The following is a 92175-nucleotide window of genomic DNA, read 5'->3' on the forward strand; positions in this document are numbered from 1 at the left end:
TTGAGAGAGAACGAGTCCTGACCCTAGGGCCACCAGTCGCACTCAGCCCTTGGCCAGCACTCCGAAAAACGAAAAGCGGGGCACCCGAAGGCGCCCCGAAGTCCAAACAGGGAGTGATGGAAGGCTCAGGCCGCCTTGTAGGCCACGCCGTCGTCCGACGAGGTTCCGATCACCGTCCAGACGGTCGCATGACCGGCCGAGTTGTTGCGGAACCAGTGCTTGCGGCCTGCCGGCGTCTTGACCAGGTCGCGCGGACCCAGTTCGACCTCGACGGTTTCGCCGTTTTCTTCCCAACCCACGGTTAGCGAGCCCTCGATCACCATCATCGCGTCCTCGACGGGACGGGTGAAGGCCTGCACGCCGGTGCGGCTGGGCACGCCCCACATTTCCTTGCGGCAGGTGTCGTTGGCGATGCCGCCCTCGCCCACATAGACCTTGCGGGTGAACCCGGCCTCTTCCCAGATCGTCGGCGCCTCTGCGTGACGGATGACGAATTTGCCCATCAATTGCTGCAGTTCATGCGTGCCATTCGGGTCGAACGGCATGGTCTTGCCCGGCTCGGCGCCAAAGCTGCGCGCCAGTTCGGGGGCGTGCTCCTTGGGGTGGTAGTGGTATTTCGGCGGCAGCGGCTTGCCCACGTCGACCGAGATCGACATCAGCACCGGCTCGGGGCCATCGACGCGAAAGCCGTGGCCGACTTCACGCGCGTTCAAGATCATGTCCTTGGGGCCAAGGTTGACCTCGACCACCTCGCCGTCACGCTCCCAGCCGACGATCAGCGCACCGTCGATGATCAGAAAGCTCTCTTCGATCTCGTGGCTGTGGCAGGCGGCGTACTTGCCGTGTTCCTTGTAGATCAGCGACAGGGTGAAATTGTCCGGCTTCATCGTGCTGGTGTCACCGACCTTGGGCGAGCCGCCAGAGCCGATATAGCGCATCTGCGCGCGGGCCAGGTCGGGGAAGCCGGCGTTGGACGGGAAGGCGTTCCAGTCGAACTGCTTGTCGGTGAAACGGCCGGTATGGGCGGACAGCTCGGCGGCCAGGGTCGAAACCGCATCGGTCTTGATGTTCATCGGGTGTTTCCTCTTGTCGTGTCGCGCTTCAAATTCGATGCGATATGGGTAGCAAAACCGCGTTTTACATCCTATACGCCGTTTCATGGACAAAACGCGCTTGCCTCGAACCAACCTTGATCCCGCCGAGGATCGCTATCTTGTTCCCGGCCTCATACGGGGCCTTCAGGTGCTGACTGCCTTCACTCCCGAACGCCGGGAAATGTCCCTGTCCGAGATCGCGCGCGAGATCGGGCAAAGCCGGTCCGCCGCCTTCCGGTCCGTCTACACGCTGGCGCAGATGGGATACCTGTTGCACGACGAGGCGCGAAAGACCTATGCGCTTGGCCCTGCGGTGATGCGGCTTGGCTTTGGCTATCTTGCCACGCGCGAACTGGTTGAGATCGCGCTGCCCGAGCTGGAACGTCTGCGCGACGAAACCGACTGGTCCACGCACCTGGGGGTGCGGGACGGGACGCTGGTTCTGTACATGTTGCGGGTGCCCAGCCGGCTGGGTCTTGGCAGCATCGTCCATGTCGGCAGCCGCCTGCCCGCCGCCAATACAACGATGGGGCGGGTTCTGCTGGCGGACCTGGACGAGGAAACGCTGATCGCGCTGTACCGCGACGCAAACGCACAGCGCACGACCCGGAACACCGCGCCAGGCATGACCGAACTGCTGGCCCAGTGGCGGGCCGACCGCAGCAGCGAAACGGTGACCCAGGTCGGCAGTTTCGAGGCGGGGATCACATCGGTCGCGGCCCCCCTGCGCGACATGTCGGGCAAGACCGTCGCCGCGATCAATGCCACCAGTGCGACAGAGGGTCGGCAGGCCGTACCCGCAGAGGTCAGACGCGCGCTGGAGGACACGGCGGCCCGGATTTCACGCCTGCTGGGCAACTAGGCAAAGAAAAACCGCCCGGAAAGTTGCCGGGCGGTTTCCAGTCTCAGGCTGCGCAAGGATCAGTCGCTGATCGAGCCTTCCTCGTCGCGGCGCGCGTGCATCTTGGCCTTGACCCGGGCGCCAATGATCAACGGCAGGACAAAGCCGATGATCGCGATGGCCCAGAGGCCGATGGACAGCGGGCTGTCGACCAGGGTCCACCAGTCGCCGTTGTCGATGGTCACCGCGCGACGCAGGTTGTTTTCCATCGCGTTGCCCAACAGCGTGCCCAGGATGATCGGCACCAGCGGCACGTCCAGCTTGCGCAGCACCCAGCCCATGACACCAAAGCCGATCATCACCAGCAGGTCGAAGGTCGAGCCCGAGATGCCATAGATCCCGACAAAGCTGACCATCGCCACGATGGGCATCAGGATGCGGCTGGGGATCATCAACACGCGGGTGAACAGGCCCACCATCGGGATGTTCATCGCCAAGAGCATGAAGTTGGCGATGAACAGCGCCGCGATCAGGCCCCAGACCACGTCCGGGTTCTGGGTGAACAGCAGCGGCCCCGGCGTGATGTTCAGTGCCAGGAGAACCGCCAGCAGAACCGCCGTCGTCCCCGATCCCGGCACGCCCAGCGCCAGCATCGGCACCAGCGCGCCCCCGGCGGCAGCGTTGTTACCCGCCTCGGGCGCGGCCACGCCGCGCGGGTCGCCAGTGCCAAAGGTGCCTTCCTTGTCGACCAGCCGCTTTTCCATCGAGTAGGAAATGAAAGACCCCAGCGAGGCCCCTGCCCCCGGCAGCACCCCGGCGAGGAAGCCCAGGAAGGAGGTGCGCAGCATGGTGGGAGTGGTCTGCTTGATCATCGACATCGGCGGATAGAGCTTGCCGACGGTGATCTTCTTGCCTTCGGCGTCAGAACCGCCGTGACGGTTTTCAAGGAAGATAAAGACCTCGGACAAGGCAAACAGACCGACGATGGCCACGAGGAAATCGAGCCCGTCATAGAGGTGCACCTCGCCAAAGGTGAAGCGCGGCACGCCGGTCTGGGTGTCGACACCAATGGTGGCCAGGCCCAGGCCCAGCGCGGCGGCAAAGGCCGATTTCGCCTGGTTGGTCGAGGACACGCCGCCCAGCGTCATGAAGGCCAGCGCGAAGAGGGCAAAGTATTCCGCCGGGCCGAACAGCAGCGCGATCTTGACCAGCTGCGGTGCCAGCAGGATCAGGCCCCAGGTGGCAAAGAAGGCGCCGACGAAAGACGCGATGCCCGAGAGCGACAGCGCCTCGCCCGCGAGGCCCTTCTTGGCCATCGGGTGCCCGTCGAGGCAGGTCATCATTGCCGGTTCATCGCCGGGGATATTGAGCAGGATCGACGAGATCCGCCCGCCGTACATCGCCCCGTAGTAGACCGAGGTCAGCAGGATCAGGGAAGGCGTCGCGCCCAATCCCATCGTGAAGGCCAGCGGGATCAGGATGGCCACGCCGTTCGACGGGCCAAGGCCCGGCAGCGCGCCCATGATCGTGCCCAGAAAGCAGCCCAGCAGCGCCAGCAGCAGGTTTTGCCAGGTCAGCGCGATGGCAAAGCCATCGGCGAGATTTCCAAACATCTCCATTTTTCAGAACCCCCACGGCCCGCGCGCCAGCGACAGACCCAGAACAAGGTGAAAGATGACGTAGATGCCGACAGAGGTGCAGACACCGACAAGCACTGCCTCAAGCGGTGCGGACCCCAGGCGCCATGCCAGGTAGGCGGCGGCAAAGGCGGTGGCCACGACAAAGCCCGCGACGGGCAGCATCTCGGCATAGAGGATCAGCACCACGACCGAGGCAAAGACCTCGACCAGGCGGCCAAGCGCGGGCCAGTGCGGCTCGGCATCCGGGCGCAGCACGATCACCAGGCTGGACAGGCCCAGGATGGCGGCAATGATCAGGGGGAAGGCCTTTGGGCCGACGGCATCCGAGAGAAAGCTTTCCTCGATCGCAAGCGCGGCAAAGACATAGCCGATGGCGAGGAGAATGCCGACGACCCCGAAAATACGATCGCTCATGGCGGTCTCCTTATCCGGGTGTCAGGTAGAAGGTCGGGCGCCGCACATCCGCGCGGCGCCCTGCATCAGGCAAGCGGCGGGCGCTTACTTGATGATGCCGATTTCCCTGGAAATCGCCTGGATCTGCGCAACCGAGTCGGCCACGAAGCTCTGGAACTCGGCGCCCTGCAGGTCCAGCGGGGCCAGGCCGTTTGCGGCCATCACGTCTTTCCACGCGTCCGAAGCATAAAGATCGGCGATCTTGGACACCCATGCGTCATAGGCCTCGTCACTCATGTCGCCGGGGGCGTAGAAGCCGCGCCAGTTGGCGCCGATGGCGTCGATGCCCTGCTCGCGCGCGGTCGGGAACTCGGCGAATTCGCCGGGCAGACGCTCGGGCGACAGGACCGCGATGACCTTGATGTCACCGCTGTCGACAAAGCCCTTGGCTTCGGAGATGTCCCCGGTGAAGGCCTGAACCGAACCGGCCAGCAGTTGGGTCACGGCCTCGCCGCCGCCGTCAAAGGCGATGTACTTGACCGAACGCACGTCGCTGATGCCATAGGCATTGGCTGCGATCAGGACCTTCAGGTGGTCCCAGCCACCCACGGCCGAGCCGCCCGCCACGGAAACCGAGGTCGGGTCCGCCTTGATCTGGTCCAGCAGCGCCGGCAGGCTGTCGACTTCGCTATCGGCGGAAACGGCGATCACGCCGTAGTCGGCGCCGATGGTGGCCAGCCAGCGCACCTGATCCATGGTGTTGCCCGGGTAGGCGCCTTGCGCGAGGCGGGTCGCGGTCGCTGTCGAGGCCGCCACGATCAGGTCATCCTCGTCGTTGCGCTTGTTCACCACTTCTGCAAAGGCCACGCCACCGCCGCCACCGGCGAGGTTGACGACCTGCATGGTCTTGTCGATCAGGCCAAGGTCCTGCATCGACTTGCCGACCTGGCGGCAGGTAAAGTCCCAGCCGCCGCCCGGGTTGGCCGGGGCGATGCATTCGGGGTTTTCCTGCGCCTGCGCCGCGACGGCGGAAAACGACAGGACAAAGGCGGCCAATGCGCCACGGGTTGCGGAAAATTTCATGTGGTCCTCCAACACTCTGGCCGGACGCACTCCTCTGCATCCGGTCCGGTCCCCGCGCCATGAACGACTCTGCGCCCTTTTCCGCGGGTTGTGGATGTGTAACCAATGATCCTGTCATGAACCTGTCAGCCATAGGACAGAATGACAGGAGAGGGAGGCCGCGGCGATGCGCGTGCTCATGATCGAAGACGCCGAGGATCTGGCCGAGGGCGTGATCAGGCAACTGGCCCGGTCCGGCATGGTCTGCGACCTGGCCCCCACGATCGAGGCCGCCCGCGACTATCGCGCAGTACAGGATTACGACGCGCTGATCGTGGACATCAACCTGCCTGACGGCTCCGGCCTCGGCTACCTGCGCGACATCCGGCAAGGCGGCAACCGCACTCCGGTCCTGATGCTGACCGCGCTGGCAGATGTGGACGACCGGGTGACGGCGCTGGACGCGGGCGCCGATGACTACCTCAGCAAACCCTTCGATCAGCGCGAGCTGGAGGCCCGACTGCGCGCGCTGGTCCGGCGCGAGGCGGACCGCAAGTCCCAGCAGATCACGCTGGGCCCACTGGTCTACGCGCCCAACGACCGCAGCGCCACGCTGGACGGAAAACGCCTGGACCTGACCCGGCGCGAGGCGGCCCTGCTGGACGCGCTGATCCGGCACCAGGGGCAGTACCTGTCCAAGGCCCGGCTGTACGATTCCCTCTACGGGTTCGACGATGCCGACGTCGGCGTGAACGCGATCGAGCTGTATATCGCGCGGCTGCGCAAGAAATTCGCCGACAGTCCCGTCAGTATCGCGACCCAGCGCGGCGTCGGCTACCGGATCGGGCTGGATGGCTGAGGCACGCATCCAGCGCAGCCTGGTTGCCCGCGTGCTGGGCGCGGTGCTGCTGATCCTGCTGCTGGGCGGATTGCTGGTGACGGTCTCGACCTGGTGGAACGGCAGACAGGCCGCGCGCCAGTCCTATGACCGCATCCTGCTGGGCGCCGCCAGCGACATCGCGGAATCGATCCGCATCCAGAACGGCGCACCTTTTGTCGATCTCCCCGTCTCGGCCTTCGAACTGCTGGCGCAGGCCCCCGAGGACCGCATCTATTATGCCGTGCGCGGCCCCGACGGCACCTTCATCACCGGGCTGGACGAGACCTCGGCCATTGCGGCCCCGGGTCGGGCCGGCATAGCACCGGGCTATTTCGATGCGCCCCTGCAGGGGGAACCGGCGCGGTTTGTCCAGGTCACGCGGCGCTTTGCCGAACGGGAATATTCGGGATCGGTCGAGGTCATCGTGGGCCAGACCCTGCGCGCACGGCAGGACATGACGGCGCGGCTGGTGCGGGATGCGCTCTGGCCGATGGGCGTGGCCGGCGTCGTGTTGCTGGTCATGTCCTGGTTCGTGATCCGCTCTGCCCTGCGCCCGCTCGAGGCGATCTCGGTCGATCTGGCGCTGCGCGACCCGAACGACCTGACGCCGATTCCCGTCGACCGCCTGCCCCGCGAATTACAGGTCATGCTGGGGGCGATGAATCGTTTCATGGGGCGGCTCGACCGGCAGGTCGACGCGATGCGCAACCTGATCTCGGACACCGCCCACCAGTTGCGTACCCCGGTCGCCGCGATCCGCGTCCAGGCCGAGGCGGCGCAGGCCGAGACCGGGAACGAGGGAGCAGACAGGGCGCTGGGCCGGCTGCTGGCACGCAGCCGGTCGTTGAGCAAGCTGCTGGATCAGCTCTTGTCCCGCGCAATGGTCATCCACCGCACCGACAGCGCCCCCCGCCGCCCCGTCGACCTGCGCGAGATCGCGCTGGAGATCATCGAGCGGGACGAGCACCAGGCCCTGGCCCCCGGCGCCGAGGTGCGGCTGGACATCAGCGATGCGCCGGTCATGGTCCTGGCCGATGCCTTTTCGCTGGGCGAGGCCGCCAAGAACCTGCTGGCCAACGCCCTGCGTCATGGCAAGGCCCCGGTGACCATTGGCGCAGACCAATCCGGCAAGAGCGCCGCGATCTGGGTGCGGGACAGCGGGCCTGGCCCCGGTCCGGAAATTGCACAACGGCTGGGCGACAGGTTCAACCGCGACCGCGCCTCTGGCGAGGCCAGCACGGGGTTGGGCCTGTCCATCGTGACCTCTGTCGCCGCAGCCTTTGGCGGTTCGGTCGAGATGGCCCGCGACGACAAGGGCTTTCGCGCGGCACTGGTGCTGCCCGCGGCCCCGGGGGAGGCAGAGGAATGATCGTCCTCAGGACACTTCTTCCCTGGCTTATGGCGCTTGCATTTCTCGTCACGGGGGCTGCGGCGCAAGAGATGGAGGACAGGGCAGAGTTCGGGTCGGGCGAGACCCGGCTGCTGCTGCGCTCGACCACCGATATCGCCATCCTGCGCCCGGTGATCCGGCTCTTTGCCGACCAGAACCCTGACCTGACCATCGTGTATGAACAATGGGGGTCGAACGATCTCTTCGCGCTCAGCCGTGCGGGTTGTCGTGAAGAAAGCGAGCCCGCCGATGCGGTCTTTTCCTCGGCGGTGCAACACATGGTCTGGCTGGTCAATGCCGCCTGCGCGCGGCAGGTCCAGTCACCGCTGGCCAGCGCCCTGCCCCCGGCCCGCCGCTGGCGCAACGAGCTTTGGGGCATCACCACGGAACCGGCGGTCATCGTCTACAACAAGGCGGCGATTTCGGGGGCCGAGGTGCCCCGCACGCGTTTTGCCCTGCTTGACGCCATGCGCACGCGGCCAGAGTTCTTTCGCGGGCGCATTGCCACCTATGACATCGGGGCCTCGGGGCTGGGGTTCCTCTTTGCCTATGCCGATAGCCTTGAAGCGACCAGTTTCGGTTCTCTGCTCGAAGGGTTCGCGCGGATCGAGGCGGTGGCGACCTGCTGTTCCGCCGAGATCATCCGGGGCGTCGCCGAGGGCCGGTATCTCATGGCCTACAACGTGCTGGGGTCTTACGTTCTGGGCGATCAGAGCGCCGAGATCGGGTTCATCCTGCCCGAGGATTACACCTTGCTCCTGTCGCGCGCCTACATGATCCCGCGGCAGGCCCGCCAGCCCGAGGCCGCCGAGCGACTGCTGGACTTCCTGCTGTCCACGCCCGTGCAGGCACAACTCGCCGATGCCGGGCTGGTCAGCCCCATCGACGACGCGGAAAATGGGCTGGCGCCCAGCGCACGGCGGTTCATTCCGCTGTCGCCAGCCCTGCTGGTGGCAATGGACCGTAACCGGCGCGCGGCGCTCTTTGCCATCTGGGACGATGCCTTTCGCCGCGCCACCGGCCCCTAGCAGACAGGCATCACGACCCGACAACGCCGCGCGCCGCAAGCGCGGCAATGTCCTCGGGGCCGTAGCCCAGCACATCCGCCAGTACCTGCGGCGTGTTCTCGCCCAGCAGGCTGGGCGCGCGGGCTGCGGCGGGACCTTCCCCGTCAAACCTTATCGGGCCACGGACCAGGCGCATCTCTCCCTGGCTGGGGTGACGGACGGTTTCCACCAGAGCCCGGTCCTGTACATGCGCCTGTTCCAGTGCGTCGCCGATGGACAGGATCGGCGCGCTGGGGACGTCATATTCGCCGAGGCGGGCCAGCCAGTAGTCCGTCGTCTCCTGGGTCATCCGCCGGTGTATGATCTCATGCAGGGCGTCGCGGTTGGCCAGTCGCGCGTCGTAGAGCGCGAACCGGGGATCCTCGATCAACCCGTCCTCTCCCAGGCAGCGTGCGAAATTGTGCCAGAACCGTTCCGTCAGGCAGGCCACGATCACATGGCCGTCCGAAGTCGGGAAGGACCCGTAGGGTACGATGCTGGGATGCTGCGTGCCGACAGGCTGCGGGCTTTGCCCGGTGACGAAATAGATCTGCGACAGGTATCCCTGCAAGGCGATCAGGCTGTCCAGCATGGCCACCTCGACGTGCCGCCCCTTGCCGGTCACATTGCGCTCGTGCAGCGCCGCCAACAGACCGAACAGCGAAAAGATGCTGCCCGCCATGTCGCCCAGAGGCACGCCCAGCTTGTTCGGGGCCTGTCCCGGCTCGCGGTTGACGCTCATGACGCCGGAGAGGGCCTGCGCCACGATGTCGAAGGCGGGCTTGTCACCCAGCGGGCTGTTCTCGCCGAAGCCCGAGATCGAACAATAGATCAGGCCCGCGTTGTCCTGGCGCAACTGTTCGTACCCCAGGCCCAGGCGGTCCATCACGCCGGGGCGGAAATTCTCCAGCACGATGTCGCTTTGCCGGGCGAGGTCGCGCGCGATCTGCACGCCTTCCTCTGACTTCAGGTTCAGCGCGACGCTTTTCTTGCTGCGGTTCAGGGCGATGTAATAATGGCTCAGCTCGCCGTGGAACGGAGGAAAGTTGCGAGTCTCGTCGCCCTTTCCGACCGGCTCGATCTTGATCACCTCTGCGCCGAGGTCGGCCAGCACCATGCTGGCATAGGGACCGGACAGGATGCGCGAAAAATCCAGGACCTTGATGCCGGCAAGCGGTCCGCTGGAAGGGGAAGGCTGGGTGTCGGTCATGTGGTGCGTCCTGTTTTCGAGGTGATTTTCATGATGGCCGAGGCGGTGGCCACGGGCCCGGTTTCGCTGTGGATCTCTGCATCGACGAAGATCAAGGACCGGGTGGCATGGCGGATCTCGGGCCTGATCTTCAGGAAGTCGCCGACCCGCGCCGCACCCAGGAACCGGCTGTCCATCTGGACCGTGACCGTGGGCTGACGATCGGCGGCCTTCCAGGCAAGGATGGCGATCGCCTGGTCCAGCAAACTGGTCAGCACGCCGCCATGCACCAATCCGATATGATTGCCGTGGCGGTCATCGGTCTGGAAGCCATATGTCCCCCTGTCCCCGGCATCCGTCGCGCGCAGCAAGGGCCCCATCAACGCCATGAACCCCTTGATCTCCAGCGGCCTCCATTCCCCGGTGTCCGTGTCAGTCACGCCTCAACTCCCCGCGTCGATCTGCAATTCCTGGATGTGGTCCCGGATGCCCTGCATGGCCCGGGTCAGTTTCGGCACCTGCTTGTCCTTGAGCCGCTCGGAGATGCCGATGGCGACGATGGACCGCGTCATGCGTCCGCTGCTGCCGAAGACGGGCACCGCCACGACGGTCACGCCCGAGATATAGGTGCCCTGGTCGACGGCATAGCCGCGCTCGCGCGCCTCGCGGATCTCCTGCACCCAATCCTCGAAGGCGGGGGGATGATCCCAGACCAGACGGTCGAATTCCTGCTTTAGGGTCTGCTCATCCTCTACGTTGAAGGCGGCGAACAGGCGCCCCGTGGCGCTGATGAGCGCGGGAAAGCGGCTGCCCAGGTCCACCTGCAGCCGGAACGGCATGCTGGATTGCGACAGGGCCACGACGATCATCTGGTTGGGTTCCGAGAGCTGCGTGGCGATGCTGGTCACGCCGAACTTCTGCGACAGCTCGGACAGCTGCGGCTGGATCAGGGTCGAGAAACTGTTGCGCTGAAGCGCCGAGCGGGCCAGCGGCAGGATGCCGATTCCGATCGTGTAGCGCTTGGTCTGCGAATCGAAATCCACCATCCCCTCGTCCTGCAGGACACGCAGGATGTGCAGGCAGGTGCTGGGCACCAGATCCAGCTCGCGCGCCATCGGGTTGACCCCCACCGGTTCCGGCGACCGGGCCAGAAACCTCAATATTGCAAGGGCCCTGGTGACTGCCGGCACCTGCCGTTTCGCCGTCGATCCCGCCTGTTCACTGGTCATGCCTACCTCTCCGAACCACCGATTTTCATTGCTCATATACAATAATAACAGCGTATTGACAATAGATGACTGCAATCCCTACCGTTGTCAACGAACCGGACGGACACCTCGTGTCGATCCGCACACGAGACCTTGGGAGGCAGACAGGAATGACCCGCCTGACGGAATTCACGTCGTACGAAGACGCCAAGAAACACTATTCGAAGGACCGCCTGTGGGAGCTATTCGACGGCACACGGGAGCGGTTCAACATCGCCCACGAGTGCATCGACCGCCATGTCGACGGGGACAACGTGGCGCTGCGGGTGGCCCATGCGGATGGCCGCGACGAGGTCATCAGCTTCGAGGAAATCTCGCGCCGCTCGTCGCAGATCGCGCATTTCCTGACGGCAAAGGGCATTGGCAAGGGCGACCGCGTCGCGGTGATGATCGACCCCTCGCTGGCCTTCTATTGCGCGCTCTTCGGCGTCATCAAGGCCGGTGCGGTTGCGGTGCCGATGTTCTCGCTTTTCGGGCCGGACGGCATCCGTCTGCGGGTCGGCGACTGCAAGCCCGAGGTCTTTTTCACCAATGCCGAGAAAGCCCCGGAAGCGGTTGAAGGCGGCGCCAAGAATGTCATCGTCGTCGACCAGGAGTTCCTGGACGGGCTGAATGATCTGCCCGCAACCTTTGACTGGGACACAACGGGCCGCGACCTGGCGGTTCTGCAATACACCTCGGGCACGACCCGTGCCCTGCCGGCGGCGGTGCAGCACAATCACCAGTCCATCGTCACGCTGATGGTGGCCGCGCTTTATGCCACGGGCATCCGTCCCGGCGACCGCTTTTTCTGTCCTTCCTCCCCGGCCTGGGGCCACGGATTGTGGCACGGGACGTTGGCGCCGCTGGCAATGGGTGTTTCTACGGGCACCTTCAGCGGCAAGTTCGATCCCGTCCGCCTGTTGAAGGCACTGCAGGACTTCAAGATCACCAACCTGACCGCTGCGGCCACGCATTACCGGATGATGCGCAACTCCGGCGAGGCCGAGAATTACACATACAGTTTCGACAAGCTGTCCTTCACCGGAGAGCCCATCGACTCGGAAACCGCGCATTACGTCCAACGGGTCTTCGGGACCAAGGTGCGGTCGATGTACGGCACGACCGAGATCGGTGTCATCATCGCCAACTATCCCGGCGCCGACGACCTGGAAGTGCGCGATGGCGCGATGGGCAAGGCCGTTCCCGGCGTCGAGGTCGAAGTGCAACGCGCCGACGGCAGCCCGGCGGACCCCGGAGAAACCGGCGAGCTGATGGTCAGGAAGCGCGGCGAATGGTTCCCGACAAAGGACCTCGGCCGCGTGGACGAGGATGGCTATTTCTACCACGGCGGCCGCGCGGACGACGTCATCATCTCGGCCGGCTGGACCATCGGCGCGGTCGAGGTCGAGGACGCGGTTCTCAGCCACCCGGCGGTGGCGGAATGCGGCGTAATCGGCGCGCCGGACGCGGTGCGCGGCCTCGTGGTCAAGGCCTACATCATTCTCAAGGCGGAAGAGACCGACGGCCTCGTCGAGGACATCCAGAACCACGTTCGCGCCCGCCTCGCCCGTCACGAATACCCCCGCCAGATCGAGTTCGTCAGCGAACTGCCGAAAACCCCGGCGGACAAGGTCAACCGCAAGATCCTGCGCGATCAGGAAGCCAAGAAATTCGAAGCCGCGGAATAACCCGCGCGCGACCCGACAGACGTTCTGAGGAGAAGACGTAGATGAACGACATGACACACAAGAAATTCCCGAAGATCACGCAGGAAGGGCTGGACGACCTGCGCCAGCGCATCGGCGTGAAGATCGAGAAGACGGTCGAACCCTGGTGCTATGAGGCGACCCGCGACAACATTCGCCACTACGCGCATGGCATCGGCGACGACAACCCGCTGTGGTGCGACCCGAACTACGCCAAGGGCACGAAATACGGCGACGTGATTGCCCTGCCCTCTTTCCTCTTCGCGACCAACCGGATCATCTCGGGCTATGTCGGCGGTCTGCCGGGTGTTCACGCGATGTGGTCGGGTGCCAACTGGAACTGGCACAAGACGATCACCCGCAACATGGAATTCCGCACCGAGGCGGTGCTCAAGGACCTGGTCGAGCATGACACCCGGTTCGCGGGCCGCGCCGTGCAGCAGATCTATCACGTCGATTTCTACGACGCCGCGACCGGCGACCTTGTGGCCGATGCTGACAGCTGGTGCTTCCGCACCGACCGCGACCAGGCGCGCGAGAACGGCACCAAGTACACCGAGGCCAAGGAAAAAGGCCGCCGTGTCTGGACCGAGGAAGAGCTGCAGGAATACTACAAGTACTACGAGCAGGAGACGGTCCGCGGCGCCGAAACCCGCTACTGGGACGACGTGGCCGAGGGTGAAGAGCTGCCCACCATGGTCAAGGGTCCGATGACGGCCACCGGCTTCATCGCCTACGCCCAAGGCTGGGGCGGTCTGTATATCCGCGCCAACAAGCTGGCATGGCAGCTACAGCAGAAGCACCCCAGCGCCGGACCCAAGAACAAATTCGGCATTCCGGACTGCCCCGAGCGTGTTCACTGGGAAGAGGAATTCGCCCTGGAGGTCGGCGCCCCCGGTGCCTATGACTACGGCCCCGAGCGCACCTCCTGGCTGACCCACCAGGTCACCAACTGGATGGGCGACGACGGTTTCCTGCGCCAGGCCAAGTGCCAGGTCCGCCGGCACAACCCCGAGGGTGACATCATCCTGATCCACGGCACCGTGATCCGGAAATTCGAGGAAAACGGCCGTTACCTGCTGGAAATTCAGCAGCGCGCGGAACAGCAGGACGGCGAACTGTCGGCCATGGGTTCGGCGATCGTCGAACTGCCCAAGCGCTAAGATCGGAATACCGCAACGGCAAGGGAGGCATGGCCGATGCTTGATAAAGTTCTGAGCAAGATAGAAGACGTCCTGCACCTGGCGGGCTGTCTGAGCCTTGTCGCCGTCGCGGGTCTGATCAACGCGGACATCCTCTTGCGCTTGTTCGCGAACCGCCCGGTCCAGATCCAGTTTGAACTGACCGAACTGTACCTGATGCCGGCGCTTGCAACCCTGTCGCTGTCGCGGGTTTTCCGCGATGGCGGCCATCTGGCACTGGAATTCACTCCCGAACGCCTTCCCGGTCCGATCGGCGTGGTGATTTCCAAACTTCGCTTGTTGTTGCCCGCGGCGTTCTTCGTCGCGGTGACGGCAATGTCCGGAAAATTCGCCCTCGAAGCCATCGTCCACGGGGACGTGGAATACGGGGTGGTCGATTGGCCGCTCGGGTGGGCCTATGCCTCCATCCCCCTGGGATGTGGCGTTCTGGCCCTGCGGCTGCTGCATGACGCGCTGTTGAAGCGCGATCTTGCAGTGACCTGAATTCAGTTCAAACGGGAGGAGAAACCGATGAAATTGATGACCACTTGCCTTGCGGCCGTGACCGCCGCTTTGACCTTTGCCACGGCTGGCCAGGCGGAAACCCTGCGGCTTGGCGATTTCCAGTCGACCAGCCACATCGTGTCCGTCGAGGGCACGACCAAGTGGATGGCCGCGGTCGAAGAGGCCACCGACGGCGCGATCACCTTCCAGCACTTTCCCTCGCAGCAGGCCGCCAAGTCCAAGGCACAGCTCGATGCGGTGAACAACGGCATCCTTGATGCTGCGCTGCTGGGCACGCCGTACCACGCCGATGTTCTGCCGCTGAACTCTGTCGTCGCTCTGCCGGGATTCTATACCACCGCCGAACAGGGCACCAAGGCCCTGCAGGCCATGCTCAAGGACGGACCGCTGCGCGAAGAAATCCTTGCCGCGGGTGTGACGCCGATCTTCGGTTTTGTGCTGCCGCCCTACCAGGTTCTGGCCAAGGCGCGCCTGGGTCAACCCGCCGACTGGGACGCGCAGGATATCCGCACCTCGGGGTCGACGCAGGCGATGACCGCCCGCGCGCTGGGTGGCGTCGGAATCTCGATCCCCGGACCGGAAGTCTATACCGCGGTGGAACGTGGCCGTCTTGATGCCGTTCTCTTCCCGCTGGCCTCGGTGCCCGGCTACAAGCTGAACGAGGTCGTCAGCCATATTTCGACCAACGGGTCGTTCGGCGGCTACAGCTTTGTCATGGTGATCCGCAGCGACCTGTTCGACGGGCTGCCCGAAGGGACACAGGCCGAGCTGCTACGTCTTGGCGATGAGAGCGCCCTGCACGTGGCGCAGGCACAGGATGCCTCGGTGTCCGAGTTGATCGAAGAGTGGAAGGCCGAAGGCATCGACACCTACGAGTTCACGGACGAGGAACTGACTGCCGTGAAAGATGCGCTGAGTGCGGTCAGCCTGGACTGGGTCGAGCGGATCAAGAGCGACAATGCTCAGGCCGTTCTCGATGCCTACGCGGCCCAGACCAGCCAGTAATCCGACATCTAAACGGACATGAAGACAGCCGCCTGCGGCGACTGTCTTTCACTCTAACGCGCACAGGCCACTTATGCTGACCTTTCTTGCCATACTTGTCGTTTTGGCTGTCTTGATGACGTTTCGCGTTCCCATCGCTTTTGCCATGGGGATTTCCGGGACCATTGGCCTTGCGGCCCAACTGGGACCGCGCCCGGCCCTTGCGGTGCTGGAGCGGACATTCTTCGATACCTCCGCCTCCTTCATCCTGGTCGCCATCCCGCTGTTCATTCTCATGGCCGAACTGCTGACGGCGGGGGATGTCACCCGGCGGGCCATCATCGCCTGTCAGGCCTGGATCGGCCACGTCAAGGGTGGGCTGGCCATGGCCACCGTGGCCGCATCGGTCATCCTCGCCGCCCTTGTCGGCAGCTCCACTGCCTCGACTGCGGCGATGTCCGCCTCAGCCTTTCCGCAGATGCGGGCGCACAGGTATTCGGATCGGCTCGCGGCCGCGGTGGTCAGCGTCGGCGGTACGCTCGCCGTGGTGGTGCCGCCCTCGATCGTGCTGGTGGTCTACGGCGTGTTGACCGAGACCTCGATCGGCAAGCTGTTCATTGCCGGGATCATTCCGGGGCTTCTGACCGCCACCGGCCTGGCCGTGGTCATCAAGATCATTGCCGAAACGACCGACCAGGCGCCCAAGGGCGATCCCTTCGTCCTGAAAACCGCGGTCAAGGAAAGCCGTCATGTGATCCCGATGGTTCTGCTCATGGTGGCGGTGATCGGCGCGATCTACGGCGGCATCGCCTCGCCCTCCGAGGCGGCGGCGCTGGGGGTCATGGGGTCGCTGCTGATCGTGCTGGCGCAACGCACGCTGAGCTTTGTCCAGTTTAACAATTCCATCAGCAGTTCGATCCGCGCGACGGTGATGATCGTGGCCATCGTCGCCTGTTCGGCGATCTTCTCCAACTACCTCGCCTTTACCCGCATTACCCACAGCATGCTGGAGTTCGTGGCCGTCACCGAGATGCCGCGCGAGGTAATCATGGGGTTCATCATCCTCGTGCTGCTGGTTATGGGCATGTTCATGGACCAGCTGGCGATCCTGTCGCTGGCGATGCCCCTGGCCTTTCCCACGGCCATGGCGCTTGGCTATGACCCGGTCTGGTTCGGGATCGTCGTGACCAAGACGGTCGAGATCGGACTGCTGACGCCGCCCTTGGGGCTGAATGCCTATGTCGCCGCCTCGCAGACCCGCGTTCCGCTGGGAACGATCTTTCGCGGCATCCTGCCTTTCCTGGCGATGGAGATCGTTGTCCTGATCCTATTGCTGTCGTTCCCACAGGTCACGCTGTTCCTGCCGGACCTGATGCTGCGGTGAACGGAAACGGCGCCGAGCCGCCCGTGGCTGGCCCGGCGCATCACCCCGATCCCTACAGGATAAAGTCGTCGGCGGTCAGGCCGCTGACGCCGACCACCCGGATACCGCCGTCGGCGCTGCCATCGCCATCGGTATCGAACTGAACCACGGTTCCGCCGCCTGCCGTCTCGATCAGCTGCAGTTCCGGCGCGCCGGTGCCGGTGAAACCATCCGTCCCGCGAAAGCTGAAGGCACCCGGCACAACGCCGGCCAGGTTGATCACGTCCAGCCCCTGTTCGAAATCCAGGATCTGGTCCCGAGCGGTGCCCAGCCCGGCCTCGGCGGCAGAGGCGAACAAGAAGACATCCGCATCCGCGCCCCCGGTCAGGAGATCGGTGCCCGGGCCGCCGATCAGCAGGTCTTCGCCCGCGCCCCCGTCCAGCACATCGGCCCCGCCGTCACCGCGCAGGACGTCGTCACCGTCGCCGCCGGACATCGTGTCGGCGCCCTGACGCCCGATCAGCACGTCACCGCCCGCGCCGCCCTCGATGACATTGCCCAGGTGGTTGCCCCGCAGCACGTCCCCAAAGGCAGACCCCAGCAGGTTCTCGACCGACAGGTAGGTATCGCCACGCGCGTCGCCCGTGTTCAGCGTCGGATCGACGAGGTCGGCGATCAGGCCTCCGCCCGCCGATGCGTAGACCGCCGTATCGGACCCCGCTCCGCCGATCAGCCGGTCCCCCCCCGCGTCGCCGGCAAGGGAGTCGTCGCCATCATAGCCGATCAGCGTATCGGCCCCGGCCAGGCCGGACAGCAGGTTCGACGCGCCATCGCCGCGCAGGCTGTCGCCGTAGGCGCTACCGATCAGGTCTTCCACGTCGAGATAGCTGTCCCCCGCGGCCTCGCCCGTGTTCAACCCGGCATTGCCAAGGTCGGCGATCACGGACCCGGCGGCATTGGCGTAGCTGGCCGCGTCTGTCCCGGTGCTGCCGATCAACCAGTCGGCGCCCTGCCCGCCCATCAGCGTGTCGTTGCCGCCCCGGCCCACCAGCGTGTCGTTCCCGGCCAGACCCGACAACAGGTTGGCGCCGGCGTCGCCGCGCAGGCTGTCGGAATGGGCAGAGCCTTCAAGGCTCTCGATCCCGATGTAGGTATCGCCACGCGCCTCACCCGTGTTCAGCACGGCATTGGCAAGATCGGCAATCAGCCCGGCCGCCGCCCCGTCGTAAGAGGCCATGTCCATCCCCGTATTGCCCACCAGCCAATCGGCCCCGGACCCGCCGTTCAATGTGTCGTCGCCCTCCATCCCGTTCAGGATGTCGTTGCCGTCACCTGCATTCAGGCCGTTGCCCAGCGCGTTCCCGAACAGCCGGTCATTGCCGCCCGCACTGGTCAGGTGTTCGATGCCCAGAAGAACATCCATTCCGCGCCCGGTGTCCTGCGGACCCGAGATGCGCAGGTCGACCGTAACCGCGTCATCTCCGGCAAAGCTCGCCGTGTCCTCGCCCATGCCGCCGACCAGGCTGTCGTCCCCCGCGCCGCCGGTCAGGTCATCGTCGCCCGCGCCGCCCTCGAGCGTGTCGTTGCCCGCGCCGCCGTTCATCACGTCGTTGCCGCCGCCCGCCTGCGCCACGATCACGGGGACGGGACCGACGCCGCTGATGGTTTCCGCCAACAGGGGATCGCCGCCCATCGCATCCTCCATCCGTCCGGTTGCGGGATCGGGCACCCAAAGCGTCACCAGCCCCGGCTCCGTCGCGGGATCCACCGGCGACAGTGCCTTTTGCGCCACTTCCGACGCGCCCAACGCCCGGTTCCAGACCCGGACTTCGCCGACTTCGCCTCGCAGCACCTGGTTGCTGTCGAAGGCGCCGTTCACCTGGTCCTGTTCCTGCCCGATGATCAGCGTGCCCCCGGCGGTCAGCCCGCCGATGGTCGATCCGACGATCACGTTGGAATAGACGCTTTCGCCATCATAGTAGAAGCTGAAGGAGGCATTGCCGCCGGAGTCCGGGGTGACGGACAGGGTGATGCGATGCGCCTGGCCGTCAAAGAGACCGGCCAGCGGAACATTTGTCACGTAGTGCCGGCCATTGATCCAAAGCTCCATCCCGCCTGTGGGTGTTCCGATAAGCAGCAGTTCATTGGTGCTGCCCGGCACGGCGTAGGACAGGAACGAGGTCTGCATGCTCCCCGGCGCTTCTGTCGCGCGGAACGTCATGTCCACGGTGAAGGAGCCGCCGGGCATGTCGTCATACCCCTGCAGCCGCAGCATCTGGTCGCGCGTTCCATCGGCGTTCATGGCAAAGGCCGGCGTGTCGATCCCGTCGACCAGGTGGTCATTGCCGTCGCCGCCCGACAGTGTGTCGTTGCCGCCAAGACCCACCAGCAGGTCGTCACCCGCATCGCCGCTCAGCTGGTTGCGGGCATCATCGCCGGTCAGACGGTCGTCCGAAAGCGACCCCGAGACATTCTCGATCCCGCCGAAGGTATAGCTGTAGGCGACCCCGGTCGACAGGTCTCGAAAGCCCCCGATCCCGTCGCGCAGATGGATCGCGGCCTGGCCAGGCGTCTGGACGGGCTGCCAGTCAGGCGTTCCGTCCGACAATTCGCCGGTCTGGTTGGGGCCAAAGCTGGCGGTGTCGATCCCGGCGCCGCCCTGCATGTCGCCGCCGCCCATGCCGACCACCAGCAGGTCGTTGCCACTGCCGCCGCGCAGGGAATCCAGCCCCTCGCCAGCAAAGAGCACGTCGTTGCCCAGCCCTCCGTCGATCAGGTCATTGCCCGCCTGGCCGTTGAGATTGTTGCCCAGGTGGTTGCCCGTCAAATTGTCGCCATGCTGGCTGCCGCGCAGGTTCTCGACGCCGCTGGTCTGGATAGTGGCATTGCCGCCCTGCGAAAGATCCAGCGTCACCGGCCCGTCGAAACCGCTGAAATCCGCCACGTCCGTACCCGGCCCGCCGGACAGGGTGATCTGCCCCGGACCGCTGAACAGGCGCAGGATGTCGTCCCCGCGACCACCGGACATCAGGTCGTTGCCGCCGACATCTATGCCGCCTTCGGCATTGCGCAGGTCGTCGTTGCCGTCACCGCCAAGGATACGGTCGTCGCTGCTGCTGCCGATCAGTGTATCGTCACCGTCCTCGCCGGCCAGCACGTCCAGGCCGCTGCCCGAATGGCCAAGGATCACGTCATTTCCCAGCCCGCCCCGCAGGTGGTTCGCCCGGTCGTTTCCGGCGATGAAATCGTTCTGGTCACTGCCGATGACGGCCTCGAACCCCTTGATCTCGATATAGGACTCTCCCAGCAACAGATCGAAACTGCCGCCTGGTGCGCCCAGCTGCCGCTGCAGGCTGTCGAAGGCGGCATAATCCGTCGCCCCCGGCAGCTGCGTGGTGCCGGGTTCATGTCCTTCGGCCACCCCCTTGTAGCCCAGCTTGAGCGGGTCGCCGATGTACTCGCCACTCAGGTCGACCGCCCAGCCAAGGTCGCTGCCCGAAAAGTCCAGCGTGTCGACCTCGGCGCTGCCGGCTGGCTCGGCGTCGTCGCTGCCATCGACCAGAAACCAGCCCTGGCGGGTGATCTCGACCGTGTCATCGCCGCTGCCGCCTTCCAGGTTGGTGCGCCCCTGCGCGGGCCGGAACCGGTCATCGCCCGCGCCGCCATCATAGAAATCGTGGACGGTAAAGCTGTTCTGAGGGTCCGCCGTGTCCCAGATCGGGCGAAAGTTGCGCGCACCGCCCTCGAAGAGGTCATCGCCCTCGCCCCCGAAATAGACATCCTGCCGGTCAGAGCCGATGAAGGTGTCGTTGCCTTCGGCGCCAAAGACCTGGAACGACCCCTCGATCCGGTCGGTGCCGATCAGGTTGCCCGTGCTGTCGTACTTGCGGATCAGGTTCTGCGCCCCGTCGACCCGCAGGTGGTGGGGCAGCATCGCGTCGATCTCTGCCGGGCTGAGTCCGACCGCGGCCAGTGTCGGGAACATCGGGAAATTGGCCGCGTAGTCGACGCCGCCGTACCAAATGCTGCTGAAGTTGCCGCGTTCGTTGATGTAGCTGTCATTGCCCGTGCCGGCCACGATCAGCTTGCGCCCTATGGTCGAGGGATCGGTCGGCTCATAATCCACCGCGGTGGCGATCACGGTGTCGTTGCCCGCACCGCCGATCATCAGGTCGGTGCCCTTGCCACTCAGCAGGGAATCGTTGCCACCCAGCCCGCGCAGCACGTCGTCGTCACCGCGCCCGTCCAACCGGTTGGCGCCATCGTCCCCCCACAGCCAATCCTCGTTGTCGCTGCCGGTCAGGTTCTCGACCGCAACGTAGAAATCCTCGGAGACGAAGGGCTGCCGGGGATCGCCCGGCGCCAGCAGCGACACGAAATGCGGCCGGTCGGATTCGCCCAGGTAAGAGCCGACATCACTGTCCGCGCCGCCGTCGAGCCTGTCGAACCCGGCCCCGCCTTCTAGGAAGTCGCTTCCATTGCCACCGTAGAGAGAGTCGTTGCCGTCCCGTGCGGCGATGTAATCCATCAGCTCGTACCCGGCGATGCTTTCGGCGCCGTCGGTCCCGAACATGAAATCGCGCGACGGCCCGGTCGGGACTCCGGGCAGGGAAATCCCGTCGCCATCGGTCTCGCCGTTCGCGGCATCGTAGAAATAGTCGAAATCGTCGATGTGAAGCGTGCGATCCTCGAAAATGAAATACTCGACGTTGCTGATGACGTCGGTGCCCAGATCCGGCGCATCGGAGGCGCCGTGCGTGTGGCTGACGAGAATGTCGCCGGTGACCGTGTCGCGCTTGATGCTGAATTCGCTCAGGTTGCCCTGAAGGATGACACCGTCGGTGCCGGTGCCACCGTCGATGATATCGTCGCCAGCGCCACCGATCAGCACGTCGTTGCCCGCCCCGCCGTGCAGGACGTCATCGCCCAGCCCGCCCGAGATCAGGTCATCGCCGCCCTGCGCAAAGATGTTCGTGCCCCCGGCGATGATCCCGTTGGGATCGCGCCCCTCGAAGCCATCATAGCCGATTGCAAGGTTGGCACTGTCGTCCAGCAGCAGGTTGACCGGATCGAAGGGCGTGATCAGCTTGCGCACCTCGACGGCCAGACGGTCGACGTCGTCGCGCATCCGCGCCATGACATCGGGTTCCAGCGCCACGTCCAGGTTGGGCGCATCCACCACGAGGTCACCGAATTCCACCTCGAAATTGCCCAGGTCCAGGTCGATCCCCTCAAAGAGGCTGAGTTCGGGGATCAGGTCGTTGATCGCATCCGACATCTGGTCGAAGAGGTCGGTGACGCCGAGGCTGTCCAGGATCGGGTCCAGGACCGGATTGATGACCGCGTCGATCACCGCCTCTGCGGCATCCAGCGCCCATTGCACCGGTTCCAGCGCGTCGTTGAGCACATCCATCGGTGTTTGCAGGAAATCGACCTTGCCGATCAGGTCGATGAAATCCCGGGCCACGCCGATCAGCGTGGCGGCCGTGGACGGGAAATCTCCCAGGATGCCGTCGATCCGCACCTTCAGCGCGTTGATGTCCTCTGCGATATCCGCGATGCCGCTGGTCGCCCCGTTGATGGTGCCGGCCGTGATCTCTGCCTGGTCGATCGCGTTCTGCAGCTCGGTCGGAATGGAATAGGCGTTCTCGATCCCGTCGGCGGCATCGGCGATCCCGTTCTCGATGGCCGAAAGCTCGGCCACGGTGATTTCCAGCGTGTCCCTTGCGCCTTCCAGCCCGTTGATCAGTGCCTCGACGGTGTCCTTGAAGTCCCCGAACTTGCTTTCCACGTCGATGCCGTTGGCAACGTCATTGGCGCGCTCCTCGACGCTTTCGATCACCCGCTTGAGGAAGGGGGTCACGCTCGACAGCGGTGGCCCGACCTTGGAGATCAGCGCAAGCGCATTCTTCAGCCCCTTGGCAATGCTCTCCAGCTTTTCCGCGTCCTCGTCGATGTCCTCGAGAACCTCGAAGACATCCTTGAGCAGAGTCAGCGCGTCGATTGCGCCGTTGACCGCATCCAGGGCCGTCTGCGCGGCCAGCCGCGTGTTCTGCACATTGTCGTCCAGTTGGGAAACTTGGCCAGGCATCGAATCTCTCCGTCAAATCAAGGGCCGGTCTTGCCGGTGTTGCGGTCAGGCTAAATCGATGCGTGCCCACGCAGGATGGGGTAGATCCCCCAATCCATCCGCACCGATGGAACACCGGCCCGGTGCACACCGCAAGACAATGACGCCGCCTAAAGCCCCGACGTCGGCGCGATCAGTCCTTCGCGCAACGCGTAAGCGATCAACTGGGCCACCGAATGCACGTCCAGTTTCTGCATCAGGTTGGTCCGGTGGCGGTCGACGGTCTTGGCGCTGATCCCCAGGATCTGGGCGATTTCCTTGTTCGATCGTCCGGCCACGACCAGGTTCAGCACCTGCCGCTCGCGTTCCGACAAGTCCGGAACCTCCGGCGCCTCTTCCAGCATCCTGCGGAACACCTCGGAGACGTGACGCCTGCCCCTCAGGATGCCGGGCAAGGCGCCAAAGAGTTCATCGTTGTCCTCGCCCTTGGCAAACAGCCCGTCGACGCCGCAAGAGACCAGTTCCCCGATCTTGCCCGGCGACGTGACCCCGCTCAGCACGACGACGCGTGTTTCAGGCGACCAGCGCCGCGCCTCGATCAGGACCTCCAGCCCACCCGCCAGCGGCATCTGCACGTCCAGCAGCAACAGCGACGGCCGGTGCTGCCGGATCGCGGCGATGGCGCTGAGCCCGTCGGCGGCCTCGGCCACCACCTTGATGCCTGCCGGCTCGACAAGGCCGGGGCTTTCCAGTGCGGCGCGCAGGCCGGACCGGACAATCGCGTGATCGTCCGCTACAACGGCTTGGAAACGGGGCTCTGACATTCGTATGCTCCGCTTGGGGCGCAGGGAGAGGACAACGTGCGGTCAGTCTTAGCACTTTTCCTGGCCTGTTCGATGCTTTTGATCCTGGCCCCGCCGCTGTGCGCAGAGGCGCCGCCGACGCTGGTCCTGGACCCAGAGACACCCGGCGTCGAGATCGGGGACAAGATGCGCTTTGCCCCCGCGACGGGCGACACGCTGGCCAGCCTTGCGGATCGCCATGCGGCGGGCCACCTGTCGTCCTCCTTTGCCGAGACCGTCGCAAAGCTGCGGCCCTACCAACCGCTCTGGGCCGTCGTCGAAGTCCAGAACGGCGCCCCAGCGGACGGGCGGCCGCCAGACGACTGGGTGCTGGCCTCGGACATATACGGATTGATCGCGCTGGACGTTGTGCTGGTGCGGCTGGGGGCCGAGACGGACCAATTGCTGGCGCATGACATCCGCAAGCCCTTTGCCCCCGGGGATTACACCGTCACCCGGGTTGTCAGCCGCCCCTTCGAGCTGCGCCCGCAAGAGCGCGCGCTGCTGCTGGTACGCATGGTCCACGGCACGGTAGAGGCGCTGGACCTCAGTCTGGAACGGGGCGCCTATGCAAGAGCCAAGGGATTTGCCAGCGGGCTGTCGCTGGCCGGGTTCTATGCCTTTCTCCTGTCCTGCCTCGCCATTTTCGCGGTGTTCAGCGCCATGATGCGGGCGGGGACGGGATTTGCCTACGCCGGACTTCTGCTGCTGGGTCTGGTCTTTGTCGCCTATCTCGACAGCTTCCTGTTTCGCTGGCTCTACCCCGCGCGCCCGGACCTGCATCTGCCTGTCGGACTGGTCCTGCTGCTGGGGATCACCGCGCTGGGGTTCCTGGCCGCCCTCCTGTCCCTGCGTCTGCCCGGTTCGGAGCCCGCCGTCCGGTGGGGGCTGGGGTCCGGAGCCCTGGCCGCGCTGGCCGCAATCCTCGCCGTTCCCTTCGCACCGCCCGAGATCATGGCGCCGCTGGCCTACGTGCTGTTGGCCGCGATGCTGGTCGCGCAGGTCTTTGCCGTCTTCCAATGGGAGGGCGCAGGCGACAGGATGCGCCCGATCCTGCGGCTGATCCCTCTGATCGCGCTGATCGGACTCGGCGGTGTCACTGCCCTAGCCCTGGCGCGCAGCCAGGCCGGGGGGCTGTCGATCCCATGGACGATCAAGGGCACCTACGCGACGCTGGCGCTGGGGATCATGGCCGGCCTCTCCGCCGGACTGATCGACATGCGCCGCGCCCACGCCGCGGCCCTGGCCCGCGAAATGGAGGCCGTCCGCAAAGAGGCCGGGGCCATGCGCGACCTGCTGGAGGCGGAACGGAATTATGCCCGCATGCGGGACCTTGCGGACAGCCGCCGGATGCAGATGGCCAGCATGTCGCATGACATTCGCCAACCGCTGAGCGCACTGCGCCTCTCGATCGAGCGCATGGCCCGGGAGGCCCCCCAGGACACGCGCGATCACCTGCGCGAGGCCTTTGACTATATCCAGACACTGACCGGCGGACAGCTGGACGTGGCCCGCGACGAGGTCCGGGCAGAGGCAGAAGATGAAACCGCCCCCTACCCCCTGTCACTGGTGCAGGAGGCGGTCGGCCAGATGTTTCGGGACGAGGCCCGGGCCAAGGGACTGGACCTGCGGATCGTGCCCAGCACGGAGGAGGTGCGGGTTCCCGCGCTGCACCTGATGCGCATCCTGTCGAACCTCGTGTCGAACGCGGTCAAGTATACACATGGAGGGGCCGTTCTTGTGGGTGTTCGGCGGCAGGGGGACAATCTGGCGCTGCAGGTTCTGGACAGCGGTCCGGGCATGACCGAGGATGTGTTGGCAAGAAACATGAAGGCCTGGCAGAGCGGCACCGACAGCAAGGGGCACGGGCTGGGGCTGGCCATCTGCCACCAGCTGGCGCAGCAGAACGGGCTTGTCCTGCGGGCACGGTCGCGAGTCGGCAAGGGCACGGCCTTTACGCTGGACATACTACCGGAGGCACGATCATGAGACACGGCCTGGCATCCGCCCTACTGACCATCTTTCTCCTGTCCGCGCTGCCGGTCTGCGCGCAGACAGTGGTCCCGGGCGCTGGTCCGGTCAGCCAGGGCGAGGTGGATGCCTTTGTCCGGGCCGATGCCGACAGGGACGGTTTTCTGAGCTTTGCCGAGTTCCGCGTCTTTGTTCGTCTCATGGCGGCCTCGGGCCAGTCGACGGCAATTACGATCCGCAATTTCGGCGCCTATCGCCTTGCCTTTCGCAGGGTGGATGCCAATCGCGACGGGCGGACCAGCCCGGGTGAGCTGCGGCGGGCGGACGACGGGTTTCGCGCCGAAGGCGGCTAGGCCCCAAGACGGGCGTGTGAATGGGGGATTAGCCCCATGCCTACGCGCGCAGGCGGGGTCTAGGCTGCAGGCACCCTTCAAGGGCATCGCCCAAAGCCGCAGAGGTTTCCCCAGATGCGTCCATGCCTGACTGCCGCGCTTATCGGCGCAGTCCTGTCACAGCTTGCACCGACGGCTTTGCCGGCAGAGCCGCTGCCCGTCGCACCGGCCCCTTTCGAAGAGCCGCAAGAGGTTCTGGTCAGCGGCCAATATGCGGCGGAATCGCCCGAAGGGCGCCGCCTGGTGGTGACCATTCAGATGGTCACGCCGGACCTCATCACGCTGCAAAGGCACAGTTATTCCTCGATCCCGGTAACCTTTCGCAGGGTGGACGAGGACGTGTTCCGCGACCGGCAGGGGAATAGCCTGTCGTTGCAAGGCCCCACGCGCCTTACCTGGACAGACCCCACCCAGGAGACCAGCGTAACCTTCCAACGAGAGGCGCGATAGGAGACTTGTAGGTCTAGCTTGCAGCACGCAGCGGCGGCTGCTGGTGGCACGGCCAGGCCCTCTCTCCGGTGTCGCGGGCCCGAATGCGCCAGGCCTCGACCAGGGCGCGCGCCTCGCGGACACCAAGCGCCCGACCGCAGGGCTGCGCCGCCGGGTGCTGTTCCAGCGCCGCTTCCTCGACCCCCAGCGCGCGCGACAGCTTGCGCCGATCCGCCTTGTCCAGCGTGCGCAGGCTGCGTTCCCCGATCAGCATGGATTCCGCCGGGATGCCCTCTGCGACCAGCAACATATGCTGTTCCGTTACCACGTGGATGTAGGTCACGGGACGGTCCGCCTGTCGAAGACGTACCTGCGGCAGGCCGGTGAACCCCTTGGCCGGGCCAAGCAACGGCTCCGGCCCGTGCGGATCAGTGCCGGGAATGCAGATACGGTGCTGGGGTGAGACCTTGATCCGGCGATGCGGCAGCCCCTCGCCGAAGGCGCCCGGTTCGATCACCACCGGCTGCTGCCCGGCGGCGGGCGACAGGTGACGGGAGCGCAGGGTCGTTGCGACCGTCCCGACCGCCCCCCTGTAGTCCAGCACCTTGGCCCCGGGCCCAAGATCCTGCACCGGAACCGGCCCGCGTGGTGTCAGGATATGTGTGTCGGGGCAAAAGCAGATCGTCCCGGTCACGTTCAGGTCGTAGCCGGTCTGGTCAACCGACAGGACCACGGCGATTGACGACAGCAGGTTCGGCGGACCCTCGGGGTAGACCAGCAGTTTTTCCCCGGTCTCGGTGTCCTTCATCACCAGGACATCGACCGATGTGCCGGTCGGGACAATCAACCCCAACAGATCGACACCAGGCTGTGCCGTGCCCGATCCCATCATTTCCACGGTGCGGCCATCCAGCGTCATCTGCTCGCCCACGTAAAGCTTGCCGTCATTGTCCTCCAGCGTGGCGGGGCTGGAGGTGGTGCCGACATCGCTGAGCAGCAGGGTCTGGTTTTCGGAAAAGAAGTTCGCGGACAGCAGGGCGAAGTTCAGCACCTGGTATTGAAGCGAGTAGGACATGCGTCGCGACCTTTCCTGACGTGCCCCCGGACGGGTCCGGGGCGGACGGAAGAGACGATGCGCGAAGACCGTTGTCATTCGGTTAAACCGCAACCGGACAAGGGAACCCGGGGCGCACGCCTGCGCACCCCGGGCCTGCCCGAAAGGTCTGTTCCGCTTTTTGCGGCTGAACGGTGGGGCGGAACAGGATTTCGTTCACGTCCACGTTCGCCGGTTGCGAGATGGCAAAGGCCACCAAGTCCGACATGGTCGATGCGAGCACCGCGATGTCTGGCACGAATGCGTCGAGCCCCGGGGGGATCACCATCACCCGGATGTTGTGCGGCTTGACCTCTTGCCACAGCCCTTGGGACAGCGACCGGACCGCGTGTTCCATCGCACAGCAAACCGCGCCTGTGGCAATGGTGATATGGCCATAGACAGAGGCCATGCAGGGCAGCGCGGCGGACACACCATAAAGCGTGCCCTTAAGGTTCACGTCGATCATCTGGTTCCGCTCAATGACCTTCTGCGCCTCGATCGTCGACAGCGGCATCAGGCCCGCGTTGTTGAACAGCCGTCGATCCGGCCAAAGCTGTCGACCGCCGCCTTGACCAGCGCCTGCATGTCCTCAAGCCGGGTCACGTCGGTCTCGACGGCGATGGCCTCGCCACCCGCGGCCTTGATGTCGGCGACGATTGCGTCGTGGCGGTCCTTGCGGCGCGCGCCCAGGACAAGCTTGGCGCCCTTGGCGGCCAGGACGCGGGCAGTGGCCTCACCCATGCCACTGGAGGCGCCGATGATGACCAGGCCTTTGCCGGTGATTTTGTCAGTCATTGCCTGTTTCCTTTGCATGACAGCACCCCTGCGGCGCGGCGCATGGCCGTCCGGTTCGGGCAATTTCGATGTTCAGGGATGGATCAGTCGTCGGCTTCGATCCGCACGGCGATCTTGCCCGGGTGTTTCAGGGCGTCGAACGCGCCGTCGAACTGTCCCAGCCGCACCAACCCGCGAGAGTCCGAAAGGGGTGCGGTGAAGATGGCCAGGTTCTTCCTAGGCGCGTATTGGGTGATGTCGCCCGCCTTGGGTTCATAGCTGGGCAGAGCATCGGACGCGTCGAGCCTGCGGCCCAGGTCGGCCACCTTCTCGATGCCGTGGTAGTCCGACAGCACGAGGTCCAGCGGCAGCATGGCCAGCAGGGCGGCGATGATGATCCGGTGCATTGTTCGTGCTCCCTTTCGATGCTCCGGATATAACGCCTTGCCTGCAGGAAAGAATGCACATGATTTTCCTGTCGCCCATGAGCCGCGCTCATGAATGAAATGGGCGGTTTCCCGCCCCCCCCTCATGAACCAGGCGAAATCATGTTTCGCGAGCGGCAGGCTGCGGATCCGCCGCCCGGTCAGCCGCGCCACGGCGTTGACGATGGCCTGGCCGTGACCTGGGGCGACCATGTGACGGATGCCGAATATGGCGAATAAGACACGCGCTCTGCTGCGCGGGCCTCATCGGGGCCACGCTGTTTCCGCTGGCCGCCAGTGTCTCGGACACCGTGCTGGAGGGGCTCGATTACCCCTGGGACATCGAAGCGCACGGCGGGATATTCTACATCACCGAAAAGGCGGGCATGCTGGGCCTGTTCGACGGGACACGCTTTGCCCGCCTGCCGGTCATCACCAGCGCGCCGATCCTGGACGATCGCGGCGGTGGCCTGATGGGGCTGGCATTGCGTCCGGACTTTGAGGAAACCGGACGGGCGTTTCTCTATCACCACACCGGCACGCCGGAGGCGCGGTCAAACCGGGTGATCGAGGTCGTGCGCGACGGCGACAGGTGGCGCGAGACGCGCGTGCTGCTGGACGATATCCCCGGCCATCCGCTGTACAACGGCGGGCGCGTGGCCTTCGGCCCGGAGGGATGCTCTATGTCACGACGGGCTGGACAGAGAACCGCCAGCGCCCGCAGGACATGGACAGCCTGGCGGGCAAGATCCTGCGCCTGACGCTGGATGGAGAAAACCCGGCAAACAATCCCTTTCCCGGCTCGCCGGTCTATTCGCTGGGACATCGCAATCCGCAGGGGCTCGCCTGGGGCGCAGACGGTCAACTTTATGCCGCCGAACACGGGCAATCCTGCCATGACGAGGTCAGCCGGATCGACGCCGGCCAGAACTACGGCTGGCCGGTGATCCAGGGCGACGAAGGCCGCGAGGGAATGCAAGGCCCGCTGGTCCATTCCGGGCGCAACACCTGGGCACCCTCGGGCCTGACCTGGGACGGGGAACGCCTGCTGCTGGCCGGTCTTCGGGCCGGAGGGATCGTTGCGGTCTCGCCAGAGGGCGGCACGGCGCGCGCCTACCCGGTCGATCAGCGTATCCGCGATGTCGTCGTGGTCGGCGACCAGGTCTTTGCCATCACCAGCAACCGCTCGCCGCGTCGCGACGGGGCCTCGGACGACCGGATGATCCGGCTGTCGAAATAGGCCTGCACACTCCATCGCCCCCATGAACGGGGTGCATATATCATGAGGGGGATCCCGTGAACTTCGACACACAAACACCGGACTCCCTCATGATCCGCGAGAAAATCAACGACCTGATCGCCTTTGCCGCCGTCGCGGAAGAGCGCAGTTGCACCCGCGCCGCCGCGCGGCTGAGCGTGTCGCAATCGGCGCTCAACGAAACCCGGAACGAGCCCACGGGCACCCTGCGCATCGTCGCGGCGGAATACGCCATCGAGTCGATCCTCTGGCCGAAACTGTCACCAGTGCTGAAGAAATACCCGTCGGTGAACGTCGAACTGGTGATGGAATACGAATACACCGACCTCGCCCAGGCGCATTGCGACGCGGGCGTACGCTATGGCGACCAGGTGGCCGAGGGGATGATCGCGATGCGCATCGGCCCCGATGAGCGCATGATCTGCGTCGGCGCCCCCCCGATTTCAAGGCCCCTGGCCTGCCGGACGAGCCCGGAGAGCTGACCGAACACGCCTGCATCAACCTGCTGCTGTCGAACCACGGCGCGCTTTACGCCTGGGAGTTCGAGGACGACGAAGGCAAGGACATCCAGGTCAAGGTGTCGGGCCAGACGACCTTCAACACGATCAACTCGGTCCTGCGCGCAGCCTGCGACGGGCATGGTCTGGCGCTGGTTCCGGAACGGCTGGCCCGCCCCACCTGGACGCGGGCGGCCTGCAAACCCGCCTGGACGCGTTCTGCCCCTCCTTCCCCGGCTTCCATCTCTATTATCCCAGCCGCCAGCGCTCTTCCTCGGCCTTCGAGGTCGTGCTGGAGGCGCTGCGCGAAAAGGCCTGAGGATTGATGAGGCGCAGTCATGAGTGCAGTGATTCAATGCGGCATTAAGATCGCAGGCAGTGGCACCACCTGTTCGGGGTAACGCTGAACAGGAAGGTTGTTCCATGAAGACGACCCTTGCCGCCTCTGCCCTTGCGCTGATGAGCACCGCCGCCACCGCCCAGGACTTGGCGACGACGCTGCCCGACGCCGTGCGCCTTGTCGCCCCGCGCTGAACGCCTACAGCAACGACGAGCTGTTCGGCACGGTCTGGGCGGGCGAGGAACTGGGCCAGCGGGACCGCGCGCTGGTGACGTTTGCGGCGCTCATGACCCGGCACGAAACCGAAGACCTGGGCGCGTTCGCGGCCCTTGCCCTGGACGCGGGCGTGACCCCGGCGGAACTGTCCGAGACAATCACGCACCTTGCCTTTTACACCGGCTGGGGCAATGCCACCGCAGCCGCGCGCGCATAGGCCCCGGTGTTCGAGGCCCGTGGCGTTGCCGCCGAAGACCTGCCCGTCGCCGATCCGGACCTGCTGCCCCTGAACGAAGAAGCCGCAGCCGCGCACCAGAGCTTTGTGCAGGGCACCTATGGCGAAACCAGCAAGGGCGTGGTCGACTACACGGAGCAACTGTTTTTCCTCGACCTCTGGCTGCGCCCGGACCTGGCACCGCGCGACCGCAGCATGGTGACCGTCGCCGCGCTGATCGCGGCAGGCCAGCCCGACCAGATGAGCTTTCACCTCAACCGCGCGATGGACAACGGGCTGACGCAGGAAGAGGCAGGGGGCGTCCTGGCGCACCTGGCCTTCTACGCGGGCTGGCCCCATGTCTTCTCGGCCATGCCGGTGGCCAAGGCGGTCTTCGAGAACCGCGCGGACTGACCTGCAAGGGGCGGGCCTGATGGCCCAACCAAGGAGCCAGAAGATGAAGATCGCGATTCTGGGATCCGGCCTGATGGGGGCAGTATTGGGCCCTGTCTGGGCACAGGCGGGGCACGCGGTGACGTTCCGCTATGCCCGCAGCGCGGACAAGCTGGCGCGCCTTGCCGACGAGACCGGCGGCGCCCATGCGCCGGTGTCCCAGGCGGTGCAACAGGCGGAGGCGATCCTGCTGTCCGTGCACTGGTCGCGCATCGACGATGTGCTGTCACAGGCTGGCGATCTGGCGGGCAAGCTGGTGCTGAATTGCTGCGTGCCGCTGGACGAGGCCAACGAGACCCTTGTTCTTGGGCCCTACACCTCTGGTGCCGAGGAACTGGCGCGGATGCGCCCGCAAGCCCGCTGGGTCAGCTGATTCAACTCGGCACCGTCCGAAAGCTTCGCGCCGATCCTTGCACGCAAGGGACAGGCCCCCGCCCCGCACCTGCTGACCTATGGTGACGACACTCAGGCGAAACGTCAGGCGGGCCAGTCGATCCGCGATGCCGGGTTCGAGCCGCTGGACGCCGGAGGGTTGCGCACCGGGCGCTATGCCGAGCCCTTCGCGATGGTCACAGCCGTCCTGGCCTATGACCAGCCGGACGGCCCGGCCCTGAGCTACCGTTTCACGAAACTGGACCGCTACTCCCTGTGCCGCCAAGGGTCCCCCGGCGGGAATCTGCGACCGCGCATCATCACCCGTTCATTTTGGTCTGCACCGGGCCTTTTTTTGGTTAACTGAGACGGGCAAAGCTGACTATGGTCCCGGCAGGGGTCCTTGGCCGCCGATGCTTTGGCCCGAATGCATCATAGCCTTTGAAAGTTGAAACATGTCACAGACCACCTCCGCCACCAAAGCACGCTCTCACCTGGCAGCAGGGGCCAAGCTGGTCGGGGACCTGACGATCCCGGGTCACTTCGAGCTGGTCGGCCATGCCGACGGGCGCATCCGGGCGGATGGAATCACCATCGAGGCCGGCGGCTCTGCCGTCGGAGAGCTGCGCGCCGACACGATCGTCGTGACCGGCAAGTTCGAGGGCCAGATCCTGGGCGGCGACGTCAAGCTGAGCGCGGGCGCGCAGGTGTCCGGAGAAATTTCCTACACCACCTTGACCATCGAGAGCGGCGCCAACGTGAACTGCAGCTTCTCGCGGGTCGGCAGCCAGGGCTGAGGCAAACGGCCTTCGCGGGCCGCCTGACAGCGGGAGCGCGCCACGATGGACAAGCTTTCCGTCATGCAAGCCTTTCGCCGCATCGTCGAGCGCGGCAGTTTTGCCCGTGCCGCCGAGGACCTTGGCGTCTCACCCGCGCTGCTCAGCCGGGAGATCAAGCTGCTGGAGGAAAGCCTGGGCAGCACGCTGCTGACACGGACCACTCGGTCGATGTCGCTGACCGATGCCGGGCGCCTGTACTACGATGAAACCAGCGGCATCCTGGATGCCGTGACCCATGTCGAAACCCGCATACGCGACGGCGCCGGAGCGGTACGGGGGCATCTCAGGGTGAATGCCTCGTCCTCTTTCGGGCAAGCGGTCATCGCGCCTTTCCTGCCCGATTTCCTGAACACCTATCCCGATCTCAAGCTGACCCTGTCGCTGGACGACCGCGTGGTCGATATGGTCGAGGGCGGCTTCGACGTTTCGATCCGCATTCGCTCGGCCATGCCGGATTCCGCCCTTGTCGCGCGCAAGCTGGGCACGATCCGGCAAAGGATCTTTGCCGCGCCCGCCTACCTGGAACGGGCCGGGACGCCAAAGGCCCCCGAAGAGATCCCAGGTCACCGGGTCGTAGGTTTCCTGCTGGCCAATCACCTGAACAGTTGGACCCTGCACGGCGCGGGCGGCACCCGGACCGTCGACCTGGACCCGCCGGTGCGTGTCGGCAACAGCCTGGTCCTGCGAGACCTGCTGATCGCGGGCCACGGCATCGGCACCCTGCCCGATTTCGTATCAGACGTGCCGGAAGCACGCGGGGAACTGGTACGTATTCTGCCCGACTGGGAACTGCCCGCGCCGGATATTTTCGCGGTCACCGCCTCTCGGCTTGGGATGGACGCGCGGGTAACGGCCTTTCTCGACCACCTGGGCGCGGCGCTGCGGGGCTGACATTCTTCAACCAGCGTAAAGAATGATTTGCGCGCGGGCCGGTTATTCCGGCGCCCGCTTTCCACGATCTTCGAGGGCATCACCATTCCAAGCCCAAGAGGATCCCCATGACCCGTGTTCTTGTTCTCTACTATTCCAGCTATGGCCATGTCCGCGCCCTGGCACAGGCCGAGGCAGACGGCGCCCGCAGCGTGCCCGGCACCCATGTCGACCTGCGCCGTGTGCCCGAAACCGTCCCCGAGGAGATCCGACGCAAGGCCGGGTTCGTCGAGGATGACACGCCCCTGGCCACGCCCGCCGACCTTGAGGCCTACGACGCCATCCTGTTCGGCACGCCGACCCTGTTCGGCATGATGGCCGGTCAGATGAAGAGCTTTCTGGACCAGGCGGGCGGCCTCTGGGCGCGCAATGCGCTGGTCGGCAAGGTCGCGGGTGTCTTTGCCTCCACCGGCTCGCAGCACGGCGGCCACGAGGCGACATTGCTGTCCTTCCAGATCCCGCTGCAGCACTTCGGAATGCTGATCGCCGGGATGCCCTATACCTTTACTGGTCAAACCACCGCCGATCACATCATCGGCGGCGCCCCCTACGGCGCCGGGACCATCGCCGGGGCCGACGGATCGCGCACGCCCACGGAAACCGACCTCTCCGGGGCGCGGTTCCAGGGGGCCCACGTGGCCCGGATCGCCGCGCGCCTGGCCGGTGCCGACCGGCAAGGCGAGGCCGCGTGATGCCCACCCTGACCATTGACTTCTTCCATGACGTCGTCTGCTGCTGGTGCTTCAACATCTCGTCGCGGATGCGCGCGATTGCCGAAGAGTTCGACCTGACGATCCGGCACCGCAGCTTTGTCCTGCAGGACAGCCGTGCCGAGATGGCCGCTCGCTGGGGCACGCCACAGGCGGCGCGGGAAACGATCCTGGGCCATTGGATGGCCTGTCGGCAGGTCAGCGACCAACCCGGACTGATCGACATCGAGGCAATGCGCGCCGCCTCTTTCGACTATCCCCACGGCCTGACCGCCGCGCTGGGATGCAAGGCGGCTGAACGGCTGGACGGACAGGAGGGGCACTGGCGGATGTTCGACCACCTGCAACGCGCCCATCTGTCAGAAGCCCGAGACATCTCTGATCCCGAAACGGTCCTGCAGGTCGCGCGTGACGCCGGATTCGAGGCGGCGGGTTTTGCCCGGCACCTCGACGACCCCGACACCGCAAGCGCCGTCGAGGCCGACCGCCAGGTCGCCCGCGCGCTGCAAGTCCGTTGCATCCCCGCGCTCATCATCCGCGACACGGGCGCCCGCCTGGTCAATGGCCCGACAGAGGACCTGGCCGCGCAGATCCGCGCCGCGCAGCAGATCCTGGCCTGAAGGGAGCCGCCCATGCGTTTCCACCTTTTCCGCCGCAATCCCCGGTCGCCGGAGTTGCGCGATCTTCCTCCCCACCTCTTGCGCGACATCGGGCTGCCGCCCTGCCCGTTTCGCCCGCCGCATCCCTTTGACCGCCCCTGGTGAGCCGCCTACAAGGAAGCCCAACATGTCACGTACCACCGATATTTTCCTGACCGCGCTTGCCCCGGCAATCTGGGGCAGCACCTATCTTGTCACGACCGAGGCCCTGCCGGACGGGTATCCCGTCACGCTTGCCGCGCTGCGCGCCCTGCCCGCCGGTCTGCTTCTGCTGGCAGTCACGCGTTGCCTGCCGCCACGCGCCTGGCTGGGCCGGACCTTTTTGCTGGGCAGTTTCAACTTTGCCCTGTTCTGGGTGCTGCTCTTCGTGGCCGCCTACCGTCTGCCCGGCGGAGTCGCCGCGACGCTGGGCGCTGTTCAGACCATGATCGTCATTTTGATGGCACGGGGCTGGCTGGGGACGCCCATCCGGGCCGGGGCGGTCGCCGCCTCGGCGGCGGGGGTCCTGGGCGTGGCCCTGCTGCTGATCGGCCCCGAGGCCCGGCTGGACCCGGTCGGCGTGGCAGCGGGTCTTGGCGGCGCGGCCTCGATGGCGGCGGGCACCGTGCTGAGCCGCAAGTGGCAGCCGCCTGTTTCCGCGCTCAGCTTTACCGCCTGGCAACTGACGGCGGGCGGGCTGATCCTGCTGCCGCTCGCGCTGATCGTCGAGCCACCGCTGCCCCCGCTGACCGCCACCAACCTTGCCGGGTTGACCTGGCTGGGCCTGATCGGGGCCGCCGCGACTTATGTGATCTGGTTCCGGGGCGTTGCGCGGATCGAACCCGGGGCCATCTCGATGCTGTCGCTGATGAGTCCACTGACCGCCGTGATCCTGGGCTGGGCCTGGCTGGGACAGGCCCTGACCCCAGTGCAGGCGGTCGGCGCCATGATCGTCCTGGGCTCTGTCTGGGCCGGGCAACGCGCCAATCGTCCAAGCGCCGCACCCGCTGTCGCGCCGATCCCGGCGGGGGTGAAACCACCAGCCTGAGGGCCGCCCGCGTCTCGACCCGAAAGTGCTAAATCCCCTGGGCCCCGGCATCGACCGGGGCCCTTTTGTTTTTGGCCAAGGCAGTCCCGGGCGCGGGTTGAACCCGCGTGGATACAAGCGTATACATGTGAACACATCATGATCATGGACAGGCACATGGAGCATACGGACAACAAGGCCAGGCAGGCCGCCGACCCCTACAGCCGGATCGTGGCCGAAATCCGCAAGGGCTCGATCCGTCCGGGCGACAGGCTGATCGAAACCGAGCTGGCGGCGAAATACGGGGTCTCTCGGACCCCGGTCCGGGAAGCCGTGCACAGGCTGGAGGCCGACGGCCTGGTGACACATGTCCCGCGCAGCGGACTGGTGGTGCGCCAGCTGGATTACGCGGAGATCACAGAGCTTTACGCCATGCGCGCGGTCCTTGAAGGTACGGCGGCGCGCTTTGCCGCGCGCTCCGTCTCGGAGGTCGAGATGGCAGAACTGGCCACCATCAACGAAGAGATGCGCGACGCCGAGCAGATCGGCGCCGCCTACGAGGCCAACGCCCAGTTTCACCGCGTTGTCCTGAATGCCGCCCGCAACCGGTTCCTGATCCGCGCGGTCGAGGCGGTGCAGAAGACCCTGCTGATCCTCGGTCGTTCAACCCTGGCCGAGGACACCCGGTTCGAAAAGGCCGTGGCCGAACACGAGGCGATCCTGCAGGCCTTGCGCGCGCGGGACGAGGACGGGGCCGAGCGGCTGATGCGGGATCACATCGAGGCGGCGCTGCAGGTCCGCCTGCGGCAATACCGACGGGAGGTGACGGAATGAGCGGGATCGAAAAAGCCGGCTGGGACGTGATCGTGGCAGGCGGCGGCAATGCCGCGCTTTGCGCCGCGATCGAGGCCGCCGAGGCCGGCGCGCGCGTGCTGGTCCTGGAAGGTGCACCAAAGGATTATCGCGGCGGCAACTCTCGCCACACCCGCAACTTTCGCTGCATGCATCGCGGTCCCTTGTCTGTCCTGACCGACAGCTACGGCGAAGACGAGTATTTCGACGACCTCATCCGCGTCACCAAGGGAGAGACGGACGAAGGGCTGGCCCGCCTCGCGATCCGGCAGTCCGAGGATTGCCTGCCCTGGATGGAACGCCACGGCGTGCGCTTTCAGCCCTCCCTGTCGGGCACCCTGTCGCTGAGCCGGACCAACGCCTTTTTCCTGGGCGGCGGCAAGGCGTTGGTGAATGCCTACTACAACACGCTGGAGGATCTGGGCGTGACCGTCCGATACGAGGCCCAGGTGACCCATGTGCATATCGCGGACGGGCAATTCGAGGCGCTGGACGTCACGCTGGACGGCGAGAGCCTGCGGATCCCGGGCCGGGCGCTGGTGCTGGCGTCGGGCGGGTTCCAGTCGGACATCGACTGGCTGGCGCGGGCATGGGGCCCTTCGGCGCGCAACTTCCTGATCCGGGGCACGCGCTACAATCGCGGTGTCGTGCTGGCCGATATGCTGGACCAGGGCGCCGAAAGCGTTGGCGATCCGACGCAATGTCACGCCGTGGCCATCGACGGGCGGGCGCCGAAATACGACGGCGGGATCGTCACCCGGCTGGACTGTGTGCCTTTTTCCATCGTCGTCAACCGCGACGGCGACAGGTTCTATGACGAGGGTGAGGACGTCTGGCCGAAACGTTACGCGATTTGGGGCCGGCTGGTGGCCGCGCAGCCCGACCAGGTGGCCTACTCGATCATCGACTCGCGCTCTGTCGAACTGTTCATGCCCTCGGTCTTTCCGCCGGAAAAGGCCGATACCATCGCCGGACTGGCCGACAAGCTGGGCCTGTCTGCCGACAAGCTGACCCAGACGGTCGAGGCCTTCAACGCCGCCTGCGGCGAGGGGGCATTTTCGCCCCAGGAACTGGACGGGCTGGCGACAGAAGGGGTGGAGCCGCCCAAGACGAACTGGGCCCGCCCCATCGCCGAGCCGCCCTTCTACGGCTATTCCCTGCGCCCCGGCGTGACCTTCACCTACCTGGGCCTGAAGGTGGACGAAACCGCCCGCGTCAGCGGGCCGGATGGGCGCTATGCCAACATCTGGGCCGCCGGAGAGATGATGGCCGGTTCGATCCTGGGACAGGGCTATCTTGCCGGGTTCGGCATGACCATCGGAACCGTCTTCGGACGTATCGCAGGACAGGAGGCCGCCGCCCATGTCGTTTGACGCCGCCACGCAATCCCCCTCGACCGACACGATCGCAGAGGCCCGCCGCCAGGTCGAGATCTGCAACGCCTGCCGCTATTGCGAAGGGTTCTGCGATGCCTTCCCGGCAATGTTCGCAGAACGGGTTTTTGGCGACGGGGACATCGTGCAGATCGCGAACCTCTGCCACAATTGCCGAGGTTGCTACTACTCGTGCCAATACACCGAACCGCATGAATTCGCGCTGAACCTGCCGCAGGCGCTGGCCGATGTGCGGGTCGACAGCTGGGATCGCTACGGCTGGCCCGGCGGGCTTGGGGCATTGTTCCAAAGGCGCGGGGTCGCGCTGTCGACCGCGCTGGTTGCGGGGATCGCGCTGCTGTTCCTGGCACAGGCCATGCTGACCCCGGCAAACGGCGAAGGGTTCTACGCGGTGCTGTCCCACACGGTCATGGTGGCGATCTTTCTGCCCGCCTTCCTCTTTCCGCTGGTCGTGTTGGCGATGGGCCTGCGCAGCTACTGGCGGGACGTTGGCGGGGCGCCCGTCCGCTGGGTGCATCTGCGCCGCGCCGCTCTGCGCGCCGGACAGTTGAAGAACCTCGACGGCGGCCAGGGACAGGGCTGCAACTTTGAAAAGGGCGACCGCTACAGCCAGGCCCGGCGCCATGCCCACCAGGCGACCTTCTGGGGCTTCCTGCTGTGTTTCGCCTCCACCTCTTCGGGCACGCTAATGCATTATCTGCTGGGGCTCGAGGCACCTTATGGCCTGCTCAGCCTGCCAAAGCTGCTGGGCGTCCCGGGTGGGCTGCTCCTGACGCTGGGCGCCTTCGGTCTGGCGGGGCTGAAGCTGAAGGCCGATCCGCAGCTTGGGGCGCAGAGGGCCTGGGGCGGCGAGATGGCCTTTGTGCTGCTGCTGGGACTGACCGGCCTGACCGGGCTGATCCTCTATGCGGTCAGCGGCACCGGCGCGGTGCCCGCCTTGCTGGCCCTGCACCTGGGCGCGGTGCTGACATTGTTCCTGACCACGCCCTATTCGAAGATGGCGCATGCGTTCTACCGGTTCGCGGCCCTTGTCCGCGACGCGCAGCAACGGCAGGCCTGAGGGGGCCTGCCCCTCAGATCGGCCAGAACAGCAACAGGGCCGGGATCGACACCGCAATCACCAGAACCTCCAGCGGCAGGCCCATGCGCCAGTAGTCGGAAAACCGATAGCCGCCGGGGCCAAGTATGATGGTGTTGTTCTTGTGCCCGATGGGCGTGAGAAAGGCGCAGGAGGCCGCAACCGCGACCGCCATCAGGAAGGTGTCCGGGTTGGCGTCCAGCGTTCTGGCAATCGACAGGCCGATGGGCGCGGCGATCAGTGTCGTCGCGACATTGTTCAGGAAATCGGACATGGTCATCGTGACCAGCATCAGAACCGCAAGGCTGACCCAGGGCGCGCTGTCCGCCGTCAGGACCAGGATCTGACCGGCCAGCAATTCCGCGCCTCCGGTCCTTTCGAAGGCTTCGGCCAGCGGGATGAGGCTGGCCAGCAGCACGATCACCTTCCATTCGATCGAATTGTAGACCTCGCGCCCGGTGACAAGGCCCAGCAGGAGGAAGGCGATGACCGCCGCTGCCAGCGACACGGCCAGCGGCAACAGGCCGGCCACGGCCAGCCCGACGGCCCCCACGAAAACCGCAATCGACAGGCCGGCCTTGCGGCGCTGGATCACCTCGGTGTGGCGGCCTTCGATGGGCAGGACGCCCAGCCATTCCATGCTGCTTTCGACGTTGCGGGGCGTGCCCAGCAACAGCAGCACGTCCCCCGCCCTGACCCGCAACAGACGGACACGATCCTGAAAACGCCGCCCCTCGCGCGAGACACCCAGCAGTGTGACCGCGTGCCGATGCAGCAGGCCGAGGCTGCGGGCCGTGTGGCCATTGATGCGCGCATCGTCGGGCACGATGGCCTCGCGCAGGGCCAGACCCGGCGCAAGCACCCCGCCCTCGTGCTGTTCGGAGCCTGCGAACTCCAGCGATGCCTTGCCCATGAAGGCCTCGATGGACTTGGGCTCGCCCTCGACCACCAGGAAATCGCCGGGCTGAAGGGTTTCGCGGCTGGCCAGCCCGGGGCGGCGCTTGCCGTGGCGGATCAGGCCCAGGATGTGAATGTCCGTATCCTCGGCGGTGGGGTACAGGGACAGGACCGTGATGTCCTTTTCACCGGCAGACTCGGCGACCTTGAGTTCGGCGACATAGCGCCCCTTGCGAAAGGCCTGCCCCTGTTCGGCGATCGAGGTGCGCGACGGCAGGAGCCGCCACCCGATGAGCGCGACAAAGACGATGCCCGCGATTGCCACCGTCAGCCCCACCGGCGCGAAATCGAACATCGAGAAGGACTGGCCTAGGACGTCCTGCCGATACTCGGAGATAACGATGTTCGGCGGTGTCCCGATCAGCGTGACCATGCCGCCCAGGATGGTCGCAAAGGACAGCGGCATCAGGCTTTGCCCCGCTGCGCGCTTGGCCTTTTCCGCGGCCTCGACGTCCAGCGGCATCAAGAGCGCCAGCGCCGCCACGTTGTTGATGACCGCTGACAGCACCGCGCCCGCGCTGCCGATGATGGCGATATGCAGCGGCAAGGGGCGTTCCGGGTCGATCACGCGGCTGGCGATCAGTTCCACCGCCCCCGACGAGGACAACCCCCGGCTGACGATCAAGACCAGCGCGATGATGGCCACCGCAGAATGGCCGAAGCCCGAGAACACATCGTCAGAGGGCACCAGCCCAAGGATGGCGCCCAGGGTCAGCGCGCCGAAGGCCACGAGGTCGTAGCGCACACGCCCCCAGACCAGAAGCACGAAGATCACCGCGAAAAGGCCTATGATGAGTGTCTGGTCTTCGGGCATCTGCGGGGCCTCCGGCTTTGTCGGGCACCGCGACGGGCAGGCCCGTCCCGGCACCTGCCACGGTCGTTCCGCGCCAGCCTACCCGCCTCACCATCCGGGCACAATTCCACCCGTGCCGGACCGCCGGCAGGCGCCTGCCGGCTACCCGCCTCTGCGGAGAAACCCCGCCGCCGCCTGCGCCAGCAGGGCCGAGGCGGCCACCCCGTCGATCAACGGGATCGTGGTCCGTTGCGCCAGTTCAGGGGTCAACGGCGCCATGCCAGCGCAGCCCAGGATGGCACAGGCGGCCCCGTCCTCCGCCCGCGCGGCCTCTATCTCGGCCGCGATGCGGGCCACGGTCTCGGGCGCGCCCTTCTCGATGGTCAGCACCGGCAGGCCGCTGGCCCGGACAGAGGCACAAAGACCGCGAAAGCCCGATGTGTCGATGTTCTCGTCGATCACGGGGATCGAGACCGGCAAGGAGGTGACGACTGAAAACCGCAACCCCAGCAACTGTGCCATGACATAGGAGGCCTGTCCGATCCCCAGCACCGGGCAGCCGGCCTGTGCCTGCGCCTCTGCCAGTCCCGTGTCGTCGAAACAGGCGATCACGATGGCATCCGCGCCTTGATCCCGCGCCGGCCCCAGCCGGGCCAGAAGGCCCGGAACGGCGGTTGCGCCGTCCTCGGGGCCTTCGATGGCGGCAGGCCCGTCGCTGTTGGTCATGCCAAAAATCTCTGCCCCGGGCAGGGCGAGCCGCGCCGCCTCGACGATGCCATCCGTCATGGCAGCGGTGGCATTGGGATTGATGTAGGCGATCTTCATACGCCCTTGCCCGCGTCCGATCCCAGCCGCGCGCGGCGCTTGCCCATGACCCAGACGGTCAGCAGGAACAGCCCGATGATGGCAAAGGAGAATACCGTGGTCAGCGTGCCCAGCGCATAGATCACCGGGGTCGTGACGTTGGTCGTCATGCCGAAGATCTCCAACGGCAGCGTGTTGTAGCTGCCCGCCGTCAGCAGCGTGCGCGCAAATTCGTCGTAGCTCAGCGTAAATCCGAAGAGCGCCACCCCGATCAGCGAGGGCGCGATGATCGGCAGCACGACAAAGCGGATCGTCTGCCATGCGCTTGCCCCCTGGTCGCGCGCCGCCTCTTCATAGCTCTGGTCGAAGCGGTTGAAGACGGCGAACATGATCAGCAGGCCAAAGGGCAGCGTCCATGTCAGTTGTGACCCGAAACCGCTGGTGGCCCAGTGCACCTTCAGCCCCAGCTGGTTGAAGATCAGCCCGACGCCCAGCGAAATCAGGATCGACGGGATCACGAGCGAAGTGATGGCCGCGTAGAACACCAGGGCGGAGCCGACAAAGCGCTTGCGGAAGGCCAGACCGGCCATGACCGAGACGACCACCGTCGTCACCATGACCATAAGCCCGAGGCCGAAACTGCGCCGGAAGGCACCCCAGATGTCACCCACCGCCTGTTCCTGGAACAGGTCGCGGAACCAGTGGGTCGAGACCCCGTTCATCGGGAAGGTCAGGCCGCCCCTCGGACCCTGGAAGCTGAGGACACCGATGGTCAGGATCGGCCCGTAGAGGAACAGCACGAACAGGCCGAAGAAGGCGGCGAGCACGTAAAAGCTGCGGGGACGTTTTTCCATTGGATCACAGCTCCTTGCGGATGTTGACGAAGCGCAGCAGGATCGCGATCACGATCAGGACCGTGCACAGAAGAACCACCGCTGTCGCCGCCGCCGAAGGGTATTGCAGCAGCGCGATGTCGTTCGAGATAAGCCGCCCGACGTTGGCGCGCTGCGAGCCGGACATGAAACGCACGGTGATGAAATCGCCCATCACCAGCGTGACGACAAAGATGGTTCCGATCATGATGCCCGGCTTGGTCAGCGGCAGGATCACGTGCACCAGCGTCTGAAAGCCGCTGGCCCCATTGTCGCGCGCCGCCTCCAGCAGGGATTTGTCGATGCGCATCATGGTGTTGAAGATCGGCACCACCATGAACAGCGTATAGAGGTGAACAAAGGCCAGAATGACCGAGAAGTCGGAATAGAGCAGCCATTCCAGCGGCTCGTCGATCACGCCCCAGGAAATCAGCGTCTGGTTGGCGATCCCGTTCCGCCCCAGGAAGGGGATCCAGGAAATCATGCGGATGATGTTCGAGGTCCAGAAGGGGATTGTGCAGACCAGGAACAGCGCGATCTGCATGGTCAGGCTGCGGACATGGAAGGCCAGGAAATAGGCCACGGTAAAGCCGATGGCCAAGGTCAGCGCCCAGGTGATCAGCGCGTATTTCAGCGTCGCGCCGAAGACCTTGTAGGTCACGGGCGATCCGAACAGGAATTCATAGTTGTCGAACTGGAACGCCGGGTAGATCGAGAATTCCGTCGCGCCCCAAAAGCTGACGACGGCGATCATCACGATGGGCGCGATCAGAAAGGCCAACAGCACGACGGACAGGGGCAAGGCCATCAGCCAGCCCAGGACATGCCGGTTCTTGAGAGGGGTCGCAGCCATCTGGCCTCCGCAGGGGTCTGCCCGGATCGGGAATTGGTCAGGATGACCCCCGGACCGCGTACGGCCCGGGGATCTGAAGGGGACCGGGGGGATAACGGACCCGGCCATTCACCGCGTTATGCCGCGATGAATTCGTTCCACTTGCGGACCATGTACTGGTTTTCGTCCATGACGGCGTTCCAGCAGGCCACGCTGCCCATGCGGTCGTAGAAGGAGCCGCCGTCGCGGACCTCTCCGGCCTCGGCCAGCTTGTCGCCGGTGGGCGAGGTGATGACGTCGGTGGCTTCCTTGCCCTCGAACCAGTAGCCCCACTCGTTTTCGGTCATGAAGTCCTTGGAGGTCTCGGGCACGGCCGAGTAGTAGCCCTGTCGCATCAGGTAGCCGCCGACCCAGCCGGAGAGATACCAGTTGATGTAGTCATAGGCGGCGTCCAGCTCCATGCCCGACAGCGAGGACGACAGGCCGATACCGCCGCCCCAGCTGCGATAGCCCTCTTTCAGGGGTTGGTAGACGCAGGGGATGCCGCGCGACTTGACCGCGGTGATCGCGGGCGACCACATCGACTGGATCACGACCTCTCCCGAGGCCATCAGGTTCACGCTTTCGTCGAAGGTCTTCCAGAAGGCGCGGAACTGGCCGTTCCGCTTGGCCTCGGTGAAGATCGCCATCGTCTTGTCGATCTCGTCTCGGGTCATGTTGCCCTTGTCGCCGTACTGGATCTCGCCCATCGCCTCGCAGACCATCGCCATGTCCATGATGCCGATCGAGGAAATGTCGAGGATCGAGGCCTTGCCCTTGAACTCGGGGTTCAGCAGCTCGGTCCAGCTTTCGATGGGGCGTCCGATCAGGTCGGGGCGGATGCCCAGCGTGTCGGCGTTGTAGATCGTGGGGATCAGGGTCATCCAGCCGGTTTCCTCGTCGGCAAAGCTGGTGCCGCCGGGGCCGTCGACAAAGCCCACTGTATGCGGTGCGGTGCCCTGCGCGATCTCGCTGTCGGGTGTCAGCTTGCCCGAACGGAAGATGCCCACGATCTTGTCGTAGTTGGCGATCTTCGAGGTATCCATCGCCTGCAGGTTGCCGGTCGGCCAGACCTTCTTGCAGATCCAGTATTCGATGTCGGCAATGTCAAAGCTGTCGGGCTGGGTGGCCGCGCGCTGGGTGACGCTGTCGGAATCGAGCGCCGTCATTTCCAGCGTGAAGCCCAGGTCCTCTTTCACCTTCTTGGCCACGTCGTTGAGGTTCGACACGCCGGTGCCGAACTGGCGCAGCACGATGTCCTTCGTGTCCTGTGCCCAGAGCATCGGCGCGGGCAGGGTTGTCGCCGCGACGGCCGCGCCGCCTGCCTTCAGCAGCGAACGGCGGGTATATCCAACCTTGGGTTTAGCCATAGTCTTGTCCTCTCTGTTCAGTCGTCTTGTCTTGGTGGTTGATGCTTGATCTCGAAAACGGCGCTTGCCGGACCGCGGTTTTCAGGCGGTCAGGCGATGCAGCCGCGCCTCGTCCCAGCTGAGCCGGACGGCATCGCCGGGATTCTTGGGGGCAGCAAAGAACTGGTCCTCGGGCAAGAGCGCCAACACCTCGTCACCGCCTTCCGTGGTCGTGGACACGGCGACAGAGGCGCCCTGGTACTCGATCGCCATGACCGTGGCGGCCATGCCCTCGTCTGCCAGTTGTACCGCATCGGCGCGCACCGTGACCTTGCCCTGGGGCAGCGTGATGACGTTGTGACCGCCGATGAACCGGGCCACGAATTCCGTACGTGGCTTTGCCCAGACCTCACGCGCGGGGCCTGCCTGTTCGATCACCGCGTCGTTCATCACCACGATCTCGTCGGCCAGCGCCAGCGCCTCGTCCTGACCGTGGGTGACGTGGATGAAGGTGATCCCCAGCTCGCGCTGCAGCTTTTTCAGCTCTGTCCGCATCCTGATGCGCAGGAACGGGTCCAGCGCCGACAGCGGTTCATCCAGCAACAGCACCTTGGGTTCCGTCACCAGCGCGCGCGCCAGCGCCACACGCTGCTGTTGTCCACCGGACAGCTGCGCCGGCAAGCGGTCGGCCAGATGGGTCATGTCCACGAGGGCCAGCAATTCGTCCGCCCGCTTGTGCCGGGCGGACCGGTCAATGCCCTTCATGCGCAGGGAAAAAGCCACGTTGTCGCGCACCGACAGATGCGGAAACAGCGCATAGTTCTGGAACATCATCGCGGTGCCCCGCTGCGCGGGCGCCAGTGGCGCCACGTCATGACCGTCCAGCAGGATCGACCCGTCGCTGACCTCTTCGTGCCCGGCGATCATCCGCAGGGTCGAGGATTTCCCACACCCCGACGGTCCCAGAAGACAGACATAGCTGCCCGGGGCGAAGACGTGGTTCAGATCACGCACGGCGACAGTTTCGCCATAGCGTTTGGTCAAGTGAACCAGTTCCAGATCATATCCTGTGCGCATGACGCCCCCGTTTGCCTGTCAGGGAAACCTTGTTGCGCTCTTGCCGGGATGGGGGAGCGTTTTCAGCCTCCCGACCCCCGCGAAACACGGATCGGGCAAAAATTGAGCATTCGCGGCATCTCTGTGCGCAAAAATGAACGCAATTTCGTATACAATCATGCGTGCAAGGCTGCGTCCCAGCGCCTGCTTGTCCCCAGGCCGCCGAATCGGAATAACGGAACGCAGAGGTGGTCGTTGGCACAGAGTGACATGAACAAGTTTGAAACGAAGCATTGGACCAGCGACACCGTAGCCGCGGACCTCGAACACGCGATTCACGAACACAGGCTGCCCCCGGGCACCAAGCTGGGTGAGGATGAGCTGGCCGAGGCCTATGGCATCAGCCGCACCATCGTCCGCGCCGCCCTGCTGGCGCTGTCGCACCGCCGACTGATCGAACTGAAGCGCAACCGGGGCGCCTTTGTCGCGCAACCAACCGTGCGCGATGCGCGCGAGGTATTTGAGGCGCGCGCGCTACTGGAACCCCGCACCGCGCATTCGGCGGCAGAGCGGATGACGGACGAGGACCTGGCGCTTTTGCGCAGCAATATCGCCAGCGAGCACGAGGCGCTCGACGCCGGAGAGAATGGCCGCGCCCTGTTCCTGTCGGGGCAATTCCACGTCGAGATCGCGCGCATCGCGGATCAGACCACCGTCCAAGGCTTCATCTCGGAACTGATTTCGCGCTCATCGCTCATCATCGCGCTCTATTGGCGGCGGAGGGCGGCACTGTGCGAAACGCAGGCGCATCACGCCCTGCTGGACGCCTTTGCCAACCGGGACGGCGACCTGGCTGAACAACTGATGAAAAGCCACCTTCTGGATCTCGTGGCCTCGCTGGACCTGCGCAACGTCACGCAACCGCCCACCTCCCTGCGCGAGGCCCTGAAAAGATGACACAGCCGAATTGCCGAACCGCGACGCTGGAAGAGATCGAGCTCATGCTGGATTGGGCCGCCGACGAGGGCTGGAACCCCGGGCTGGCGGATGCGCAGGCCTTTCAGGCGGCGGACCCCGAGGGGTTCTTCGTGGCAGAGGTGGACGGAAAAACCGTTGCCGCGATTTCCGTCGTGAACCATTCGCCGCAGATGGCGTTTCTTGGGCTTTACCTCTGCCTGCCGGAATATCGTGGACGGGGAATCGGCTATGCGCTGTGGACACGGGCGCTGACCCACGCCGGGGCGCGCACAGTGGGGCTGGACGGCGTGCCCGCGCAAGAAGCAAACTATGCAAAGTCCGGTTTCGTGCTGGCCGGGCGCACCCGGCGGTTCGAAGGCACGTTGGACCGCTGCGATACTGCCGCGAGTCTTGCCGGCGCGGCCGATCTGGATGCCATTACGCGATTGGACAGGGCGGCCAACGGCTATGACCGGCCCGCTTTCCTTGCAGAATGGACAACACAGTCAGACAGCCGAAAAACGGTCTTGCTGCGGGGGCCGCAGGGGATCACCGGCTTTGCCACCGCCCGCCTTTGCCGGGACGGCTGCAAGATCGGCCCGATCATGGCCGCGACCGTCGACGAGGCACTGACCCTGGCCCGGCAGGCCGCCTCGGCGCTAGAGTGCAGAGACGTCATCATCGACACGCCCGATGTTCCCGGCGGCCTGGGTCAAAACCTGCAAGGCATGGGCTTCGAGGAAAGCTTTGCCACAGCCCGCATGTACCGTGGCCCGGCTCCCTCGCCCGGTCCGGCATTGCAGGCCATCGCAACGATGGAACTGGGCTAGAGGCTCAGCCGCGCCGGGGCGGCTCGTTGCCGCCTGCCCCCTTGCGGGGTTTGCCCGGGCCTTTCCCCGCACCGCCGGCGCGCGGCCTGCCCGGTTTGCCAGCCGCTCCCGGAGGCGTGAACCGCTTGGACGTGTCAGAGGCCTGCGCCTTGGGCGCCGCGGGCTTGCGCGGACCGCCGTCGGGTTTGGCGCCACGTCCTTTCGGGCCCGCCCCACCCGGTTTGCCGAAGGGCTTGCCCCCGGGCTTGCCGCCGGGTTTACCCGCGGGCCTGCCGTCCGGTTTTCCCGTGTATTTTCCCTTGGGCTTGCCGGGGCCTTCCTTGCCGGCGGCGGGCTTGCCCGGCCGCCGCTCCTTGTGGGCCTCACCGTCGGGCCGTTTCGGCTTGCGCGCGACCGGAGCCTCGGGCGCCGTAGATGCGGGCGCCTCGGCAGCCGGGGCAGCGGACGCCTCGGCCTTCGGCTCCGGGCGCGGTTTGCCCTTCGGACGATCATCCGACCGGGCCGGGTTCTTGTGGCCCTGCGGGCGGTCAGGTTTGCGTCCGGCCGGGGCAGGCTTGCGCGGCGCAGAGGTGAATTCCGGCGCGCTGTCCAGTTTGCGGACCGTCACGCCCTCTTGCAGCTCCGCCCCTTCGCCAATCGCGGAGAGGAACCCCGGAACGCTGGCCTCGGCCAGTTCGACATAGCTTTCCGATTGCTGAATCCGGATCGCACCGATGGCGTCCTTGTCCAGGTTCCCCACGCGGCACAAGAGCGGCAACAGCCAGCGCGGTTCTGCCCGGTCGCCCCGCCCGACAGACAGCGCGAACCACGTGCTGGGACCGAAAGGCTTGCGCTCCTTGCGCTCGGGGCGGGCGTCGGGGTCCGCCAGGTCCTCGGGGGCGGACAGGCGCGCACGATGCAGCGCCAGGTAGGCGGCGGCGATCGTTTCCGGTCCGTAGAGATCAAGCAGACGGGCGGCGAAGGCCTCCTGCTCGGGCGTGGTCTCTGCCTCCCAGACGGGATCGGCCAGAAGGCGTTCCTCGTCCTTGCGCAGGATGTCGTCGGCAGAGGGCGGCAGGATCCAGTCGGCCTCAATCTTGGCGAATTTCAGCAGGCGCTCGGCCTTCTTGGTCACCTTGGGCGGCACGATCAGGGCGGAAATCCCCTTGCGCCCAGCCCGGCCCGTGCGTCCGGAACGGTGCAGCAACCCTTCGGCGTTCGAGGGCAGTTCGGCGTGAATCACCAGTTCCAGCCCAGGCAGGTCGATGCCGCGCGCCGCCACGTCGGTCGCCACGCAGACCTTCGCGCGCCCGTCGCGCATCGCCTGCAGCGCGTGGGTACGTTCGTTCTGGCTCAACTCGCCCGACAGGGCCACGACGGAAAAGCCCCGGTTCGTCAGTCGCGCGGTCAGGCGGTTCACCATCGCACGGGTATTGGCAAAGACGATGGCATTCTGCGCATCGTGAAAGCGCAGCAGGTTGATGATGGCGTTTTCCGCGTCCTGTTGGGCCACGCGCAACGCCTGGTAGGCGATGTCGGCGTGCTGCCGCTCGCCGGTGAGCGTGGTCACGCGGACCGCGTCACGTTGGTATTGCTGGGCCAGCTTGGCGATCATCGGCGGCACGGTGGCCGAAAACAGCAGCGTGCGCTTGTCCTCGGGCGCCTCGCCCAGCATGAATTCCAGGTCCTCGCGGAACCCGAGGTCCAGCATCTCGTCCGCCTCGTCCAGCACGATGGCGCGCAGGCTGCCCAGGTCCAGCGAACCGCGCTGGATGTGGTCGCGCAGGCGCCCGGGCGTGCCGACGACGATATGTGCCCCCCGCTCCAGCGCACGGCGTTCGTCACGCATGTCCATGCCACCGATACAGGTCGTCACCCGCGCGCCCGCCTTGGCATAGAGCCAACCCAGCTCGCGCATCACCTGCAACGCCAGTTCGCGCGTGGGGGCGACGATCAGGGCCAGGGGTTCCGCTGCCGGTTCCATTGACTCTGCCTCGCCCAACAGGGTCGGTGCGATGGCAAGGCCAAAGCCCACCGTCTTGCCCGATCCGGTCTGGGCCGAGACCAGCAGGTCCTTGTCCTCGAGGTCGGGATTGGTGACGGCCTCCTGGACGGCGGTCAAAGTTTCGTAGCCGCGCTCGGACAGCGCATCGGCGAGGGCCTGGATCATGTTTGAAATCAGTCTGGACATTTGGGGCGCAGATGCGCGGTCGGCCCGTGCCGACCGGCAAAGGCAAGCCTAGCCCATTATACCCTTGCGGGCCGGCTGTATACCTCTAATCGCGCAATATGTTGGCCGAAACGCCGCGTTCACCCCGCCCCGGCGATCAGCAGGATACCATGCGCGACCAGCGCGGGCCGGTCCTGGCCCTGTATCTCGAAGGTGGACTTCAGTTCGACACGGATGCCACCGTCTCGCGGTTCCGCCGCAATCACCTCCTGTCGCAGCCGGACGAAGGCGCCACAGGGCACCGGCGCGGTAAAGCGCACCTTTTCATAACCATAGTTCAACCCGGCGCCGCGCCGCTCGATGCGGAACAACTGCCGTTGCAGTCGCGGCGCCAACGCCAGCAGGTACAGCCCGTGCGCGATGGTACGCCCGTCCGGCTGCTCGGAGGCGGCGCGTTCGGTGTCGACGTGAATCCAGTGGTCGTCGCCGGTCAGCTCGGCGAAAGCGTCGATCTTGTCCTGCGTGATTTCCACCCAGTCCGTGGCGCCCAGGCTGGCGCCCTGATGATCGGTGAAATCCATAGGGGTCTGCAGGATCAGCATCTCTTTCCTCCCGGCTGGCAGACCTGCCGGTCCGCAAATGAATCATTAAATCATAAATATAATTTTTGGCTTGCACAAGCGGGCGGTTCTCTTGAAGATACGGCGCAACTTGACGTGTTTTGGAGGGACAGGATGCCCGGGGCTTTGAATCACCTGAAGGTGCTGGATTTCAGTCGGGTCTTCGCGGGACCGTGGACCGCGCAGATGCTGGCCGATTTCGGCGCAGATGTCGTGAAGGTCGAACATGTGAAAGGCGGCGATGACGTACGCCGCATGGGCGTGCCGCACCTTGGGGCCGATGGCGAACCCACCGGAGAGACCTCATCTTTCCTGGCGATGAACCGGGGCAAACGTTCGCTCGCGCTGGACTTGTCGAAACCCGAGGGGCAGGACATCGCGCGCCGCCTGGTCGCCGAGGCAGACGTGCTGATCGAGAACTTCAAGACCGGCACGCTGGCGCGTTTCGGGCTGGACTACCAGGAAGTGGCCAAGCTGAACCCCCGGCTGGTCTATTGTTCGATTACCGGCTTCGGCCAGACCGGCCCGATGAAGCACCTGCCCGGCTACGACCCGATCTTCCAGGCGATGAGCGGGCTGCTCAGCATGACCGGCATCCCCGACGGACAGCCGGGCGCGGGTCCCGCGCTGGTGGGCTACTCGATCTCGGACATCACCGCCGGGCAATACGCGGTCTCCGCCATTCTGGCGGCGCTGAACCACCGCGACGCGGTGTCCGGCGAGGGACAGTTCATCGACATCGCCCTGCTGGACACGCAGATCCACGCCGCCTCGCACATGGCGATGAACTACCTGTCCTCGGGCCGCCTGCCCAGGCGCAACGGCACTGCCTCGCAGATCACCTGCCCCTGGCAGGCCTTCGACTGTGCCGACCGCCCGATCATGATCGCCATCGGCAACGACGCACAGTTTTCCCGGTTCGCCGACTACCTGGGCCTGCCCGAGCTGGCGCAGGACGACCGCTATGCCACCAACCTTGCCCGGGTGCAGAACGCCGACACGCTGATCCCCCAGATCGCCGCCAAGCTGGCCACGAAACAAGCCGACGCCTGCTATGCCGAGCTTGAGGCCATCGGCATTCCCGCCGGGCCGCTCAACAGTTTCGACGACGTCTTTCGCATGGAGCAGGTGCAAGAGCGCGGCCTTCTGCAGGAAATGCAGCACGGCAGCGCGGGCCTCGTCCGCTATGTGTCCAACCCGGTGAAATTCTCGGGGCTGGACGCGGGCACCGACATGCCGCCGCCGCGCTTTGCCGAACATACCGACGCGGTTCTGACAGGGCTGGGGCTGGACGCGGACCAGATCGCGGGCCTGCGGGCCGCGGGCATCGTGAAATGAAGGAGACCGGCATGGACGGAAGCATGAACGAGGACTGGCAGGAAAACGCGCGCATGATCGTCGAAAGCGCGCGCGCCGTGGTGCCCGCCGATGGCGCGCTCGACCGGGTCCGCAAGGCGCGGTTCGACGGGGCCGGTTTTGACCGCGCTGTGATGCAGCAGACTGCCGAACTGGGCTGGCCTCTGATGTGGATCGGTGAAGAGGCCGGCGGCCTGGGCCTGCGTGAGACCTGCGCCCTGATGGAGGTGCTGGGCCGTGGGCTGGTGCCCGAACCGGTGCTGTCCACGATGATGGCCGGCGCGCTCTTGCAGGAGGCACTGCCCGAATCCGCCATGACCGGCGAGGCGGTGATCCTGACTGCCTGGCAGGACGTCACCGGCGCGCTGGACTGGCAGGGCGGTGCCAAGGGCGACCTCCTGACCGGCACCAAGGTCAACCTGCGCGGCGCTGTCGGGACCGATCTCTTTGCCATCGTCACTGACGCAGGCCTTGCCGTTGTGCCCCGCTCCGCCGAGGGCCTGACCATCGAAACAGCAGAGACGCTGGACGGCGGCACGATGGACCGCCTGCACATGACCGGCGTCGCGGCGGACTTCTTGCCCTGCGCCCGGGTCGAAGCCGTATTGCAGGACGCCACGCTGGCCCATTCGGCCTACCTGCTGGGCCTCGCAGACCGCGCGCTGGAGATCACGCTGGACTACCTGCGCGTCCGCAAGCAGTTCGACCGCCCCATCGGCAGCTTCCAGTCGCTTCAGCATCGGGCAACCGAAATGAAAATCCAGCTGGAACTGACCCGCGCCGCGATTGCCGCCACCGCGCGGCGGTTCGACACCGGGGCGGACGCCGCCACCCGCGCCGCCGGCGCCGCCCGTTGCAAGCTGCGCGCGGCAGAGCTGGCCATGCTGGTCGCTCGCGAGGCGGTGCAGATGCATGGTGCGATGGGCATCACCGACGAGGCCGACATCGGCCTGTTCGTCCGCAAGGCCATGACAGAGGCCAATCTCTTCGGCAGCCCGCACCTACAGCGCCGCATGCTTGCCACCCGGCTCGACCAGGAGGAGGCCGCATGACCGCCCTGCCCGATTACAACGCCATGAGCGACGCCGAGTTTCGCCAGACCGCGCGCGCCTTTGTCGAAACCAACTATCCCGACATCCCGCGTTACTCGCTCAGCCGCCTGCATTGGGACGAGGTGAAACCCTGGTACATGGTCCTGTCGGAACATGGCTGGATCTGCCCCACCTGGCCGCGCGAACATGGCGGCATGGGCCTGAACGCGGGCAAGCACCTGATCCTGATCGAGGAATTCGAACGTTATGGCGCCGCGCGCGTGAACGACATCGGCCCGGTCATGCTGGGTCCCTTGCTGTTGAAACACGGGACAGAGGCGCAGAAGGCACATTTCCTGCCCCGGATTCTGTCCGGTGAGGACGTCTGGGCACAGGGCTATTCCGAACCGGGCGCCGGGTCCGACCTGGCAGCAGTGCGCTGCGAGGCGGTGCTGGACGGCGAGGAATGGGTGATCAACGGGCAAAAGACCTGGTGCACGCTGGGGATGGATGCCAACTGGATCTTCATCCTCGCCCGCACCGACAAGACGGTGAAGAAACAGGCGGGCATCAGCTTCCTGCTGGTGCCGATGGACGCCAGGGGCGTGACCATCCGCAACATCGAGAACCTGGAGCTCGAGGCCGAGTTCTGCGAGGTCTTTTTCGATGACGTGCGCGTGCCCGCCGATCACATCGTGGGCCGCGTCAATGACGGCTGGTCGGTGGCCAAGGCGCTGCTGGGGCATGAACGGGTCTTCATCGGCGCGCCGCGCCTGTCTGCCGCTGCCCTGTCGCGTCTGAAACGCATCGCCCAACGTGCCGGGGCCTGGGACGACCCCGTCTTTCGGGATCGCTACGTCGCGCTGCAATGCGACGTGCTGGATCTCAGCGACCTCTTCGAGACCTATGTCGACCGGTTGCGCGATGGGCACGAGATCGGTGCCGACGTGGCCATGCTAAAGATCTTCCAGAGCGATCTGTACCAGCGCATTTCCGAACTGATGATGCAGGTGGCCGAAGAGGACGCGGGCCTGCGCCATGCCCCCGAGGGCGACCGCCAGTTGCACGCGGCGGCCACATACCTGTCGGCCCGCCCGACGACGATTTTCGGCGGCTCGACAGAGATCATGCGCAACGTTCTGGCCAAGGCCGTGCTGGAGCTTCCAAGCTGACTAGGGCCTATAAACTATAGTTTTGATTTTTTAACACATCACGTCTAGTTTCGACCAGAGTCGAAACGGGGAGGAGACCCCCGGATTCGGACCGACCAAGCAACAGGAGGAGTTACGTTGCTGTATTCCAAGATCATCCGTGGGGCCGCCATCGCCGCCCTTGGCCTTGCCGCGCAGGCCGCCTTTGCCCAGGACGTGACCTTGCCGCGCGCAATGGTCTGGACATCCTATGACCTCGGCTCGACCGGTTATGCCGAAGCCTCGGCAATGGCCGATGCGCTGGACAAGAAATACGGCACCACCGTGCGCCTGACGCCCTCAGGCACCGCCATCGGCCGGATGCTGCCGCTGGCTCGTGGCCGGGCGACCTTCGGCTTCATGGGCAATGAAATCTTCTTTGCCTCCGAGGCCGATTTTGAGTTCGCCGCACCCGACTGGGGTCCGCAGGACGTGCGCGTCCTGCTGGGCCGTCCCGCTGCCGTGGGTCTGATCACCGGCGAAGACACCGATATCCAGTCGATCCAGGACCTGAAGGGCCGCAAGGTCGGTTTCGTGCAGGCCAGCCCCTCGACCCTGATGAACACCAAGGCCGCGCTGGCCTTTGGCGGGCTGACCGTCGATGACGTCGAAGAAGTGATCTACCCCGGCTACGGCGCGATGGTCCAGGGCTTCATCTCGGGCGAGATCGACGCCGTTCCCGTCACCCCCACCGTTTCGGCCCTGCGCGAGGCAGAGGGCGGTCGCGGCGTGCGCTGGCTGGACATGCCCGGATCGGACGCTGCGGGCTGGGAGCGCGTGCGCGCCTCGTCCTCGGTGTTCTCGCCCGTCTCGATGACCGTGGGCGTCAGCATCTCGGAAGAGGACCCGGCGGACCTGCTGGGCTACCGCTATCCACAGCTGACCACCTATGCCGCAACGGACGATGACGAGGTCTACAACTTCGTCAAGGCCCTGGACGAGAGCTTTGATCTCTACAAGGACGCCAACAAGGTGATTGGCCGCTGGAACGTCGGCGATGCCGGCACCTCCCCGGCGGGCGCCCCCTTCCACCCGGGCGCGGTCAAGTACCTGCGCGAGATCGGCGTCTGGGATGCCGAGGACGACGCCTGGAACGAGGCCCGCATCGCACGGATCGAGGCCGTCAAGACGGCCTGGGCCGCCGCCCGGGAAAAGGCCGAGGCAGACGGTGTCTCAGACGCAGACTGGCCCGACTTCTGGCAAGCCTACCGCGCCGAAGCGCTGGACTGATCCCCCCACCGACCGCGCCTGCCGCCCTCACTCCCGGCGGCACGGCACGGTCACGGCGCGGGCCGACCGGCCCGCCGCCGCCCGGCCCCGGCCCGCGTGCCGGCGGCTCTCCCCTCCCGCATTCCGGATACCGCCATGCAGACCGACACACTTTCTCAGACGCAGGACCAGCCAAAGCCCTGGGCGCAACCCGGCAGCAGGCTGACCGGCCCGGCCTGGTTCACCGTCCTCATCCTGTCGACGACGGGCCTGGCGATCATCATCAACCAGATCTTCAACCTGCAGTTCCTCGGGTTCCGCCCGATCAGCACGGCCTACTATTACATCATCGTCGGCCTGTTCATGCCGGTGGCCTTCCTGAATTCCCCCGCCCGCACCGCCGATGCCGATCGCGTCCGCTGGTACGACTGGCTGCTGGCCGCGGCGGCGCTGGGAACCTGTTTCTATTTCGCCCTTCACGCCAACGACATCCTGACCCGGGGCTGGGAATTCGAGGCGCCCCTGCCGGTGGTCCTGCTGGCCGGCCTGCTGGTGCTGATGTCGCTGGAGGCCGTGCGCCGCTGCGCGGGCTTGCCGCTGTTCCTGATCTGCGCGGTCTTCGCGGCCTTCCCGCTCTATACCGGTCACATGCCCGGTTTCCTCTGGGGCGTTCAGATGTCGCTGTCGGAAACCGTGCTCAGCCATTCCCTGGGGGTCGAAAGCATCATCGGCATCCCGATCCGCGTGATCGCGGACCTTCTGATCGGCTTCATCGTCTTCGGCGTGGCACTGACCGTCTCCGGCGGGGGCACCTTCTTCATGGACTTGGCCAGCGCCCTGATGGGCCATGCCCGCGGCGGCCCCGCCAAGGTGGCCATCCTGTCCTCGGGCTTTTTCGGTTCGCTCTCGGGCAGCGTGATTTCCAACGTCATCTCGACCGGTTCCATGACCATCCCGACGATGAAACGCTGCGGTTATCCGGCGGCCTATTCCGGCGCGGTCGAAAGCTGTGCCTCGACAGGTGGCGCGCTGATGCCGCCGGTCATGGGCTCGGTCGCCTTTGTCATGGCCTCGTTCATGAACGTGCCCTATGCCGACATCATGGTGGCTGCGACGGTGCCCGCGCTGCTGTTCTACCTTGTCCTGCTGATCCAGACGGATTGCTACGCGGCGCGCAACGGCCTGCAAGGCCTGCCGCGTGACCAGCTGCCCAAGATCTGGGTCGTGCTGCGGTCGGGCTGGATCTTCCTGCTGAGCCTCGGCCTGCTGGTCTTTCTGCTGCTCGCCACCAACGCCGAGGCGAAATCGCCCTTCTACATCACCGTGCTGCTGCTGATCACCGCCCTGGTGCGCGCCCGCAAAAGCGGAGTCCTGACCCCGATCCTGACCCTGCTGATCGAGACCGGGGCCACCATCGGCATGCTGGTGGGCGTGCTAGCCGGGGTCGGCATGGTCGTCGGCGCGCTGGCGATCACCGGGGTCGGCAATGCCTTCAGCCGCGAGCTGCTGCAATACGCGGGCGGCAACGTCTACCTGCTGCTGGCCTTCGGCGCATTGACCAGTTTCATCCTGGGCATGGGGATGACGGTTTCGGCCTGCTACATCTTCCTGGCCGTGGTGCTGGCGCCTGCCCTGGTGCAGGGCGGCCTGTCCGAGATGGGCAGCCACCTGTTCATCCTCTATTGGGCGATGCTGTCCTATATCACGCCGCCAGTCGCGATGGCCGCCGTTGCCGCCTCTTCGATCGCCAAGGCACCCGCCATGCGGACCGGCATCGTGGCAATGCGGCTGGGGGCGATCCTCTTCGTGCTGCCCTTCCTCTTCGTTCTGAACCCCAGCCTGATCCTTCAGGGCGAGCCGCTGGAAATCACCCTGTCGGTCTCGACCGCGATCCTCTCCATCCTGATGCTGTCGGCCGCTTCCGAACGTTACATCTACGTCCTCGGCCGTGGCGCCCGTGGGTGGGAGGCGCTGGTGCTGCTGGCAGGCGGTCTGTGCCTGCTGGTGCCCGACCTCGTGTCCGATCTCGTCGGGCTGTCGGCGCTGGCGCTGGTCATGGGCATCGGACTTCTCAACAAACCTGCGATGGCGGCCACTCCGGTCAGCCAGAAAGGGATCGAATGACCCGCAACCTCACTGTCCCCCTGCCCGATGGCGGCCAGCTGAACGCCCGTATCGACGGGCCGGACGGGGCGCCCTGGGTGGTCTTTTCCAACTCGGTCATGACCGACCTGTCGGTCTGGGACGCACAGGCCACCGCCCTCGCGGACCGCTACCGGGTGCTGCGCTACGACCAGCGCGGCCACGGCGCCTCCAGCCTGCCCGACGGCCCGATGAGCTTTGACGGCTACGGCGCGGACCTGACTGCGCTGCTGGATCATTGCGGGATCACCCGCTGCGTCCTGGTCGGCCTGTCGATGGGTGTGCCCACCTGCCTGGCCGCCGCCAAGGACCGGCCGGACCGCGTCGCCGCCTTCGTCGCCGTGGATGGCGTCTCGCGCAGCGCAGCGGGGCGCGAGGCCTTCTGGACCGAGCGTCGTGAGACCGCGCGTGCCGATGGCATGGCCCGCATCGCCGCAGAGACCGCGCCGCGCTGGCTGCCCGATGTGGCTGCGGATGCCCCGCTTGCACAGGGCCTGAGCGCCATGATCGCCGCCACCCCGGTCGAGGGCTTCGCCGCCGCGACCCATGCCCTGGCCTCTTACGACCAGTCCGCCGCGCTGGCGTCCCTGACCTGCCCCGTGCTGGGCCTGGCCGGGGAAAAGGATGGCGCCATGCCCGACGCGATCCGGGCCCAGTTCGGCCCCCTGCCCGACATACGTTTCGACACCATTCCCGGGGCGGGCCATGTGCCCAACTTCCAATGCCCCGAGGCCTTCAATGCCGCGCTTGCGCCGTTCCTGGACGCCGTGGCCCAAGACCAACAGGAGCTTCCGTGATGCCCGGCCCGCTTTCTCATATCCGTGTTCTCGACCTCTCCCGCATCATGGCCGGCCCCTGGTGCGGCCAGATCCTAGCCGACCTGGGGGCTGACGTCATCAAGGTCGAACGCCTGGGCGCCGGGGACGATACCCGCCGCTGGGGCCCGCCGTTCCTCAAGGACAGCGAGGGCAACACCACCAAGGAGGCCGGGTATTACCTGTCGGTCAACCGGGGCAAACGCTCGGTCGAGCTGGACCTGAAATCCGAAGAAGGCCGCAACGTCGTCCGCGCCCTGGCGCGCGAGTCCGACATTCTGCTGGAGAACTTCAAGACCGGCACGCTGGGCCGCATGGGCCTGGGCTATGACGACCTCAAGGAGGTGAACCCGCGCCTGATCTACGCCTCTGTTACCGGCTTTGGCCTGTCCGGGCCACAGGCGAACGACGCCGCCTATGACTTCATGATCCAGGGCATGGGCGGCCTGATGAGCGTCACCGGCGGCCCGGATGGAGAGCCCGGCGGCGGCCCGCAGAAGGTCGGTGTGCCGATCATCGACATCATGACCGGCATGTATACCGCCATCGGCACCCTTGCGGCGCTGGCCAACCGCGATCAGACCGGCAAGGGCGATCACATCGACATCGCCATGCTGGACGTCTCCGTCGCGATGCTGGCGAACCAGGCGATGAACTACCTCGTTTCGGGTCAGAAGCCCGTGCGGCGCGGCAACCGCCACCCCAATATCCAACCGCAGAACGTCTATCCGGTTAAGGACGGTTTCATCGTCCTGGCGGTGGGCAACGACGGCCAGTTCGTCAAGTTCTGCGAGGTCATCGGGCAACCCGCCCTGTCCGGTGACCCGAAATTCGCCACCAATGCCGCCCGGGTCGAGAACCTCGAAGAGCTGGAGGCGCTGCTGATCGCGGCCCTGGCCGACCGCACCATCACCGAGTGGTGCGAGGCCTTTGCCGCGGCGGGCGTCCCCTCCGGTCCGATCAACACCATCGACCGGGTGTTCGAGGAACCGCAGGTCAAGCACCGCCGGATGCTGCGCGACATTCCACATCCGCTGTCGGGCACGGTCAAACAGGTGGTCAGCCCGATGAACTTTCTCAACGCGCCGCTGAGTATCGACAAGGCACCGCCGCTGTTGGGGGAACATACCGAAGAGGTGCTGCAGGCACTCGGACTGGGGGAGACGCAGGCATGAAGACCGGACAGGACACCGCCAAGGTCGAGGGACGCATCAGCTTTCCCGAGCCGGAGACCATGACCACCGCCCAGCGCGAGGTCTATGACCAGATCATTTCCGGCCCGCGCCGGACGCTGGTCGGGCCCTTGCGCGCCGCGCTGCACAACCCGGTGCTGGCCGATCGCTGGCAACGCATGGGCCAGGTGCTGCGGTTCGAAACCTCGCTGCCGACGCGCCTGTCGGAACTGGCGATCCTCGTGACCGCGCGGCGCTGGAACAGCCGCCTGGAATGGGCGATCCACGCCCGCGACGCGGACCGCGCGGGTCTTGACCCGGCCATCGCAGAGTCGGTGCGCCTGTGCCAGCCGCCCAGCTTCGGCGACGATGCCGAAGCCCGTGAGATTTATGATTTCGCCCGCCAGATCGTGCAGACCGGGGATGTGGCGCCCGACACCTATACCGCCATCGTCGCCCGCTGGGGCGAAGTCGGCGCGGTCGAACTGACCGCCGTCATCGGCTACTATTCTCTGGTGGCGATGACGCTCAACGTCCACCGCATTCCCCTGCCCGAGGGCGTCAGCGCCACTCTTCCGGGCGAGGCGGGCGTGCTGGCCGAGCTTCCGGCGCCGGCGGGGGCCTGAGCGTCATGTTCCACGACCCCCGGCACGACGCGCACGGGTTGGCGCATGGCCCCTGGATGGCCCTGATCGCCCCCCGTCCCATCGCCTGGATATCAACCGTTTCGGCGGAAGGGGTGCGCAACCTTGCCCCCTACAGTGCCTTCAACACCGTCGCCTCCAAGCCGCCATTCGTGATGTTTTCCTCGGACGGGCCAAAGGACACGCTGGCCAACATCGAGGCGAGCGGGGAATTCTGCGTGAACATCCCCGGCGAAGACCTGAAAGAGGCGATGAACGCCACCTCTGGCAGCTACCCGCCAGAGGTCGACGAATTCGCCATCGCGGGCGTCACCCCCGCCCCCTGCACCAACATCGACGCCCCCCGCGTCGCCGAGGCGCCGATCTCGATCGAATGCCGTCTGGACAAGATCGTGGGGCTGGACACCTCTACCGGCGTGCCCTGCCACAACCGCGTGGTCTTTGGCGAGGTCGTCGGCATCCACATCGCCGACCGCATCCTGCGCGACGGCAAGGTCGCGACAGACCTGCTGCGCCCGCTCGCGCGGCTGGGCTACCGCGACTACTGCACAGTGACAGAGACATTCGAGATGATCCGCCCCCAGGTGGACCAGACAGGCACGAGGACTTGACGAAAATGAGCCACGAGACACTGACCCTGGACGTCAGCGAGCATATCGCCACCATCACCATCACCCGCCCGCCGGTAAACGCCCAGAACAACCGCTTTCGCGAAGAACTGGTCGAGGTCGTCGATGCGCTTGGCGACCGTTCGGATGTGCGCGCCATCGTGATTACCGGCGAGGGCAAGGCCTTTTCCGCGGGCGCCGACCTGTCAGAACGTCCGACGCAGGACCCCGGTCATTACACCGCTCACAATCGCCGCGTGCGAGCCAGCTTTGACTGCCTGCTGGAATGCCCCAAGCCGATCATCGCCGCCGTCAACGGCGCGGCCATCGGCGCGGGCTGCGTGACCGCCTTGTGCTGCGACATCATCGTGACGTCCGAAAAGGGATTCCTGCAGATGACCGAGGTCATGGTCGGCCTCGCCGGGGGGGTGGCCCATGTGCGGCGGCATTTCGGCGAAAGCGACGCCCGCATGATGATCTACACCGCGCGCCGCGTCTATGGCCCTGAACTGTTGCGGATGAACGTCGCCTCGGCCTGCGTCGCGCCAGAGGACCTTTTTGAGACTGCGCGCGGCATCGCCACTGACATCGCCAAGGCAAGCCCCTCGGCGGTGCGGGCGGCCAAGAAGTCGTTCCAGGTCACGGAAGGCGTGTCGATCTACGAAGGCTACCGGTTCGAACAGGGCCAGACCAAGGCGCTGTCCACCTCCGAGGATACCGCCGAGGCGATGGCGGCCTTCCGCGAAAAGCGCGCGCCGGTCTTCAAAGGCTGAGCGGCCCGGAGCGCTGCCGCCCGGCAGGTTCGACACACCAATCCGCCAGCCCGTTTGTTCGGGCTTGCGGCCAAAGCGGTTCTTGCGCAATGGCCTTCCCGGGATTTCCGGAATAAGAGAACCGGCAAAGTTTCATCGCGCGGGAAGGACAGCATGATACCCTATCGCTCAAAGACATCGACTTCTGGACGCAACATGGCCGGCGCCCGGGCCCTGTGGCGCGCCACGGGGATGAAGGATGGCGACTTCGGCAAGCCGATCATCGCCATCGTGAACTCCTTTACCCAGTTCGTGCCCGGCCACGTCCACCTCAAGGACCTGGGCCAGATGGTGGCCCGCGAGGTCGAGGCGGCAGGCGGTGTCGCCAAGGAATTCAACACGATCGCCGTGGACGATGGCATCGCGATGGGCCACGACGGCATGCTCTACTCGCTGCCCTCGCGCGAGATTATCGCGGACAGCGTGGAATACATGGTCAATGCGCATTGCGCGGATGCCATGATCTGCATTTCCAACTGCGACAAGATCACGCCCGGGATGCTGATGGCGGCCATGCGCGTCGATATTCCCGCGATCTTCGTCTCCGGCGGCCCGATGGAGGCCGGAAAGGTCAATGTCGACGGCAAAGACATCGCGGTCGACCTGGTGGACGCGATGGTGCAGGCGGCGAACCCCGACCTGAGCGATGAACAGGTCAATGCCTTCGAGGTCAACGCCTGCCCGACCTGCGGGTCCTGTTCCGGCATGTTCACCGCGAACTCGATGAATTGCCTGGCCGAGGCCCTGGGCCTTGCCCTGCCCGGAAACGGTTCGACCCTGGCCACCCACGCCGACCGCAAGGCCCTGTTCCTGGAGGCCGGGCGCCGGATCGTGGACCTGGCCAAGCGCCACTACGAGGGCGGCGACCAATCGGTCACGCCGCGTGGCATCGCCACCCATGCCGCATTCCAGAACGCCATGACGCTGGACATCGCGATGGGCGGCTCGACGAACACGGTGCTGCACCTGCTGGCCATCGCCCGCGAGGCCGAGGTGGACTTCACCCTGGACGACATGGACAAGCTGAGCCGGATCACGCCCTGCCTGTGCAAGGTCGCGCCCGCCGTGGGCGACGTGCACATGGAAGACGTGCACCGCGCCGGCGGCATTTTCGGCATCCTCGGGCAGCTCGACGATGCCGGGCTGATCAACCGCGATGTTTCGACCGTCCATGTGCCGACCATCGGCGAGGCCATCGACCAGTGGGACATTGCGCGCACCAAGGACAACAAGGTGCACGAACTGTTCAGCGCCGCGCCGGGCGGCGTGCGCACCACAGAGGCCTTCAGCCAGGCCAGCCGCTATCGCAGCCTCGACACGGACCGCGAAAACGGCGTCATCCGGTCCAAGGAACACGCCTTCAGCCAGGACGGCGGCCTGGCCGTGCTGTTCGGCAACATCGCGCAGGAAGGCTGCGTGGTGAAAACCGCGGGCGTGGACGACAGCATCCTGAAATTCAGTGGGCCGGCCAAGGTCTGCGAAAGCCAGGACGAGGCGGTGAACCGCATTCTCGGCAAGGAAATCCAGGCCGGTGACGTGGTCATCATCCGCTATGAAGGGCCGCGTGGCGGGCCGGGGATGCAGGAAATGCTCTACCCGACCAGCTACCTGAAATCCATGAAGCTGGGCAAGGCCTGCGCCCTGATCACCGACGGCCGTTTCTCCGGCGGCACCTCCGGTCTTTCGATCGGTCACGTCTCGCCCGAGGCTGCCGAAGGCGGCAACATCGGCCTGCTGGTCGAAGGCGACATGATCGAGATCGACATCCCCAACCGGACGATCAACGTGGCGCTCAGTGACGAAGACCTGGCAGCGCGCCGCGCCGAGATGGAGGCCAGGGGCGACGCCGCCTGGAAGCCCGCCAAGCCGCGCAAGCGCAAGGTCAGCCGCGCGCTCAAGGCCTATGCCTCGCTGGTGGCCAATGCCAGCCACGGGGCCGTCCGCCTGGACCCGTGATCGCCTGAGACGGCTGGAAACAGATGCGCCCCGAACCGGACTGCCGGTTCGGGGCGCATTTTCTTTGAACTGACGGAGTCTCGCGGACCAGTCCCGCTACCGCAGCTTGACCTCTATCTTCATCATGTCGCCACGATAGATCCCGTTGGCCAGCATGATGATGTCTCCGTTTTGGTTGACCACCGTCCGCTGCACGCGGGCAATCGGATCACCGATCGAGATGTTCAGCTGCGAAGCCGTTTCAAGGTCTGCCGCGCCGATGGTAACGATCTGGTTGGCGTTCACCACCGTCTGCCCGGGCAGATCCGCCACCAGCCGCATGGCCGTGACCTTGGTGTAATTCTCTTCCGGGATCAGGTCGCAGATGCGTTCATCGACGTAGACATCGGCCAGCAGAAAGGCCAGGTCGTCACGACTATGCCTGCGCTTGAGATGCCGGTAGGCCGGTGCGGCATTGCCGATATCACCATCATGACGGGGCAGTTGCGCGCCAAGTTCATCGCCCAGGATCTCGATCACCGCGTTGTCGCGCGCGATCAGCAGGCCCGTCCAGTCGGTCTTGACCTCGCACCAGAGGTCGCGCTTGGGCTGTTCGACGACAAAGGTGCCCTTGGCACGGTAGCGCTCGATCAGGCCTTCCTTTTCGAGGATGTCCAGCGATTGCCGGATCGTCATCGTCGCCACGCCGCATTGATCGGCCAGTTCCTTGACCGTGGGGATCTTTTCCCCCACTTCCCACTCGCCGCTTTCGATCCGCTGACGGAACAGGCTGGCAAGCTGGATGTATCGCGACACGTTGCTTTTTTGCAGCGCCTTCACGGTCGCATTTTCAGACTTCATACCGGCCATCGCGCCCTCTTTGCCACTGTCACACAAGGATAGAGGGAGCTGGAAACTTCTTCAATCAATAAAACTAGTTTTTAGATCAAGCACCGGGCGCGGGAACCATGACCGCGCCCGGGCCGTGTTCAGAATGCCAGGCGGCCCAGGGTGATTTCGTTTTCCCCCTCGCCCTGGTCGTTGACCACCGGGTTCGCGGAGACGGAGGCGCGCGCGGCCATCTCCGCCTCCCAAGCGGCCAGCGCCGGGAAATGATCGCGCCAGCCGCAATCGGGCCAGCGGAAATCCAGCTGTCCCAGCGCACAGATCACCGCCACATGGCCAATCCCGAAACCCGATGCTCTCAGATCCGGAACCTCGGACTCCAGCCGGGCCATCGACGCACGCACCTTGGCCAACCATCCTTCTGTCACCGCTTCCCAAGGGCCGGTTTCACGGGTCAGTTCGGTGCGCCAGAGCAGCAGGATATCGGTCAGCCCGTCGCCCAGTGCTTGCCAAGTCAGCTGGTCCACCCGGGCCGCTGGGTCCGCAGGAAACAGGTCGGTCTCGGCCCGGAGGTCGAGGTATTCGCAGATCACGCGGCTGTCGAACAGTGCCTTGCCCTCCTCGGTGACAAGGGTGGGGATCTTGCCCAAGGGGTTGTCCGCCATGACCGCCTCGTTCGGCGGCAGCGGCATGGCCACCACGGACCGCACCTGCTCCACCTGTTCCGTCAGGCCGGTTTCCTCCAACACGATCATGACCTTGCGCACGAAAGGAGAGCGCGGCGACCAATGCAGTTTCATCATTTCAGGCGGCCTCCAACCCGATGGCAATTCCCTGTCCCACGCCGATGCACATGGTGGCAAGCGCGCGTTTCCCCTCGCCCCGCGCCAGCGCGCGGGCGGCGGTGCCTGTGATCCGGGCGCCAGACATGCCCAGAGGATGACCAAGGGCAATGGCCCCGCCGCGTGGGTTCGCATGATCCGCGTCATCCGGCAGGCCCAGCCGCCGCAACACCGCCAGCGCCTGCGAGGCGAAGGCCTCGTTCAGTTCCACCAGGTCGAAATCCGCGGGCGTCAGCCCCTGCTGCGCACAAAGTTTTTCCGTCGCGGGTGCGGGCCCCATGCCCATGATGCGCGGCGCGACCCCGGCGGTGGCCCCGCCCGTGATCCGCGCCAAGGGCGTCAGCCCGTGGCGTTTCACCCCCGCCTCGGTCGCCAGGATCAACGCCGCCGCACCATCGTTGACACCAGAGGCATTGCCCGCCGTGACCGACCCGCCTTCACGGAAGGGGGCCGGCAGTTTGCCCAGCTTTTCCAAGGTCGAAGCGCGCGGATGCTCATCCGTGTCAAAGACCAGCGGGTCACCCCGCCGCTGCGGCACCTGCACCGGGATGATCTCTTCGCCCAGCACGCCCGAAGCGATGGCCGACGCCGCCCGTTCCTGCGAGCGCAGGGCAAAGGCGTCCTGGTCGACGCGCGAGATACCGAAATCGGCGGCCACATTCTCGGCCGTTTCGGGCATCGAGTCCGTCCCGTAGAGCCTCTGCATCACCGGGTTGATGAAGCGCCAGCCAATGGTCGTATCCTCGACGCTGGTGGCCCGCGAAAAGGCAGAGGGTGCCTTGGGCATGACAAAGGGCGCACGGCTCATGCTCTCGACCCCGCCGGCGATGGCCAGGTCACCCTCGCCCACGGCCAGCCGTCGCCAGGCCGCCAGCACCGCATCCATGCCGGAGCCGCAGAGCCGGTTGATCGTGGTGCCGGACACCGTCTCTGGCAAACCGGCCAGCAAGAGCGACATGCGCGCAACGCTGCGGTTGTCTTCGCCCGCCTGGTTGGCGCAGCCATAGATCACGTCCACCACCTCTGCCCAGTCCAGCGCTGGGTGGCGCTCCTGAAGCGCCTTCAACGGCAAGGCGCCAAGGTCATCGGCGCGGATACCGGACAGGCTGCCGCCATAGCGGCCGATGGGTGTTCGGATGTAATCGCAGATATAGACAGGCTGCATCATTGGCCCTCCGTCGGGATGTCGATCTGGTCGAGTGTCCGGGCAACCGGCCCGGCGCGGAAACCATGGCCCACGGCCTGCGCGAGGTCGGCCAGATCGGCCTCCAGCGCCGCGCGGTCCTGCCCGGCCGCCCAATACAGCGGCCCGCCACGCCAGCGGGGAAAGCCATATCCATTGGTCAGCACCACGTCGATGTCCGAGGCCCGCTGCGCGATCCCCTCGTCCAGCAGGCAGGCCGCCTCGTTCACGATTGCCGCCAGCAACTGTCGCTGGATTGTCTCGGCGTCATAGCTGCGCGGGGAAACCCCGGCGTCGGCACGCGCCGCCGCGATCAGGGCGGCGACCTCCGGGTCCGGCACGGGTTTGCCGCCTGAATGATCGTACCAGCCCTTTCCCGTCTTGCGGCCCAGCCGCCCGGCCTCGCAGAGGCGGTCGGGGATGGTGACATAGCGCGCCTTCGGGTCGCGTGTCGCGGCTTGCCGCTTGCGCATGGCCCAGGCGATATCCAGTCCCGACATGTCCGAGACCGCAAAGGGCCCCATCGCAAAGCCGAACGCCTTGGCGGCGGCATCCACCGCCTCGGGTGCGGCCCCATCCAGAACCAGCAGTTCGGCGCGTCGGCGATAGGCCGCATAGATCCGGTTGCCGACAAAGCCCTCTCCCACGCGGGCCACCACCGGCTGCTTGCCCAGCCTGCGGGCCAGCTTCAGCCCCGTTGCCAGAACGGCCTCCGAGGTAAGTTCGGCGCGGACCACCTCGAGCAGTTTCATCACGTCGGCGGGGCTGAAGAAATGCAGGCCGATCACGCGGTCGGGATGGGACAGGCCCTGCGCCATCTCGTCGATGTCCAGGTAGGACGTGTTGGTTGCCAGGATCGCATTGTCTGGCAGATGTTGTTCCAGGCTCGCCAGCAGCGCCGTCTTGACGGCCATGTCTTCAAAGACCGCCTCGATCACCAGGTCGCAGCCCGCCAGGCCCGCGTGGTCCACCGTGCCGGCGAGGGCCGCCTTGCGCCCCTCGGCCACCTCCTGCGACAGGCGCCCCGAGGCCACCTGGCGGTCGATCCCGGCCCTTGTCCGCTCCAGCGCGCTGGACAGCGCCTCCTGATCCCGTTCGACGAGGACCACCGGCAGGTCGGCGGCGAGGAAGGCGCGGGCAATCCCCTGCCCCATCGTCCCGCCGCCGACCACACCGACGCGGGTCACGTCGCGGGCCTGCGCCATGTCCAGACCATCGACAGAGGCCGCCTTGCGCTCGGCGAAGAAAAGATTGCGCAGGGCGAAGGCATCGTCGCTCAACCGCAGCCGATGAAAGACCGCGCGTTCCTCGGCAAGCGTCGCATCGGCATCACCACCAGAGGCGCGGACCAGCCGGATCGCCTCGGCCACGTTGGGCCTCTTGCCGCCGCGCGCCAGCATCTTGGTGGCCACGGCATCAATGGCCTCGGGCGTTTCCTCTGGCGGTGTCAGTTTCTTGGCAAGGCGCTTGCCGCGCCCCTCGGCCAGGATGGCAAATGCCGCTTGCAGCAGGTCCCCCTCGGCGATGGCGTCGATCAGCCCGATCTCCTGCGCCTCTTCGGCGGGGATGCGGGAGGCACGACAGATCAGGTCGATGGCGCGGGACTGGCCGACAAGGCACGGCAGGCGCTGCGTCCCGCCCGCGCCCGGGATGAAGCCCAGCGACACCTCCGGCAAACCGACCTTGGTGCCCGGCGCCGCGATCCGCCAGTCACAGCCCAGGGCCAGTTCCAACCCGCCGCCCAGCGCCACGCCGTGCAAGGCCGCGACCACGGGAAAGGGCGCCGCCTCGATACAGGCGATCATGTCCGGCAGTTCCGGCTGTTCCAGCGGACGGCCGAATTCGCGCAGGTCCGAGCCCGAGATGAACGTCCGGCCCGCGCCGATCAGGACCGCGCCCCGGGCGCCCGCCTCTTGCGCCGCCGCGATGCCGGCAACGACTCCGAGGCGCACGCCCAGCGATCCAGCGTTCACCGGCGGATTGTCGATCGTCAGGACGGCGATCCCGTCCTGCATGACGAAAGCGACCCGGCCCCGCGCTGCCGCCGGGTGGTCGGATGTGACCATCGTATTCACGTCTTCTGCCCTTTCGTAGGTCTCAGTCAGGCGTCCCGGCGCGCAGGGCGCGCATCCAGGGCACCATGATTGCCGCCACTTCGGCGGGCTTTTCGTCGGGCAGCGCGTGGCTGGCCCCGTCCACGGTCACCAGTTCGACCCGGGGGGCGAACTCGTGCAGGTAGAATTCGCGCCCATCTGCCGGGCGGAACGGGTCCTGCAGGCCGACGACGTCCAGGATCGGCGCCCGGCCCGAGGGCCACCAGCTGTCGCGGTCGGTCGCCGCACGGGCGGCCCTCTGCGCGCGCACCAGCTCTCCGGACCATCCCGACAGCCAGGGGCGCGGGTCGTGCCCCTCGGCGAAAAAGCCCAGTTGCAGCGCGGCGAGCCTGTCGGACTCTGGCGCCTCCGGGTCCATCGCAACCTCGATCGCGCGGGAGAGTTCCGGCGCCCATTTGCCGCCGCCCGCCGCCAGCAGCACGATCCCGTCAACCAGGTCCGGACGGTCCTGCGCCAGGGTCCGCGCGATCCAGCAACCGTAGGCATGACCGACGATCACCGCACCGCCCGGACCGGCCTCGGCCTGCAGCGCGGCGCCGGCATCGGCGGCCAGGTCGTGAAAGTCGATGCCGTCCAGCGCACCCGTGCTGCCGCCCGTGCCGCGCGGCCAGGGCAGCACAACGCGCAGACCGGCCTCCGCCAGATGCCCGGCCAGGTGGACAAAATCCTCTGGCCCGCGCCCCGTCGAGGCCACGAAGCAGAGCGTCACCGCCTCCGGGTCTTGCGACCCCGAGACCGCATAGGCGATACGCGCCTCTCCATTCGCAACCGTCTTGATCCGGCCCGGGACGTCCGTCGTCATCTCTGCCCTTTCCGTTCTGTCATTTCAGCGTCACGCGCAGGCGCGCGCTGTCGCCGCGATAGATCCCCTCGACCGCCAGGAACCGCTGCCCGGCCTCGTCGACCGCGACGCGCACGACCCGCGCCATAGGCTCTCCCAGTCGCACCGACAGTTCGTTTGCCACCGAGAGGTCGGCGCCGGTCACGGTCAGTTCCTGTTCCGCCGCCGCAATCGCCCGCCCCGGCACCGCCGAGGCCATCTGCATCGCGGTCATGGACGCCAGAGCGCCTTCCGGCAGGGCAGCATAGGCGCCCGCCTCGACATAGAGTCCGCCACCAGGAAGGCCGCGCCCTGCCGCCAGTGGCGGCGACGGATGCGGCGATATCGCGGGGCACTGACACCGGGCCAGTCGCCCTCGCTCAGGAAAGCGGGAGGCGGTGAGGGCACATCCTCCAGCACCTCGATCCGGCTGCTGTAGCGCGCGATCAGAAGGCCCGAGAAATCTGTGTTCACGGCGCACCAGGTGTCGCGTTCGGGGCGGCGTCGCACAAAGGTGCCCTTGGCGCGAAACCGCTCGATCAGCCCGTCCTCTTCGAGGATGTCCAGCGCCCGGCGCACCGTCACGGCGGCCACGCCGCAATCTGCGGCAAGTTCGGTGATCGTCGGGATGCGCTGATCCAGGGCCCATTCGCCCTGTTCGATCCGGCGGCGAAACATGCCCGCCAGTTGCAGGTAGCGCGATACCGCGCTCTTGTTCAGGGCCTCGGCGGTCGGGGTGGCAAGGGGGCGCGGCGCGTTCATGTCAGCGCGCGCAGCACCCTGCCCTCCAGCCAGTTGGCCACGTTTTCCACCGCCTCGCGGTAGTAGACGCGATAATTCTCTTGCGTGACGTAGCCGATGTGCGGCGTGGCCAGCACGTTGGTCAGGCGGCGATAGGCGTGGTCGGCAGGCAGCGGCTCGTGGTCGAAGACATCCAGCACGGCCCCACCGATCCGCTGGCCCTCCAGTGCCGCGATCAGCGCCGCCTCATCCACGATGGGGCCGCGCGAGGTGTTCACCAGTACCGCGTCAGGCCGCATCCGCCCCAACAGATCCGCGGACACCAGCCCCCGGGTGCCGTCCACCAGGGACAGCTGGATCGTGATGACATCGCTGGAGGCAAAGAGCCCGGGCAGGTCGACCGGTTCGATCCCCAGCGTTTCGGCCCGCGCCTCAAGGTCGCTGCGGGTCCAGCCGCAGACCTCCATCCCGAAGGCCTGGCCAAACCGCGCCATCTGGCGGCCCAGCTTGCCCAGCCCGACAATGCCCAGCCGCTTGTGCTGCAGCGACCGGCCCAGTCCGGTCTGCCAGGGGCCTCCGGCGCGGAAATTCGCGACTTCCTCGGGCAGTTGCCGCATGAAGGCCAACACCCCGCCCCAGGCCAGTTCCGCCGCAGGGTTCCCCGCGGCACCGGTACCGCAGACGGTGATGCCCAGGTCCGCCGCAGCCTGCAGGTCGATGCTGCGATTGCGCATGCCCGTCGTGACCAGCAGCTTGAGCCTCGGCAGCCGGCGCAGCAGGCTTGCCGGGAACGGCGTCCGTTCCCGCATCGCCACGATCACCGTGCAATCCGCCAATGCCCGCGCCACCGCGTCCTCGTCACCCAGGTGGGCATCGTAGCGGCGCAGGTTGATCCGTCCGTCCAGCGCGGACCAGTCGGCGCAGGCAAAGGCCGCGTCCTGATAGTCGTCGAGGATGGCACAGATGGGCAGGTCGGTCATGCTACACTCCGGGGTCTGGGTGGGCGGGCCGACCGGCAAGGGCCGGCCCGCGCGGGGTCACTTGCTAATGCCCTGGGAGACGGCCAGCGCCTTCCACTTGGTCAGCTCCTCGTCGACCTGCTGGGCAAAGCCCTCGGGCGTGCTCTGGAACAGGGTCCAGTCCAGCGGGGTGACGGTGGCGACGAACTCGGGGTTCTGCAGGGCCTCGTTCACGTCGGCGTTGATCTTGGCAACGATGGCCGGATCGGTACCGGCGGGGGCGAACATGCCCACCCACTGCTTGATCTCGAGATCCGGAAAGCCCAGTTCTGCGGTCGACGGCACGTCCGGCAATGCGTCGATGCGCTCGTTGCCCAGCACCGCCAGCGCCTTGACCTTGCCGGTCTTGAGGTTCTCACCGGCCGAGCTGATCGAAGAGCCGTAGATGTCGGTTTCCTTGGACAGGATCGACACGACTGCGGGGCCGCCGCCCTTGAAGTGCACCACGTCCACGTCGGCGCCACTGTCGGCGATGAACTTCTCGATGGCGAAATGCGTGGTCGTGCCCAGCCCCGCCGTGGCGGCGAACTTCGGCGCGTCCTTGCTCTGGGCGATGAAGTCCTCAAGCGTGTCGAAGCCGGAGTCTCCGTTTGTCACCAGGACGTAGGAGACGTGGCCGACATTGGCGACAGGCGCAAATGCCTCACGGGAATCGAAGGGCAGAGAGGTCTGGATTGCAGGGGCGGTCACAAAGGCCGAGGTGGTCACCAGCAGCGTGTGACCGTCGGGCTCCGCCTGGGCGACGATGGCCGTGCCCACCATCGACCCGCCGCCGGGGCGGTTGTCGATGACGATCGGCTGGCCCCATTTCTCTTCGAGATAGGGGGCAAGGTGGCGGGTGAACACGTCGGTGTTGCCTGAGGGCGAATAGGGAACGATGATCGTCACCGGTCCGGTGGGAAAGTCCTGTGCGGCCAGCGGCTGGGCCAGTCCCAGCGCCACGGCGGCTGCGGTCAGAATGGATTTCATGGGGTCTCCTCCTTGGTTGGATACGTTCGGGTCTTTGCGTCAAGTGGGCCTGTCTGTTGCCTCGGGGGTGTGATCCACCTCGCCCTCGGACAGCAGTTGACGCTTGCGGCTGCGTTCGGCGCTGACGACGCCCCAGATCAGCACGAGGCCGGTCAGCGCCATGATCGTCGCGCTGATGGGACGTTCGAAGAAGGTCATGAAGTCCCCCCGCGACAGCACCATCGCGCGGCGGAAATGCTCTTCCATCAGCGGCCCCAGGACAAAGCCCAGCAACAGCGGCGCACCCGGAAAGTGGAAGATCCGCATCAGGTAGCCCAGCACGCCGAAGGCAAAGACCATCCAGACGTTCAGCGGCGAAAAGCCCGAGGTGAAGGCGCCGATGCAGATGAAGGCCAGCACGGCGGGAAAGAGGATGTGATAGGGGATCGTCAGCATCCGCACCCAGACCCCGATCAGCGGAATGTTGAGCAGAAGCAGGATCAGGTTGCCGACCCAGAAGCTCATGATGAGGCCCCAGAACAGCTCTGGCTGCGAGGAAATCAGGTTCGGCCCCGGCGCGACGCCGTGGATCATCAGCACCCCCAGCATCAGGGCCATCGTGGCACTGCCGGGTACGCCCAGGCTCAGCGTCGGAATGAAGGCGGTCTGGTCGGCGGCATTGTTTGCGGCCTCGGGCGCCATGATCCCCTCGATCGCGCCCTTGCCAAAGCGTTCCGGCGTGCGCGAGATCCGCTTTTCGATGGCATAGGACAGGAAGGCGGCAATCGACGGGCCGGTGCCCGGAAGCGTGCCAAAGAACGAGCCCATCGAGGACCCGCGCAGCATCGGGAACCAGGACCGGCGCATCTCGTCCCGGCTGGGCTTGATCGCCTTCAGCTTCAGGCTTTCGGGGTCGATGTCGGCGGTCTTGACCCGGCGCACCGACATGATGATCTCGGCCACACCGAAGACCCCCATCGCCAGCGCAATCAGGCTGACGCCCTCCAGCAGGCCCAGAATGCCAAAGCTGAAGCGGACCGTGGCGCTTTGCGTGTCCATGCCGACCAGGCCGATGATGATGCCCAAAACGACCATCGCCAGCCCCTTGATGGCCGAGCCTTCGGAAATGGTCGAGGCCGCCACCAGCCCCATCAGCATCAGGGCGAAATATTCGGCCGATCCGAACTGTAGCGCGTATTCGGCGATGATCGGCGTGAACAGCGTCAGCAGGATGATCCCGAAGGACGCGCCAAAGAACGAGGCCACGGTGGTCATGAACAGGGCAACGCCGCCCCGCCCCTGTTTCGCCATCGGATAGCCGTCGAGGCAGGTCACGGCATTGGCGGGCGTGCCCGGCAGGTTCAGCAGGATCGAGGCGGTCGAACCGCCGTAGGTGGTGCCGTACCAGATGCCGGCCAGCATGATCAGCGCCGTGGTCGGCTCGAGGTGAAAGGTCAGCGGGAACAGCATCGAGATCGCCGCCAGCACGCCCAGGCCCGGGAACACCCCCACCAGCGTGCCCAGGAGGGCACCGAGAAAGCAGTAGAAGATGTTGGTCAGACTCAGTGCGACGCTGAAGCCCAGCCCGATATTGCTGAAGAAATCCATCAGAGCGGCCACCGGATCAGGGGAATGGGCAGGCCGAGGCCGACAACGAAGACAAGCGGCGCCATCAGGCACAGCGCCAGGCAAAGCAGCGCAAGGCTGACAGGCCGGATGCGCAGTTCCGCCAGGGACGAGATCACCACGATCGAGACGATGGCCGGGATCAGGCCCGCTGGCGCGATCAGCAGCGCAAAGCTGGCGACGCCGGCCAGGACGAAGAGCGGCGAAAAGACCCTGATGTCCGGGCGTTTGCCGGTGCGGCGCAGCGCCTGCAGCGCCAGCAGGATGCCCAGCCCGCCCAGCACGACACCGAGGATCGCCGGGAACATGCCCGGTCCCATGCGCTGCAGGGTGCCCAGCGGGTAGTGCTGGATGGCGACCAGGCTGACGCCCGCGCCCAGCGCAACCAGCAATAGCCCCCCGACCAGATCGGTGTAATCTATCCTGTACATCTGTCTCCCCTCCCGGCGACCGCCCCTCCGGCCGATGCATGCGGTTTGCCCCGGACTGCACATGAGCATGCGAATCCTGAACGCCGCCAATAAAGATAGAAATATAGCTTTTTGTCAAATAGCGTTTTCAAGGAAGCTCTCGTCCGGGCGGCACTTCAGAAAAAATCCATCAATATCAATTTAATAACCCCACACCCAACAGCACATCGCCATCGGACGCCACTCATTCTCAACGCTTCCGACGTATCGCACTGACACCGCGCCTGCATGAAGGTTCGACACAAACACGGCCCCCATTGAATCATTTTTATAGCTCTTTATACTCCCAGCAGAGACAACACCCGTCACGCCCACCACCACGGGCGCCCCGTTCCATCTCTGGAGGAAAGCGATGCGCATCTCCCCGGCGCTGCCGGTGCTCTTTCTTGCCGCGACCGCCGCGGGCTACCTGATGTCCCTCCTCGGGGCACCGCTCCCCTGGATGATCGGCCCGCTTGTCCTGACGGCGGCTGCAACGGCATCGGGACTGTTCACCGAACGGGTGCCGACCCGAATCCGCCCCTTAGGACAGATCACCGTCGCCACTTTCGTCGGCGCGCATTTCACGCCCGAGGCGCTGCACGCGCTCCTGGCCACCGCGCCCCTGCTGATTGCCGTCAGCCTCTGGGTGTTAATGGCGGCGATGCTGGTCGCCCGGCTGCAACGGCGGCTCTTTGGCGGCAGCCTGGTGGCCAATTTCCTCGCCGTCGTGCCGACCTCGCCGGTCGAGGCCGTGGTCATGGCCGAACACCACGGGGTGCCGACCGCTCCGGTCATCCTCTCCCAGACCCTGCGCATCGCGCTGGTGGTCACGGTCATCCCGATCCTGCTGTACGCCGGGACGGACGGCCTTGCCCCGTCCCCGGAGGCATTGCGCCGGGACGGCCTGACCGGCACCGCGCTTACGCTGGCGGGCGCTCTGCTGGGTCCTGTGCTCTTTCGCGCCATCCGCCTGGCCAACCCCTACTTCCTTGGCCCGCTCTTCATGGCGGCGCTGATTTCCTCGCTGGACCTGCCCGCCTTCGACATGCCCGGACCGCTGCTGGCCGCCGCGCAGATCGTGCTGGGCACCTGGCTGGGCGGGGCCTTTCGGCGCGAGCTGCTGGGCGGTCCGCTTCTGGGGTCCGCGCTTTTGTCCTCGGGCCTGCTGCTGGCGACCTGCGGCCTGGGCGCCTGGGCGCTGTCGCGGGTCTTTGGCGCGCCCTTTGCCACGGTCATGCTGGGCATCGCGCCCGGGGGCGTGACCGAAATGGCCTTGACCGCCGGCATCCTGGCCCAGGACGTGGCGCTGGTCACGGCCATGCACCTCACCCGCATCTTCGTCATCATGCCCAACGCGGGCTGGATCGCGCGGCTTTCGAACCGCGCCGATGCCTCTGCCCACCGCGACACCGGGCGCTGACCCGGAAAAGGAGACCCCAATGCCCCGAGCCTTTAACGGCCTGCGCGTCATCGACGCAACCCATGTGCTTGCCGGCCCCTTCGCCTCGTACCAACTGGCCGTTCTGGGCGCCGACGTCATCAAGATCGATCGCCCGGACGACCCCGACCAGGTGCGCATCCAAGGCCCCGACAGGGCGCTGAACGACGCGGGCATGGGTACAACCTACCTGGCACAAGGCGCCAACAAGCGGTCTCTGGCGCTTGATCTCAAGACAGAGGACGGGCGCGCGGCCCTGCGCGCCCTTCTGAAGACGGCGGATGTCTTCGTGCAGAACTACCGGCCCGGCGCGCTGGAGGCCCTGGGGCTGGGCTATGACGACATGGCGGCGCTGAATCCGCGGCTGGTATACTGCTCTGTCTCTGCCTTCGGACACGATGGCCCACGGCGCGAGGAAACCGGCTATGACAACGTGTTCCAGGCGATTTCCGGCCTGATGGCCGCGACGGGCACACCCGAGGTCGCACCGCTCAAGACCGGGGCGCCGGTGGTTGACTATTCGACCGGCTACATGACCGCCTTCGCGATCGCCGCCGCCCTGTTCCAGCGCAGCCAGACCGGGGTTGGCCAGCATGTCGACCTGGCCATGTTCGACGCCACGCTGATGCTGATGAGCACCCATGTCACCGCCCTGACCGCCGCCGGCAAGGCGCCCCGCCCCGAGGGCAACCGCTATGCCGTGGCGGGCCTGGGCACCTATGATTGCGTCGAGGGCAAGCTGATGCTGGGCGCCGCCAACCTGCGACAGCAGAAACGCCTGTGGGAGGCATTGGACCACCCCGAGATGGTCAAGCACTCGAACAACGAACGCTTTGACGACTACGACCGCGAAGAGGCGCTGCTGGCGCGCATCCTCGCCACGCGCAGCGCCGCCGAGTGGGAGGTATTCCTGCGCGACCATCGCGTTCCCGCAGGCCGCGTGCGCGGGCTGGACGAGGCCCTGGCCGATCCGCAGCTGGATCATCGCGGCGTTCTGCACGAGCTGGACGCCCCCGAGGGACGCGAGGGAACCTACAAGGTGCCGGTCGCGCCCTTCCTGATGTCTGCCGGAAATCCCGCCATCGACCGCGCCCCCCCGCGCATCGGAGAGCATTCCGCCGAAGTGCTGGCCGAGGCGGGCTTTGATGCCGCCGCGATCGCGCGGATGTTCGAAAGCGGAGCGGCGGCAAAACCCGGGTGACGGGGACAGCGCCCCCGGATTGCGCCCGGCCTGAACATGCTAAGCGGCGGCACCGGCCGCCCCGCTATTCTCATTTCTTCTTCATCGCCGCGAGCAGGGCATCGCCCAGAGCGCCCTGTCCCCCGGACTTGCCCCCGGATTGACCACCCGACTGGCCACCGCCTTGACGGCCGCCATGCTTGGGCGGGCGCCCCTTGCCACCGGCGCCGGCGGTCTTGCCCTTTGGCCCGGAGTCGCGACCGGAAGCCTGTCGATCCCCGCCGTCCTTGCGCATCGACAGGCCGATCCGCTTGCGCGGAATATCCACCTCCGTCACGCGTACGCGCACCACGTCCCCGGCCTTGACCACCTCGTGCGGGTCTTTGACGAAACGGTCTGCCAGCTGGCTGACATGCACCAGACCGTCCTGATGCACGCCCACGTCGACAAAGGCGCCAAAGGCCGCGACATTCGTCACCGTCCCTTCCAGCATCATGCCCGGCTTGAGGTCCTTGATGTCCTCGACCCCGTCGGCAAAGCTGGCGGTCTTGAACTCGGGGCGCGGGTCGCGACCCGGTTTTTCCAGTTCCGACAAGATGTCCTGCACCGTCGGCAGGCCAAACCGGTCGTCCACGAAATCTTCGGCCCGCAAGCCGCGCAAAGACGCGGGCTGACCCATGATCTGGCGAATGTCGCGCCCGCAGGCCGAGACGATCCGGCGCGCCACGTCGTAGGCCTCGGGGTGGACCGAAGAGGCATCCAGCGGCTCTTCCCCTTCGCGGATGCGCAGGAAGCCCGCGCATTGTTCAAACGCCTTGGGGCCAAGGCCCGCGACCTTGAGCAGCGCTTTGCGCGAAGGGAATGCCCCTGTCGCGTCACGATGGGCCACGATGGCCTCTGCCAGGCGCGGACCCAGGCCGGCCACATGTGCCAGCAAGGGTGCCGAAGCGATGTTCAGATCGACCCCGACGGCGTTCACCGCGTCCTCGACCACCGCCTCCAGCGCCTGCGCAAGGCGGCGCTGGTCGACATCGTGCTGATACTGGCCCACGCCGATGCTTTCGGGCGTGATCTTGACCAGTTCGGCCAGCGGATCCTGCAGACGCCGGGCGATGGACACCGCCCCGCGCAGGGAGACGTCCAGGTCGGGGAACTCTTTCGCGGCCAGTTCCGAGGCCGAGTAGACCGACGCGCCGGCCTCCGACACGACGACCTTTGTGGGCTTCGGTCCCTCGATCAGTTTCAGCGTGTCGGCCACCATGCGCTCGGTCTCGCGGCTGGCGGTGCCGTTGCCGATGGCGATCAGCTCGACCCCGTGCTTCTTGACCATGCGGGCAATCGCCTCCTGCGCGCCGCGCAGGTCCATCCGCGGCTGGAAAGGGTAAAGCGTCGCCGTCTCGACCAGCTTGCCGGTGGCATCGACCACGGCCGCCTTGACCCCCGTCCGGATGCCCGGGTCCAGGCCCAGCGTCGGGCGGTTGCCCGCAGGCGCGGCCAGCAGCAGGTCCTTGAGGTTGCGGGCAAAGACGCCAATCGCCTCTTCGTGCGCGCGGCGGCGCAGGTCGGTCAGCAGGTCGACATACATCGACAGCGACAGCTTGACCCGCCAGGTCCAGCCAGCAGCCGTGCGCAGCCACTGATCGCCCGGACCGTCGCCGGGAATGCCGATGGCGGTGCAGACGATGCCGACGGCGCGGGTCGCGCCCTCTTCGCCCTCGGGCGCGATCTCGATGGTCACCACTTCTTCCTTGGCCGCGCGCAGGATGGCCAGCGCCCGGTGACCGGGGATCTTGGCCCAGCTTTCGCGGTGGTCGAAGTAGTCGCTGAACTTGGCGCCGGCCTCTTCCTTGCCCGGCTGCACCCGCGCCGTGATGACCGCCTCGCGCATCATGTAGTCACGCAGCCGCCCCAGCAGGTCGGCGTTCTCGGTCAGCTCTTCGGCCAGGATGTCGCGTGCCCCTTCCAGCGCGGCCTTGACCGTCTCGACCGCCTCACCGGTATAGCCCTCGGCCAGCTTGGCCGGGTCCGCACCCCGGTTTTCCTCGATAGCACGCAAGAGCGGCTCGAGCCCGTTTTCGCGTGCGATCATCGCCTTGGTGCGCCGCTTGGGCTTGTAGGGCAGATAGATGTCTTCCAGCGTCGCCTTCGTGTCGGCCTGCGCGATGGCGCGGGCCAGGTCGTCGGTCAGCTTGCCCTGCCCCTTGATCGAATCGAGGATCGTTGCGCGCCGCGCCTCCATCTCGCGCAGATAGGTCAGGCGGTCGGCCAGGGTGCGCAGTTGGGTGTCGTCCAGGCCGCCGGTCACCTCCTTGCGGTAACGGGCGACGAAGGGCACCGTCGCCCCTTCGTCCAGCAGCCCGACCGCTGCGGTAACCTGTGCCGCGCTGGCGGCGATCTCGGTGGCGATGGTGCGGGCGATGCGGTCGGCGGTGGTGCTCACGTGCGTCCTCCAGGTCTGCGGTACGCCGTCTTAGCCAAGCGCGCGGGCCTCGCCAAGGGTGATCGCCGCGCGCGGCCAAGATCGCGGATTTATGCCGGACCGGATCAGGGCGCCGTGAGGTAGTCGGCCGAGACATAGCCCGTGACCGCGGGCGCATCGGCAAGCGAGACCCGGCACCAAAGCTGCCCCAGTTCGGTCACGCAATCGCGGCGCACCAGCACGGTTCCGTCCGGCAGGCCCAGCTTGACCTTGTAGCCCAGCCCCGGCCCGTAGCGCAGTTTCAACAGCTCGTCCGGGCCTGCGCCCTTGACCACGGTGCGTCCGCCCGTCACGCCACTGCAACCGGCGGCCAGCAAAAGGGCGCCAAATATCGCGAGTTTCTGTCTGCTCATGTTCCGGCCTCTGTCGTTTCTTGTTGTTCCCTCCTTGCCGTGCCCGGCAGGGGGTCGCAACAGGATCACGCTTTTTCAGGCCGGGGTCGAGTCCCCCATGCCCTCGCCGGGCGGCGGCCTCAGGCGGCCGCCGCTTTTGCCTCCTTCCGGACCCGCGCGTCGGCCTTTCGCGCGCGGGGGAAGAAGCTGTAGTAGAACACCGGCGCCGCGACCAGCGTCAGGACAGAGGCAAAGCCGAGGCCGCCCATGATCGTCACCGCCATCGAGGCAAAGAAGGCGTCCGACAGCAGCGGAATCATGCCCAGGATCGTCGTCGCGGCGGCCAGGACCACCGGCCGCAGACGCGAGGTGGAGGCATCCAGGACCGCCTTGCGGAACGGCACGCCCTCGGCCCGGACCAGGTCGATCTCCTCGACCAGGACGATGCCGTTCTTGATCAGCATGCCCGACAGGCTGAGCAGGCCCAGAAGCGCGGTGAAGGAGAACGGCAGACCAGTGCCCAACAGGCCCAGCGCAACGCCGTTCACGCTCATCGGGACCAGCAGCCAGATGATGACCGGCTGGCGGATCGTTCCGAACAGCAGGACGGAAATCAGCACCATGATGATCAGGGACAGCGGCAACTGCTTGCCCAGCGAGGACTGTGCCTCGGTCGAGCTTTCGTATTCCCCGCCCCACTCCAGGACATAGCCCTCTGGCAGTTCGATGGCCTCGACCGCACCACGCACCTGGGCAAAGACGCTGGAGGCGTTCACTCCCGCCGGCACACCCGCCTGGACAGAAATCGTCGGCACCCGGTCACGCCGCACCAGGAAGGTGTTCTGCGCTTCCCAGGCGAAGCCATCGGTGATCTGCGCCACCGGGATATAGGTCCCTGCCGCCGCCGAATAGACCGGCAGGTCGACAAGGTGGCCCGCGCCTTCGCTTTGGGCCGTATCGGTGCGCATCACGATCGGGATCAGGCGGTCGCCCTCGCGGTAATTGCCGACCGGCAGGCCATCGGTGCCCAGTTTCAGCGCCTGGGCGAGGGCCTCGCGGGTGACGCCCGCCGCCTTGGCGCGTTCGTCGGCAAAGCGTGGCACGATCACCAGTTCCCGTTCGCGCCAGTCCGTCCGCAGGTCCTGCAACTGGTCGGAGGCGCCAAGCAGCGCGGCCTCTGCCTGTTCCGCCAGTTGACGCAGCACCACCGGGTCTGGCCCCGAAAAGCGCGCCGCGATGGGCGCGCCGCCGCCGGGACCAAAGGCCAGCCGTTCGGTGCGGAACTCGCCCGAGGTCAGCCTGCTGCGGCCAAAGGTTTCCAGATCGGCGCGCAATTGCGGGATCTGCTCAAGGCTCTCGGCCCGGATGATCAGGTGGCCGTAGGTCGGCAGGGCCTCTTCGGGGGCATAAGTCAGCATGAAGCGCGTCGCGCCACCGCCGATGAAGGTCGCGACCGAGGTGACATCGTCACGTTCCGCCAGCCAGTTTTCCAGCAGGGTCATGTCGTCGGACACCTGGTGGATGCTAGATCCCTGCGGCAGCTTGTAATGGACGTAGAACAGCGGCGTGTTCGAGTCCGGAAAGAACTGCTGCTTGACCTGGCCAAAGCCGATGTAACACAGGACGGTCACACCGATCAGCGCCAGGATGACGAGGTGGCGCAGGGTAAGCGCCGCAGACAGAACCGCCCGGTAGGCCCGGAACAGCGGCCCGCCGTAGTGGTCCGCATCGTCCCCCGATCCGACCTTGAAGAAGTAATGCGCCAAGAGCGGCGTCGCCGTGATCGCCAGGATCCAGGACAGCAGCAGCGAAATCCCGATCACCGCAAACAGCGAGAACAGGAATTCCCCGGTCGCGTCCGGCGACAATCCGATCCCGGCAAAGGCCATGATGCCGATCACGGTCGCGCCCAGCAGAGGCGTCTGGGTTTTCTTGGCAACGTCCTCGGCGGCATCGCGGGCGGATTTGCCCTTGGCCATGTCGCCCTGCATGCCCTCGGCCACGACGATGGCGTTGTCCACCAGCATCCCCATCGCGATGATCAGCGCCCCCAGCGAAATCCGCTCCATCTCGATCCCGAAGATCGCCATCAGGAACACCGTCCCCACGACGGTCAACAGCAGCGTCGCGCCGACGACCACGGCCGCCCGCCATCCCATGAAAAGCGCCAGCACAATGACCACGATGGCCACCGACATCGCCAGGTTCAGCAAAAAGGCGTTCGAGGCCTCGTCAACCACGACATGCTGTTGATAGATCGGGTGCAGTTCGACCCCTGCGGGCACGTCGCGCATGATCTCGGCCAGCCGCGCGTCCACGCTTTTGCCGACTTCGACGATGTTCAGAGCGGCCTTGCCTGCGACACCCAGCGTAAAGGCTTCCTGTCCCTGGAAGCGGATGATCTCGTTGGGGTCGGTGACGCGCGACCGCGTGACCGTCGCGATGTCCAGAAGGTCGATTACGTCGCCACCGACGCCGATGGTCAGGTTGGCGATGTCCAGGACCGTGTCGCTGCCGCCGGGCGCCTGCAGGCGGACCTCCTGCGCCGGGTAGGACACGCTGCCCGCCGGGGTGCGGGTGTCGGTGCTGGACAATGCCGCGCCGATGCTGTCCGGCGCGATCCCCAGGTTGGTGACAATGGAGGTGCGCGCATCGACGTAGATCGCCTCGGACGGCAATCCGGCCACGGCCACGTCGGCCACCCCGTCCACCGCCAGCAGTTCGCGGCGCAGGTATTCCGAGATCTCATGCACTTCGGCATCGGTGAACCCCGGCGCCGTCACCGCGTAGAACACGCCGAACACGTCACCGAAAGTGTCGTTGACGATAGGCTGCCCCGCTTCGGGCGGCAGGCTGCGCCGGGCATCCTCGACCCGGTTGCGCAGCTTGGTCCAGATGGCGGGCAGTTCGGTGCCGTCGTAGGTGGATTCAATATTGACCGAGATCCGGCTGACACCCGGCTTGTTGGACGAGGTGATGAAGTCGATCTCGCCCATCTTCTGGATCTCGGACTCGATGGGTTCCGAGACCTCGCGCGCCACCTGCTCGGCGGAGGCGCCGGGGTATTGCGTGATGATGATGGCGTTCTTGATCGTGAAGGCGGGATCTTCGAGACGGCCGATCGTGGAGAAGCCCCAGATGCCGCCCAGTAGACAGCCCAGCATGAGGATCCAGGTGATCAGCGCCTTGTCGATGGAGGCGCGCGCGATGGACATGGGCTTACTCTCCGATCCGGGTGAAGGGGCGCACGGACTGGCCGTCGCGCAACTGCGACGCGCCGGTCATGACGATCTTCGTCCCGTCGGCGGGTCCCTCCATCATGTAGAGCTTGCCGTCGTCATGCAGTTCGATCCTGACCGGGGTGCGCCGCACCGTGCCATCCTGAAAGACCATGACAGAGGCCTTGCCGGCCGCATCGTAGACCAGCGCCGTGGCGGGCAGGATCACGCCGTCTGGCGCGGCACCTTCGAGCGTTGCAAAGACGGTCACGGATGCGCCTGGAAAGACGAAATCGCCGGGGCTTTCGGCAAAGCCAAGGGTGATACGGTAAGTCTGGCCAACACTGGATGTTTCCGTCTCGAACTCGCGCATTTCCAGCGGGTACATGGCGTTGTCCCCGGGGAATTGGGCAACAAAGGTCACGTCCGCCTTGTCACCCGCCTGACGAAACAGCACCTCCGGCACCTGGATGTCGACGCGCAGTTCCGAGACATCGTGCAGCCGGACCACAGGCGTTCCCGGAGAGACCGTCTGGAAATTCGCCACCAGCCGCCGCGCGACAAGCGCGTCGAACGGCGCCTTCAGGGTGGCATGTTCCAGGTCATCCTGAGCGCTTTCCAGCGCGATCTCGGCCAGGCGCAGCTGGGTTTCGGCATCGCGGACCTGGACGGCGGACACCGCCTGCCCGCTCAAGCTCTCAAAGCGTTCCGCGTCCCGCTGCGCCTTGTCGTAATTTACCTGCGCCTGCGCCACGGCCCGCTCGTAGCCGGAAATATCCAGTTGCGCGACCAGCTCGCCTTTCGGCTTGGACGTGCCTTCTTCGGCTTCGAGGATCTCGAGCTGCCCCCCCACCTGAAAGGCAAGATCGACGGTCTGGCGCGCCGTCACCTGGCCAAAGAACTGGCGGCGTTGCACGACCGGGCGCGACGACAGCTCCATCAGCTTGACGGGTTTCGGCGTGTCGGGAACAGCCTGATCCTGGGCCGCAACGGCGATGGGAAGGATCAGGGCAACGAGGGCAAGAACGGAAACAAGTTGGCGCATGGTGCTTTTTTCTGTCGAAAGGATGGGCAGGCTGCCTGCAGGTAGGCGACAGGACCGAAAAAAGCAAACCGTTTAGTTCAGTTTTTGACAAAAGGAGGCGCGCGCCGCAGGAAAACGCGTCACCAAGATGCATTTTTCGGATTTCACCGGCCCGCGCAAAGCGCCCAGTTCGAATCGACGGCGTGCAGCAGGCACGCGCACCGGGGCAGCAAGGGCTTGCCCGCCCCCTGCCCCGGTTCCTCTCGTTCAGTCGAGAAACGCTTTCTCGACCACGAAATGACGAGGCGCGGAATTGGCGCCTTCCTCCAGCCCATGCGCCTCGCACAGGCCGATGATGTCCTTGTTGAGGGCGAGGTTGCCGCAGATCATCACGCGATCCTCTTCTGGCGTCCAGGCCGGCAGGTCCAGCGCCGCAAAGACGCGTCCGTCGCGGATGTGATCGCTGATCCGGCCCTCGATGTCGGACGGATCGCGGGTGGTCGTGGGATAATACCGCAACTTGTCGCCAACCAGTTCCCCGATCAGCGGATCGTCCGGCAGGGCGGAAACGATTTCTGCGCCATAGGCCAGCTCGGCCCTCGTGCGACAGGTATGGGCAACGATCACCTGATCATAGCTTTCCCAGGTCTCCGGATCGCGCAAAAGCGAGGCAAAAGGGGCAATCCCCGTCCCGGTGCAGATCATCCAAAGCCGCTTGCCCGGCAAGAGCGCGTCCAGCACCAGCGTCCCCACGGGCTTGGGCCGCAGGATGAGCTGGTCGCCGCTCTCGATCTTTTGCAGGCGAGAGGTCAGCGGACCGTCGGGCACCTTGATCGAATAGAACTCCAGCTCGTCATCCCAAGAGGGTGAGGCGATGGAATAGGCGCGCAAGAGCGGCTTTTCCCGCCCGGTTTTCGCATCGGCCTGCATCAGGCCGATCATGACGAACTCACCCGAGCGAAAGCGCAGGCTGCGCGGGCGTGTGACGCGAAAGGAAAACAGCGTGTCACTCCAATGCGTGACCGCCGTCACCGTTTGTGCATCGGGCAGGATCTTTGCGGGGGTTGCGATGTTCATGGCGCGTCTCCTCAGGCGTCTTCGGTGGCGGGGTTTTCGGAAAACTGGCTGGCCAGCTTGTCGGGCTTGCCGTCCATCTCATCCGCGCTCGGCAGCGGCTCCTTCGCCTCAAGGATCACGGGCCAGAGCGCCGCGTACTTGGCGTTGAAAGCCACCCATTTCTCCATGTCGCCTTCGGTATCGGCGCGAATCGCATCGGCGGGACACTCGGGTTCGCAGACACCGCAGTCGATGCATTCCTCGGGGTCGATCACCAGCATGTTCTCGCCCTCGTAAAAGCAATCCACGGGGCAGACCTCGACGCAATCGGTGTATTTGCAGGCGATGCAATTGTCTGTGACGACATAGGTCATTGGGGGCGTTCCTCTCTGTTGCCCCTCTGGATTGCCGCAACGCAGCGCACCCGTCCGTCAACTAATTGCTATTTCCCGACCCCCCATTTCGGCAGCCTGTCCATAGCACGACAGGAGTGAAAAAATGATCGAACAGATGATGACGGATGCCGGCGGTACACGCCTGACGGTGACCTGGGAAGATGGCGGGCAAAGCCATCTCTCGGCCGGGACGCTGCGCGTAAACGCCCGGGATGCATGGACAAAACGGGAAATAATCGACACCGGCACCGTCACCTTGGCGCCCGGACTGACGATCACCGGCATTCACCCGGTAGGCGGCTATGGCGTGAACCTCTGGTTTTCTGACGGGCATGACAAGGCGATCTTCCCTTTCGTCTACCTGCGCGAACTTTCCGACACCCACGACAACTAATTGACATAACCCGCGCTGCACTGCGGCGCAGGCTGATCCCGACACAGAATTCAAGGAGCCCCTGGCATGGACGAGATTCTCGACGGTCTGACCCAGATCGACTGCGACATCCTGGTGATCGGCGGCGGCACCGCCGGACCGATGGCCGCGCTCAAGGCCAAGAAGAAAAACCCCAAGGCCAACGTAGTGCTGCTGGACAAGGCCAACGTGAAACGCTCGGGCGCAATCTCGATGGGCATGGACGGGCTGAACAACTCGGTCATCCCGGGCTATGCCACGCCAGAGCAGTACACCAAGGAAATCACCGTCGCCAATGACGGCATATGCGACCAGGCGGCGGTCTACCGATATGCCTCGGAATGTTATGGCATCATCCAGGAACTGGATGATTTCGGCATCCGTTTCCAAAAGGACCAGAACGGCGAATACGACGTCAAGAAGGTGCACCATATCGGCACCTACGTCTTGCCGATGCCGAACGGCGACACGGTCAAGAAGGCGCTCTATCGCCAGCTGCGCAAGGCGCGCATCAACATCGTCAACCGCTACATGGCCACTCGCCTGCTGACCGGCGAGGGCCGCATCGCGGGCGCGGTCTGCGTCAACACGCGCACGGCGGAATTCCTGGTGGTGCGGGCCAAGGCCGTCATCATGGGGCTGGGCGCCGCCGGGCGGCTGGGCCTGCCGACCTCGGGCTATCTCTATGGCACCTATGAGAACGCGTCGAACTCTGGCGAGGGCTATGCGATGGCCTACCACGCGGGCGCCGGTCTGGCGAACCTGGAGTGTTACCAGATCAACCCGCTGATCAAGGATTACAACGGTCCGGCATGCGCCTATGTCGCCGGTCCGATGGGCGGCTACACCGCCAACGCGCAGGGCGAACGCTTTATCGAGTGCGACTACTGGTCGGGCCAGATGATGCAGGAGTTTTACGACGAACTGCAGGGCGGCAAGGGGCCGGTCTATCTCAAGCTCAACCACCTGGCAGAGGAAACGATCAGCGAGATCGAGCGCGTTTTGCACATCGTCGAACGCCCGACCCGCGGGCATTTCCACAAGGGCCGCGGCACCGACTACCGCAAGCAGATGATCGAGATGCACATCTCGGAAATCGGCTTCTGCTCGGGGCACTCCGCCTCCGGCGTCTTTGTCGATGAACACGCACGGACGACGATCCCCGGCCTCTACGCGGCGGGTGACATGGCGAACGTGCCGCACAACTACATGCTGGGGGCCTTCACCAACGGGGCGTTCGCCGGTCTCGATGCCGCCGATTTCATCGCCGACGTGGATTTCGCCGCCTTCGACGAGGCCGAGGTCGAAACAGAGCGCACCCGCGTCCTGGCGCCCACCAAGCGCGACGATGGCATCCCGCCCAACCAGATCGAATACAAGACCCGCCGCCTGGTGAACGACTACCTGCAACCGCCCAAGGTGACGGCCAAGATGGAACTGGCCCAGCAACGTTTCGAAGAGGTCCGCGAGGACATGGAACAGGGCATGTACGTCCGCGACTCTCACGAGCTGATGCGCGCGCTCGAGGCCTCCTCGATCCTGGATTGCGCCGACATGGCGGCCAGTGCCTCTCTCTACCGCACCGAAAGCCGCTGGGGTCTTTACCACAACCGCGTGGAATACGACCGCGATGACGAGAACTGGTTCTGCCACACGATCCTGACCAAGGGCGACGACGGCAAGCCGGCGCACCGCAAGCAGGAGGTGAAACCCTACATCGTCGAAATCGCCGAGGACGAGAAGGACGCCTACAACAACCAGCGCGTCGGTGCCTCGGTCGCGGCCGAATAACGAACAGAAGGAGACAGACAGATGCCTCTCGCCCAGACCGCGACCACCGTTCCCGTCACCGTGAATGCCGATCTCTGCATCGCCGACAAGGGCTGCACCGTCTGCGTGGATGTCTGCCCGCTCGACGTGCTGCGCATCGCCGAGACCGAGGACGGATCCAAGACGGCCTACATGAAATACGACGAGTGCTGGTACTGCATGCCCTGCGAGGCCGACTGCCCCACGGGCGCCGTCACCGTGAACCTTCCCTACCTGCTGAAGTGAGGACAAAGATGAGCGGACTTTTCGAAGATTTCGACGACATCGCGGACCTCGCCGAGGGGCTGGACGACCCGGTGCCCGGCGCGCGGATCATGGCGGTGATCGACCTGACCGACAGCGCCGATCCGGCGGCTATCCCCTACCTCGCCCGCGCCATTGCCGACGAGGACGCCGGCGTGCGCAAGCAGGCCGCGCAGGGGCTGACCGATTTCGACGGGCCCGAGGTCGCCGCGGCCCTGGTTTCGGCGCTAACCGATCCTGACCCGGCAGTTGTGGCCGCGGCCTCCGTTTCCCTGACCGAACTCAAGGACCCGACGTCCGGGGATGCGATCCTGCCGCACCTGGGGGACGCGAACGAGGTCAAGCTGACCGCCTGCCTCGCCGGGATCAAGGAGTTGCGTCGGCCAGAGGCCATGACGCCCGCCGTCGCCGCGCTGAAACACACTGCCCCCGGTGTGCGGGCGCAGGCGGTTGGCGTGATCGGCTGGCTGCAGGACGAAACCTCCCTGCCCGCGCTGCAGGAGGCCGCGCATGATACGGATGTCAACGTGCGGCGCACGGCGCTGGCGGCAATGGGGTTCTCGCAGTCCGAGGCCGCGCAATCGGCCCTGATCGCCGCCCTGACAGACCCGGAATGGATCGTGCGCGAGGCCGCGGCGGAAACACTGGCGAAGTCCGGCGGTCCGTCCTGCATCCCTGCCCTGCGCGGCGCCCTGGCCGACGACTACTGGCAGGTGCGGCTGAAGGCCGTGCGGTCGCTGGGCAAGCTGGGCGCGACCGAGGCGGCGATGGAAATCGCCCCGATGATGGACCTGCCCGTGCCCAACCTGCGCAAGGAATGCGCCGCAGTTCTGGGCGAACTCGCTGTGCCGGCGACGGCCTCGTACCTGAAGAAATATGCCGACGACAACGACCCGGATGTGCGCAAGAACGTGCGTTGGGCGCTGGAGCGCATGGCCGCCTGAACAGGCACGTTCCCACTGAAATCGCTGCATTTTTAATCCTCCCGGGCATCGCTCCCCGGGGGGTATTCGCGCATCCGAACTTCAAACCAAGTTACTGATATAAAACGATAATTTTATATGCGATTCGCAGATCGGCGGTCCGAATTGCGGCGCCTTAGCGGTCATCGGCCGCAAATCAAGCACAAAAAGAGGGCAATCCGGAAATCCGGTCAGAAAGCACCCCCTCGACCTTTTACAGGGCGCATCGAAGGGCCGGATACTGCTGGAGGAACGATCGACGACTTCTCGGAAACTCACAGGAGAGACGTGATGAAGACCTTCCTCAAGACCACCCTTACGAGTACAGCCCTGGTCCCCCTCGCATTCGCGGCATGGGCCGAAGAGATCACGATTGCGATCGGGCACCAGTCGATGTGCACAGACACCTACACGGCGGGCATCGTCGTCAAGGAACTCGGCCTGCTGGAAAAATACCTACCCACGGATGGCGAATATGCCGACGCGGAATGGAACATCACCTGGTCCGATTATAGCTCTGGCGGGCCGATCACCAACCAGATGCTGGCCAACAAGCTGAACATCGGCGTCATGGGCGACTATCCCCTGATCGTGAACGGCGCCAAGTTCCAGGAAACCGACAGCCTGCGGTCGATCTATGTCGCGGGCACCGGCTATAACCTCAAGGGGTCGGGCAATGCCATCGTCGTCCCGGTCGAGAGCGACATCTATTCCATCGACCAGCTGCGCGGCAAATCCGTCTCGACGCCGGTCGGCTCCGCCGCCTGGGGCATGTTGCTGAAGGCGATGCAGGACAACGACATGCCCGCGGGCGAATACGTCCTGAAGAACCAGAGCCCCGCCGTGGGCGCGGCCAATATCGCGGCTGGCAAGATCGACGCGCACAGCGATTTCTGCCCCTGGTCCGAGATCATGGAATTCCGGGGCACGGGTCGCAAGATCTATGACGGCTCCGAGGCTGGCGTGCCCTACCTGCACGGCGTCGTCGTCCGCGAGGATTTTGCCGAAGAGTATCCCGAGGTCGTCGAGGCCTTCCTGAAGGCCGTGATCGAGGCGGGCGAGTGGATCCGCGAGGATCCGATGCGCGCCGTGACCGAGATGGAGACCTGGACCGGGGTCGAGAAAGAGGTTCTGTACCTCTACTTCTCCAAGGGCGGGCACCTGACGCTGGATCCGACGATCAAGGCAGAATGGGTCGATGCGCTGAAATTCGACCACGGCGTCCTGGTGCGCGAAAAGGCAATCCCGCCGCTGGATTTCGACGCCTGGATCACCGAGGACTACATCAAGGCCGCCTACGCCGACATGGGGCTGGACTACGAGGCCGACAAGGCCGCGACGGTCGATCCGAAAGAGGCCAACGCCGGCCTGCCAGCCGAGATCTGGCATGCGCGTGACGGCGTCTCGACCTATGAGACCATGCCCGAGTTCCTTGCCGCCGTGGCCGCGATGCGGGGCACCGGGGCCAAGCTGAACGCCACCTATGTCTACGACAGCGAAACCGGGCTGAAGCTCTTTGGCAAGACCGCCTTCTGGGTCAAGGCCGGCGAGGATTACGCCACCTTCCTGCGCAAGGGCGAGGCCGAGACCTATGCCGCAAGCCATTCGGGCGAGGTCATCACCTTCGACGCCGCCATCGCGGATTTCACCTCCGAGGGCTGACCCCTCCCCCTCCAGAAAAGGCCCGGGGCGGACGTTCCGCCCCGGGTACGCAGCAAGCTCCACCGGAGGCAAGCCATGTCCCAAGCGCTGAAGACGACCGAAACCCCGCCCGTAAACGCCACGCCGGAACCGGCAGTTGTGGCCAGCCCAGCGCCGCCACCGGCCGGGCCAACCCTTCGCCTGCCACGGATCAGCGCCGCGCAACTGGGCAATCTGGGGCTGGTCGCGCTTTCGCTGACGCTGGGCGTGCTGGCCTGGCACCTGCTGACCGCCAACAACGTGGATTTCTACATCAACTTCCAGAATGTCCCCTCGCCCTGGCGCGTCTTCGACGCCTTCGTGACGCATGTGCAGACCGGGATCTTCTGGACCCATATCGGCGTCTCGATGCGCCGTATCCTGATCAGCTATTCGCTGGCCTGCGCCCTTGGCATCGGGATCGGCCTGGTGATGGGACGATCGCGCCTCGCCCGGGCGCTGATCATGCCCTACATCGAGGTCGTACGCCCCATTCCCGCCGTGGCCTGGATACCGCTGGCGATCCTGATGTGGCCGACCGAGGAAAGCTCGATCATCTACATCACCTTCCTTGGCGCGCTCTTTCCCATCGTGCTGAACACCCTGCACGGAGTCGAACAGACGCCCGAGGTGCTGGTGCGGGCCACGCAGTCGCTGGGTGCCTCGCGCTGGAACGTGTTCCGGCATGTGGTCATCCCGGCCGCCCTGCCCTCGATCGCGGCGGGTCTGGCCATCGGCATGGGGGTCAGCTGGTTCTCGCTTTTGGCCGGAGAGATCATCTCGGGGCAGTACGGCATCGGCTATTTCACCTGGAACGCCTACAGCCTGATCAACTACCAGGACATCGTCGTCGGCATGCTGGTGATCGGGTTCCTCGGCACCGGCTCGACCGCGGCGGTCAAGCTGCTGACCGCGCCGATGCTGGCCTGGCAGAAACGGACGCGGTGATGGCCCTGCTCACCATCATCGCGGGCGAGATCCGCCAGCGCTGGCGACACATGCTGCTCTGGGGCGTCCTCTTCGCCCTGCTGCACCAGGTCGCCATGTTCGCCGCGCTCCTGCTGCGGTTCCGCGCCTGGCCCAATTACGTCACCTTCTACGACTGGCCCGGCAACGTGCGGCACATCATCCGGTCCACGCCATCGGTGCGCGACATGGTCGGGATCATCCGCGAAGAGTGGCTGATCGAGATCGGGCGCATGAACTACGACTACGGCACCGGCATTTCCGAGTGGAGCCTGAACATCATGCCCTCGCGCCTGCTGGTGCTGTGCCTGCTGGGCGCGATGGTGGGGCTGGCCGTCTCGCTCTTGCACCGGACGGCCTGCGCCGCTCCGGCCCGCAATAGCCTCAGGGCGACTACCGGGCTGGGCGCCTTTCTCGTGGCGCTGACCAACGTCACGATGAGCTGGGTCGTCTGCTGCGCCACGCCCTCGTGGGTTGTCGGCCTGGCGATGCTCGGCCTCGGCACCTCGACCTCATTGGCGCTGGAACGTTCCGGCCCGCTGCTGTCGGTTCTGGGCTTCGGCCTGCTGACGGCGCTGATCCTCTACCTCGCGTGGCGCAAATCGCGCCCCGCTCAACAGTCAAAGGGAGTCCCGGCCCATGCTTGATATCCTCAAATTCAAGGCCCCTCAGCAACGCGATGACATCGGCAAGGGCCGCATCGAGGTCAAGGACGTCTCGATCACCTTCGGCAAGGGCAAATCGGCCTACCGCGCAACCGAGACCACCGACATCACCATCGAGGCGGGCGAATTCGTCTGCATCCTGGGGCCGTCCGGCTGCGGCAAGTCCACGCT

The 92175-nt window shown here is 65.8% G+C and carries 84 protein-coding genes and 2 pseudogenes; 49 read left to right on the top strand and 37 right to left on the bottom strand.

Annotated elements, in window-relative coordinates; all coding sequences use genetic code 11:
- Positions 1-125: 125 nt before the first annotated feature.
- On the bottom strand, positions 126-1073 hold the full coding sequence (locus tag PVW46_RS10130; RefSeq protein WP_069208665.1) for a cupin domain-containing protein: 948 nt from the start codon (positions 1071-1073) through the stop codon (positions 126-128).
- Between the two features lie 85 nt (positions 1074-1158).
- Between PVW46_RS10130 and PVW46_RS10135 the strand changes: the two genes are divergently transcribed.
- Entirely contained in the window at positions 1159-1956 is a 798-nt protein-coding gene (locus tag PVW46_RS10135; protein WP_052244711.1) for an IclR family transcriptional regulator, read from the top strand.
- Positions 1957-2015: 59 nt separating this feature from the next.
- Here the strand turns inward: PVW46_RS10135 and PVW46_RS10140 are convergent, their stop codons facing one another.
- The 3 genes from PVW46_RS10140 to PVW46_RS10150 all read right to left on the bottom strand — a co-directional run bounded on the left by PVW46_RS10140 (position 2016) and on the right by PVW46_RS10150 (position 5051).
- Positions 2016-3554 (bottom strand): tripartite tricarboxylate transporter permease, encoded by a 1539-nt coding sequence (locus PVW46_RS10140; RefSeq protein ID WP_069208664.1) that lies wholly within the window; start codon positions 3552-3554, stop codon positions 2016-2018.
- Between the two features lie 3 nt (positions 3555-3557).
- Entirely contained in the window at positions 3558-3989 is a 432-nt protein-coding gene (locus PVW46_RS10145) for a tripartite tricarboxylate transporter TctB family protein (RefSeq protein ID WP_069208663.1), read from the bottom strand.
- Positions 3990-4073: 84 nt separating this feature from the next.
- Positions 4074-5051, bottom strand: a complete 978-nt coding sequence (locus PVW46_RS10150; RefSeq protein WP_043144863.1) for a Bug family tripartite tricarboxylate transporter substrate binding protein — start codon at positions 5049-5051, stop codon at positions 4074-4076.
- Between the two features lie 166 nt (positions 5052-5217).
- Here PVW46_RS10150 and PVW46_RS10155 point away from each other — a divergent pair, with 166 nt between their 5' ends.
- From PVW46_RS10155 to PVW46_RS10165, 3 genes are read left to right on the top strand one after another with little or no spacing between them, the layout of a single operon-like run.
- Positions 5218-5889, top strand: a complete 672-nt coding sequence (locus tag PVW46_RS10155; RefSeq protein ID WP_043144862.1) for a response regulator transcription factor — start codon at positions 5218-5220, stop codon at positions 5887-5889.
- Positions 5882-7279, top strand: a complete 1398-nt coding sequence (locus tag PVW46_RS10160; protein WP_069208662.1) for a sensor histidine kinase — start codon at positions 5882-5884, stop codon at positions 7277-7279. The genes PVW46_RS10155 and PVW46_RS10160 overlap by 8 nt, the downstream gene beginning before the upstream one ends.
- On the top strand, positions 7276-8328 hold the full coding sequence (locus PVW46_RS10165; RefSeq protein WP_069208661.1) for an ABC transporter substrate-binding protein: 1053 nt from the start codon (positions 7276-7278) through the stop codon (positions 8326-8328). Before PVW46_RS10160 ends, PVW46_RS10165 begins: the two co-directional genes overlap by 4 nt.
- 10 nt (positions 8329-8338) lie before the next feature.
- Here the strand turns inward: PVW46_RS10165 and PVW46_RS10170 are convergent, their stop codons facing one another.
- From PVW46_RS10170 to PVW46_RS10180, 3 genes are read right to left on the bottom strand one after another with little or no spacing between them, the layout of a single operon-like run.
- Positions 8339-9556, bottom strand: a complete 1218-nt coding sequence (locus PVW46_RS10170; RefSeq protein ID WP_069208660.1) for a CaiB/BaiF CoA transferase family protein — start codon at positions 9554-9556, stop codon at positions 8339-8341.
- A complete protein-coding gene (locus PVW46_RS10175) occupies positions 9553-9975 on the bottom strand; it encodes a PaaI family thioesterase (protein ID WP_069208659.1) in 423 nt (140 codons plus the stop codon). The genes PVW46_RS10170 and PVW46_RS10175 overlap by 4 nt, the downstream gene beginning before the upstream one ends.
- A 3-nt stretch (positions 9976-9978) precedes the next feature.
- Positions 9979-10764: an IclR family transcriptional regulator gene (locus tag PVW46_RS10180; protein ID WP_069208658.1), complete on the bottom strand. Its 786-nt coding sequence runs from the start codon at positions 10762-10764 to the stop codon at positions 9979-9981.
- A 149-nt stretch (positions 10765-10913) separates the two neighbouring features.
- On the opposite strand from PVW46_RS10180, the gene PVW46_RS10185 reads away from it, so the two are divergent.
- The 5 genes from PVW46_RS10185 to PVW46_RS10205 all read left to right on the top strand — a co-directional run bounded on the left by PVW46_RS10185 (position 10914) and on the right by PVW46_RS10205 (position 16565).
- The gene (locus tag PVW46_RS10185; RefSeq protein WP_069208657.1) at positions 10914-12473 is read left to right on the top strand and encodes an acetate--CoA ligase; all 1560 of its coding nucleotides are present in this window, start codon (positions 10914-10916) and stop codon (positions 12471-12473) included.
- 41 nt (positions 12474-12514) lie between these two features.
- Positions 12515-13654, top strand: a complete 1140-nt coding sequence (locus tag PVW46_RS10190; RefSeq protein ID WP_069208656.1) for an FAS1-like dehydratase domain-containing protein — start codon at positions 12515-12517, stop codon at positions 13652-13654.
- A 36-nt stretch (positions 13655-13690) separates the two neighbouring features.
- A complete protein-coding gene (locus tag PVW46_RS10195) occupies positions 13691-14176 on the top strand; it encodes a TRAP transporter small permease (RefSeq protein ID WP_069208655.1) in 486 nt (161 codons plus the stop codon).
- A 27-nt stretch (positions 14177-14203) separates the two neighbouring features.
- Complete coding sequence (locus PVW46_RS10200) at positions 14204-15202, top strand: TRAP transporter substrate-binding protein (RefSeq protein ID WP_069208654.1); 999 nt, start codon at positions 14204-14206, stop codon at positions 15200-15202.
- Positions 15203-15275: 73 nt separating this feature from the next.
- Positions 15276-16565, top strand: a complete 1290-nt coding sequence (locus PVW46_RS10205) for a TRAP transporter large permease (RefSeq protein WP_069208653.1) — start codon at positions 15276-15278, stop codon at positions 16563-16565.
- 52 nt (positions 16566-16617) lie between these two features.
- On the opposite strand, the gene PVW46_RS10210 is transcribed toward PVW46_RS10205, so the two are convergent.
- The gene (locus tag PVW46_RS10210) at positions 16618-22635 is read right to left on the bottom strand and encodes a LamG-like jellyroll fold domain-containing protein (protein ID WP_069208652.1); all 6018 of its coding nucleotides are present in this window, start codon (positions 22633-22635) and stop codon (positions 16618-16620) included.
- A 149-nt stretch (positions 22636-22784) separates the two neighbouring features.
- A complete protein-coding gene (locus PVW46_RS10215; protein WP_069208651.1) occupies positions 22785-23438 on the bottom strand; it encodes a LuxR C-terminal-related transcriptional regulator in 654 nt (217 codons plus the stop codon).
- 36 nt (positions 23439-23474) lie between these two features.
- On the opposite strand from PVW46_RS10215, the gene PVW46_RS10220 reads away from it, so the two are divergent.
- The 3 genes from PVW46_RS10220 to PVW46_RS10230 all read left to right on the top strand — a co-directional run bounded on the left by PVW46_RS10220 (position 23475) and on the right by PVW46_RS10230 (position 26269).
- Positions 23475-25445: a sensor histidine kinase gene (locus PVW46_RS10220; protein ID WP_139132266.1), complete on the top strand. Its 1971-nt coding sequence runs from the start codon at positions 23475-23477 to the stop codon at positions 25443-25445.
- Entirely contained in the window at positions 25442-25780 is a 339-nt protein-coding gene (locus PVW46_RS10225; protein WP_069208649.1) for an EF-hand domain-containing protein, read from the top strand. The genes PVW46_RS10220 and PVW46_RS10225 overlap by 4 nt, the downstream gene beginning before the upstream one ends.
- 114 nt (positions 25781-25894) lie before the next feature.
- Complete coding sequence (locus tag PVW46_RS10230; protein WP_069208648.1) at positions 25895-26269, top strand: hypothetical protein; 375 nt, start codon at positions 25895-25897, stop codon at positions 26267-26269.
- 13 nt (positions 26270-26282) lie between these two features.
- On the opposite strand, the gene PVW46_RS10235 is transcribed toward PVW46_RS10230, so the two are convergent.
- The 3 genes and pseudogenes from PVW46_RS10235 to PVW46_RS10245 all read right to left on the bottom strand — a co-directional run bounded on the left by PVW46_RS10235 (position 26283) and on the right by PVW46_RS10245 (position 28525).
- Positions 26283-27323: a Hint domain-containing protein gene (locus PVW46_RS10235; RefSeq protein ID WP_069208647.1), complete on the bottom strand. Its 1041-nt coding sequence runs from the start codon at positions 27321-27323 to the stop codon at positions 26283-26285.
- An 82-nt stretch (positions 27324-27405) separates the two neighbouring features.
- Positions 27406-28157 (bottom strand): annotated as a pseudogene (locus tag PVW46_RS10240) (SDR family oxidoreductase).
- Positions 28158-28222: 65 nt separating this feature from the next.
- Positions 28223-28525, bottom strand: coding sequence for a cyclophilin-like fold protein (locus PVW46_RS10245; RefSeq protein ID WP_069208644.1), 303 nt, complete (start codon positions 28523-28525; stop codon positions 28223-28225).
- Between the two features lie 329 nt (positions 28526-28854).
- Here PVW46_RS10245 and PVW46_RS10250 point away from each other — a divergent pair.
- The 14 genes and pseudogenes from PVW46_RS10250 to tcuB all read left to right on the top strand — a co-directional run bounded on the left by PVW46_RS10250 (position 28855) and on the right by tcuB (position 39343).
- A pseudogene (locus PVW46_RS10250) lies at positions 28855-29783 on the top strand (PQQ-dependent sugar dehydrogenase).
- 89 nt (positions 29784-29872) lie between these two features.
- On the top strand, positions 29873-30283 hold the full coding sequence (locus PVW46_RS10255) for a LysR family transcriptional regulator (protein WP_274575841.1): 411 nt from the start codon (positions 29873-29875) through the stop codon (positions 30281-30283).
- A 599-nt stretch (positions 30284-30882) separates the two neighbouring features.
- Complete coding sequence (locus tag PVW46_RS10260) at positions 30883-31071, top strand: carboxymuconolactone decarboxylase family protein (RefSeq protein WP_274575891.1); 189 nt, start codon at positions 30883-30885, stop codon at positions 31069-31071.
- Between the two features lie 6 nt (positions 31072-31077).
- Complete coding sequence (locus PVW46_RS10265; protein ID WP_274575843.1) at positions 31078-31482, top strand: carboxymuconolactone decarboxylase family protein; 405 nt, start codon at positions 31078-31080, stop codon at positions 31480-31482.
- 43 nt (positions 31483-31525) lie between these two features.
- On the top strand, positions 31526-31894 hold the full coding sequence (locus PVW46_RS10270) for an NADPH-dependent F420 reductase (RefSeq protein ID WP_069208641.1): 369 nt from the start codon (positions 31526-31528) through the stop codon (positions 31892-31894).
- Between the two features lie 454 nt (positions 31895-32348).
- On the top strand, positions 32349-32690 hold the full coding sequence (locus tag PVW46_RS10275) for a bactofilin family protein (RefSeq protein WP_069208640.1): 342 nt from the start codon (positions 32349-32351) through the stop codon (positions 32688-32690).
- 45 nt (positions 32691-32735) lie between these two features.
- Entirely contained in the window at positions 32736-33623 is an 888-nt protein-coding gene (locus PVW46_RS10280; RefSeq protein WP_069208639.1) for a LysR family transcriptional regulator, read from the top strand.
- A 107-nt stretch (positions 33624-33730) separates the two neighbouring features.
- Positions 33731-34354 carry an NAD(P)H:quinone oxidoreductase gene (gene wrbA / locus PVW46_RS10285; RefSeq protein ID WP_069208638.1) on the top strand — a complete coding sequence of 208 codons (624 nt, stop codon included), beginning with the start codon at positions 33731-33733 and terminating at the stop codon, positions 34352-34354.
- On the top strand, positions 34354-34992 hold the full coding sequence (locus PVW46_RS10290; RefSeq protein WP_069208637.1) for a DsbA family oxidoreductase: 639 nt from the start codon (positions 34354-34356) through the stop codon (positions 34990-34992). Before wrbA ends, PVW46_RS10290 begins: the two co-directional genes overlap by 1 nt.
- A 12-nt stretch (positions 34993-35004) precedes the next feature.
- On the top strand, positions 35005-35136 hold the full coding sequence (locus PVW46_RS10295) for a hypothetical protein (RefSeq protein ID WP_268236898.1): 132 nt from the start codon (positions 35005-35007) through the stop codon (positions 35134-35136).
- Between the two features lie 22 nt (positions 35137-35158).
- Positions 35159-36058 (top strand): EamA family transporter, encoded by a 900-nt coding sequence (locus PVW46_RS10300; RefSeq protein ID WP_069208636.1) that lies wholly within the window; start codon positions 35159-35161, stop codon positions 36056-36058.
- Between the two features lie 144 nt (positions 36059-36202).
- Complete coding sequence (locus tag PVW46_RS10305; RefSeq protein ID WP_274575853.1) at positions 36203-36871, top strand: GntR family transcriptional regulator; 669 nt, start codon at positions 36203-36205, stop codon at positions 36869-36871.
- Positions 36868-38262 carry an FAD-dependent tricarballylate dehydrogenase TcuA gene (tcuA, locus tag PVW46_RS10310; RefSeq protein ID WP_069208635.1) on the top strand — a complete coding sequence of 465 codons (1395 nt, stop codon included), beginning with the start codon at positions 36868-36870 and terminating at the stop codon, positions 38260-38262. Before PVW46_RS10305 ends, tcuA begins: the two co-directional genes overlap by 4 nt.
- Positions 38252-39343: a tricarballylate utilization 4Fe-4S protein TcuB gene (gene tcuB, locus PVW46_RS10315; protein WP_069208634.1), complete on the top strand. Its 1092-nt coding sequence runs from the start codon at positions 38252-38254 to the stop codon at positions 39341-39343. Before tcuA ends, tcuB begins: the two co-directional genes overlap by 11 nt.
- 13 nt (positions 39344-39356) lie before the next feature.
- On the opposite strand, the gene PVW46_RS10320 is transcribed toward tcuB, so the two are convergent.
- The 6 genes from PVW46_RS10320 to PVW46_RS10345 all read right to left on the bottom strand — a co-directional run bounded on the left by PVW46_RS10320 (position 39357) and on the right by PVW46_RS10345 (position 46084).
- Positions 39357-41132, bottom strand: coding sequence for an SLC13 family permease (locus PVW46_RS10320; RefSeq protein WP_043144837.1), 1776 nt, complete (start codon positions 41130-41132; stop codon positions 39357-39359).
- Between the two features lie 141 nt (positions 41133-41273).
- Positions 41274-41936 (bottom strand): aspartate/glutamate racemase family protein, encoded by a 663-nt coding sequence (locus PVW46_RS10325; RefSeq protein ID WP_069208633.1) that lies wholly within the window; start codon positions 41934-41936, stop codon positions 41274-41276.
- Positions 41933-42769, bottom strand: coding sequence for an ABC transporter permease (locus PVW46_RS10330; RefSeq protein ID WP_069208632.1), 837 nt, complete (start codon positions 42767-42769; stop codon positions 41933-41935). The genes PVW46_RS10325 and PVW46_RS10330 overlap by 4 nt, the downstream gene beginning before the upstream one ends.
- Positions 42770-42773: 4 nt before the next feature.
- Positions 42774-43640, bottom strand: coding sequence for an ABC transporter permease (locus tag PVW46_RS10335; protein WP_069208631.1), 867 nt, complete (start codon positions 43638-43640; stop codon positions 42774-42776).
- Positions 43641-43756: 116 nt separating this feature from the next.
- Entirely contained in the window at positions 43757-45028 is a 1272-nt protein-coding gene (locus PVW46_RS10340; RefSeq protein WP_043144833.1) for an ABC transporter substrate-binding protein, read from the bottom strand.
- Between the two features lie 81 nt (positions 45029-45109).
- The gene (locus PVW46_RS10345) at positions 45110-46084 is read right to left on the bottom strand and encodes an ABC transporter ATP-binding protein (RefSeq protein WP_043144832.1); all 975 of its coding nucleotides are present in this window, start codon (positions 46082-46084) and stop codon (positions 45110-45112) included.
- Between the two features lie 249 nt (positions 46085-46333).
- Here PVW46_RS10345 and PVW46_RS10350 point away from each other — a divergent pair, with 249 nt between their 5' ends.
- Both PVW46_RS10350 and PVW46_RS10355 read left to right on the top strand, forming a co-directional pair.
- Positions 46334-47020, top strand: coding sequence for a GntR family transcriptional regulator (locus tag PVW46_RS10350; RefSeq protein WP_069208630.1), 687 nt, complete (start codon positions 46334-46336; stop codon positions 47018-47020).
- Positions 47017-47850, top strand: a complete 834-nt coding sequence (locus PVW46_RS10355) for a GNAT family N-acetyltransferase (protein ID WP_069208629.1) — start codon at positions 47017-47019, stop codon at positions 47848-47850. Before PVW46_RS10350 ends, PVW46_RS10355 begins: the two co-directional genes overlap by 4 nt.
- A 4-nt stretch (positions 47851-47854) precedes the next feature.
- Here PVW46_RS10355 and PVW46_RS10360 read toward each other — a convergent pair whose 3' ends face one another.
- Both PVW46_RS10360 and PVW46_RS10365 read right to left on the bottom strand, forming a co-directional pair.
- Positions 47855-49999, bottom strand: a complete 2145-nt coding sequence (locus PVW46_RS10360) for a DEAD/DEAH box helicase (RefSeq protein WP_069208628.1) — start codon at positions 49997-49999, stop codon at positions 47855-47857.
- Between the two features lie 140 nt (positions 50000-50139).
- Positions 50140-50601: a MaoC family dehydratase gene (locus PVW46_RS10365; protein WP_069208627.1), complete on the bottom strand. Its 462-nt coding sequence runs from the start codon at positions 50599-50601 to the stop codon at positions 50140-50142.
- 132 nt (positions 50602-50733) lie between these two features.
- Between PVW46_RS10365 and PVW46_RS10370 the strand changes: the two genes are divergently transcribed.
- The 11 genes from PVW46_RS10370 (at position 50734) to ilvD (ending at position 63554) form a co-directional block, all read left to right on the top strand.
- Positions 50734-51957: a CaiB/BaiF CoA transferase family protein gene (locus tag PVW46_RS10370; protein ID WP_069208626.1), complete on the top strand. Its 1224-nt coding sequence runs from the start codon at positions 50734-50736 to the stop codon at positions 51955-51957.
- An 11-nt stretch (positions 51958-51968) separates the two neighbouring features.
- On the top strand, positions 51969-53027 hold the full coding sequence (locus PVW46_RS10375) for an acyl-CoA dehydrogenase family protein (RefSeq protein WP_069208677.1): 1059 nt from the start codon (positions 51969-51971) through the stop codon (positions 53025-53027).
- On the top strand, positions 53024-54178 hold the full coding sequence (locus tag PVW46_RS10380; protein ID WP_139132265.1) for an acyl-CoA dehydrogenase family protein: 1155 nt from the start codon (positions 53024-53026) through the stop codon (positions 54176-54178). The genes PVW46_RS10375 and PVW46_RS10380 overlap by 4 nt, the downstream gene beginning before the upstream one ends.
- A gap of 117 nt (positions 54179-54295) precedes the next feature.
- Positions 54296-55426, top strand: coding sequence for a TAXI family TRAP transporter solute-binding subunit (locus PVW46_RS10385; RefSeq protein ID WP_083242214.1), 1131 nt, complete (start codon positions 54296-54298; stop codon positions 55424-55426).
- Between the two features lie 135 nt (positions 55427-55561).
- Positions 55562-57529: a TRAP transporter permease gene (locus PVW46_RS10390; protein ID WP_069208625.1), complete on the top strand. Its 1968-nt coding sequence runs from the start codon at positions 55562-55564 to the stop codon at positions 57527-57529.
- The gene (locus PVW46_RS10395; RefSeq protein WP_069208624.1) at positions 57526-58344 is read left to right on the top strand and encodes an alpha/beta fold hydrolase; all 819 of its coding nucleotides are present in this window, start codon (positions 57526-57528) and stop codon (positions 58342-58344) included. Before PVW46_RS10390 ends, PVW46_RS10395 begins: the two co-directional genes overlap by 4 nt.
- A complete protein-coding gene (locus PVW46_RS10400) occupies positions 58344-59537 on the top strand; it encodes a CaiB/BaiF CoA transferase family protein (protein WP_069208623.1) in 1194 nt (397 codons plus the stop codon). The genes PVW46_RS10395 and PVW46_RS10400 overlap by 1 nt, the downstream gene beginning before the upstream one ends.
- Positions 59534-60160, top strand: a complete 627-nt coding sequence (locus PVW46_RS10405; RefSeq protein ID WP_069208622.1) for a carboxymuconolactone decarboxylase family protein — start codon at positions 59534-59536, stop codon at positions 60158-60160. The genes PVW46_RS10400 and PVW46_RS10405 overlap by 4 nt, the downstream gene beginning before the upstream one ends.
- 5 nt (positions 60161-60165) lie before the next feature.
- Complete coding sequence (locus PVW46_RS10410) at positions 60166-60789, top strand: flavin reductase family protein (protein WP_069208621.1); 624 nt, start codon at positions 60166-60168, stop codon at positions 60787-60789.
- 5 nt (positions 60790-60794) lie between these two features.
- Positions 60795-61559 carry an enoyl-CoA hydratase/isomerase family protein gene (locus tag PVW46_RS10415; RefSeq protein ID WP_069208620.1) on the top strand — a complete coding sequence of 255 codons (765 nt, stop codon included), beginning with the start codon at positions 60795-60797 and terminating at the stop codon, positions 61557-61559.
- A 153-nt stretch (positions 61560-61712) separates the two neighbouring features.
- Positions 61713-63554 (top strand): dihydroxy-acid dehydratase, encoded by a 1842-nt coding sequence (gene ilvD / locus PVW46_RS10420; RefSeq protein WP_069208619.1) that lies wholly within the window; start codon positions 61713-61715, stop codon positions 63552-63554.
- Positions 63555-63650: 96 nt separating this feature from the next.
- On the opposite strand, the gene PVW46_RS10425 is transcribed toward ilvD, so the two are convergent.
- The 11 genes from PVW46_RS10425 to PVW46_RS10475 all read right to left on the bottom strand — a co-directional run bounded on the left by PVW46_RS10425 (position 63651) and on the right by PVW46_RS10475 (position 74103).
- Positions 63651-64349, bottom strand: coding sequence for a GntR family transcriptional regulator (locus PVW46_RS10425; RefSeq protein ID WP_274575867.1), 699 nt, complete (start codon positions 64347-64349; stop codon positions 63651-63653).
- Positions 64350-64522: 173 nt separating this feature from the next.
- Positions 64523-65182: a glutathione S-transferase family protein gene (locus PVW46_RS10430; RefSeq protein ID WP_274575869.1), complete on the bottom strand. Its 660-nt coding sequence runs from the start codon at positions 65180-65182 to the stop codon at positions 64523-64525.
- 1 nt (position 65183) lies between these two features.
- Complete coding sequence (gene pcaF / locus PVW46_RS10435) at positions 65184-66386, bottom strand: 3-oxoadipyl-CoA thiolase (protein ID WP_069208673.1); 1203 nt, start codon at positions 66384-66386, stop codon at positions 65184-65186.
- Entirely contained in the window at positions 66386-68470 is a 2085-nt protein-coding gene (locus tag PVW46_RS10440; protein WP_274575871.1) for a 3-hydroxyacyl-CoA dehydrogenase NAD-binding domain-containing protein, read from the bottom strand. Before PVW46_RS10440 ends, pcaF begins: the two co-directional genes overlap by 1 nt.
- A 31-nt stretch (positions 68471-68501) precedes the next feature.
- The gene (locus PVW46_RS10445) at positions 68502-69320 is read right to left on the bottom strand and encodes an alpha/beta fold hydrolase (RefSeq protein WP_069208618.1); all 819 of its coding nucleotides are present in this window, start codon (positions 69318-69320) and stop codon (positions 68502-68504) included.
- 19 nt (positions 69321-69339) lie between these two features.
- Positions 69340-69573 carry a UTRA domain-containing protein gene (locus PVW46_RS10450; protein ID WP_274575874.1) on the bottom strand — a complete coding sequence of 78 codons (234 nt, stop codon included), beginning with the start codon at positions 69571-69573 and terminating at the stop codon, positions 69340-69342.
- The gene (locus PVW46_RS10455; RefSeq protein ID WP_274575875.1) at positions 69570-70100 is read right to left on the bottom strand and encodes a GntR family transcriptional regulator; all 531 of its coding nucleotides are present in this window, start codon (positions 70098-70100) and stop codon (positions 69570-69572) included. Before PVW46_RS10455 ends, PVW46_RS10450 begins: the two co-directional genes overlap by 4 nt.
- A complete protein-coding gene (locus PVW46_RS10460; RefSeq protein ID WP_069208617.1) occupies positions 70097-71059 on the bottom strand; it encodes a D-2-hydroxyacid dehydrogenase family protein in 963 nt (320 codons plus the stop codon). The genes PVW46_RS10455 and PVW46_RS10460 overlap by 4 nt, the downstream gene beginning before the upstream one ends.
- Before the next feature lie 57 nt (positions 71060-71116).
- Positions 71117-72067 (bottom strand): Bug family tripartite tricarboxylate transporter substrate binding protein, encoded by a 951-nt coding sequence (locus tag PVW46_RS10465; RefSeq protein ID WP_069208616.1) that lies wholly within the window; start codon positions 72065-72067, stop codon positions 71117-71119.
- 39 nt (positions 72068-72106) lie between these two features.
- Positions 72107-73654 (bottom strand): tripartite tricarboxylate transporter permease, encoded by a 1548-nt coding sequence (locus PVW46_RS10470; protein ID WP_069208615.1) that lies wholly within the window; start codon positions 73652-73654, stop codon positions 72107-72109.
- Positions 73654-74103 carry a tripartite tricarboxylate transporter TctB family protein gene (locus PVW46_RS10475; protein WP_069208614.1) on the bottom strand — a complete coding sequence of 150 codons (450 nt, stop codon included), beginning with the start codon at positions 74101-74103 and terminating at the stop codon, positions 73654-73656. The genes PVW46_RS10470 and PVW46_RS10475 overlap by 1 nt, the downstream gene beginning before the upstream one ends.
- Positions 74104-74494: 391 nt before the next feature.
- Between PVW46_RS10475 and PVW46_RS10480 the strand changes: the two genes are divergently transcribed.
- Positions 74495-75544, top strand: coding sequence for an AbrB family transcriptional regulator (locus PVW46_RS10480; RefSeq protein WP_069208613.1), 1050 nt, complete (start codon positions 74495-74497; stop codon positions 75542-75544).
- Between the two features lie 19 nt (positions 75545-75563).
- Complete coding sequence (locus tag PVW46_RS10485) at positions 75564-76763, top strand: CaiB/BaiF CoA transferase family protein (protein WP_083242212.1); 1200 nt, start codon at positions 75564-75566, stop codon at positions 76761-76763.
- Between the two features lie 70 nt (positions 76764-76833).
- Here PVW46_RS10485 and PVW46_RS10490 read toward each other — a convergent pair whose 3' ends face one another.
- From PVW46_RS10490 to fdxA, 6 genes are all read right to left on the bottom strand, one after another.
- On the bottom strand, positions 76834-79182 hold the full coding sequence (locus tag PVW46_RS10490) for a Tex family protein (RefSeq protein ID WP_069208612.1): 2349 nt from the start codon (positions 79180-79182) through the stop codon (positions 76834-76836).
- A gap of 104 nt (positions 79183-79286) precedes the next feature.
- Entirely contained in the window at positions 79287-79574 is a 288-nt protein-coding gene (locus PVW46_RS10495; protein WP_043144813.1) for an SH3 domain-containing protein, read from the bottom strand.
- Between the two features lie 119 nt (positions 79575-79693).
- A complete protein-coding gene (locus tag PVW46_RS10500) occupies positions 79694-82768 on the bottom strand; it encodes an efflux RND transporter permease subunit (RefSeq protein ID WP_274575884.1) in 3075 nt (1024 codons plus the stop codon).
- 4 nt (positions 82769-82772) lie between these two features.
- Positions 82773-83816, bottom strand: coding sequence for an efflux RND transporter periplasmic adaptor subunit (locus PVW46_RS10505; RefSeq protein WP_069208610.1), 1044 nt, complete (start codon positions 83814-83816; stop codon positions 82773-82775).
- 246 nt (positions 83817-84062) lie between these two features.
- The gene (locus PVW46_RS10510) at positions 84063-84872 is read right to left on the bottom strand and encodes a ferredoxin--NADP reductase (RefSeq protein ID WP_069208609.1); all 810 of its coding nucleotides are present in this window, start codon (positions 84870-84872) and stop codon (positions 84063-84065) included.
- 11 nt (positions 84873-84883) lie between these two features.
- Positions 84884-85225, bottom strand: a complete 342-nt coding sequence (gene fdxA / locus PVW46_RS10515; RefSeq protein WP_043144809.1) for a ferredoxin FdxA — start codon at positions 85223-85225, stop codon at positions 84884-84886.
- Positions 85226-85349: 124 nt separating this feature from the next.
- On the opposite strand from fdxA, the gene PVW46_RS10520 reads away from it, so the two are divergent.
- The 8 genes from PVW46_RS10520 to PVW46_RS10555 form a co-directional block, all read left to right on the top strand.
- Positions 85350-85640 carry a DUF971 domain-containing protein gene (locus tag PVW46_RS10520; RefSeq protein ID WP_069208608.1) on the top strand — a complete coding sequence of 97 codons (291 nt, stop codon included), beginning with the start codon at positions 85350-85352 and terminating at the stop codon, positions 85638-85640.
- A 66-nt stretch (positions 85641-85706) separates the two neighbouring features.
- A complete protein-coding gene (locus PVW46_RS10525) occupies positions 85707-87449 on the top strand; it encodes a fumarate reductase/succinate dehydrogenase flavoprotein subunit (protein WP_069208607.1) in 1743 nt (580 codons plus the stop codon).
- 21 nt (positions 87450-87470) lie between these two features.
- On the top strand, positions 87471-87713 hold the full coding sequence (locus PVW46_RS10530) for a 4Fe-4S dicluster domain-containing protein (protein WP_043144807.1): 243 nt from the start codon (positions 87471-87473) through the stop codon (positions 87711-87713).
- An 8-nt stretch (positions 87714-87721) separates the two neighbouring features.
- Complete coding sequence (locus PVW46_RS10535) at positions 87722-88675, top strand: HEAT repeat domain-containing protein (protein ID WP_069208606.1); 954 nt, start codon at positions 87722-87724, stop codon at positions 88673-88675.
- 309 nt (positions 88676-88984) lie between these two features.
- Positions 88985-90355: an ABC transporter substrate-binding protein gene (locus tag PVW46_RS10540; protein ID WP_043144805.1), complete on the top strand. Its 1371-nt coding sequence runs from the start codon at positions 88985-88987 to the stop codon at positions 90353-90355.
- 75 nt (positions 90356-90430) lie between these two features.
- A complete protein-coding gene (locus tag PVW46_RS10545; protein ID WP_069086716.1) occupies positions 90431-91321 on the top strand; it encodes an ABC transporter permease in 891 nt (296 codons plus the stop codon).
- The gene (locus tag PVW46_RS10550) at positions 91321-91986 is read left to right on the top strand and encodes a hypothetical protein (RefSeq protein WP_069208605.1); all 666 of its coding nucleotides are present in this window, start codon (positions 91321-91323) and stop codon (positions 91984-91986) included. Before PVW46_RS10545 ends, PVW46_RS10550 begins: the two co-directional genes overlap by 1 nt.
- The coding region (locus PVW46_RS10555) for an ATP-binding cassette domain-containing protein (protein WP_274575890.1) at positions 91979-92175 on the top strand (197 nt) is incomplete at its 3' end. The genes PVW46_RS10550 and PVW46_RS10555, both read left to right, overlap by 8 nt.

This window comes from Mameliella sp. AT18 (genome assembly GCF_028807275.1).
GTDB classification, from domain to species: Bacteria; Pseudomonadota; Alphaproteobacteria; order Rhodobacterales; family Rhodobacteraceae; genus Antarctobacter; species Antarctobacter albus.

Bases quoted from the DNA above. Each gene is read 5' to 3' on its own strand.
- PVW46_RS10345 (WP_043144832.1), bottom strand. From the start codon at position 46,084: ATGCGCACAGGATATGATCTGGAACTGGTTCACTTGACCAAACGCTAT.
- PVW46_RS10195 (WP_069208655.1), top strand. From the start codon at position 13,691: ATGCTTGATAAAGTTCTGAGCAAGATAGAAGACGTCCTGCACCTGGCG.
- PVW46_RS10370 (WP_069208626.1), top strand. From the start codon at position 50,734: ATGCCCGGGGCTTTGAATCACCTGAAGGTGCTGGATTTCAGTCGGGTC.
- PVW46_RS10475 (WP_069208614.1), bottom strand. From the start codon at position 74,103: ATGTACAGGATAGATTACACCGATCTGGTCGGGGGGCTATTGCTGGTT.
- fdxA (WP_043144809.1), bottom strand. From the start codon at position 85,225: ATGACCTATGTCGTCACAGACAATTGCATCGCCTGCAAATACACCGAT.
- PVW46_RS10270 (WP_069208641.1), top strand. From the start codon at position 31,526: ATGAAGATCGCGATTCTGGGATCCGGCCTGATGGGGGCAGTATTGGGC.
- PVW46_RS10480 (WP_069208613.1), top strand. From the start codon at position 74,495: ATGCGCATCTCCCCGGCGCTGCCGGTGCTCTTTCTTGCCGCGACCGCC.
- PVW46_RS10415 (WP_069208620.1), top strand. From the start codon at position 60,795: ATGAGCCACGAGACACTGACCCTGGACGTCAGCGAGCATATCGCCACC.
- PVW46_RS10525 (WP_069208607.1), top strand. From the start codon at position 85,707: ATGGACGAGATTCTCGACGGTCTGACCCAGATCGACTGCGACATCCTG.
- PVW46_RS10165 (WP_069208661.1), top strand. From the start codon at position 7,276: ATGATCGTCCTCAGGACACTTCTTCCCTGGCTTATGGCGCTTGCATTT.
- PVW46_RS10325 (WP_069208633.1), bottom strand. From the start codon at position 41,936: ATGAAGATCGCCTACATCAATCCCAATGCCACCGCTGCCATGACGGAT.
- PVW46_RS10495 (WP_043144813.1), bottom strand. From the start codon at position 79,574: ATGAGCAGACAGAAACTCGCGATATTTGGCGCCCTTTTGCTGGCCGCC.
- tcuB (WP_069208634.1), top strand. From the start codon at position 38,252: ATGTCGTTTGACGCCGCCACGCAATCCCCCTCGACCGACACGATCGCA.
- PVW46_RS10390 (WP_069208625.1), top strand. From the start codon at position 55,562: ATGCAGACCGACACACTTTCTCAGACGCAGGACCAGCCAAAGCCCTGG.
- PVW46_RS10160 (WP_069208662.1), top strand. From the start codon at position 5,882: ATGGCTGAGGCACGCATCCAGCGCAGCCTGGTTGCCCGCGTGCTGGGC.
- PVW46_RS10200 (WP_069208654.1), top strand. From the start codon at position 14,204: ATGAAATTGATGACCACTTGCCTTGCGGCCGTGACCGCCGCTTTGACC.
- PVW46_RS10550 (WP_069208605.1), top strand. From the start codon at position 91,321: ATGGCCCTGCTCACCATCATCGCGGGCGAGATCCGCCAGCGCTGGCGA.
- PVW46_RS10225 (WP_069208649.1), top strand. From the start codon at position 25,442: ATGAGACACGGCCTGGCATCCGCCCTACTGACCATCTTTCTCCTGTCC.
- PVW46_RS10470 (WP_069208615.1), bottom strand. From the start codon at position 73,654: ATGGATTTCTTCAGCAATATCGGGCTGGGCTTCAGCGTCGCACTGAGT.
- PVW46_RS10520 (WP_069208608.1), top strand. From the start codon at position 85,350: ATGATCGAACAGATGATGACGGATGCCGGCGGTACACGCCTGACGGTG.
- PVW46_RS10300 (WP_069208636.1), top strand. From the start codon at position 35,159: ATGTCACGTACCACCGATATTTTCCTGACCGCGCTTGCCCCGGCAATC.
- PVW46_RS10290 (WP_069208637.1), top strand. From the start codon at position 34,354: ATGCCCACCCTGACCATTGACTTCTTCCATGACGTCGTCTGCTGCTGG.
- PVW46_RS10340 (WP_043144833.1), bottom strand. From the start codon at position 45,028: ATGGCTAAACCCAAGGTTGGATATACCCGCCGTTCGCTGCTGAAGGCA.
- PVW46_RS10180 (WP_069208658.1), bottom strand. From the start codon at position 10,764: ATGACCAGTGAACAGGCGGGATCGACGGCGAAACGGCAGGTGCCGGCA.
- PVW46_RS10135 (WP_052244711.1), top strand. From the start codon at position 1,159: ATGGACAAAACGCGCTTGCCTCGAACCAACCTTGATCCCGCCGAGGAT.
- PVW46_RS10545 (WP_069086716.1), top strand. From the start codon at position 90,431: ATGTCCCAAGCGCTGAAGACGACCGAAACCCCGCCCGTAAACGCCACG.
- ilvD (WP_069208619.1), top strand. From the start codon at position 61,713: ATGATACCCTATCGCTCAAAGACATCGACTTCTGGACGCAACATGGCC.
- PVW46_RS10530 (WP_043144807.1), top strand. From the start codon at position 87,471: ATGCCTCTCGCCCAGACCGCGACCACCGTTCCCGTCACCGTGAATGCC.
- PVW46_RS10215 (WP_069208651.1), bottom strand. From the start codon at position 23,438: ATGTCAGAGCCCCGTTTCCAAGCCGTTGTAGCGGACGATCACGCGATT.
- PVW46_RS10330 (WP_069208632.1), bottom strand. From the start codon at position 42,769: ATGGAAAAACGTCCCCGCAGCTTTTACGTGCTCGCCGCCTTCTTCGGC.
- PVW46_RS10395 (WP_069208624.1), top strand. From the start codon at position 57,526: ATGACCCGCAACCTCACTGTCCCCCTGCCCGATGGCGGCCAGCTGAAC.
- PVW46_RS10350 (WP_069208630.1), top strand. From the start codon at position 46,334: ATGAACAAGTTTGAAACGAAGCATTGGACCAGCGACACCGTAGCCGCG.
- PVW46_RS10455 (WP_274575875.1), bottom strand. From the start codon at position 70,100: ATGAACGCGCCGCGCCCCCTTGCCACCCCGACCGCCGAGGCCCTGAAC.
- PVW46_RS10150 (WP_043144863.1), bottom strand. From the start codon at position 5,051: ATGAAATTTTCCGCAACCCGTGGCGCATTGGCCGCCTTTGTCCTGTCG.
- PVW46_RS10305 (WP_274575853.1), top strand. From the start codon at position 36,203: ATGGACAGGCACATGGAGCATACGGACAACAAGGCCAGGCAGGCCGCC.
- PVW46_RS10380 (WP_139132265.1), top strand. From the start codon at position 53,024: ATGACCGCCCTGCCCGATTACAACGCCATGAGCGACGCCGAGTTTCGC.
- PVW46_RS10400 (WP_069208623.1), top strand. From the start codon at position 58,344: ATGCCCGGCCCGCTTTCTCATATCCGTGTTCTCGACCTCTCCCGCATC.
- PVW46_RS10295 (WP_268236898.1), top strand. From the start codon at position 35,005: ATGCGTTTCCACCTTTTCCGCCGCAATCCCCGGTCGCCGGAGTTGCGC.
- PVW46_RS10335 (WP_069208631.1), bottom strand. From the start codon at position 43,640: ATGGCTGCGACCCCTCTCAAGAACCGGCATGTCCTGGGCTGGCTGATG.
- PVW46_RS10255 (WP_274575841.1), top strand. From the start codon at position 29,873: ATGATCCGCGAGAAAATCAACGACCTGATCGCCTTTGCCGCCGTCGCG.
- wrbA (WP_069208638.1), top strand. From the start codon at position 33,731: ATGACCCGTGTTCTTGTTCTCTACTATTCCAGCTATGGCCATGTCCGC.
- PVW46_RS10245 (WP_069208644.1), bottom strand. From the start codon at position 28,525: ATGCACCGGATCATCATCGCCGCCCTGCTGGCCATGCTGCCGCTGGAC.
- PVW46_RS10405 (WP_069208622.1), top strand. From the start codon at position 59,534: ATGAAGACCGGACAGGACACCGCCAAGGTCGAGGGACGCATCAGCTTT.
- PVW46_RS10485 (WP_083242212.1), top strand. From the start codon at position 75,564: ATGCCCCGAGCCTTTAACGGCCTGCGCGTCATCGACGCAACCCATGTG.
- PVW46_RS10460 (WP_069208617.1), bottom strand. From the start codon at position 71,059: ATGACCGACCTGCCCATCTGTGCCATCCTCGACGACTATCAGGACGCG.
- PVW46_RS10145 (WP_069208663.1), bottom strand. From the start codon at position 3,989: ATGAGCGATCGTATTTTCGGGGTCGTCGGCATTCTCCTCGCCATCGGC.
- PVW46_RS10320 (WP_043144837.1), bottom strand. From the start codon at position 41,132: ATGCCCGAAGACCAGACACTCATCATAGGCCTTTTCGCGGTGATCTTC.
- PVW46_RS10500 (WP_274575884.1), bottom strand. From the start codon at position 82,768: ATGTCCATCGCGCGCGCCTCCATCGACAAGGCGCTGATCACCTGGATC.
- PVW46_RS10185 (WP_069208657.1), top strand. From the start codon at position 10,914: ATGACCCGCCTGACGGAATTCACGTCGTACGAAGACGCCAAGAAACAC.
- PVW46_RS10230 (WP_069208648.1), top strand. From the start codon at position 25,895: ATGCGTCCATGCCTGACTGCCGCGCTTATCGGCGCAGTCCTGTCACAG.
- PVW46_RS10410 (WP_069208621.1), top strand. From the start codon at position 60,166: ATGTTCCACGACCCCCGGCACGACGCGCACGGGTTGGCGCATGGCCCC.
- PVW46_RS10355 (WP_069208629.1), top strand. From the start codon at position 47,017: ATGACACAGCCGAATTGCCGAACCGCGACGCTGGAAGAGATCGAGCTC.
- PVW46_RS10280 (WP_069208639.1), top strand. From the start codon at position 32,736: ATGGACAAGCTTTCCGTCATGCAAGCCTTTCGCCGCATCGTCGAGCGC.
- PVW46_RS10155 (WP_043144862.1), top strand. From the start codon at position 5,218: ATGCGCGTGCTCATGATCGAAGACGCCGAGGATCTGGCCGAGGGCGTG.
- PVW46_RS10505 (WP_069208610.1), bottom strand. From the start codon at position 83,816: ATGCGCCAACTTGTTTCCGTTCTTGCCCTCGTTGCCCTGATCCTTCCC.
- PVW46_RS10275 (WP_069208640.1), top strand. From the start codon at position 32,349: ATGTCACAGACCACCTCCGCCACCAAAGCACGCTCTCACCTGGCAGCA.
- PVW46_RS10465 (WP_069208616.1), bottom strand. From the start codon at position 72,067: ATGAAATCCATTCTGACCGCAGCCGCCGTGGCGCTGGGACTGGCCCAG.
- PVW46_RS10365 (WP_069208627.1), bottom strand. From the start codon at position 50,601: ATGCTGATCCTGCAGACCCCTATGGATTTCACCGATCATCAGGGCGCC.
- PVW46_RS10375 (WP_069208677.1), top strand. From the start codon at position 51,969: ATGGACGGAAGCATGAACGAGGACTGGCAGGAAAACGCGCGCATGATC.
- PVW46_RS10445 (WP_069208618.1), bottom strand. From the start codon at position 69,320: ATGACGACGGACGTCCCGGGCCGGATCAAGACGGTTGCGAATGGAGAG.
- tcuA (WP_069208635.1), top strand. From the start codon at position 36,868: ATGAGCGGGATCGAAAAAGCCGGCTGGGACGTGATCGTGGCAGGCGGC.
- PVW46_RS10430 (WP_274575869.1), bottom strand. From the start codon at position 65,182: ATGATGAAACTGCATTGGTCGCCGCGCTCTCCTTTCGTGCGCAAGGTC.
- PVW46_RS10205 (WP_069208653.1), top strand. From the start codon at position 15,276: ATGCTGACCTTTCTTGCCATACTTGTCGTTTTGGCTGTCTTGATGACG.
- PVW46_RS10210 (WP_069208652.1), bottom strand. From the start codon at position 22,635: ATGCCTGGCCAAGTTTCCCAACTGGACGACAATGTGCAGAACACGCGG.
- PVW46_RS10130 (WP_069208665.1), bottom strand. From the start codon at position 1,073: ATGAACATCAAGACCGATGCGGTTTCGACCCTGGCCGCCGAGCTGTCC.
- PVW46_RS10235 (WP_069208647.1), bottom strand. From the start codon at position 27,323: ATGTCCTACTCGCTTCAATACCAGGTGCTGAACTTCGCCCTGCTGTCC.
- PVW46_RS10450 (WP_274575874.1), bottom strand. From the start codon at position 69,573: ATGACCGCGATGCAGATGGCCTCGGCGGTGCCGGGGCGGGCGATTGCG.
- PVW46_RS10440 (WP_274575871.1), bottom strand. From the start codon at position 68,470: ATGGTCACATCCGACCACCCGGCGGCAGCGCGGGGCCGGGTCGCTTTC.
- PVW46_RS10140 (WP_069208664.1), bottom strand. From the start codon at position 3,554: ATGGAGATGTTTGGAAATCTCGCCGATGGCTTTGCCATCGCGCTGACC.
- PVW46_RS10510 (WP_069208609.1), bottom strand. From the start codon at position 84,872: ATGAACATCGCAACCCCCGCAAAGATCCTGCCCGATGCACAAACGGTG.
- pcaF (WP_069208673.1), bottom strand. From the start codon at position 66,386: ATGCAGCCTGTCTATATCTGCGATTACATCCGAACACCCATCGGCCGC.
- PVW46_RS10360 (WP_069208628.1), bottom strand. From the start codon at position 49,999: ATGATCCAGGCCCTCGCCGATGCGCTGTCCGAGCGCGGCTACGAAACT.
- PVW46_RS10190 (WP_069208656.1), top strand. From the start codon at position 12,515: ATGAACGACATGACACACAAGAAATTCCCGAAGATCACGCAGGAAGGG.
- PVW46_RS10170 (WP_069208660.1), bottom strand. From the start codon at position 9,556: ATGACCGACACCCAGCCTTCCCCTTCCAGCGGACCGCTTGCCGGCATC.
- PVW46_RS10540 (WP_043144805.1), top strand. From the start codon at position 88,985: ATGAAGACCTTCCTCAAGACCACCCTTACGAGTACAGCCCTGGTCCCC.
- PVW46_RS10535 (WP_069208606.1), top strand. From the start codon at position 87,722: ATGAGCGGACTTTTCGAAGATTTCGACGACATCGCGGACCTCGCCGAG.